The sequence below is a fragment of the Nocardioides sp. genome, assembly GCF_030150155.1.
Classification (GTDB): Bacteria; Actinomycetota; Actinomycetes; order Propionibacteriales; family Nocardioidaceae; genus Nocardioides.
This window is the reverse complement of the sequence record NZ_JASLGR010000039.1, coordinates 1-110,857: the sequence shown is the minus strand read 5'-3', so window position 1 is coordinate 110,857 and position 110,857 is coordinate 1. Positions and strand designations below refer to the sequence as shown.

The window sequence follows — 110,857 nt, the reverse complement described above, 5'->3', positions numbered from 1 at the left end:
TCGACATGTTGATGTACTCGGCGAGGAAGAACAGGGCGAACTTCAGCGAGCTGTACTCGGTGTGGAAGCCGCCGACCAGCTCGCCCTCGGCCTCAGGCAGGTCGAAGGGTGCCCGGTTGGTCTCCCCCACCATCGAGGTGACGTAGATCAGGAAGCTGGGCAGCAGCAGGACGGCGTACCAGACCTTCTCCTGCGCACTGACGATCGCGCTGGTCGACAGCGACCCGGCGTAGAGGAACACCGCGATCAGGGACAGGCCCATCGAGACCTCGTAGGAGATCATCTGGGCGCTCGAACGCAGGCCGCCGAGCAGCGAGTACGTCGATCCCGACGCCCACCCACCCAGCACGATGCCGTAGATCCCGATGCCCGCGATCGCCATCACGAAGAGCACCGCCATCGGCAGGTCGGTGACCTGGAGCGGGGTCTGGTGACCGAACAGGTTCGTGACGGGGCCCAGCGGGATCACCGAGAAGGTGACGAAGGCCGGCACCACCACCAGGATCGGGGCCAGGATGTAGACGACCTTGTCGGCCGCCGTCGGGATGATGTCCTCCTTCAGCGCCAGCTTCACGCCGTCGGCGAGGCTCTGCAGCAGGCCGAAGGGGCCGTTGACGTTGGGCCCGATCCGGTGCTGCATCCGGGCCACGACCCGGCGCTCGGCCCAGATGTTGAACAGGGTCAGCAGGACCAGGATCACGAAGACCGCGACCACCTTGATCACGATCAACCACCACGGGTCGATTCCGAAGGCGTGCATCAGTGCTCCCCCTCCTGCTCGTGCTGCTCGGGTTGCGCGGGCCGCTCGTGGGGCTCGTCCTGTCCGTCAGGCTCGGCGGCGCTGGCGACGTCCACCCGGGTGCCGGGTGCGGCGAGCTCGGCGAGCACCCCGCGACCGACCGAGTGGGCCGGCACCCAGACCACGTCGTCGGCCAGGTCGACGACCTCGACCGGCAGCGTGAGCGCGCCGCGGTCACCGCTGACCCGGACCCAGCCGGTGGCGCCGAGGGCCGCTGCGGTCGCCGCCGAGAGGCGGGCCACCGGGCGCCGGGCGGTGGCGGCCAGGTCGGCGTCGCCGCGCTGCATCACGCCGCGGTCGAGGTGGAGCTTCCAGGTGGCGAGGTGGAACCGGCCTGCCTCCGGCGAGGTGGCCCCGGAGTGTGGCTCGGGCTGCGGGTCGGGCTCGGAGGCGGGACGGGCCGTCGCTCCGGTCCTAGCCCCTGCCGTCGCCCCCGCCTTCGCCCCTGCCGTCACACCGGCACCGCTCCCGACCAGCTCACCGCGCTCGGCGGCGACCAGCCGGCGGCCCATCTCCAGCTCCCGGGTCAGGCCGTCGAGCACCTCGGCATCGGCCAGCGCATGCGTGGACAGTGCCGCGCCGAAGGAGCGCTCACGCCCCTCCCAGGAGACGAACGTGCCGGCCTTCTCGGTGACCGCGGCCACCGGCAGCACCACGTCGGCGTAGTCGCTCACCTCGCTGAGCCGCTGCTCCAGCGAGACCACGAACGGGACCGCCTCCAGCGCAGCGCGCGCGGCGGCCGGGTCGGCCAGGTCGTCGAGCTCCACGCCACCGACCACGAGGGCGTCCAGCGCTCCGTCGCGGGCAGCAGCGATGATCGCGTCGACGTCGCGTCCACCGGCGCCCGGCAGCAGTCCGGCCTCGACAGCACCGCGGTCACCCGCGCGCCGCGGCACCCACGCCCAGCGGGCACCGGTGGCGACGACGGCCGCCAGCGCTCCCGGGGAGAGCGCCAGCCGCTCCCCGGCCAGGACGACCGCGCCCTCGGGCAGGACCAGCGCCGCGATCGCCGCGGCCTCCTCGCCGGGACGGACCCGGACCAGGTCGCCGCCCAGCTTCGCCGTCCCGCGCGAGGTGTACGGCGCCACCGCGATCACCCGGGTGCCTCGGGCCGCTACGGCGGCCCGCAGACGCAGGAAGATCGTGGCCGCCTCGTCCTCGGGCTCGAGTCCGGCCAGCACCACGACCGGGGCGGCGGCGAGATCGGCGTACGTCACCTCCAGGCCGCGACCGGCGACCTGCTCACGCAGGAAACCCGTCTCCTCGGCCGAGATCGGGCGGGCCCGGAAGTCGACGTCCTCGCTGCCGAGCACGTCGCGCGCGAACCGGGACCAGGCCCGGGCGTCCTCGAAGGTGAGCCGACCGCCGGGCAGCAGTCCCGCCCGCTGGCCGTCGAGCCCCGCGGCCGCGACGGCGAGCGCCTCGGTCCACGAGGCCTCCCGCAGCTGGCCCGCCTCGCGGATCCGGGGCGTGTCGATCCGGTCGCTCAGGTAGGCGAAGCCGAACCGGTCCTTGTCGCTGAGCCACTCCTGGTTGACCTCGTCGTCGCGCTCGGCCATCCGGCGCAGCACCTGCCCCCGGCGTACGTCGACACGCACCGCCGCACCGCAGGCGTCGTGCTCCCCCACGCCGGGCACCGAGACCAGGTCGAACGGACGTGAGCGGAAGCGGTACTCGGTGGAGGTCAGCGCCCCGACCGGGCAGATCTGGATGATGTTGCCGGAGAAGTAGGAGGAGAACTCGACGCCCGGCGCGATCCCGATCTGCTGGGCGGCACCGCGCTCGACCAGCGCGATCCCGGGGTCCCCAGCGATCTCGTCGGCGAAGCGGGTGCAGCGCTGGCACAGCACGCAGCGCTCCCGGTCGAGCAGGATGTTGGGCGAGAGCGGGATCGGCTTGGGGTAGGTCCGCTTGACGCCCCCGGACGCCGCGAACCGCGACTCGGTCCGACCGGCGCTCATCGCCTGGTCCTGCAGCGGGCACTCGCCGCCCTTGTCGCAGACCGGGCAGTCCAGCGGGTGGTTGATCAGCAGGAACTCCATCACCCCGGCCTGGGCCTTGGCGGCGACCGGGTTGGCGGTCTCGACGACCATCCCGTCTGCGACCGGGATGGTGCACGACGCCTGCGGCTTGGGGAAGCCACGGCCGTTGCCGGCATCGGGGATGTCGACCAGGCACTGGCGGCAGGCGCCGGCCGGGGCGAGCAGCGGGTGGTCACAGAACCGCGGGATCTCGATGCCGAGCTCCTCAGCGGCGCGGATCACCAACGTGCCGGCCGGGACGGTGACGCTGCGGCCGTCGATGGTCAGGGTCACGGTGGTGACCGGGGTGCGCTCGGGGGTGGTGGTCATGCGCCGACCTCCTGCGTGGCGAAGACGGTCGAGGCGACCGGGTCGAACGGGCAGCCGCCGCGCTCCAGGTGAGCGAGGTACTCCGAGCGGAAGTGCTGGATCGAACTGACCACCGGCGAGGTGGCGCCGTCGCCCAGGGCGCAGAACGAGCGCCCGGCGATGTTGTCGCACTGGTCGAGCAGCAGGTCCAGGTCCTCGGGGGTGCCGGTTCCGGCCTCCAGCCGGCGCAGCACCTGCACCAGCCAGTAGGTGCCCTCCCGGCACGGGGTGCACTTGCCGCACGACTCGTGCTTGTAGAACTCGCTCCAGCGCAGCACCGCGCGGACCACGCAGGTGCTGTCGTCGAAGATCTGCAACGCCCGGGTGCCCAGCATCGACCCGGCCGCGCCGACCGACTCGAAGTCGAGCGGGACGTCGAGGTGGTCGGCGGTGAAGATCGGGGTCGAGGAGCCGCCGGGGGTCCAGAACTTCAGCTCGTGGCCCGCCCGGACGCCGCCGGCGAGGTCGAGCAGCTCCCGCAGCGTGATCCCCAGGCCGGCCTCGTACTGGCCGGGGCGGGTGACGTGGCCCGAGAGCGAGAAGATGCCGTGGCCCGGCGACTTCTCGGTGCCCATCGCCTTGAACCAGTCGGCGCCGTGGCGCACGATGCCGGGCACCGAGGCGATCGACTCGGCGTTGTTGATCACCGTCGGGCTGGCGTAGAGACCGGCGACGGCGGGGAACGGCGGACGCAGCCGCGGCTGGCCGCGGTAGCCCTCCAGGGAGTCCAGCAGGGCCGTCTCCTCCCCGCAGATGTAGGCGCCCGCACCGGCGTGGACGACCAGGTCCAGGTCGAAGCCGGAACCGTGGATGTCGCGGCCCAGGTGGCCGGCGGCGTAGGCCTCCTCGACGGCGGCCTGGAGCCGGCGGATGACGTGCAGCACCTCGCCGCGGACGTAGATGAAGGCGTGGTTGGCGCCGATCGCGTACGAGCTGAGGATGACGCCCTCGACCAGGGTGTGCGGCGTGGCCATCATCATCGGGATGTCCTTGCACGTGCCCGGCTCGGACTCGTCGGCGTTGACCACCAGGTAGCGCGGCTTCGGGTCGTCGGGGTCGAGCTGGGGCAGGAAGCCCCACTTCATCCCGGTCGGGAAGCCCGCCCCGCCACGACCGCGCAGCCCGGCGTCCTTGACCAGGGCGACCACGTCGGCCGGGCTCATCGCGAAGGCGGTGTCCAGGGCGGTGTAACCGCCCGTGGCGGCGTACGTCGGCAGCGTCCAGCTCTTCTCGGTGGCCCAGTCGGCGGTGAGGACCGGGGTCAGCTTGGCGGCGAGGTCGTTCACTGCTCGTCCTCCGTCCCACGGCCGGCGGCTCGGGCGAGCTCGAGGCCCACCACCGAGGCCGGACCGGCACTGGGGCCCTGGTCGGCCAGGCCGTCACCGAAGCCGGCCAGCACCCGCTCGGCCTCTCGCCAGGTGCACAGCCGGGGACCGCGGGTCGAGGAGCGCGGCACCCCGGCACGCAGGTCGTCGACCAGGTCGGTGGCCGAGGCCGGGGTCTGGTTGTCGACGAACTCCCAGTTGACCATCAGCACCGGCGCGAAGTCGCAGGCGGCGTTGCACTCGACCCGCTCCAGGGTGATCTTCCCGTCGGCGGTGGTCTCGTCGTTGCCGACCCCGAGGTGGTCGCTGAGCCGCTCCCAGATGGCGTCGCCGCCCATCACCGCGCACAGCGTGTTGGTGCACACGCCGACCAGGTGCTCCCCGACCGGCTCGGACTTGTACATCGAGTAGAAGGTCGCCACCGCCTGCACCTCGGCCGGGGTGATGCCCAGCACCTCGGCGCACGCCGAGATCCCCGCCGTGGTGACACAGCCCTCGACGGACTGCACCAGGTGCAGCATCGGCAGCAGCCCGCTGCGGGCGACCGGGTAGCGCCCGGTGATCTCCCGGAGCTCGGCCATCGTGGTCTCGTCGATCACCTGTCAACGCCTCCCATCACCGGGTCGATCGAGGCGATCGCGACGATCACGTCGGCCACCTGTCCGCCCTCGCTCATCACGCTGGTCGCCTGCAGGTTGGTGAAGCTCGGGTCACGGAAGTGGACCCGGTGCGGGCGGGTGCCGCCCGTGGAGACGACGTGCGCGCCGAGCTCGCCGCGCGGTCCCTCGATCGGCACGTAGGCCTGCCCCGCCGGCACCGAGAACCCCTCGGTGACCAGCTTGAAGTGGTGGATCAGGGCCTCCATCGACTCCCCCATGATGTGGCGGATGTGGTCGAGGCTGTTGCCCATCCCGTCGCTGCCGATGGCCAGCTGCGCGGGCCAGGCGATCTTGCGATCGGCGACCATCACCGGCTCGCCCTCGCTGGCGGCCAGTCGCTCGACGCACTGGGTCACGATCCGCAGCGACTGCTCCATCTCGTCGAGGCGGATCCGGAAGCGGCCGTAGGCGTCCCCGGCGGCCTCGCCGCCCTGCCCCGAGCCGCCGTCGGCGCCCTCCCACCGGGCGGTGCAGACGTCGAAGTCGTAGGTCTCGTAGCCGCAGTAGGGCTGGGTCTTGCGCAGGTCCCAGTCCATCCCGGTGGAGCGCAGCACCGGGCCGGTGATCCCCAGAGCCAGGCAGCCGTCACGGTTGAGCACCCCGACGTCGACCAGCCGGGCACGGAAGATCGGGTTGGCGTTGCACAGGTCGGCGTACTCCGTCAGGCGGGTGCGCATCAGGGGGACGAACCGACGCAGCTCGTCCAGCGCTCCGTCGGGGAGGTCCTGGGCGACGCCGCCGGGGCGGATGTAGGCGTGGTTCATCCGCAGTCCGGTGATCAGCTCGAACAGGTCGAGGACCAGCTCGCGCTCGCGGAAGCCGATCGTCATCACGGTCAGCGCCCCGATCTCCATGCCGCCGGTGGCGATCGCGACCAGGTGCGAGGAGATCCGGTTGAGCTCCATCATCATCACCCGGATCACCGAGGCACGCTCGGGGATCTGGTCCTCGATGCCCAGCAGTCGTTCCACGGCCAGGCAGTACGCCGCCTCGTTGAAGATCGGGGAGAGGTAGTCCATCCGGGTGCAGAAGGTGACGCCCTGGACCCAGGTACGGAACTCCATCGACTTCTCGATGCCGGTGTGCAGGTAGCCGATCCCGCACCGCGCCTGGGTGACGGTCTCGCCCTCGAGCTCCAGGATCAGCCGCAGCACGCCGTGGGTGGAGGGGTGCTGCGGCCCCATGTTCACCACCAGGCGCTCGGACTCGCCGCTGTCGACGGAGTCGACCAGCTCGTCCCAGTCCTGCCCGGTGACGGTGAAGACACGGCCGTCGGAGGTCTCGAAGCCCCGCTCGTCCTGATTCGTGGTGGTGCTCATCGCCTCAGCCCTCCTGCCTGCGCTGGTCCGGCGGCGGGGTGGTGGCGCCCTTGTAGTCCACCGGGATCCCGCCGAGCGGGTAGTCCTTGCGCTGCGGATGTCCGGCCCAGTCGTCGGGCATCAGGATCCGGGTCAGGGCCGGGTGGCCGTCGAAGATCAGGCCGAACATGTCCCAGGTCTCGCGCTCGTGCCAGTCCAGAGTCGGCCAGACCGAGACCAGGCTCGGCACGTGCGGGTCGGCGTCGGGTGCGGTCGCCTCGACCCGCAGGCGACGGTTCCGCGAGAGCGAGAGCAGGTGGTACACCGCGTGCAGCTCGGCGCCGGAGTCCTCCAGGTAGTGCACCCCGTTGACGCCCAGCGCCATCTCGAAGCCGTGGGTGTCGCGCAGCGCCCGGGCGATCGCGGGCAGGTCCTCGCGCCGGACGTGGAAGGTGACCTCGCCACGGTCGGTGCTGACGGTGGCACCCTCGGAGAGCTCCAGCACGCCGGCGGAGACCTCGTCGACCCAGGTCAGGCCGGACTCGGTGGCGGTCATCGCAGCAGCCCCCGGTCCTGGATCAGCGGCAGCTGGGTGCGCGCTCCGGCCTCGATCTCGGCGATCTCCGCGGTGCGGTGGGCGCCGAGCTTGGTGTGCTGCACCTTGTCGTGCAGCTTGAGGATCGCGTCGATCAGCATCTCCGGCCGCGGCGGGCAGCCGGGCAGGTACATGTCGACCGGGACGACGTGGTCGACGCCCTGGACGATCGCGTAGTTGTTGAACATCCCGCCGGAGCTCGCGCACACGCCCATCGCGAGCACCCACTTGGGCTCGGGCATCTGGTCGTAGATCTGGCGCAGGACCGGGGCCATCTTCTGGCTCACCCGGCCGGCCACGATCATCAGGTCGGCCTGACGCGGGCTGGCCCGGAAGACCTCCATGCCGAAGCGGCCGAGGTCGTACTTCGGCCCGCCCGAGGTCATCATCTCGATCGCGCAGCACGCCAGACCGAAGGTGGCCGGCCAGAACGAGGCCTTCCGCATGTAGCCGGCCAGGCCCTCGACGGTGGTGAGCAGGACGCCCGAGGGCAGCTTCTCTTCGATGCCCATCAGATGCCTCCTGCTGAGGGTCGTGAGGTTCGTGCCATGCCAAGGCCGACGAGCGAAGGAGCCTGGTCGCGAAGCGACCACGCGGCCGTCGAGCGAGGAGAACGCAGGCACGGTGCGGGCATCGCGGGCCTCAGTCCCACTCCAGGCCACCGCGTCGCCATGCGTACGCGTAGGCGACGAAGACGGTCAGCACGAACAGGCCCATCTCGATCAGGCCGAAGAGGCCCATCGCGTCGAGGTGGATGGCCCACGGGATCAGGAAGATGATCTCGACGTCGAAGAGGATGAAGAGCATCGCGATCACGTAGTACTTGATCGGGAAGTGCCCGCCACCGAGCGGCTGCGGCGTCGGGTCGATGCCGCACTCGTAGGCATCGAGCTTGGCCCGGTTGGCGCGGCGTGGCCCCACCATCGAGCTCATGATCACCGAACCGACCGCGAACGCGGTCGCTAGCGCAAGCAGCACCAGGATCGGCACGTACGGATGCATGGACTCGCCTCCCCGGATCGGGATTGTGAGTTTGTGAAATAGATCACAAACCCGCTTGAGGCTTTTCTACACCCAGAATGTGAAGTGCGTCACTAGCGACGACGCGAAAGTTTTACTCCCCCGCACGAACGGCAGGGACGGGCAGCGCGTCAGGCGGTGGCGCGATGCAGGGCGACGATGCCGCCCGAGAGGTTGCGCCACTGCGGCCGGTTCCAGCCGGCGCCGCGGATCAGCTTGGCCAGACCCTCCTGGTCGGGCCAGGCGCGGATCGACTCCGCGAGGTAGACGTAGGCGTCCGGGCTGGACGAGACCGCCCGGGCCACCGGGGGCAGCGCCTTCATCAGGTACTCGATGTAGACGGTGCGGAAGGGCTTGTTGGTCGGATGGCTGAACTCGCAGACCACCAGCCGCCCACCGGGCTTGGTCACCCGGCGCAGCTCGGCCAGACCCGCCTCGGGGTCGACAATGTTGCGCAGCCCGAAGCTGATCGTGACGGCGTCGAAGGTGTCATCACGGAAGGGCAGCTTGGTGCCGTCGCCGGCGGTGAACGGGAGCACCGGCTTGGCGGCCTTGCCGACCTGCAGCATGCCGAGGGAGAAGTCCGTCGGCACCACCCGGGCACCGGCGTCGGCCAGCGCCTGCGAGCTGGTCCCCGTGCCCGCGGCGAGGTCGAGCACGAGCTCGCCGTTGCGGGCGTCGACGGCCTCGACGACCTCACGCCGCCAGCGGCGGTCCTGCCCCATCGACAGGATGTCGTTGGTCAGGTCGTAGCGTCGCGCCACGGCGTCGAACATGCGTCGTACGTCGGTGGGCTGCTTGTCCAGGTCGGCGCGGGCCATCGCAGTCAGATCCAGGGTGTCGGGGTACGGGTGAACAGGGGGTCGCTGAGCCAGGCTCAGGCGACCTCGGCCCAGATCGAGTCGATCAGCTTGCCGACCGTGGCGACCTCGCCCTGCGTGGTCACCTGCAGGGTCAGGCCGTGCTCGCTCTTCTGGCACTCGATCATCGACTGCGTGAGCTTGCTGGTGCCGTTGGCGGTGCCGGTCTCGATGCAGGTCGCGTCGCCCGCCTTGACGAAGTGGTCCAGGCTGCTGCCCGACTGCGCCTGGGCGGGGTCGGTGAACAGGTACGGCGACAGCGCGCCACCCTCGGCCCGGATCAGCTGCACGGCGATGAAGCCCTGGCCGTCCTTGGTGAGGTAGTTGCGCGCCACAGCGGAGATGCCCATTGACTTGAACGACGTGTCGGCGTACTTCTTCGCGTTGACCTGCTGGGTCGCGTACGACGCCTTCTGCGCGTCGGTGGCGCTCGAGATCGAGTCGTACGCCGAGCGCAGGTCGGCCGCGACGTAGCCGCCCGGCAGCTTGTCCGGGAGGCTCAGGTTGCCCGTGTCACCGTGCGCCTTGGGCAGCAGGACGCCGAAGACGACAGCCAGGGCCAGGGCGACGACGCCGATGAGAACTCCGGGCAGGACCACGCGAGGCTTGTTCACGAGGGGCGACGCTACTCTGCGAACCTGAGAGAGACGTAACCGGGTGCGCGGGGCGCGACGCCGCCGGGGTGCGCTCAGAGACCGAGCGAGGCCCGGATCGGCACCAGCTTCGCCTGCGACTCGGCCAGCTCTGAGGCCGGATCGCTGGAGCCCACCACGCCGCAGCCGGCGAAGAGCCGCACCCGGATGTCGCCCTCCGTGCTGTCCGCGTCGGCACCGGACTCGATCGCGGCGCTGCGCAGCGCGATCCCCCACTCGCCGTCACCGGCCGCGTCCATCCAGCCGACCGGGGCGGCGTACCGGGCGCGGTCCATCCCCTCGATCTCGGCGATCAGGTCGACGGCGTCGGCCCGCGGGGTGCCGCCGACGGCGGCGCTGGGGTGCAGGGCGGCGGCGAGCTCGAGGGAGGTGATCCCGTCGCGGGCCACGCCGGTCACGTCGGTGGCCAGGTGCATCACGTTCGGCAGGTGGAGCACGAACGGCGCCTCGGGCACGTTCATCGACGAGCAGTGCGGCTCCAGTGCGTCGGCGACCGAGCGGACGGCGTACTCGTGCTCCTCGAGGTCCTTGGAGGAGCGGGACAGCTCACCGGCGAGACGGTCGTCCTCCTCGGCCGCGCCCGTACGCCGGATGGTGCCGGCCAGGACCCGGGAGGTGACCAGTCCGCGCTCACGGCGCACCAGCAGCTCCGGCGTCGCACCGAAGAGGCCGTCGACGTGGAACGTCCAGCACATCAGGTACTCCGCCGCCAGGTAGGCCAGCGGGCCACGGACATCGAGCATGCCGGTGCCCAGCGCGGTGATGTCACGTGCCAGCACGACCTTCTCCAGGTCTCCGGCGTTGATCCGGGCGGTGGCGTCGGCCACGCGGGCCTTCCAGTCCTCCTCGCTCAGCGAGCCCGGACCGACCCGCAGGGCGGGGGCCGTCGCCACCGGCGTCGCCTCGGCGAGGATCCGCTCCAGGGTCGCGGGCTGCTCCCCGGCGGGCGTGATCGTGGTGAGCCAGGCGATCGGGCCGCGTCGGCCGATCACCCAGCGCGGCACCGAGAGCACCGAGCCGCCAGGCTCGGCGGCGAAGCCGAAGGAGCCGAAGGAGACCAGCCCGGTGCCGGGCTCGCCCACCCGGTCGTCGACCTCGGCGCGCGCGACCAGCTCGGCCCACCACTTCGCCGCGTCGGCGAACCGGGTCGGGCCGGCGGTCTCGACCTGGGCGCTCAGGCCCCCGGCGACGAGACCCTCGCCGCGACGGACCCAGCTCAACGCGCCGGCGGCGGGCAGCAGGGCGATCAGATCCGCTGCGTGCTCGGCCGGGATGGAGTGCGACGAGACGACGAGGGAAGGCTGCACCTCACCAGAGTAGAACCGACCTGGTGCCGATCCCGACTCGCCGAGACGCCTGCGCGGACGTCGGTCGAGGTTCAGTCGAGGTTCAGCGTGTCCCGCCACGGCCCGGTGACGGGCTTCCACTCCACGATCGTGCGCTCGGCGACCAGGTGCTCGGTCCAGAACGGGTCCTCGTCGAGCAGGTCCTCCAGCTCGACGGCCGACTTCGCCTCGAAGAGCAGCAGCGCACCGTCGTCGGTCGGGCCCGACAGCAGCAGGCCGTCCTGCTCGGCGAGGAACGCACGGTGGTCGGGGCGGACCCGGTCGCGGCCGGCGGCCTCGGTCGGGCTGTAGCCGTAGGTGACGGCGTAGATCGGCATCAGGTCCTTCTCAGAGGTCGGCGCCGTCGGCGAGACGGACGTAGTTCTGGGTCTCGGGCAGCAGCATCTTCATCTGGCCGTCGAAGATTCCCGATCCGACCTCGGAGTAGATCCGGTCGTGGATCGCGACATTGCGGGCCGCACCCATCTGGCGGGTGAAGTCGATCAGCTCCGAGGCGCGCGCCCACGGTGCCGAGACCGGCACCAGCAGCACGTCGACGGCGGCCTCGGTGCCGGTGAGCGCGTCACCGGGGTGGAAGACCGAGGTGCCGTCGGCGTCGATCACGTAGCCGGAGTTGTAGAACCGCGGCAGGTCCGGGTGGATCACGGCGTGCAGCTCGCCCTCGGCGCGCACGCTGACACCGGCGGCGGAGAACGCCTGGCCGGGGGTGACCACGGTGGTGCGCTCGGCCACGTCGGGGGCCTGCTCGGCGATCTTGGCCGCGACCGCGTCGATCGTGAAGACCGGCACCTGAGCCGACTGGAGCAGCTCGGGCTTGTAGTGGTCGGGGTGCTCGTGGGTGATCAGGACGGCGTCGACGCCGTCGAAGACCTCGGGCGTGCAGAACATGCCCGGGTCGAGCAGCACCGTGCCCTTGTCGGTCTCGATCCGCACGCAGGCGTGGCCGAACTTCGTGATCCGCATGTGGCTCAGCCTAGGGGAATCCGGGGCCCGTCGCTCCACTGGTCGTCGGCCGGGGCGTCGGGGTGCGAGCGGTACTCGACGGTCTGCACGACGGCACTCAGCGCCAGGGCGCGCGACAGCAGCCGCGTCGGGGTCTGCGGGTCGACGTACAGGGCGACGGCGAGCGGATAGGGGCTGATCCCGACGCTCTCCTGCTCGGTGGTGCCGTCCAGGACCGACGGGGGCAGCATGGCCGGGTTGAGGGCGGCCGCGGTGCCGACGTACCCGGGGAAGGTGATCGGGTCGGTGACGTCACTGGCCGCCTTGAGGGCGACCCCGGTCGGCAGCGGACCGTTGTAGATGCTGAGGTACGGCGCCAGCTCCGGGTCGGTGCCGCTCAGGTCGAGGGCGGTGCGGATCCAGCGCGAGGCCGCGCCGCGGCTGGTGACCTCGGCGTGCACCGTGATCAGGTCCCCGGCGCGCAGCGGCGTCACAGCCACGCTGCGCACCCCGTTGACCCGGATCCGGATCCGGTCGGCGTGCAGGTCGCCTGCGGTGACGCCGGTGCCACGGTTGGCGGTGCGGTCCTCGGTGAGGTGGGCCCCGATCAGGGCGGCGGCGACCAGGACGATCACCACGCCGACGATCGCGAGGATCGAACGGCTCGTGCGACGGTCGCTGCCGGTCATCGCCGCAGGCTCCGGATCCGGGTGTCGAGGTCGCGGCGGTCGGCGCGGGCGATGACCGCCTCGATCACCTCGATGCCCCCGTTGGGGCTAGCCAGCGCCTGGGCGAGCTCCGGGGCGCTGGTGACGCGGGTGTACGCCGTCCGGCTGGCCGCACACAGCTGCTCCAGGTCGACCCCGTGCGGCGTGCCGAAGACCCGCTCGAAGCGGTCGGCGTACTCCGGGGCGCCCTGCTCCAGGGTGGCGAAGATCGACCCGCCGTCGTCGTTGGCGACGACGAAGGTGAGCTGCTCGGGGCGCGGCTCCCCCGGCCCGATGATCAGCCCGGAGGCGTCGTGCAGGAAGGTCAGGTCGCCGACCAGCGCGTACGTCGGCCCGCTCGGGCGTCCGAGCGCGGCACCGATCGCGGTGGAGACCACACCGTCGATCCCGGCCAGGCCCCGATTGGCCAGCACCTTGCGCTTCTCCCCGACCCGCCAGCCGCGGGCCATCAGGTCCAGGTCGCGGATCGGGTTGGAGGCGCCCAGGACCAGCTGGGAGCCCGGTGCCAGCGCGGCGGCGACGGCCGCGGCGACGGCGGGGCCGGTCAGCTCGGGCTCCTCGGCGAGCAGCCGGTCGAGCTGGCGGCCGACGGAGCGGTCGGCGTCGCGCCACAGGTCGAGCCACGTGGAGTCGGTGCCGCTGTCGGCGGTGGAGGCGCTGGGGGTCGGGGCGGCGCCGGGCGCCGACTCGGCCAGATGCAGCTCGGTCAGGATGCCCCGCTCCACCGGGAACGGGTGGGTCGGCCAGACACCGGGCAGCGGCGCCGACCAGACCTCGACGTCCTCGCGGCCCAGCAGCCGCGAGATCGGCCGCGACAGGGTCGGGTGACCGTAGACCACGACCCGCTCGATCGGGGCGCTCAGCGTCTCGTCGGCGAGCAGCAGCCGGTAGGTCCGGATCGCGTTGTCCCCGGTGCGGGAGCCACTGGACGGCTCGGCGAAGAGCGGCCAGCCGGCGCTCTCGGCGAGACGGCGCGCGGCGGGGCCGGCGTCGTCACCGGCGACCACGACGGTGCGGGGGCTGCCCGGACCGGCGTCGATCGCCTCGAAGATCCGTGGCTGGGGGCGGTGCCAGGGCTCCCGGGCGGTGACGCTCGGCGTCCACGGCTGGGCCGGATCGGGCAGCAGCGGCTCGTCGAACTGGACGTTGAGGTGGGCCGGGCCGGTCGCCGCCCAGAGCGCGTCGACGTCCACGTCGGCCGGGTCAGCCAGGTCGGCGGTGGCGACCAGCGGGCCGAAGATGCCGACCTGGTCGGTGGTCTGGTTGGCCCCGGTGCCCCGCAGTCGGGCGGGCCGGTCGGCGGTCAGTGCCACCAGCGGCACCCCGGCGTGGGCGGCCTCGAGCACCGCCGGGTGCAGGTTGGCCACGGCCGTGCCGCTGGTGCACAGCACCGCGGCGCGCGAGCCGGTCTTGGTCAGGCCGAGCGCCAGGAAGGCGGCACTGCGCTCATCGATCCGGACGTGCAGCCGCGCCAGGCCCGCCGCCTCGGCATCGGCGACCGCGAAGGCCAGCGGGGCGTTGCGCGAGCCGGGTGAGAGCACGAACTCGCGGACGCCGGCCTCGATCAGGGCAGCGACGACCGCACGGGAGAGCTCGGTCGACGCGTTCACGAGAACAGATCATCCACCGCTTTGCCTCGGGCTTCCCAATACGCGACGCGCTCAGGCGTGGCGCGCAGGCGCTCCAGGGCACTCTCGTCGAGGGCTGGGACGCCGACCGGGAGGGCTCCGTCGACCGGCAGCAGGGAGGTCGTGGTGACGTCGTCGGTGAGCAGCTGGACGGTCGCCAGCCCGCAGGCGTGGGGCAGCTCGGGCAGGGCCGCGGCCAGGGCGACCCCGGCGGCGATCCCGATGCTGGTCTCCAGGGCCGAGGAGACCACCACCGGCAGGCCGATCTGCTCGGCGATCTCCAGGCAGGCCCGCACCCCGCCGAGCGGCTGGACCTTGAGCACGGCGATGTCGGCGGCCTCGAGCTGCTTGACCCGCAGCGGGTCCTCGGCCCGGCGGATCGACTCGTCAGCGGCGATCGGGACGTTCACCCGACGACGTACGACGGCGAGGTCCTCCACCGCCATCACGGGCTGCTCGACGTACTCCAGGCCTCCGGCTGCACGGTCGAGCACCGGGATCGCGGCGACGGCGGTGTCGACGTCCCACAGCCCGTTGACGTCGATCCGGATCCGGCCCTCGGGGCCGAGCGCGTCGCGGACCGCCTCCAGACGGGCGGCGTCCTCGGCCAGCGGGCTCTCCCCGACCTTGACCTTGGCGGTGCGGCAGCCGCCCGCGAGCGTGATCGCGTGGGCACGCTCGGGGTCGACCACGGGCACGGTGACGTTGACCGGGACGGAGTCGCGCACCGGGGCGGGCCAGTCCCCCGCGGCGGCCTCGCGGGCCGCCCGCAGCCAGGGCGCTGCGACCGCGGGATCGGTGTAGTCCAGGAACGGGCTCCACTCTCCCAAGCCTGCCTCGCCGCGGATCAGCGCGCCCTCGCGGACGGTGATGCCGCGGAACCGGGTCCGCATCGGGATGGAGAAGACGTGCCGGTCACTCATGCGCGCGCCTCCGCGCCTGCCTCGGACTCCGCGGCGGCGCGGGCCTTGAGGGCCATCCGGTCGGTCTTGCCGTTGGGCAGCAGCGGGATGGCATCGAGTACGACGAGCTGGCGGGGTGCCCAGGAGCGGGGTCGCTCCACGGCCACCCAGTCGCGCAGGTCGGCCAGGTCGACCAGGTCGACCAGGGCCGCGGAGTCGCTGGACTCGCTCGGCTCACCCGACTCGCTCGGCTCGGCCGATTCCGTGGCGAACCCGGAACTCGGCGGTGGCGAACCCGGAAGTCGGCGGTGGAAAACCCGGAAGTCGGGGACGACGAAGGCGACCAGGCGGTTGCCCCACTCCTCGTCGGGGACGCCGAGCACCTCGACCTCGGCCACCGCCGGGTGGGAGCGCAGCCGTGCCGCGACCGCGGGGGCGGGGACGTTGACCCCGCCGGAGATCACCATGTCGTCGAGGCGACCGAGCAGGACCAGGCGGCCGTCGGCGTCGATCCGGCCGGCGTCGGAGGTGAGGAACCAGCCGTCGACGAAGTGCTCGGCGCTCAGCCTCTGATCCTCGTAGCCCTCGGCCAGCGTCGGCCCCGAGAGCCGCACCCGCCCCTCGGTGCCGATCGCGAGCCCGACCCCGTCCAGCGGCACGCCGTCGTAGACGCACCCCCCGCAGGTCTCCGCCGAGCCGTACGTCGCCACCACCCGCACCCCGGCCTCGGCCGCCCGACTCCGCAGCGCCGGGTCGATCGGGCCACCGCCCAGCAGCACGGTGTGCAGCCGGGCCAGGGCCGGGGCGTCGCTCGCCAGGGCGCGGGCCAACTGGGTCGGCACCATCGACAGGAAGACCCCGCGGCCACCAGCCGCAGCGCCCGCCGCACCGTCGATCAGCGCAGCCGCCTCCTCGATCGCCGCACCCAGATCACCGTCGGCGTCCAGGACCGTCGGCCGGTAGCCGGCGAGCAGCGAGCGGGCGATCACGTTCAGCCCGGCGACGTACGTCGGCGGCAGCGTCAGCACCCACGGACCGGCGCCGCCGACACGGGCCGCCGAGCGCTCGGCGGAGGCGATCATCGCGCGCCGGGAGAGCCGTACCCGCTTGGGGGTGCCGCTGGAGCCGGAGGTCTCCACGATCCACGGATCGGGCTCGCCGGGGGCCTCCAGCCAGGCCGCCATCGCGTCGATCACGTCGGCGGCCGAGACAGATCCGGAGGCGGCATTAACCATGTGACTCACCGTAGCCCGCTGTGGTCGGATGGCACCGATGACCTCCCCACACCACGACCCGTCCGCGGCGTCCCGTCGCGCCGACCGGGTCCCGCGCTTCCTGCGCCCGATGATCCCGCCCAGCCCGATCGCGGGCAGGCTCGCGATCCAGTCGATGATCACCCGGGCCGGGGGCGGGGCGTTCGACACGGTCAGCGCCGTCTTCCTGCTCCGTGTGGTCGGGATCGGGCCGGCCCAGGTCGGTCTGGCGATCACGATCGCGCTGGTCGCCCGCGCGGTGGCGGCGTACCCGGTCGGACGGATCGTGGACGCCCTGGGACCGAAGCGGGTCTGGCTGCTGGCGACCGTGATCCGGGCGGTCCTCTTCGCTGCGATGCCGTTCATCGGCTCGTGGCTGGCCTACGTCGCGATCGCGATCGCCTTCGAGGCCTCCGAGGCGGCCGGGGAGAGCGCCAACCTCGCCTACCGGCTCGACGTGGTGCCGGCCGAGGAGCGGATCACCACCCAGGCCTACGTCTACTCCGCGATCAACATCGGCTTCACCATCGGTGCCCTGATCGGCGGTGTCGCCCTCGGCTTCTCCACCGGGGTGGTGCGCTGGGTGCCCTGGCTGGCCGCCGCCCTGATGCTGGCCAACGCCTGGTGGATCCACCGGCTGCCGCACGCCCCGCACGACCTGCGCGTGGCCGAGCGCTCCAAGGACGACGGCCCGCAGGAGCGCCCCGAGGGACCCAGTGCGATCCGCAACGTCGGCTGGTTCCTGACCTCGGCCCTCAACTCGACGATGTGGACCAACCAGGTGCTGCTCACCGTGGTGATCCCGCTGTGGCTGGTGGCCCGCACCGACGCCCCGCACGTGCTCCTGGCCTGGCTCTTCGGCACCAACACCGTGCTGTGCATCTTCGTGCCGCCGTACCTCGCCAAGCTCGGCCACACCCTGGACGCGGCCCTGCGCGCGGTGGCCGTCTCCACCGGGTTCTTCATCGTCTCCTGCCTGATCACGATGGTCACCCACAGCACCACCGGACTGTGGACGATCGCCCTGGTCTGGCTCGGCCACCTCACCGTGACCGGCGCCGAGCTGGCGATCACCACCGCGTCGTGGTCATTCCAGGCCGAGCTGATGGACCCGCGCCGTCGCGGCGAGTACGACGGCGTCGCCAACATCGCCCGCGGGGTCGGCTCGATGTGGGCACCGGCGCTGTTCACCTGGCTGGCGATGGACTGGGACGGGATCGGCGGGCACGCCGGCGTCGGCTGGCTGGTGATCGCGGCGATCATCACCTGCGCCGGGATCGGGATGCGTCCCTCGGTCCGCCTCGCCGAGCGGTTCGCCGCTCGCCACTTCCCGGAGCCGGCGACCTCAGGTGTTGAATGACCCCTTGTGGCAACCAGGTCCCAATGGATTGAAGGCGCTCGACCGCGCACCCTCCCCGCAGCACTGACTCCGGTCATCGCCGCGACCGCGCTGGCGGTGTACGACGACGGCTTCGTGTGGTGGAAGGCGCTGCTGGCCCTCGTGGTCTCGCTCGCGCTCCAGGTCGGCGTGAACTACGCGAACGACTACTCCGACGGCATCCGCGGCACCGACGACGAGCGGGTCGGTCCGATGCGGCTGACCGGGTCGGGTGCCGCCGCGCCCGGTCAGGTCAAGCGGGCCGCGTTCGCCGCCCTCGGCGTGGCCGGTGTGGCGGGCCTGGTCCTGGCCGCCACCACCTCGTGGTGGCTGGTCGTCCTCGGCGCACTCTGCATGGCGGGTGCCTGGTTCTACACCGGAGGCAAGCACCCCTACGGGTACGCCGGCCTCGGCGAGGTCGCGGTCTTCGTCTTCTTCGGCCTGGTCGCCGTGATGGGCACCTACTACGTGCAGACCGAGCACCTGTCGTGGCCCGCCTGGGCCGCCGCGATCGGCATCGGCGCGATGACCAGCGCGATCAACGTGACCAACAACCTGCGCGACATCCCGTCCGACACCGCCAGCGGCAAGCGCACCCTGGCCGTCATCCTCGGCGACGGCGGCACCCGGATCTTCTACACCTGGCTGATGGTGATCGGCTCGCTCAGCCTGTTCGCGATCGCCAGCGCCACCACCTGGTGGGTGCTGATCGCCCTGGCCCACCTGCTGATCGCCACCCCCGCGATCCGCCGCGTCCTCACCGGAGCGCAGGGCCCCGCCCTGATCCCCGTGCTCGGCGCCACCGGCAAGGCCGAGCTGGTCTGGGCGGTGCTGGTCGCCGTACCGCTGGTGCTGGTCTGACCCGAGCGGTCTCTCGCCGAGAGCCGGCCGACACGCAGAACACGAAGAAGGAGCCTCAGCCGATCGGCTGAGGCTCCTTCTTTCGTGCCAGTGACGCGCGCCCCGCGGGCGTGCGGGAGGGTCAGGCCTTGTCCGAGCCTGCGGAGTCCTCGCGCTCGTCCTCCGAGGACCGGGCCCGCTCGACGGCGGCCGTGGCCCGCGCCTCGACCCGGGCCGCGAAGGCGACGCGCTGCTTGTTGAGCAGCGGGACCGAGATGATCATCGAGACCACGGCGCTGATCACCAGCACCGGGAACCACGGGAAGCCGTTCTGCGAGACGAGCGCCCACACGGCGGCGATCACGATGAACGTCGCGACGAAGACGCCGATCCGCATCAGGGTGTAGACAGCGAAGTCCTTCACGCGAGAACCCCTTCGTTCAGGTCAGCCGACGGCGGCGTCACCACGGAGACCGCGGGAGCGGCGTAGCTGTGCTGCGAGGTCGTGCTGAAGTAGTTGATGCCGATGAAGTTGAACCAGAGCGTCGCGACGCCGACCAGCGCGAGGATGGCGGCGTTGCGGCCCTTCCACCCGGCCGTGGCGCGGGCGTGGAGGTAGCCGGCGTAGACCACCCACGTGATGAACGCCCACACCTCCTTGGGGTCCCAGTTCCAGTACGACGACCAGGCCTGGTGAGCCCAGATCGGGCCGGTGATCAGGACGGCGAACGTCCAGACCGGGAACGCGAACGCGTGGATCCGGTAGGAGACCCGGTCGAGCACGGTCAACGACGGCACCCGGGAGAGCCAGCCGGTCTCGCGCTCACCGGCGCGCAGCTTGATCAGGTACATCAGGGAGGCCATGCCGCCCAGGGTGAACGCACCGGTGGCCAGGATCGCCGAGACGACGTGGATGACGAGCCAGTACGAGTTGAGCGCCTCGGTCAGCGGGGCGACCGCCTCGTAGAGCCAGATCTCGCCGATCATCAGGCAGACCACGACGAAGGTCAGCACCAGCGGCGCCATCCAGGACAGGGTCAGCTTGCGGTAGAGCACCACGTAGGCAGCGGCGACCACGAAGGTGCCGGACATGGTGAACTCGTACATGTTGCCCCACGGCACCCGGTGCGGGTCGGCGGCCATGCCGCGCGAGATCAGGGCACCGAGGTGGACCAGGACGGCGAGCACGGTGAGCGTGATCCCGAGCCGGGCGGAGAACTCACGACGGAACTCACGCTTCTCGGCACGCTCGGAGGCACCGTCGACCCAGGAGACGGCACCGGTCTGGGCCGGAGCACCGGCACCGACCAGCTCCTTCTCGCGCAGCAGCGTCTTGCGGCCGGCCAGGGCCGACCATTCGACGAGGTGGCAGAGCAGGGCGAGGAAGTACAGGATGCCCGCACCACCGACGAGGTGGCTCGACAGGGAGTCCCACTGTGTCGCAGTCATGATTTGTCGCTTTCGGTTGAGCGCTCGGGTGAGCGTGACGTCGTGCCCTGCAGGTGCTCGAGGAGCTCCTGGACCACGGCGGCGGTGTCGTCACCCCCGGATCGATCGAGGCCGGCGACCTCGACCAGTGTGCCTTCCTCCGTGCGCCGCGCGCGAACCCAGAGCCGACGGGGGCGGATGAAGAGCGAGCCGAGCAGGCCGATCAGGCACAGCACCACGCCACCGAGCGCGAGATGCATGCCGGGCTGCTGGGAGATCTGGATCTTGTTCCACTGCGTGACGCCGTCGAAGGTGACGGTGCCCAGACCGTTGGGCAGGGTCGCCGTCTGGCCGACCTTGAGGTCGAGCCGGAGCGGCTTGTCCTTGCCGGTCGTGGCGTCCTTCGTCATCACCTGCTTCGACTTCGAGGTGTCGAGGCTGTAGACCGACTGCGGTCCGGCGTCGAGGTTGAGGTCACCGGCCCAGACCTGCATCGAGATCAGCGGGTTGATGTCGTCGCCCATCAGGGTGGCCGGGTTGCCCTTGTCGTCCATGATGAACGCCGGGTAGAAGACGCCCTGCAGACCGAGCTGCTCCGGCTTCGCCCCCGCAGCCTTGACCACGCCGAAGCTGAAGAAGGTCTGGTTCTGCGGCAGGAAGACCGTCGGCCCCGAGTAGGCGACCTTGCCGTTGCCGTCCTTGATCGTGATGTTCGGCGCGTAGCCGTGACCGATCAGGAAGAGCTGGGTCGACCCGATCGTGAGCGGGTGGTTGACCCGCAGGTCGTAGTTCTTGTCGTCGCTGCCGTCGCACTTCTGGCAGTAGGAGATGTAGGACTTGAACCCCTTGGCCATCCCCTGCCGCGGACCGCTCTGCAGCCACTGCACGTCGAACTTGTCGATGTGCATCGTGAACGGGTCCATCTGGGACGCCTTGAACAGCGAACCCGGGTTGAGGTCGTCGTACTGCTGGGCGATGTTGGTGAAGCCCTGGTCCTTGCCCACCAGCACGATGACGCCGCCCTTGTAGCCGAGCAGCGAGCCCATCGCGAAGCCGACCAGCACGATGATGATCGACAGGTGGAAGAGCAGGTTGCCGGCCTCACGCAGGTAGCCGCGCTCGGCGCTGATGGCGTCGGGCTGCTCGTCCTGGCGCAGCCGGTAGCGCCGCCGCAGTCGGGCCTTGGCCCGCGCGAGCACCTCCTCGGGGGACTCCTCGGTGAGGTACGACGCCGAGTCGGCGACCCGGGAGAGGTTGCGTGGCGCGGCGGGAGGCTGGGCGCGCATCCCGCGCCAGTACACGAAGAGGCGCGGGATGATGCAGCCGATCAGGCTGACCATCAGCATCACGTAGATCGCCGCGAACCACGGCGAGGAGTAGACGTCGAAGAGCCCGAGCTTGTCGTAGATCGGGGTGAGCTTCGGGTGCGCGTCCTTCCAGTTGGACGTCTTGAGGGAGTCCACGCCCGCCTGCGGGATCAGGGACCCCGGCACCGCCCCGAGGGCGAGCAGCAGGAGCAGGATCAGGGCCGTCCGCATGGAGGTGAGCTGGCGCCAGGCCCAGCGCAGCAGCTCGCGGGCGTTGAGGTCGCCAGGGGCGCGCTCAGTGCCGTCGGTGACGCCTCGCTCGTCGCGGGCGCCAGAGGGTACGTCTTTCACAGATTCACCGACCAGGTATTCACAAGATGCTGCTGGACCCACTGCACGCCGTAGTCCCACCAGCCGGTGAGCAGGGCGATGCCGATCAGGATGAACATCACGCCCCCGATCCGGGTGACCCACTGGAGGTGGCGCCGGATGAAGGTGAGTGTGCCCAGCGCGCGCCGCCACAGCAGCGCGAAGAGGACGAACGGGATCCCGAGTCCCAGCGAGTACAGCGCCAGCAGGAAGCCACCGCGCACGGCGGTGCCGGAGTTGTAGGCCAGGTTGAACATGACGCCGAGGGTCGGCCCCATGCAGGGGGTCCAGCCCACCGCGAAGAGGAAGCCGAGCAACGGTGCCGCTGCCAGTCCGACCGCCGGGACACGGTGGACCCTGACGTCACGCTGCAGTGCCGGGATCAGCCCCATGAAGGCCAGTCCCAGCACGATCGTGACGATACCCAGGATTACTGAGAAGACCCTGGCATGCTGCGAGAGCCAGGCCCCGAAGGTGCCCCCGGCGACCCCGACGAGGACGAAGACGACGGTGAAGCCGAGCACGAAGAGCAGGGCCCCGGCCAGCATCCGGCCCTGGCGCACCCGGCCCTCGGCCAGGTCCGCCCCCGAGAGCCCGGTGGCGTAGGAAAGGTAGCCCGGCAGCAGCGGCAGGACGCACGGGGAGAAGAACGAGAGCAGTCCGGTGATGAGCGCGATCGGGATCGCCAGACCCAGCGACCCGCCGACCGAACTGTGGAACCACTCGCTCATCAGCTCTTGCCTGACACCTTGCACTTCTGACTGGCGTCACCGCTGGCCACGCACTTCACCAGCTCGGTGAGGGTGAGCTTGGACGGGATCGCCCCGGAGATGGTCGCCGCGATCCGGCCCTGCGCATCGAGCACCACCGTCGAGGGCAGCGCGCGGGGCAGGCCCTTGAGCGCCAGCAGCACCTTGCCGTCGGGTGAGTAGATCGAGGGGTAGGAGACACCGATCGAGCGCTCGAAGGCGAGGCCGTTGTCGGCCGAGCTGTCGCGGGTGTTGATCCCGACGAACGTCGCGGTGCCGGTGAGCTCCTTGGCCGCGGCCTGGAGCATCGGCATCTCGGTGCGGCACGGGCCGCAATTGCTCCACCAGACGTTGACCACGACCGGCTTGCCGCCGGCGTCGGCCAGCGACCAGGTGCCACCGTCGAGGGTGGTCCCCTCCAAGGCCACGGCCTTGCCCCGCTCGGCGTCGGGCCAGACCGAGATCTGGCCGTCACCGGTGATGTAGGCCTTGCCCGAGGTGCCCTGCAGGTCGCTGCAGCCGGCGCTCAGCCCGACCACGCCCAGCAGGGCGACGACGAGTCCGAGGACGGCAGCACGCGGACGACGTACGGCGCGACGACGCGCCACCCCAGGAGTGCTCACGGCCGCTGCCCGCCCGAGGAGAAGGGGTCCTTGCGGTCCGCTGCGGGGATCAGCGCCCCGGCCGGCTCACTGTAGGAGACCTGCGCGAGCCGGTCCCCCACGAAGTGGAAGGAGGTCAGCGAGCACAGCGTGCACTGCCGCTTGCGCGGGTCGTGCAGGAACGAGCGGTTCTCCGCGTGCAGCCGGGCGGTCCAGATCGGCAGCTGGTGGGAGACGATCACGGCCTCGTGCCCCTCGGCGGCGGCGCGGGCGGCCTCGACGGCGGCCATCATCCGGGCGGCGAGCTCCTTGAACGGCTCCCCCCAGCTAGGTCGCAGCGGGTTCCACAGCTTGGGCCAGATCCGCGGGTTCTTCAGGGCGTTGTTCGGCCCCTTGAAGCACAGCCCCTCGAAGTCGTTGGCCGACTCGATCACGCGCTCGTCGAGCACCGGGGTCAGCCCCCGGGCCGCGGCCAGCGGCGCAGCGGTCTCCTGAGCACGCTCCAGGGGCGAGGAGACCAGGTGGACGATGTCGCGGTCCTTGATCGCCTCGGCGACGGTCGCGGCCATCTCCCGGCCACGCTCGGAGAGGTGGAACCCGGGCCGGCGGCCGTAGAGGATCCCCTCGGGGTTGAACACCTCGCCGTGGCGCAGCAGGTGGACGATCGTGTCGGGGGTCGCCCCGTCGCTCGGCCCGGTCATCGGGTCACCGCCGCAGCCGCCGCAGCCGCCTTCGGCAGCGCCGACACGATGGCGTCGAGCGCCTCCTCGTCGTGCGCCGCGGAGAGGAACCAGACCTCGTAGGCGCTCGGCGGCAGGTAGACGCCGTCGGCCAGCATCGAGTGGAAGAACGCCTGGTAGGCCCGCTCGTCGGTGGTCTTGGCGGTCTCGAAGTCGGTCACCGGGGTGTCGGTGAAGAAGACCGAGAACATCGTCCCGGAGCTCTGGATCTGGTGGGCGACGCCGGCACCGGTGAGCGCGTCGGCCAGGGCGGCCTTCACGGTCTGGGCGGCGCTGCCGATGTGGGCGTAGACCTCGTCGGTCGCCAGCCGCAGGGTGGTCAGACCGGCGGTGGTCGCGATCGGGTTCCCCGACAGCGTGCCCGCCTGGTAGACCGGCCCGACCGGGCTCAGCGTCTGCATCACGTCGGCACGGCCACCGAACGCGGCGGCGGGGAAGCCACCGCCCATCACCTTGCCGAAGGTGATCAGGTCCGGCGTCCAGCCCTCGACCTTGCCGTCCAGGCCCCAGTGGCCCTCCTTCGAGGCACGGAAGCCGGTCATCACCTCGTCGGAGATGAAGAGCGCGCCGTGGGCCCGCGCCAGCTCCGAGAGCAGCTTGTTGAAGCCCGGCGCCGGCGGTACGACGCCCATGTTGCCCGGACCGGCCTCGGTGATGATCGCCGCGATCCGGTCACCGTGCTCGGCGAAGGCGGCGCGGACCGCGGCCGGGTCGTTGTAGGGCAGCACCAGGGTGAGCTCGGTGCTCGACGCCGGGACGCCGGGGGTGCCGGGCACCGCGAAGGTGGCCAGGCCCGAGCCGGCCGAGGCGAGCAGCGAGTCGACGTGGCCGTGGTAGCAGCCGGCGAACTTGATGATCACGTCGCGGCCGGTGAAGCCGCGGGCCAGCCGGATCGCGCTCATCGTCGCCTCGGTTCCCGAGGAGACGAAGCGCACCTCCTCGACCGGGGTGCGGGAGACGATCTCCTCGGCCAGCTCGACCTCGGGGACGCTGGGCGTGCCGTAGGAGGTGCCGCGGGTGACCGCTGCCTGGATTGCGGCGGTGACCTCGGGGTGGGCGTGACCGAGCAGCATCGGTCCCCAGGAGCAGATCAGGTCGACGTACCGGTTGCCGTCGACGTCGGTGAGCCAGGGGCCTTGCGCCGAGGCGATGAACCGCGGCGTCCCGCCGACGGCGTTGAAGGCCCGCACCGGCGAGTTCACGCCGCCGGGGGTGACCGTCTTCGCCCGCTCGAAGAGCGCCTCCGAGGCAGGGACGGAGCCGGTATCGATCACGGAATCACTGCTGGGCACCCCGTCATTGTCCCCATCGGGGGCAAGTCGGGCGAACTCCGGGTAACCGGTGGGGGTCGCGGGGCTCAGCTGAGCAGCTTGGTGACGCAGGCCGTGAGGTCGGCCAGGGAGGGGATCGCCTTGCCCAGGTTGGCCGGGTTGGCCAGCGCTGCGAGCAGGCCGTTGATCGAGTTGTAGCCGAAGTCGGCTAGGCACTGCGCGGTCGCCTCGGCCTTGGTCAGGACCTTGTCCACCGGCTCCACGCCCGTGGTGGGGATCACGATCGGGGACGGCTTGGGCAGCTGCAGGGTGCCGGTCGAGGGCGAGGCGCTGGGCGACGGCTTCGGTGCGGTGCTGGGCTGCGTGCTCGGCGTGCTCGCGGTGCCGGCCGGGACCGAGGCCAGCGCGCTCGGCTTCGCTGCAGCCAGGGTGGTGGTCTTGGTCTGCTTCGCCGAGCTCTGCGGCGTGCGGATCGACGCCTCGGGCTCGAAGTAGGAGGCGGGCACGACCGAGTTCGGCACTGCAGTGAAGTCGCCGACCAGGTAGTCCTGGTAGACCGCCATCACGGTGGCCACGTAGGACGAGGAGTGGTTGTAGCGCAGCACCGCAGCGCGCTGGCCGGCGTCGGTGGCGAGGTTCTCCTCACCCGAGCAGAGGTAGACCGCCGCCGCCAGGGCGGCGTCGTTGATGTTCTGCGGGTCGCGCTTGCCGTCACCGTCGGCGTCCACGCCGACCGAGGACCAGGTCGACGGGATGAACTGCATCGGGCCGACCGCCTTGTCGAAGGTGGTGTCGCCGTCGTACACGCCGCCGTCGGTGTCGGCGACGCGGCTGGTGCCGTGGGTGCCGTCGAGCTGCCGGCCGTAGATGCCGGGGGTGGACAGGCCGGTGTCGCTGAGCGTGTTGCCCTGGGCCCGGCCGTGGTTGGACTCCACCCGGCCGATCGCGGCGAGCAGCTGCCACGGCATCCGACAGGTCGGGTCGGCTTTGTTGATCACGGTCTCGGCACGCTGGTACGCCGCCAGGGCCGCGGCCGGGATGGCCGAGGCCGACGACGTCGCCACGATCTGCTGCGCGGTCTCCCCCGTCGCGCCCGCGTCGGCGGTGTCGGAGGTGACGCTGGCCGGCACCTGGAGCGCCTGCGCAGGGACCTTGGTGCCGTCGGGAAGCTTCTGCTGGTCGTCGGCGGTGGCGGTGGAGGCACCCGAGGTGCCGATCGAGATCGTCCAGGCGGCCGAGAGCATCGCCAGCGGCACCAGTGCCGCGGCGCGCTTGGCCCGACTCGTCCCGATCCGACCCCCGCCAGCGGCGCGATGCGTCGTCGTCATGACTGACCCCATGTTCCCTGCTCCCGATGTGACGTACGCCTCAACGACACCACTAGGGCCGAGGTTACGCCCCCGGGGGCCGGAAAGACCGGGTCAGCGGGGAAGCAGGCGCTGAGCGGCCTCGACCGCCCAGTAGGTGAGGATCAGATCGGCGCCCGCGCGCCGGAACGCGATCAGGGACTCGGTGATGGCCGCATCGCGGTCGATCCAGCCACGCTCGGCGGCCGCCTCGACCATCGAGTACTCACCGGAGATGTTGTACGCCGCCACCGGGATGTCCACGGCGTCCTTCACCTGACGCAGCACGTCGAGGTAGGGCAGACCGGGCTTGACCATCACGATGTCGGCGCCCTGCTCCACGTCGAGCAGCGCCTCACGCACGCCCTCGATCGCGTTCGCCGGGTCCTGCTGATAGGTCCGCCGGTCGCCCTCCAGGGCCGAGCCGACGGCTTCGCGGAAGGGGCCGTAGAACGCCGAGGCGTACTTCGCACCGTAGGCCAGGATGCCGACATCGAGCTGGCCGGCCTCGTCCAGAGCCTCGCGGATCACCGCGACCTGGCCGTCCATCATCCCCGAGGGGCCGACCATGTCGACGCCGGCCTCGGCATGGGCCTGGCCCATCGCGGCGTACAGCTCCAGGGTGCGGTCGTTGTCGACGTGCCCGTGGGCATCGAGGACACCGCAGTGACCATGCGAGGTGAACTCGTCCAGGCACAGGTCCGACATCACGGTCAGGCTGCCACCGACCTCGGCGACCGCGTCGGCGATGGCGACGTTGAGTACACCGGCCGGGTCCAGTGCGGCCGAGCCGTCGGCGTCCTTCTTGGCGTCGTCGGGGACGCCGAAGAGCATCACGGCGCCGATCCCGGCCTCGGCGGCCTCGTGCAGCGCAGCCTTGAACGAGTCACGGCTGTGCTGCACGACGCCGGGCATCGAGCTGATCGGAACCGGCTCGGCGATCGACTCGCGGATGAACATCGGCAGGATCAGGTGACGCGGCTCCACCGACGTCTCGGCCACCATCCGGCGCAGGGCCGGGGTGGTGCGCAGACGTCGGGGCCGGATCGTCGGTCCTGTGGGGTGTCCGTTCGAGGTTCGCTCGCGGTCGTTCATGGTGCCCTTCAGCTACTGGTGGCCTTCCGGCGTGCAGCCGGCTTGCGGTCCGACGGCTTGGTGACCGGCTGTCCGGCCTCGACCAGCGCCGCACGACGCGACGTGCCGAAGTCAGCCAGAGCGTCGGCCAGGGCCTCGATGGACGGCTCGGCGGCCATCACGTCGACCCGCAGGCCGTGCTCCTCAGCGGTCTTCGCGGTGGCCGGACCGATCACCGCGATGACGGTCGACGGGTGCGGCTTGCCGGCGATGCCGACCAGGTTGCGCACCGTCGAGGACGAGGTGAAGACGACAGCGTCGAACTTGCCCGTCTTGATCGCGTCGCGGATCGGCGCCGGCGGCGGGGCGGCCCGGACGGTGCGGTACGCCGTCACGTCGTCGCACTCCCAGCCGAGCTCGGTCAGGCCGGCGATCAGGTTCTCCGTGGCGATGTCGGCACGGGGCAGGAAGACCCGGTTGATCGGGTCCAGGACCTCGTCGTACTCGGGCCAGACCTCGAGCAGACCGGCGGCCGACTGGTTCTCGCCCGCAGGCACCAGGTCGGGGCGCAGGCCCATGTCGAGCAGCGCAGCGGAGGTCTTCTCCCCCACCGCGGCGATCTTGAGGCCGGAGAAGGCACGGGCGTCGAGGCCGTACTCCTCGAACTTCTCCCGGACCGCGCGCACGGCGTTGACCGAGGTGAAGGCGACCCACTCGTAGCGGCCCTCGACCAGGCCACGGATGGCCTTGTCCATCTGCTGCGGGTTGCGCGGCGGCTCGACGGAGATCGTGGGGACCTCCTCGGGCACGCCGCCGAAGCCACGCAGCTTGGTGGAGAGCACCGGCGCCTGCTCCTTGGTCCGCGGGACCAGGACGCGCCAGCCGAAGATCGGCTTGGTCTCGAACCAGGAGAGCGTCTCGCGCAGGTTGACGACCTTGCCGATCACGATGATCGCGGGCGGGGCCATCCGCGCAGCGCGGGCGTCGGCGGCGATGTTCGCCAGGTCCGACGTCACGGTCTGCTGGTGGGTGGTGGTGCCGACCCGGGTCATCGCGACCGGGGTCTTCTCCGAGCGACCCGCGGCGATCAGGGCCTTGGCGATCTCACCGATCAGGCCGACGCCGGAGAGCAGCACCAGGGTGCGGTCATCGGCGTACTGGCTCCAGTCGATCTTGTCGCCACAGGTGACGACCGCGACCTCGCGGTGGTCCTTGGTGGTGAGCGGGATCCCGGCGTACGCCGGCACCGCCGAGACCGAGCTGACGCCGGGCACGATCTCGAACCCGAAGCCGGCCTTGGCCACGGCCGCCGCCTCCTCGGGACCCGAGGCGTAGACGAACGGGTCACCGATCATCAGACGCACGACGTGCTCGACCCGCTTGGCCTGCTTGACCACGACCTTCGCCCGTGCGGCGTGGGTCAGCGGCTGGCCGTCCTCGCCGAAGCCACCGTCGATGAACTCCGGCCCCTGGGCCAGCTCGCCGGACTCGGGGTCGGGCGCGGCGATGCCGAGCATCGCTCGCACCATCACCTCATGCTCCGGCGACTCGGTGATGACGACATCGGCCTGACGGATCAGGTCGGCAGCGCGGACGGTCAGCAGTTCAGGGTCACCAGGACCGCTACCGACGAATGACACCCAACTCATGCTCGTGCCTTCTAGCTCTTGCCCCAGAAGGTGCGCGCACCCTCCGCAAGCATTTTCTCTGCCAATCGGGATCCCACGCCAGCGGCATCAGCGGGCGAACCGCTGAGGGACTGCCGCACGGCCTGTGTCCCGTCGGGCGAGAGCACTACGGCCCGCACCCACAATTCCTCACCGTGGTCACCCTCGACGATCTCGGCGAGAGTGCCGATCGGAGCTGCACATCCACCCTCGAGCGTGGCGAGCAGCGCCCGCTCCGCCGTGACGGCGGCGCGGGTCGGTCCGTGGTCCAGCTTCCGCAGTGCCTCGGCCACGTCATCGCCCGCGCGACACTCGATGCCGAGCGCACCCTGACCGGGAGCAGGCAGCATCTGCAGTGGATCGATCGTCTCGGTCACCTCATCGAGGCGGCCGATCCGTGCGATCCCCGCACGGGCGAGCACGACGGCGTCGAGCTCTCCGGAACGAACCTTGCCGATCCGGGTGTCGATGTTTCCACGCAGACCGGCCAGGTCCAAACTCAAGCCGAGGGCGGCCAGCTGGGCCACGCGACGCGGCGAGCCGGTGCCGACCTTGGCGCCCGGCGGCAGCTCACCGAGGGTCAGTCCATCCCGTGAGATGAGAACGTCGCGGGGGTCCTCGCGCTCGGGGATCGCGATCAGCTCGATGCCCTCGGTCGGGTACGTCGGCAGGTCCTTGAGCGAGTGGACCGCGAGGTCCACCTCGCCGGCCAGCAGGGCGTCGCGCAGGGCGCTGACGAAGACTCCGGTCGACGGCGCCCCGGTCAGCGGCGTGCCGGCCGCCTGGGAGCGGTCACCGTCGGTGCTGATCTCGACGAACTCGACCTCGAGGCCGAGTCGCTCGCGGATCATGTCGGCGACGTGGCCGGACTGGGTGGTGGCCAGCAGCGAACGCCGCGTGCCCAGACGCAGGGCGCTCATCACAGTGCCTCCGATCCACCGGCAGGGCCGGTCTCGGCGACGGCGTCCACCCGGGGGCCGACCACGGAGGTCACCACCGAGCTGGTCACCGCGGCAACGGTGTCGGAGTTGAGGGCGAAGAGCTCGGCCAGGGCACGCTCGTAGGTGATCGCGCCCTCGTTGGCGAGCTCACGCACCCGCACCGTCGGCTCGTGCAGCAGTTTGTCGGCGACCCGGCGCACGGCCTGGAGCACCTCGGCCCGGGTCCGGTCGTCGAGGTCGGGCAGGCGGTGGTCGAGGCGCTCGATCTCGGCGTCGACGACCTGGGTGGCCATCGAGCGCAGCGCGACCACGGTCGGCGTGACGCTGGCCTGGCGGCGCGCGGTCAGGAAGGCCTGGACCTCCTGGCTGACGATGTCGCGGACGGCCTCGACCTCCTGGCCGGCCTCGGTGTCGTGCAGCGCCTCGGCGAGCTCCTCGAGCCCGACCAGGGTGACGCCGGGCAGCGCGGCCACGGCCGGGTCGATGTCGCGGGGCATGGCCAGGTCGATCAGGGCGACCGGGCGCTCCCGGTCGGCCAGCATCGCGGCGGCGACCAGGTAGCCGCGGGCTCCCGCGCAGGCGATCACGACGTCGGCCTGGGCGATCTGGGCGGCCAGCTCGTCCAGGGGCGCGGCGGTGCCGCCGTACTCGGTGGCGAGGCGCTCGGCCTTGGCCAGGGTCCGGTTGGTGATCACCAGGTCGGTGCAGCCCAGGCGGGAGACGGTGGCTGTCGCCAGGCCGGCCATCGCGCCGGCTCCGACGATCACGACGCGCTTGCCGGTCGGGTCCTCGGGGACGGCCTGGGCGAGCGCGGCACTGACCAGGGTCGGCGCGGCGCGGTCGATCTCGGTCTCGGCGCGGGTCCGCTTGCCCACCCGCAGGGCCTGCTGGAAGAGCGTGTTGAGGGCGGCGCCGACGGTGCCGAGCTCCTGGCCCAGGCGCAGCGCCTCGCGGGCCTGGCCGAGGATCTGGCCCTCGCCCACGGCCATCGAGTCCAGGCCGGCCGCGACCCGGAACAGGTGCGTCACGGCGCCGTCGTCGTAGTGAACGTACAGGTGCGGCAGGAGCGCCTCGACCGCCTCGTCGGCGCGCTCGACGAGGAGCTGGGAGAGCCCCTCGACCGAGCCGTGGAAGCGGTCGACCTCGGTGTAGATCTCGAGCCTGTTGCAGGTCGCGATGACCGTGGCCTCGGTGACGTGGTCGGTGCCCACCACGTCGGAGATGAGCTTGACGACCCCTTCAGGGTCGAGGCTGACCTTCTCCAACAGGCTGACCGGGGCGGTCTTGTGGCTGATGCCGACGACGAGAACGCTCATGCGGGTTCACCGTGCGCCTTCCGTTGCTCGTGGTACGCAAGGATCTGCAGTTCGATGGAGAGGTCGACCTTGCGTACGTCGACCCCTGCCGGCACCGACAGCACGGTCGGTGCGAAGTTGAGGATGCTGGTGATGCCCGCGGCGACCATCCGGTCGGCGACGTCCTGGGCGGCGACGGCGGGCACCGAGATGACCCCGATCGCGACGCCGTGCTCGGCGACGATCTCGTCGAGGACCGCGAAGGGCAGCACCGGGACGCCGCCGATCTCGGTGTGCTCCAGGTTCGGGTCGGCGTCGAGCAGCGCCACGATGCGGAAGCCGCGGCTGCGGAAGCCGGAGAAGTTGGCGAGCGCGTGGCCCAGGTTTCCGATACCCACGATCACCACGGGCCAGTCCTGCGTGACGCCGATCTCGCGGGCGATCTGGTAGCGCAGGTAGTCCACGTCGTACCCGACGCCGCGGGTGCCGTAGGACCCGAGGTAGGAGAGGTCCTTGCGCAGCTTGGCACTGTTGACCCCGGCCGCGGTGGCGAGCTCCTCGCTGGAGCAGGTCACGATGTCGGCCTCGGCCAGCGCGTTCAGCGCCCGCAGGTAGACGGGGAGACGAGCGACGGTGGCCTCGGGAATGTCCCGAACGTCACTGCGCGCCTCACGGCCGTCGGCCGCTGCGGTCCCCTTGCTCACGTCTACGCACGGTACGCCGCTTGTGAACAAGAGAACAAACTCACTGGAACTCCTGTTGCAGGCTCAGCGACGCAGTGCCGAGCGCAGTCGCACCGGGTCCACGCGCCAGAAGTCGTGCTGCGCACCGTCGACGAACGTGACCGGGATCTCGTCGGTCATCCGCTCGCGGACCTCTGGGTCCACTTGATTCGGATCATCGATGTCGAGCTCGACGTAGGACTCCCCCAGCTCGGCGCAGATCTGCTCGATCACCACCCGGGCCTGATCACAGAGATGACACCCCGGACGGGAGTAGAGCGTGATCCTCGCCGGTACGGCGGCGGGCGTCGGTTCAGGTGCAGACACGATCGCGATTCTTTCACTACGGTGTCGGTATGGCTGCTCCCCGGAAAGCCGAACCGAAGCCCCTGCACCGACACTCGACCCTGGCCGGCGAGGCCTCGCGCGCCAGCGCCGAGGTGGAGGACGCGCTCTTCGGCGTGGAGCCGACCAACTCGGCCGCCTTCTTCGACGTCGACAACACGATCATGCAGGGCGCCTCGATCTTCCACCTGGCCTGGGGGCTCTACCAGCGCAAGTTCTTCAGCACCCGCGAGATCGCCGGCGCCGTGTGGAAGCAGGCCTACTTCCGCTTCGTCGGCGTCGAGGACCCCGCGCACATCGCCGAGGCCCGCAACTCCGCCCTCTCCTTCATCGCCGGCCACACCGTGGACGAGCTGCACCAGGTCGGCCAGGAGATCTTCGAGGAGCGGATGGCCGACCGGATCTGGCCGGGCACCAAGGCCCTGGCCCAGATGCACCGCGAACAGGGCCAGCGGGTCTGGCTGGTGACCGCCGCCCCGCAGGAGATCGCCGACGTGATCGCCTCGCGCCTGGGGCTGACCGGGGCGATGGGGACCCGGGTCGAGTCCATCGACGGCGTCTACACCGGGCGCCTGGACGGCGGCATGCTGCACGGCCCGGAGAAGGCGGTCGCGGTGGCCGCGCTCGCCGAGCGCGAGGGCCTGGATCTCGCCGCGTGCTCGGCGTACTCCGACTCCTTCAACGACCTGCCGATGCTCTCGATGGTCGGGGACCCGTGCGCGATCAACCCCGACCGTCGACTGCGGGCCCACGCCCGGGCCGAGGGGTGGCGGATCCGGGACTACCGGACCGGTCGGAAGGCGGCCCGTGCCGGGCTGCTGACCGGTGCTGTCGGCGGGGCGATCGCGGGTGCCGTCACCGCCGGCGTCGCACTGCGTGGCCGGCGACGCTGATCCGGTCTCCGGGCTGTTGCTCTCCTGATACCGATCTGTGGAGAAGGCTGACAGGTCGACAGAACCCGGTTTAGAGTGACTCTGCTTGAACTTGGGGGAGCATCGGGAGGGTGTTCATGCCATCGAATCGTGGTGACATCATGCGTGGGCTCGATGCCCTGCGCATGGCCGTCGCTGCCGCGATGTGCGCCGAGCCCACCCTGGTCAGCGCCGCCGCAGGACCGGCCGGATGGCTGCTGTCCGAGGCCTCCGGGGCCCCCGGTCACGTCTCCGACGGCCCGCTCTCACAGGGCTCGCCCGAGGGTCCGAGTCAGGACGACCGCGACCTGGCCACCTCCTCGGAGGAGTCCGAGGCCGACCGCACCCGCCTGATCGCGCTGGTCGAGCTGGCCCGTCGTGGCGACACCGACGCGTTCGGCCTGCTCTACGACCACTACAACGGTGCCGTCTACCGCTTCCTGTACTACCGCACCCGCTCCCAGACGCTGGCCGAGGACCTCACCTCGGAGACGTTCTTCAGGGCGCTGCGCTCGATGACCGGCTTCCGCTGGCAGGGCAAGGACTTCGGCGCCTGGCTGATGACGATCGCCCGCAACCTCGCGACCGACCACTTCAAGGCCGGCCGCACCCGGCTGGAGTACACCACCGAGGACATGGGGATCCACGACGACGAGACGGAGTCGCCGGAGGCCGAGGTGCTGGCGGGCCTGACCAACGAGATCCTGATGCAGGCACTGGCCAAGCTCCCCGACGAGCAGCGCGACTGCGTGGTGATGCGGTTCCTCCAGGGGATGTCGATCGCCGAGACCGCCACCGTGCTCGGTCGCTCCGAAGGTGCGATCAAGCAGCTCCAGCTGCGCGGCGTGCGCAACCTCGCCAAGCTGATGCCGGAGGGGCTGCGATGACGACACCAGCCTGTTACCCGCACGGGACCTATGTCACACGAAGTCAGGACGTTCGCGCCATAACGCCGTCCGCCGAGCACTCGTTGACCCAGATGGCGATCGCACCCGGTCGCCTGAGTGCTGGAGGAACCCGATGAACACGTCACCGTTCGGCAAGAACGCCGCCGAACAGTTCGACGACCTGCTCGAGGGGCGCATCGACGACGCCCCCGAGGAGCTCACCCGCCTGCTCGGCTTCGCCGAGCAGGTCTGGGCGCTGCCCGAGCCCCAGCCGCGGCCCGACTTCACCGCCGCGCTCCGCGCCCGCCTGATGGAGGAGGCGCCGGCCGCGATGGCCGAGGGCGCCTCCGACCACCGGCTCTCCCTGACCCCGATCGCCTCGACCGGCTCGGCCAAGCGCCGCCGTCGCCTCGCCGCCCTGGTCGCCGTCGTCTCCATCGGCGCCGCGGCCACCGGCACCGCCTTCGCCGCCGAGGACTCCCTGCCCGGCGAGACCCTCTACCCGGTCAAGCGCCTGGTCGAGTCCGCCCACACCGCGATCTCGGTCGGCGACAGCTCGAAGGGCTCCACCGAGCTCGGCCAGGCCACCACCCGCCTCCAGGAGGCCACCGCCCTGGCCAAGGCCGGTCAGACCGAGCGCGCCACCGAGACGCTGCAGGACTTCGTCACCTCGGCCAACAAGGGTGCCGAGCTGCTCACCTCCGCCGGCAAGGGCGAGGCGATCCACGACTTCACCGCGACCAGCGTGACCGACCTCGGCACGCTCACCGGTCTGCTCCCGACCGACGTGATCACCCCGGTCCTCACGGTCGTGCTCAGCATCGACCAGGCGGTCAAGCAGACGTTCCCCGACGCGGGCAGCGGGATCACCACCCTGCCCGGCTCGCTGGTGCAGATGCTCACGGCGATCCTGCCCCCGACCGCGACGAAGACCCCCGGACCGACCACGGTGCTGGCACCGTCGGCCACCGCGACGCCGAAGTCGGGCTCGACCAAGGGCGCAGCCTCGCTGCCCCAGACCCCGACCCCGGCCACCCCGAAGTCGACCTCCACCCCGAAGGCAGCGCCGAGCTCGCTCGGTGAGGTGGTCGGCAGCGTCGGCAACACCGTCGGCAACGGCGTGGTCGGCGGCCTGGGCGGCGCCCTGAGCAGCACCGGCGCCTCCGTCGGCGGTCCGGTCGGCGGTCTGGTCAGCGGCGTCGGTGACACCGTCACCGGCGTCGGCGGCCTGGTCAGCGACCTGCTCAACGGGGTCGGCGGTCTGCTCAACCCGAGCATCACTCCCACCAAGTAACGCCGAGATCCGGGTTCACCACGCGCGAGATCCGGGTTCACCCCGCGCGAGATCCGGGTTCGCCACCGCCGAGATCCGGGTTCACCCCGGCCACGGCTCAGCGAGACGTCAGCGGAAGACGCTCTGGCGACGCTGGAGCAGGCCGTACAGGGTCTGCTGGATCGTCTCGCGGACCTGGTCGGTCACGTTGAAGACCAGCATCGGGTCGTCGGCCGCACCCGCCTCGTAGGCATCGGTGCGGATCGGCTCACCGAACTCGATCAGCCACTTCGAGGGCAGCGGGATCGCCCCGAGCGGGCCGAGCAGCGGGAAGAACGGCGTGATCGGCAGGTAGGGCAGGCCGAGCACCCGCGCCAGCCCGGGGATGTTGCCGACCAGCGGGTAGATCTCCTCGGCGCCGACGACCGAGACCGGGATGATCGGCACCCCCGTCCGCAGGGCGGCGGCGACGAAGCCGCCACGACCGAAGCGCTGCAGCTTGTAACGCTCGCTGAACGGCTTGCCGATCCCCTTGAACCCCTCGGGCCACACGCCGACCAGCTCGCCGGTGCGCAACATCCGCTCGGCGTCCTCGCCACAGGCCAGGGTCGCGCCGGCCTTGCGGGCGATGGAGCTGACGAACGGCAGCTTGAAGACCAGGTCGGCCCCGAGCGGGCGCAGGAACCGGCCGGTCTGGTCGTGCACCTCCAGGAGCGTCATCAGCGCGTCCATCGGCAGCGTTCCGGAGTGGTTGGAGACCACCAGCGCGCCCCCGGTCGCCGGGATGTTCTCGGCGCCGACGACCTCGATCCTGAACCACTTCTGCGCGATCGGGCGCAGCGCGGCGAGCAGGAAGGTGCGCGTGATCTCCTCGTCGAAGCCGTACGGGTCGACGGTGAAGTCTCCGGTGACGCGGCGACGCAGGAAGGCCAGGAAGCGTGCCAGCTGGGGCTCCCACTCCTCGCCGAAGACCTCGCGTGCCGCAGAGCTGACGGCATTGATCCAGTCCGCGACCGGGATGCCGGTGCGCGGGTCGTCCGACTCGAGCACCGCCTGGACGTCGTACGCCGTCACGGGCGGCTCGACGGCAGCGGCCGGCTCGGCCGGTTCGGCATCGGGCTCGGCCGACTCCCCCGGCTCGGCGGCGCCGACGACACGCGGGGGCGGTGTGGCCCGGCGGGGCGTGCCCGCTGCGAGGCTCCGGGCGGCCGCTGAGGGCCTGCGACCGGTGCCGCGGCCGGGAGTGCCACCGGTGCCGATCGAGAAGATCTGAGCGCCATCTGTCGAGGCGCCGTTGACGTCGGAGCCCTCCTGCGGCTGCTCCAGCGAGCTCATCGGATCACCTCCTGGCTCTCCCCCAGGAGTCGACCTTCCAACCCGGCCAGCATCCCGTCAACCCGGTGGGCGACCGGGTCCAGACCGGTCGCGAAGTCCTCGATCGCGGACTGGGTGGTGAACTGCGGCTCGAAGCCGAGCCGGCTGCGCATCCGGGTGGTGTCCACTCCCCTGCCGAAGGTGAGCAGCGCGCGCAGCTCGGGTGAGAAGTCCGAGAGTCGGGCCGAGCGCAGCACGTCGCCGATCCCGCCGATGGCGAAGCCGGGCATCGGGACGGTGGGTCGGGCCAGCCGGCGGGTGATCTGGCTGAGCGTCAGCAGACCGTCGCCGGCGATGTTGTAGGTGCCGGGCTGCTCGGCCCCCACCGCGTGGGCCAGGGCGCCGAGCAGGTCGCGTTCGTGCAGGAACTGCAGGCGCGGGTCGAAGCCGAGCACGGTGGGGATCACCGGCAGCCGCAGGTAGCTCGCGATCGGGCTGGTGACGTTCGGGCCGATCACGTTCGCGCAGCGCAGCACGGTGACGTTGAGGTCGGGGCGGCGGCGGGCCAGCCCGCGGACGTAGCCCTCGACCTCGGCGACGTCCTTGCCGTAGCCGCTGCGGGGCGTGCGGCGCGGCTCCATCTCCTCGGTGAAGAGCGCGGGGTCGCGGTGGCTGGCGCCGTAGACGGTGGTCGTCGACTTCACCACCAGGTGGCGCACGGTCTTGGACTGCTGGCAGGCAGCGAGGAGCTGCATCGTGCCGATGACGTTGAGCTCCTTCATCGACATCCGCCCGCCGGTGGGACCGGGGGTGGAGATGATGCTCATGTGGACGACCGTGTCCACGTCCTCCTTGGCGATCACCTTGGCGATCACGGGGTTGCGGATGTCGGCGCGGACGAAGCTCATCCCGCCGACGTCACCGCGGGGAGGCACGGCGTCGACGCCGATCACCCGCTCGACGCGGGGATGCTCGGCGGCGGCAACCGCAAACTGACGACCGAGGTCTCGAGAAACCCCGGTAACGAGAACGACGCGACCAGCCACGCGCTCACCCTAGCGGGGAGCAGGTGGGGCCGCGTCGGACCGGAACGATGTTGGTCGGCACCGGTGACGGTGCCGACCCGAGATCACTTGCCGAGCTTGCGGCGAGCGACACGCGTCTTCTTGAGCAGCTTGCGGTGCTTCTTCTTCGCCATGCGCTTGCGCCGCTTCTTGATGACAGAACCCATGATGAAACCTTCCAACGTCATGCGCCCGGGCTGGGCGCCGGACCGGCACAGCCTACCGACACCGGTGCCGGGTGCAGAATCGAGCCTGCTTCTTCGCCGTCAGCCGGCGTTGTAGTACGAGTTCGCGAGGTACGCGTTGGCGTCCTCCTCGCGGACCCGGAAGGAGCGGCCGACGCGCACGGCCGGCATCTCTCCGCTGTGCACCAGGCGGTAGACGGTCATCTTCGAGACCCGCATCATCGCGGCGACCTCGGCGACGGTCAGGAACTTCGCCTCGGCGAGTTCGGGCTTGCCAGCCATGTTCATCAGTCCTTGTCTGCCCTGCACGCCAGCGGCTTCCCCACCGCTGATCGCACGTACCCGGCGGAGTGAAGATTAGAGCCTGGTGTGACTGATGGGGAAGAGGAAACAGACGGGATTTTACCTTAGATCGGCGTGTCGCCTTGAAAGTGACTCAAACTCGCCCATACTCGCGAACCCCACGACGTCGCTCCAGGGCCACGCCCGTTCGGTGGTGTGCCCCTCCAGTGCACCACGCAGCACCAAGCCGAGCCACCCGCCGAGGCCCCGTCGAGCCGCCGGCCACCTCACCAGGCCGACGGATCCAGGCCGTGCCAGGGGAAGAGCGTCTGCCGGGTCTCGTTGACCTGCCGGTCCAGCCAGGCGTCGGGGTCGTAGCCCTCACGCCAGTCCCGCCAGCGCGGCTCACGGCCGTCGGTCATCCGCCCCGGCGCCACCGCGCCGAGCCGTTCGGTGATGTACTCGCGCCAGCCGCCGGGAGTGTCGATCGTCGGGTCCAACGGAGAGCCGCTCACGATCGCGAGCAGGTGCGTCCAGGCCCGCGGGACCACGTCGACGACGGCGTACCCGCCACCGCCGAAGGCGACCCACTTGCCGTCGGTGACCTCGTGCGCCAGCTCGTGCAGGGCGAGGTACGCCGCCCGCTGACCGTCCACCGAGAGCATCAGGTGCGCCAACGGGTCCTCGGTGTGCGAGTCGCAGCCCTGCTGCGTCACCAGCACGTCGGGGGCGAAGCTGCGCACCAGCTCGGGCACGATCGCGTGGAAGGCACGCAGCCAGCCCCCGTCGGCGGTGCCCGGCGGCAGCGCCAGGTTGACCGCGGTGCCCTGGGCGTCGGGGCCGCCGAGCTCGGTGGCGAAGCCGGTGCCGGGGAAGAGGAACTGCCCGGTCTCGTGCAGGCTGATGGTGAGCACCCGCGGGTCGTCCCAGAAGGCGGCCTGGACACCGTCGCCGTGGTGCACGTCGACGTCGACGTACGCCACCCGCGAGGCACCGTGGTCGAGCAGCCACTGGATGCCGGCCGCGACGTCGTTGTAGACGCAGAAGCCGCTGGCCTTGTCCCGCATCGCGTGGTGCAGGCCGCCCATCACGTTGGCCGAGTGCAGCACCTCGCCCTCCCAGACCTGCCGGCAGGCCTCCACCGAGGCGCCGACGATGTGGGCGCTGGCGGCGTGGATCTGGGCGAAGACCGGGTCGTCCTCGGTGCCCAGGCCACGCGCCAGATCCGGCTCGCCGGTCGCCCCGGCCTTCATCACGGCCTCGATGTAGGCCTCGTCGTGGACCGTGGCCAGCAGGTCCAGGCTCGCCATCGGCGCCGGCACCGTCAGCAGCGAGCCGCCACCGGTGGAGAGCACGCCGAGCTCGTCGGCCAGACGCATCGTCAGATCGACCCGCAGCGGGCTCATCGGATGGGTCGGACCGAAGTCGTACTCGGTCAGGTCGGGCGAGAAGACGACGCTCGAGGGGCCGTGACACTCCATCGTGCGGCCTAGCCCTCGGCGGCGATCTCGCGGCTACGGTCGCGGTTGGCGCGAGTCGCGTCGAGGAAGGTGCCGCGCAGGGCCGCCTGCTCGAAGACCGCCAGCGCCGCCGCGGTGGTGCCACCGGGGCTGGTGACCTGCTCGCGCAGCACCGCCGGGTGGTCGTCGCTGCGCTGCAGCAGGAGGCTCGACCCGACCAGGGTCTGCTCGACCAGTTGCGCTGCGACCGCCCGCGGCAGGCCCAGGTGCACACCGGCCTCGATCAGGGACTCGGCGATGTAGAAGACGTACGCCGGCCCGGAGCCGCTCAACGCGGTGGCCGCGTCCAGCTGCTTCTCCGGCACCGTCACCGTCGACCCGACCGAGCCCATCACCCGCTCCGCGGCGGCGACCTGCTCAGGCGTGGCGCTCGCGCCGGGGCTGAGGATGGTGATGCCCTCGCCGATCAGGGCCGGGGTGTTCGGCATCACCCGGACCACGCCGACGCCCGCGGGCACGGCGGCCTCGAGCTGGGCCAGCGTGATGCCGGCGGCCAGGGAGATCAGCAGCTGTCCGCTGCTCAGCGGCAGCGTGCCGGCCTGGGTAAGGATGTCGTAGGGCTTCACCCCGAGGATCACCACGTCCGCGCCGGGCACGACCTCGGCGCCGGGGCCGTGCGTGACGCCGTACTGCTGGGCGAGGGCCTCGCCGGCCTCGGGGCGACGCACACCGGCCCGCACCTCGAACTCACCCGCAGGGGCGGAGGCCAGTCCGGCCAGGACCGCGCCCCCCATGTTGCCGACACCGACGATCGCGATCTTCACGGTGCCAGTCTAAGGAGTTTCGCGCTCGACGTGGCGGGGCTCACTCGGTGGGTGGTGAGGCGGGCGTGGGAGGCACCGGGGTGCCGCTCTGTCCCAGGTGGGTGCGGGCGAAGGCCAGCGACTCGGCCAGCAGCTCGCCGCGGGCCTCGCGGCTGCCGGCCTTGCGGGTGGTGATCTCGACGATGATCTCGCCGTCGAACCCGGTCTCGACCAGGTGGTGCAGGAAGCGGTCGGCACCGGTCGTGCCCCGGCCGGGCACGAGGTGCTCGTCCTTGGCCGAGCCGGTGCCGTCGGTCAGGTGGATGTGGCGCAGCCGGTCGCCCCAGCGCTGGGCCATCTCGACCACGTCGTCGCCCGCGATCGCGGCATGGGAGAGGTCGAGGGTGCCGTGCGCGTAGGTGTCGGGGCTGGCGGTGGAGGGGTCGCGCTCGGGCAGGTACATCTCGACCGAGCCCTGCCGCTTGCCGCTGGCCTTCCACGGGTACATGTTCTCGACGGCGTAGATCAGTCCGGTCTCGCGCTCGAGGCGCTTGATCCCCTCGACGAAGTAGCGCGCGTAGTCGCGCTGCCAGCGGAACGGCGGATGCACCACGACGGTGCCTGCCCCGACGGCGTGGGCCATCTCGGCGGACCGCTCCAGCTTGCCCCACGGCTCGCTCCCCCAGACCCGCTGGGTGAAGAGCAGGCAGGGCGCGTGGATCGCGCTGACCGCGACGCCGTGGCCCTCGGCGAGCTGACGCACCGACTCGATGTTGGTCGAGTCCCGGTCCACACCGACCATCACCTCGACGGCGTCGTAGCCCAGCGTGACGGCCCAGTCGAAGGCCTGAGCCGTCGACTCCGGGTAGACCGAGACCGTCGACAGGCCGACCCGCAGCGGCGTGGGTGCGGCGGTCACGACGGATCGCTCAGGACGCTGAGCTGGTCGAGCCGGTCGAGGATCACGCCCTCCCGCAGCGCCCACGGGCAGACCTCGAGCTCGGGCAGATCGAAGATGTCCATGCAGGCCTCGGCGACCAGGGCCCCCGGAACGATCTGGTGGGCCCGGCTGGCACTCACCCCGGGGAGCTGGCTGAGCTCGTCGAGGTTCATCGCGACCAGCTTGGGGATCCAGGTGCGCAGCTCGGCCAGCGGCAGCACCCGCCGGGTGAGCGGCCCGTCGGCGCTCGGGGCGGCTCCGGTGATCCGGGCCAGGGAGCGGAACGTCTTCGAGCTCGCCACCGCCCGGTCCGGGGCGCCCGCCCGGATGAGCTGGCCGGCGTTGCGCGCGATCGTGGCGCGGATCTGACGGCGCAGCTCGCGCAGCTCCTCGTCGGTCGGCGTACGGGCGTCGAAGTTGCTGGCCAGGCGGGCTGCGCCCAGCGGCAGGGACCAGGCCACGTCGGGGGCCTCGTCGGCACCGCCGGCCAGCTCCAGGGAGCCGCCGCCGATGTCGAAGACGACTAGGCGGCCCGCGCTCCAGCCGAACCAGCGGCGCACCGCGAGGAAGGTCAGGCGGGCCTCGTCCTCACCCGAGAGCACCTCGAGCCGGATGCCGGTGCTGCGCTCGACGTGGGCGAGCACGTCCTCGGAGTTGGTCGCGTCGCGCACCGCGCTGGTGGCGAACGCCATCACCTCGGCGCAGCCCTTCTCGTCGGCGACGTGCGCGGCCTCGCGGACGAAGTCGGTGAGCGCGTCGATGCCGACCTGGGAGACCTCGCCGGCGGCATCGAGGTGCTCGGCCAGGCGCAGCGGCTGCTTGAAGGAGTACGCCGGCAGGGGCGCGGCCCCCGCATGGGCGTCGACGACCAGCAGGTGGCCCGTGTTGGAGCCGATGTCGAGCACGCCCAGACGCATGATCGCCAGCGTATCGCGCAGGAGGAGGGTCGTAGGCTGAGCGCCATGCCAGAGGTCAGTCTCGATTTCCCGCGAGCGTGGGTCGAGTTCACCAACCCCGACGACACCGACGAGCTGATCAAGGCGGATCTGACCTGGTTGACCTCGGCCTACTCCTGCATCTTCGGCACCGGCTGCGCGGGGATCTACGCCTCCTCGCCGAGCGTGGGCTGCTGCACCCTGGGCGCGCACTTCTCCGACGAGGAGGACGAGGCCCGGACCCGGCGCTCGGTCGAGCAGCTCACCGCGGCGCAGTGGCAGTTCAAGCCCGCCGGGCGTGCGGTGGAGACCGACGACTGGGTCGAGCTCGACGAGGAGGGCAGCCGCAAGACCCGCACGCACAGCGTCGACGGGGAGGAGGGCTGCGTCTTCGCCAACCGTCCCGGCTTCGGCCGTGGCGCCGGCTGTGCGCTGCACGTGCTGGCGATGGACACCGGCGTCTCCCACGTCGAGACCAAGCCCGACGTGTGCTGGCAGCTGCCGATCCGGCGGCTCTTCCGCGAGGTCGAGCGGACCGACGGATCGACGTACACCGAGGTGACGATCACCGAGTACGACCGGCGTGGCTGGGGGCCGGGCGGCCACGACCTGGACTGGTACTGCACTGGCAACCCGATCGCGCACAGCGCCGTCGAGCCGCTCTTCGTGACCTCGCGGGACGAGCTCGTCGCGCTACTCGGCCCGCAGGGGTACGCCGAGCTCGCCCGGCACTGCGAGGCGCACGTGCGCTCCCGGTCGCTGCTGGCCCTGCATCCGGCCGACCCGCAGTGATCGCGAACAGCCGCTCCTGTCAAGCGTTTCGGGCAGCCTTCCCGGTCATCGGGACCCCGCGTCCTTAACTCTCGACGTCAAGAGATTCCGACCCCCGTGTCGAACCTCTCTCAGTCGTTGTTAAGAATCCCTACATGCGCCTGGACCATCTCTCTTATGCAGCCGGCCCTGACGGGTTGATCGCCACTGCGAAGCGGATCGGCGAGCTCCTCGGTCAGGAGTTCGAGGACGGTGGGGTCCACCCTCGTTTCGGTACTCGCAACTACACGCTCCCGCTGCGCGGCGGCCTCTACATCGAGATCGTCGAGGCACTCGAGCACCCGGCCTCGGACAAGGCCCCCTTCGGCCAGGCCGTCAAGGCCCGCTCCGCCCTGGGTGGCGGCTGGATGGGTTGGGTCGTCCGCGTCGACGACATGGCCCCGGTCGAGGAGCGCCTCGGTCGCAAGGCCGTGCCGGGCAACCGGCACAAGCCGAACGGCTCGGAGCTGCTCTGGAAGCAGATCGGCATCAACGACCTGATCGTCGACCCGCAGCTGCCCTACTTCATCCAGTGGGAGTCCCCCGACACCCACCCCGGCAACGCCGGCTCCGACGTCACCCTGACCTCCCTGGAGATCTCCGGTGACCCCACCCGGGTCAAGGAGTGGCTGGGCGAGGACCTCGCCGAGCGCGTCGACCCGTGGACCGGTCGCCCCGCCGAGAACGTCGAGATCCGCTGGGCCGCCGAGCACGGCACCCCCGGCCTGCTGGCCGCCAACTTCCGTGGCCCGACCGGAGAGGTCCGGATCTGATCCGCCTCCCGTCGTCTCGTTCGGGTCGCCCCGTCCAGCCGGACGGGGCGATCCCGTCTCCGAACATCTGGGACCACACCGCCACCTACGAGGTGGAGAACCGGGCGGTGGACCCTGACGGAACCCTCTGGGCGGCCCTGCGCGAGCGCGCCGACTGGACCGGACGCACGGCCCTGGACCTCGGCTGCGGCACCGGCTTCCATCTGCCGCTCTTCGCCGCCGACGCCGCCACGGTGATCGGGGTGGAGCCGCACCCCTCCCTGGCGGCCCTGGCCGCGCGCCGGACGCGCCGGCTGAGCAACGTCGAGGTCCGCACCGGCGTCGCGCAGCGGCTCCCGGTCCCCGACGCCTCGATCGACGTCGTGCACGTGCGCTGGGCGTACTTCTTCGGCCCCGGCGCCGAGCCCGGCCTGGCCGAGCTCGACCGGGTGATGCGTCGTGGCGGCACCGCGATGGTGATCGACAACGACGCCACCCGATCGACCTTCGGCGCCTGGTTCCGGCGCGGCTACCCGATGGTCGACCCGGACGCGATCGAGCGCTGGTGGTCGGTCAACGGCTGGAGCCGGCGCTCGATCGACATGGGCTGGCGGTTCGGCTCGCGCGCCGACCTCGAGGCGGTGGTGCGGATCGAGTTCACCCCCGAGGTGGCCGACGCCGTACTGGCCGAGCACACCGGTCTCGAGGTCGACTACGCGGTCAACCTGTGGAGCAGGACCTTCTGACCTGCACGGGGCTGTCTGGGCCTGTCCGGGTCCGTCCGGGCCTGTCCGGTTCTGTCAGCCCTGCAGGTCGGTCAGCTCAGCCGGGTCGACACTGGTCCCGACCAGGGCCCGCAACTGCTCGTTGACGTCCCAGATCCCGACATTCATCGCCGCCGTCACGGTGCGCTGCGAGGCGTCCCCACCCTCGGACAGCGGCGCCAGCCAGTAGGCGATGAAGGTGCTCGCCTTCAGGTCGCCCCGGATCACGACCTCGTCGTGGGGCGCGCTGTGGCCGACGTACTCCATCGAGAACTCGAACTGGTCGGTGTAGAAGTAGGGCTGCCAGTCGTAGTGCACGTGCTGGCCCAGGATCGCGCGGGCGGCGAGGCGGCCCTGCTTGATCGCGTTGTCCCAGTGCTCCACCCGCAGCGGACCGTAGTCCAGGTGCTCGGCCAGGGCGACGTCGCCGGCGGCGAAGATCCGCGGGTCGGCGGTCTCGAGGTGGTCGTTGGTGACGATGCCGCCACGCTCCCCGACCTCCAGGCCGGCGGCGCGGGCCAGGGCGTCATTGGGCACCGCCCCGACACCGAGCACGACCAGGTCGGCCGGGACCTCACCGGCGTCGGTCAGGACCGCGTCGTTGCTCAGCCCCTGCACGGTGACGCCGGTGCGGATCGTGACGCCGTGGGACTCGTGCACGCCGACGACGTAGTCGGCCAGCTCGTCGCCCAGGACGGTGAGCAGCGGCTTGGCGGCCTGCTCCAGCACCGTCACGTCGAGGCCGGCGGCGCGGGCAGCGGCGGCGACCTCCAGGCCGATCCAGCCGCCACCGACCGTGACCAGGCTGGAGGCGTCCTTGAACCCGGCCAGGATCGCGTCAGCGTCCTCCTTGGTGCGCAGCGGCAGAGCACGCTCGACGCCGGGCAGGTCGGGGATGCGGGCCGAGGCGCCGGTGGCGATCAGGAGCTGGTCGTAGGGCAGCCAGGAGCCGTCGGCGAGGGTGACGGTGCGCAGGTCCCGGTCGATCGCGGTGACCGCCACGTCGAGGCGGAGCGTGACCTGGTGATCGGCGTACCACTGCTCGTCGTGTCGCAGGGAGAACTCCTTGCCCGCGAGCATCTCCTTGGACAGCTGCGGACGTTCGTACGGCGGCCTCGGCTCGGCCCCGACGAGGGTGATCGCTGCGTCGAAACCCTGCTCGCGCAGAGTCTCGATCGCCGTTGCGGCAGTGAGTCCGGCACCGATGATGACGAGATCGCTCATACCCCCACAACAGCACACCGGTGGTCGAACTTCCCACCCCTGCAGAGGGATCCGGGCTCAGACCAGGTCGGGACCCGACGTGCCGCGGACCTCCAGGGTCGGGGTGAGCATCACCCCGGGGTGCGGCTGCGACGGCGTGGAGAGCAGCCCCTCCAGCTGGCGGACCACCTGGGTCGCGGCCCGCTCCAGGGGCTGGCGGACGCTGGACAGCCCGGGCCAGACGGTCTGGGCGACCTGGGAGTCGTCGAATCCGACCACGGCGATGTCGTCACCGGCCTGGAGCCGGCGCTCGGCCAGGGTGTGCAGCACGCCGACGGCGAGGGTGTCGGAGGCACAGACGAACGCGGTCGGGTGCGCCTCGTCGAGCAGCACCTCGGCGGCGCTGCGCCCCGAGGCGATGGTGTCCTCGACCCGCGAGGCCAGGCCGGTGGTGGACAGCCCGGCGGTGTGCATCGCGTGCAGCCAGCCCGAGCGCCGCTCCTCGCCGAGCACGGAGTCCTTGCGCCAGCCGATCCAGGCGATCCGGCGGTGGCCCTTGTCGATCAGGTGCTGGGTGGCGAGCTCGGCGCCGGCGGAGCTGTCGATGTCGACCCACGGGTGGCGTGCCTCCGGGTCGCCCCACGGTCGGCCGAAGCTGACGAACGGGGCGCGTCGCTCGCGCAGCCAGGCGGCGACGCCGTGGCCCTGATACGTGTCGGTCAGCACGAACGCGTCCACAGCGGTGGAGCGAAGCAGGTCGTCGTACCCCTCCAGCGGGTCCTCGTGGGAGCCGGTGAAGAGCAGGATGTGGTAGCCCGCCTCGCGGCTGGTCTCCACCAGGGAGTGCACGAAGCGGTCCATGATCGCGCTGGCGGTGCCCTCCTGGACCGGGCCCATCCGCAGGCCGATCAGGTGGGAGGTCCGGGTGCGCAGGTTCCGGGCGGCGCGGTTGGGCTTGTAGCCCAGACGGTCGATCGCCTCCTGCACACGCAGTAGAGTCTCGGGACGGAGCAGGTCGGGGCTGTTGACCGCGTTCGACACGGTCTGACGCGAGACGCCCGCCAGCTCGGCGACGTCGGCCAGCGTGGGTGCGGACATCGCGTAGCGCGCCACCCCGCTCACCTCCCCTGCCTGGATCGTTCCAAGGGTCAGCATATCGGTCGGGGTCCGTCACTGTCGCCCGGTCCAGGCTGTGAGCGGGACACCGCGGCACGGGCGTGAGACGTGCGGGCGCGGTCCGGGTGGGCGTCCGGGCGGGGTCCGGGGGCGTTCGAAGCGGCGGGTTCTGTCGGCGCGATGGCCTAGCGTGAGCGTCATGGCCAAGGCACGTGTGAGTTTCCGCTGTAGCGAGTGCGGCTGGGAGACCGGCAAGTGGGTCGGCCGCTGCGGCGAGTGCCAGGCCTGGGGCTCCGTCGCCGAGGTCGCCGTCGCGTCGGCGACCGCATCGCGCACCGCCCCTGCCGCCGTCACGACCAAGGCCGTCCCGATCGGCGAGGTCTCGGTGACCGAGTCGTCCTTCCGTACGTCGGGGGTGCCCGAGCTGGACCGGGTGCTGGGCGGTGGCCTGGTCCCCGGCGCGGTGATCCTGCTGGCCGGCGAGCCCGGCGTCGGCAAGTCCACCCTGCTGCTCGAGGTCGCCTCCCAGACCGCCCGAGCCTCGCGCCGGGCGCTCTACGTCTCCGGGGAGGAGTCCGCCTCCCAGGTCCGACTCCGGGCCGACCGCACCGACGCCGTCCAGTCCGAGCTCTTCCTCGCTGCCGAGACCGACCTGGGTGCGGTGCTGACCCACATCGAGCAGGTCAAGCCCGAGCTGCTCGTGATCGACTCCGTGCAGACCATCAACGCGGCCGGGATCGAGGGCGTCCCCGGCGGTGTCTCCCAGGTCAAGGAGGTCGCGGCGGCCCTGGTCCGCACCGCCAAGACCCGCAACATCACCACCGTGCTCGTCGGCCACGTCACCAAGGACGGCTCGATCGCGGGGCCGCGGGTGCTGGAGCACCTGGTCGACGTCGTGCTCGGCTTCGAGGGCGACCGCAACTCCCGGTTCCGGATGGTGCGCGCCACCAAGAACCGGTTCGGCCCGGTCGACGAGGTCGGCTGCTTCGAGCTCAACTCCGACGGGATCGCCGCCGTCGCCGACCCGACCGGCCTCTTCATGGAGTCCCACCAGCGCCCGGTCGCCGGCACCTGCGTCGCTGTCACGATGGAGGGCCGTCGGCCGATGCTGGCCGAGGTGCAGGCCCTGGTCACCCGCACGGCGATGGAGCGACCCCGGCGCACCACGTCCGGACTGGACGGCTCCCGGGTCGCCCTGGTCCTGGCCGTCCTCGACCGGCACTGCGGCGTCGGCCTGCAGATGGCCGACGTCTTCACCTCCACCGTGGGCGGGGCCCGGCTGACTGAGCCGGCCTCGGACCTGGCCGTCGCCGTCGCCCTGGCCTCGGCCGCCAACGGCGACCCGGCACCGCGCGGGGTGGTGGCGATGGGCGAGATCGGCCTGGCCGGTGAGCTGCGCCGGGTGCGGGACCTGCCCCAGCGGATCGCCGAGGCGGCCCGGCTCGGCTTCACCACCGCGGTGGTGCCGGTCGAGCCCGGTGCCCGCCCGGGCAGGCGCCGGGTCGACGGCCTCGACGTGATGGCCGTCGACAACGTGCTCTCGGCCCTCAACCTGCTCGGGGTGCTCCGCTCCCAGGACAACCGCCAGGCCCGGATGCCCACGCCGCAGGGACCGCCGAACCTGCACGCGGTCGAGCCCGACTTCTGAGGGCGACCCCGGCCCTGAAAAAACGGGCCGACGTGGCCTGCGCCGATAGAGTGCGTGGGTGGCCACCGACCGACCCGAGCCCTCCCTGCGGGAGACCCTTGCGCTGATCGCACCCGGCATGCCGTTGCGTGACGGCTTGGAGCGGATCCTGCGCGGTCGCACCGGTGCCCTGATCGTGCTCGGCCACGACAAGCTCGTCGAGGCGATCTCGACCGGCGGCTTCCAGATGGATGTCCCGTTCACCTCCACCGGCCTGCGCGAGCTGGCCAAGATGGACGGCGCGATCATCGTGGACTCCTCGCTGACCCGGATCGTGAAGGCCGCAGTCCACCTGATGCCGGACCACACCATCCCCACCACCGAGACCGGCACCCGCCACCGCACCGCCGACCGGGTCGCCAAGCAGACCCGCTTCCCGGTGATCTCGGTGTCCCAGTCGATGCAGATCATCGCGGCGTACGTCGGCGAGACCCGCCACGTGCTGGAGGACTCCTCCTCGATCCTGTCGCGCGCCAACCAGGCGCTGGCGACCCTGGAGCGCTACAAGATGCGCCTCGACGAGGTCTCCTCGACCCTGTCGGCCCTGGAGATCGAGGACCTGGTCACGGTCCGCGACGTCGCCGTGGTGGCGCAGCGCCTGGAGATGGTGACCCGCATCGCCCGCGAGGTCGAGGGCTACATCGTCGAGCTCGGCACCGACGGGCGTCTCCTCGCCCTCCAGCTCGAGGAGCTCGTCACCGGCGTGGACGCCGAACGTGAGCTGGTGATCCGCGACTACCTGCCGCGCGGGCGCAAGGTCCGCTCGGCCGAGGAGCTGCTCACCGAGCTGGAGCACCTCACCGCGACCGAGCTGGTCGACCCCGCCTCCGCGGCACGGGTCCTCGGCCTCGGTGGCGCCGAGCACCTCGACGGCGCGGTCACCCCGCGCGGCTTCCGACTGCTGGCCAAGGTGCCGCGCCTGCCGGGCACCGTGGTGGAGCGTCTGGTCGACCACTTCGGCACCCTGCAGAAGCTGCTCTCGGCCAGCATCGACGACCTCCAGGCCGTCGACGGCGTCGGCGAGCTGCGTGCCCGCTCGGTGCGCGAGGGCCTGAGCCGACTGGCCGAGTCCTCGATCCTCGAACGCTACGTCTGAGCCCGGCGGCGGACCGGCGGCGGATCGGCGGCGGATCGGCCGCCTCAGAGCGCGTCGAGATCGACCGACCCGCCCGAGCGCCAGTAGTACCCGTCGCGTCGGGTCAGGAACTGCTCCTCCACCAGGTAGCGGCGCAACGCCGCCACGTCGGCGTGGAACCGGCGCAGCCGCTCGTTGACCTCGGCCTCCGGGTAGACCTCGCCGAGGTCGAACGCCTGGGCGAGGTGGTCCAGCACGATCAGCCGCTTCGACCGCTTCGTCGGGATCGTCTCCAGGCTGCCGTCAGGCGCGAGGAAGCGCGCCAACGTCGCCGCGTCGTTCGTCTCCATGTCTGCGACCCTACGCCGCCCTCCCGGGGGGGGTAACTGCTGGTCAAACGTCCCGATGACGCTCTTCAACGATCCGTTGACCAGCAGTTACCCCTCAGCAGCCGTTGGTCCCCTCACCCCTCGGCAAGGAAGAGCAGTGCCTGCGCGGCGAACCGCTCGGCGGCCTCGATCTGGATCCAGTGCCCGGCGTGCGGGAGAACGTGCAGCTGGGCGTTCGGCAGGTTCTCGGCCAGGTAGTACCCGGCCGCGACCGGCAGCATCCGGTCCTCACGACCGTGCACCACCAGCGCCTCGTGGGTGATCTCGGCGAGCTCCTCGGGCGTGAACCGCACCGGCGGGTACGCCGGATCGAAGGTCGCCAGGTGCGAGCGTCGAACGTCCTCGCGGCGAGCCTTGGCGCCCCGGTCGGCCGCGATCTGGTCGAGCCTGCCGGCAAACAGCTCGGTGTCGTCGACGAAGCGGACCAGCAGCTCGGCCATCGCCCGGTCCGAGGGGTCGTCGTAGAACCGGATCAGCCGCATCAGGTCCTCGGTCGGCGGGATCGGCGCACCACCGGAGCCCATCAGCACCATCTTCGCGATCCGCTCCGGCGCGATCTGGGCGGCGCGCAGCGTGATCATGCCACCCATCGAGTTGCCGACCAGGTGGGCCCGCTCCACGTCCAGGGTGTCGAGCAGGGCGAGCAGCGAACGGGCGCGCAGATCGACGTACGCGACCATCCCGCCGCTCGGCGCGGGGTCGGGGTGATCGGAGTCGCCGAAGCCGAGCACGTCCGGGGCGATCGCGTAGTAGCCGGCCTCGGCGAACACCGGGAGCAGGTGCTCCCAGTTCGACGGCGCGCTGACCCCGGGTCCGGAGCCGTGGATGAAGAGCACGGCCGGGGCCGTCGGGTCGCCGGCGCTGTAGACCCGGATGCGGTGCTCCCCCGCCCTGAGGTCCCTGCTCACCACCTCGTACGTCGTCACTGGTCGCCCCCGGCCGCAGCGGCGACCGCCTGGTCGACGGCCGCCTTCTGCAGCGCGTCGCCCCGGTCGGCGGACTCGATCAGCCACTTACCCAGCTCGCGGGCGTTCTTGTGACCCCACAGCGAGATCGCGTCGTACTGGGTGGGCTCCCAGGCCTCGTCGTCCTCGATGATCAGGCCGCCCCAGCCGAACTCGACGGCGATACCGGACGGGCTGTGGGCGTAGAAGGAGAACATCTTGTCGTTGGGGTGCATACCGAGCGTCATCAGCAGTGGGACGCGCGCCTGGGTGATGCGGTCGTAGGCCAGGCCGACGTCCTCGCGCAGGTTGTTCTCGATCAGGAAGTGATGCAGCTTGAACGGCGCCGGCGCCTCGGCGATGGCCAGGGTGTGGTGGCGGCCGTTGCAGTGCGTGAACGCGGCGTCGATGAAGACACCGGGCGCCATCTCCTCCTTGATGTAGTCCGACAGCTTGAAGCCGAGCAGGTAGTAGAAGTCGAGCATCTCGGCTCGCTTGCCCTCACCGCAGAGCAGGAAGATGTGGCCGGCACCGCCTTGGGTGGTCTGGAAGCCGCCGAGGTTGATCTCGTTGCGGTACGGCTCGGTCGCGGCGGCGAGGCCGGTGATCAGCTCGATCCGGATCTGCTCGGGATCGTGGGTGAGGAAGAGTCGCTCGACGCCGCGCTCGGCCCGGAGGGCGGCGTCGCCCTCGACGACCTCGTGGCCCTCGGCACGCAGCAGGGCGACGACCTCGTCGAGGTCGGTCGGCGAGCCGCAGTCGTAGCCGACGAAGGAGACGTCGTTCTTCGGCCCCCGCTCGATGATGTGGCGGTGGATCCGGTCGTCGATCCGGAAGGTGCGGACGTTCTCGTCGGCGCGGGCCGGCATCACGCCGAGGAGCTGGCCGAGGAAGCCGCTCCAGGCGTCCAGGTCCGAGGCCTCGATGCCGACGTAGGCGAGCTCTTTGATGGTGGCGGTCATGGGGTGGCTCCTGTTCAGAGGGTGGGGACGGCGAGGCCGGTGGCGTCGGCGGCGGCGACGAACCGGTCGGGGCGGACGGCGACGACGCGGGCGCGGTGGCCGCGCAGCCAGGCGATCAGGGTGCCGTCGATGTCGACGATCTCGTCGGGCCCCTGGGTGGTCTGGTCGGCGGCACGGACGGCGAGGAAGCGGGCACCGAGGGCCGCCCAGTCGGCCTTCTCCTCGGCCGAGAGCACCTCGCTCGGGTCGACGTTGTCGCCGAGGACGACGAAGCCGTCGCCGAGCAGGTCGTCCAGCGGCCCGATCAGGCCGTGGACGTCGGCGGCACGGGGCTGCGGGATCATCCGTCCCACCGCACCCTCGGGGAAGCCGGTGGGCGCAGCGATCCCGGTGAACCAGCCGGCCGGGTACGACGGCGGCCACAGCAGCGGCGGCAGCTCCCCTGCGGCCTGGGACCGGGCCAGCTCGGCCTGCTCCTCGGGGGTGATCTCCTGCTTGATGATCCGACCGAGCTGGACCGCGACGCCGGTGTAGAACTCGACGTTGGGACGACGCTCCGGCTCGTAGGAGTCCAGGATCGAGGCAGGCAGGGTGCCACCGAGGACACCGGCGAGCTTCCAGGCGATGTTGAACGCGTCGCGGATGCCCGACTGCATCCCGGCACCGGCCCACGGCGGCATCAGGTGGGCGGCGTCGCCGAGCAGGAAGAGCCGCCCCATCCGCCACTGCTCGGCGAACCGGATGTGGTGGCTGTAGAAGGCGTAGCCGTGGATGTCGATGTCCTCGTGCGAGACCCCGAGGGACTCCAGCAGCGGCCAGACCTTCTCCTCGGTGTCGAAGTCAGCGTCGGTCTCGCCGGGCTTGAGCGGGATCTCCCAGCGGTGGTTGTCGCGACCCAGCGCGATGTCGACGACGGGGCGCTCGGTGTCGGACCAGAAGGTCAGGATGTGACGGTTGGGCCACCACCGCTTCACCTTGCCGTCGATCACGATCCAGCGCTGCTCCAGGGTGTCGCCGACGAGGTTGATCCCGAGCCGGTCGCGGGTGAGCGCCTCGCCACCGTGGCAGGCCAGCGCGAAGCGCGCGCGGGTGGTGGACGTCTCACCGGTGGCGAGGTCGCGGGAGGTCACCGTGACACCGTCGTCGTCCTGCTCGACCCCGGTCACCTCGGTGCCGAAGCGGACCGAGACCGCGTCGCCGTACCGGCTCGCCCCATCGCGCAGGGTCTGTTCCATCGCCGGCTGATAGATGGCGTACGACGTCGCGTGGCCGAACTCGCCGGGCGGGAACGGCATCCGGAGGATCTCGGTGCCGTCGTACGTGATCCAGCGCAGGGCGACAGTGGGGTCCATGTCGGCCTTGGCGGCCTCGGCCAGGCCGACCGACTGGAGGATCCGCATGGTCCAGTCGCTGACGGTGACGGCGCGGGCACGGGCGTAGATGTCGTGGTCGCGCTCGAAGGCGATCGCCGAGACGCCGCGAGCGCCCAGGGCGTTCGCGGCGGCGACGCCTGCCGGGCCGTAGCCGATGATCACGACGTCGGTGTCGTAGGTCTGCATGGTTCCTCCCAAGTTCTGTACTGAACATTCCAGACAGTTGTGACGCCGATTACACGTCCTGCAGCAGGCGGATGTCAAGCCGTTCTGGAATGTTCAGTACAGAACTTCGAGTTCCCTAGACTCGCCGCATGGCCGGACGCAGCAGACGACTCCTCCAGGGAGACCGCTCACGCGACGAGATCCTCGACGCGGCATCGCGGATGATGTCCGAGCGCGGCTACGAGGGCACCTCGGTGGCCGACATCGCCCGGGAGTCCGGGCTGCCCAACAGCTCGATCTACTGGCACTTCAACTCCAAGGCGGGCATCCTCGCCGCGGTGATGGAGCGCGGTGCGGAGAAGTTCTTCGAGTCGATGCGCCTACCCGACGAGTCGGGCACCACCACCCCGGCCGAGTTCCTGCACTGGGCACTGCAACGCTCCAGCGACTCGATCACCGCGCACCCGGAGTTCCTGCGGCTCTTCGTGGTGCTGCTGCTGAGCAACTCCGACCCCGACATCGTCGAGATCGTGCAGCGGGTGCGCGGCCGCGGCAGTGCCAGCCTGCACCAGCTGATCGAGCGGGCGTTCCGCGACACCGGCGCCGCGACCGAGATCGCCGACGCCCTGACGCCGTACGCACTGGCCGTCTTCGACGGCGCCTTCCTGGCCTCCCAGGCCGACGCGGCCATTTCGCACAGCGGCCTGCTGGACCGCCTGGCCGACAGTCTCGCCGCCCAGGGCCACGACCTGCTTTCGCAGGCACACTGACCCCACGACGGTCAGGTTCGCGTCAGGTCGCCGACCTAGAGTCGCCAGCATGGAGATGCCCAAGGCGACCGACGCCGACAAGCAGCGGTTCCACGACCTGATCGCACCCCTGAGTGCGGCCGACCCGGCGGTCGAGGTGAAGCCGATGTTCGGCCAGCTCGGCGCGTTCGTGCACGGCAACATGTTCGCCGGCCTGTTCGGCGACAGCGTCGGGATCAAGCTCGACGAGACCGATGCCGCCGCCCTGAGCGAGGCCGGCGGCGGGCCGTTCGGTCCGGCCGAGCGGCCGATGGGCGGCTACCTCACCATCCCCGCCTCCGCGTCGGCCCCGGAGTGGCTCGAGCGCTCCGTCGGGTACGTCGCCACCTTCCCGCCCAAGGCACCCAAGGCTGCCCGCGCACGCACCTGAACCGCCCACCGGCCTCCCGCCACGAGCCCCCCCCCCCCGAGAGCACCCCAGGAGTCCGAGATGACCGACACCACCGAGAACCCGTCGATCGCCTTCAACGGCGTCTGCGCCTTCGCCGTCTCCGTCGGCGGGGCGGCGAAGGCGCCTGAGGCGAAGCCGCAGTACACGCTGACCCGCGACGGGGTGACCTACGGCTTCCTGGGTGCCGTGCCCAGGCTCCTGTTCCGGATCCTCCCGGGCAGCGCCGAGCGCGCACAGCGGTACTGGTCGGCGTACCAGCACGAGCACCCGAGCGCCTGAGTCAGGCCGGTTCGATCTCCAGTCCGGCGAGCTGCGCGAACGCCTCCAGCTGCTCCAGGTAGTGCTCCAGCGAGTGGTGCTGGATCCGGAGGTTGACGTGCGTGCCGCCTGCCTGGGCGGCGGTCGCCAGCATCACGTGGGCACTGTCGGGGTCACCGATCGGGTCGAGCGGCTGGCCGGGACTGAAGACCACCTGGAACCCGTCGGGGACCTCGGCCTCGTCGAGCATCTGGCGCATCAGGTCGGGGGCGGGGCCGCGGAAGGCCTGCGGTGCGGGGGCCCAGCCGTCGGCGAGGGTGACCGCGCGACGCAGCGCTCGCTTGCTGTGCCCGCCGATCCACATCGGCAGGTGCTCCTGGGCGGCGTGCGGATCGACGACAAGGTTGTCGAAGGAGTAGTACGGCCCGTCGTAGGAGACGCTCCGCTTCCCCAGCGAGGCCCGCAGCGCCTTCAGCGCGTCGTCGGCCCGCGCCCCGCGGTCGGCGAAGGGCTTGCCGAGCATGTCGAACTCCTCCTCCAGGTTGCCGACGCCCAGGCCCAGGATGAGGCGTCCGCCGGAGAGGTGGTCGAGGCAGCCGTAGCGGGAGGCGAGCTCGAGCGGGTGGTAGAACGGCAGCACCAGGACGTAGGGCAGGAACCTCAGCCGGCGGGTGAGGGCCGCCAGGTAGGAGAACGTCGCGAGCGGGTCGTAGAAGCGCTCGCCGCGCGCGATCCCGGCCGGCACCGCGACGTGGTCGCCGCAGGTCATGAAGTCGTAGCCGAGTCGGTCGGCGGCCTGGGCCACCTGGACGAGCTCGGCCGGTCCGGCGCTGCGCTCCCAGTCCGGGCGCTCGCCGGCGAGGGCGACGATGGGTGAGCTGATCCCGACCTTCACTGCCGGCCCTCCATTCCGGTCAGGGCACGCTGCAACCGGCGCAGCGGGTCGTTCTCGTCCCGGCTGCCGGTCGGGCCGGCGCCCTCCTTGGTCATGAAGGCGCCGACCTCGGATCGGGTCCACTCCCGCACCGCCCAGCGCTCCTGGATCGCCCAGCGGCCGTCGCGGTAGGTCAGATGGTCGACGAACCGGACGCCGCTGGTGAAGTTGGCCCGCGGGTCCTCGGCCGGCTCGCCCCAGTGCACCGAGGTGCCGTAGGTCTCGCTGATCGCGACGTCGCCGTACAGCTCGACGAGGTGGTTGGCGAGCACGTGCATGGTGCCGCCGGTGCGGGCACGCAGCTTCGGCTCGACCCAGGCGAGGTACTCGTCGATGGTGCCCTCGAAGCCGGTGTGGTGGTCGATGCCGTCGGGGTGGTACGCCGCTCGCACCAGGTCGAAGTCGAGTCGGTCGATGCCGCGGGCGTAACGCAGCACCACCTCGTGGATGTCGTGACGATCGGTCCACTCGGTCCGTTCGCGTCCTGCGTCGCCGGTCATCGCGGCCTCCTCACCGGCCCCGGGCGGGGTCCGTGACGACCACTGTCGAGGATCCTTCGACGGCGCTGCGGCGGACTCCCGTTGGACGGAAGGTGTGCTGGGGTTCAGTCCCCGGAGCGCGCCGCGCGGTCAGCCAGCAGGGTGCCATAGAGCAGCAGCCCGAAGGGCACGAGCGCGGCGAGCAGCCCGATCACCGCCGCCACCACGCTCGCCGAGGTTGGCAGCACCAGTCGAGCCAGACCAGCCAGGACCAGCCCGACGATCCCGACCCTGACCGCAGCGACCAACGCAGGCTGGGCCGCGAGGTGCCCGCGCCGCCAGGCCTCCGGCGAGGCCATCGTGGCCCGGGTCCTGATCCCGACGAGCGGGTTCAGCCCCAGCCGCCCCGAGCGCGTCATCGCCCACATCGCAGCGCAGACGACCGTCAGGGTGAGGGCGACGATGAGGCTGGGCACGAGGATGCTGTCGGCGACGCTCATCGCCTCAGTCTGCCCGGTCGACGAACCTCAGCCACGGCGACCGCGTCCGGCCAAGATCCGGGCCGCTTCGACGCCGAGCTCCGGGTGGTTCGCGAAACGCCCGACGACGGCACGGCCCCGGCCAGCCTCGATCCTGTTGCCGATCCGGTTGAGCGGCCCGAGCAGGAAGATCCGGCTGTCCCCCAACCCCTCGTCAGCGACCATCTCAAGCAGATCGTCATACTGGGCGCGCTGGGCACACGAGCCGAGAATGAGCACCGTCTGATCTCGTACGACGTCACGCTCGGTGCTGGCGAGCAACGCGCGCAGCTCCGCCCAGTACGGTCGCGCCTGAGGACCGGCCATCGCGTCCCCCAAGCCTTCGACGATCAGGTCGGGATGCGCGCCACCCAGATGCCTCAGCAGGACCTCGAACACAGCCCCGGACGCCCCGTCGCCCGCAGCAAGGTGCCACAAGGACGGAACATCGATCCCGATCGCACGTAGATCAGCAAGGATCTCCGCCTGTCCCTCATCCAGCAGTCTGGCATGCTCCGCGCGTTCGCGTTCACGGCGTTCCCGAGATGCCTCGGCCCCCGGGGCAGCCGATTGCCGCTCCCGCAGCGCTGCGGCCACCTCGGCAGCAGTCATGCCCGCCATCGCCCACCCCACTCCTGCCGGCTCCGAACCAGCACGCCCCCATCCAACAGCACCGTCATGACGGCGCCGGCGATAGGGCAGGGCTCAGCCGACCGAGGCCAGCTCCCCACGCTGGGCCAGCTCGGCCTCGAGCTCGCGCACGATCGGAAGCACATGCCGGCCGAAGTACTCGACCTCCTCCTGGAAGTGGAGGAACCCGAGCAGCAGGAGGTCGGCGCCGACCTTCTTGTACTCGATGATGCGGCGGGCGATCTGCTCGGGCGTGCCGACCAGGCCGGTGCGGAAGCCGTCGTTGTACTGGACCAGGTCGGTGAAGTCGGAGTCGGCCCACATCCCCTTCTTGTCACCGGTGGACTGTCCGGCCTGCTTGACCGCGGCACCGAAGCCCTCGACCGCCTCGCGGTCGGCCTTCGCGATGATCTCGTCGAGGGTGGCGTGGGCCTCGGCCTCGGTGTCGCGGGCGACCATGAAGCCGTTGACGCCGACCTTGACGGTGCGGCCGTGGAGCTGGGCGATCTCGCCGACGTCGCGGACCTGCTCGGCGATCCCGGCCGGGGTGTTGCCGTTGGCGAAGTACCAGTCGGCACTGCGCCCGCCCATGCCGCGGGCGTCGCTGGAGTTGCCGCCCATGAAGATCTCGGGGTGCGGGCGGCCGGGCAGGTCGAGCGGCTTGGGCTTCATGTCGAAGTCGTGCAGCCGATAGAAGTCGCCCTTCAGCTCGGCCTGGTCCGAGGTCCAGATCTCGCGCAGGTAGGAGATGAACTCCTCGGCCCGCCGGTAGCGCTCGCCGTGCTCCAGCCACGGCTCGCCGAGCTGGACGAACTCATCCTTGAACCAGCCCGACACCACGTTCGTCGCGATCCGTCCACCGGTGATGATGTCGGCAGTGGCCAGCCACTTGGCCAGCACGCCAGGCTGCCACAGACCGGGGTGCACCGCGGCGATCACCTGGAGCCGCTCGGTCGCCAGTGCCAACGCGAGCGAGAAGCTCGTCGACTCGTGCTGATAGGCGGCGCCGTACGACGCCATGTACCGGACCTGGGTCAGCGCATAGTCGAAACCGTTGCGCTCGGCGATCTGGGCGAGCTTGACGTTGTACTCGTAGCTCCAGTCGGTGCGCTGCTCGATGTTGCTCACGACCAGTCCCCCACTGACGTTGGGCACCCAGTAGGCGAACTTCAGCGGCTCGGCCAGGCGATCGGCGTCGTGCGGTGCGGTCATCGGAGGTCTCCTCGGGTGGACGACGTACGGCTTAATGTCTAGCGACATTATGTCCTTTTGGTGATCAGCAAAAGCCCGGCCGGTGACGGATTCGACGAGGGGGTGATCAGCCCCGCCGATCACCACAGTGCCGCGACACTGGCCGCTGAGCGCACCGACCGGTCACGATGACCCCATGACCGATCCGCGCGACCTCGTCCTCGGCGACCAAGCCGTCCTGGATGCCGACGGCCGGTGCCACCTCGTCGACTCCAGCGAGGGAACGACGCTGGCGACGTGGCCCGATCTCGGGAGATGGGCGGCGACCTGGCTGGAGGAGGACCGCGCCGGCACCATCGGCGCGGCGTACCACTTCGCCTGCGCCATGACCGCCGAACCAGCACCCTGGGTCATGCAGGCCCTCACCGTCCTCGCAACCGCCGCCACCGGGCCGGACGCCGAGGCGAGGCAGATCGGCATGGTGGGCGCCGGGCCGCTGGAGGACCTGCTCAGCCACGACGGCCACGGAGAGGCGTTCCTCGACGCGGTGCTGCAGGCCGTCGACACGTGTCAGGCCCTCGCAGCGGGCCTGCCCCACGTCTGGCTCGGCGATGGCGCACCACCGCACGTGCGACAACGCCTCGCCGTCCTCGGGGCCCGTGACCTCGTCGCAGAACGCTCGATGTCGGAGACCGAGGCCATCGCGTACGTCGCCGACCGGATCGCCCGCGGGTGGAGCGAACCGCCCAGCGACGGCGAGGCCGTGTCGCCCGACGGATCGGACCCACCTCGGCCAGACTGACGCCATGCAGCACGTCCGCATCGTCACGCCCGGCGGCCTCGCTCCGGAGATCCTCGAGGCCCTCAAGGACGACACCGCCACCACCAACCTGATCCACCAGCGCGGCATCTCGCTCGACCCGCCTGGGGACGTGATCGAGGTCGACGTCGCGCGGGAGGGGCTCAACGACCTGGTCGAGCGGCTCCGCGAGACGGGGATCCATCGGGTCGGGACGGTGCAGATCCAGCCGGTCGCGACCTGGGTCTCCCGAGCCGGGCTGGAGGCCGAGAAGCGCACCCCCGGCTCGTCGGCCGACGCGGTGGTCTGGGCCGACGTCACCCAGCGCGCCTACGACGAGTCCGAGCTGAACTGGACCTACCTGACCTTCATGACTCTGGCGACGCTGATCGCCTCGATCGCGATCATCGTCGACTCCCAGGTGCTCGTCATCGGGGCGATGGTGCTCGGCCCGGAGTTCATCGCGATCGCGGCGCTCGGTCTGGCGCTGGTGCGACGACGCTACGACCTGCTTCGGTTCGCCACCCGGAGCCTCGTGGTCGGGTTCGGGGTAGCGATCGGGATCGTCACCCTGCTGGCCCTGCTCGCGCGCTGGATCGGCTGGATCAGCGTCGACCAGGTCACCGCTCCCCGTCCCCTGACCGCGTTCATCTACTCCCCCGACAAGTGGTCGCTCGTGGTCGCGGTAGTCGCTGCCGCCGCCGGCGTGCTCTCCCTGACCTCGGCGAAGGTCGGCGGCCTGTCCGGCGTCTTCATCTCCGTCACCACCGTCCCCGCAGCCGGCAACGTCGCCCTGTGCCTCGCCTTCGGGATCGGCCACGAGCTGTGGGGAAGCGTCGCCCAGCTGGTGATCAACGTCGCCGGGATGGCGGTCGCCGGCTGGGCCACCCTGGCCTTCCAGCAGTCGGTCTGGGGGCGGGTCTCGGCCCGTCGGGCGGCACTGCGGCAGCGCTGGTCCCGCCGCCACAGCGAGGCCTGAGGCAGCACCGGCTCCGCGGGTCGGGGGCGGCCCCCGCTAGCGTGGGACGGTGGCCGGCCGACGTACCTCCAGCGCCCGTCGACGCAGCGGATCCTCCCGCAGCCGAGCCGCGAAGCCGCTGCCGAGCGTGGGCCCGGGCGAGCGGCTGTGGGTGCTCGACGTGCCCTACGGCACCCAGGTCGACGGCGCCGCCTGGCACCCGGCGGTCTCGATGCACCTGTACGTCGGCCGCGCCCTGCCCAGCCACCTGGCGCCCTATGCGCCCGGGCCGTACACGCTCGGCCGTTTCCTCGAGAACACGCTGAATCCCGACTCTCCTCGCCCGAACCCGGAGGCGACCGAGGCCTTGGAGCCCCGACGGCTCCAGTTCGAGGCCGCCGACGCGATCGCGGCACGTGCCGAGGCGGGTGGACGCCAGTTCCTGCTGGCCGACGAGCCCGGGGTCGGCAAGACCATCTCCGCGGTCCTGGGCGCCTGCGCCGTCGGGGACCTGCGCGGAGCCCAGCGGGTGCTGGTCATCGCCGACCGGCCCGCCGCGATCACGATCGGCCACTGGTGCCGCACCATCACCGCGCTGGGTGACGGCGGCCTGGAATGGGTCGTGATCACCTGGGACCGGCTGGAGAAGGTCACCGACTACGCCTGGGACGTGATCATCGCCGACGAGGCGCACGCCCTGCGCCGCACGACCACGAAGCGGTGGAAGCTCTGGGCGCGGATCTCGGGGCACGGCAAGGCGCACGACAAGGCGCCGTTCGTGATCGCCACCACCGCGACGCCGGGTCACACCCCGTTGGAGTTGCCGTACCTGGCCCCGGCGTACGCCCAGGTCCACGGCGAGACGATGAAGGAGTGGGCCTCGGCGACCCAGCCCGCCGCGGTCTTCGCGTCGGCGCTGGAGCGACACGGCGTCGGCGTCGAGCAGGGCCGGTACGGCGCCACCTGGACCAGCGACCCGGCGCGCCGCTCCAGCGATCTGGCCCGGGTACGGGGCTGGCTGGCCGATGCCGAGCCGGCGGCGATGCTGCACCGTGCGGCGCCGTGGGGGCCGGTGCCGATCTCGGGGATGCCGGTCACGCTGACCCCGTCCGAGCGTGCCGCCTATGAGGCCGAGTGGGGCGAGTTCTGCCGCGAGATGGACATCGCGCGACGTGGCCGCAACGTCGCGAAGGGACGCGCCGCGCTGCTGCGGTTCCGGCAGAAGGCGGGCCTGATCCGGGTCGACTCGACCGTCGACTGGATCGCCCAGCAGGTCCGGGCCGAGCGCCAGGTGGCCTGCTCGGTGGAGTTCGTCGCGACCGCCGCCGACCCGATCGCCGACCGGCTGCGCGAGTCCGGGATCGAGGTCGCGTCGATCTACGGCCGCGACCGGTTCGACACCGAGGCCGAGCGACTCCGGTTCCAACGCGGCGAGGCAAAGGTCTGCGTCTTCACCACCGTCGCCTCGATCAGTCTGCATGCCGGGGAGACGCTGCCCGACGGTCAGCAGGCCAGCACCGAGCCTCGGGTCGGTCTCTTCCACCAGGCGCGGTTCTCGGGGATCGCCGGACGGCAGGTCACCGGCCGGACGCACCGTGACCACCAGGTCTCGCCGTGGCACATCGCCTACGCGGAGGGCACCGTCGAGGAGCAGGTCGGCAAGGTGATGGTGGAGCGGATCGCGGCGGCCTCCGACACCGTCGGCAGCGACACCAGCGGACTCGCCGACCTGGCCGACCTGCTCGGGGCCGACTGGCTGCCGGCGGCAGCGCTGACGGAGGGCTGAACCCGCGCCGGTGGCGCCGGGAGGGTGAGGCCGGCCCAGGCAGGGTCGTCCCGGTTCCCCGAGAGCGACCACGGCCGGGCCGCAGCGTCGCTACACTCAGGGCACACTCGTATGGAGGTAGTCGTGGCCGCGTTGAACGTCGTGGCGCTGGTGATCAGCCTCGGCGTGGCCCTGGTCGCGCTGATCGGTCGACGGATCCCCGGAGCCTGGCTGGTCGCAGCGACGGCACTCGCGGTCACGTTCTGGTCGGGGTGTGCCGCGATCAGCGCCGCCCAGGGCGGGCAGGGCGGCTACCGGCTGGACTGGCTCAACCACCTGGTCTGGCTCGCCGCCGTAGCCCTCGCCGCCCTCGGCCTGGTCGTCCTGGAGCGCCGACTCTCGCTGCCCGCGTGGCGGATGCCGCGCTGGCTGCGGATCGCGACGCTGCTCGACCTGGTCTTCATCGCCTGCCTGACCAACCCGCTGGTGGAGCTGCGCGCGCTGAGCTACGTGGACGGGCACGGCACCCGGCACTACACGATCCTGTGGGCCCTGCAGGCGATGGTGGTCTTCGCCCTGCTCTTCGCCGGCTGCACCGGACTGGTCCGCCGGGCCGCCGAGTCCACCGGTCCGCGTCGACTCCTGCTGTACGCCGCCACCGGGGCCGTCGCGGTCGGGATCGGCCTCCAGGCGGCCCAGATCCAGGCGATGGCGCTGTGCGGTGCCCTCGGTGTGGCCTGCCTGGCCGGGGCCGTCCTCGGCACCCGTGCCCCGGCCGAGTCGGGGCGTGCCGAGCCCGACGTACCGTCGGACGTGCATGCCGCCCAGCTGGAGCAGGCCCTGCGTGACCCGGTCACCGGCCTGATCGGCCGGGCGGCGCTCGGCGCGGTCCTCGACGACCTCGCCACCCAGGACCGGTTCGCGATCATCGTGATCGACTTGGACGGCCTCAAGCCGACCAACGACACCTACGGACACCTTCTCGGCGACGAGTGCCTGCGCGCCACCGCGACCCGGATCGCCGCCGCCGTCGGGGACGCGGGCACCGTCGGCCGCTTCGGTGGCGACGAGTTCGTCGTCGCCCTGCCCGACCTGCCGCCCGAGCCGGCGGTCGTGGTCGCCGAGGCGATCGTGACCGCCGTGCACCGCGAGCTCCGCACCGACCGCGCCACCCTGACCCCGACCGTGAGCGTCGGCGTCGCCTGCGGCGAGCAGGGGCACGAGGTGGCCGACGTACTCCACGAGGCCGACAGGGCGATGTACGACGCCAAGCGGCTCGGCGGTGACCGGTGCTGTCTGGCAGGTCGGGCGCCGACGGTGGGCGAGGTCCGCTAGCCCTCCTCAGGTCCGTTCGGCTGGGCGTGCTCAGCCACACCCTCGGGCAGCGCCTCCTCCACACGGGACAGACTCACCCGCATCGTGGCGGTGAACCCCCCGTCCTCCGGGCTGACCGAGTCGTAGCCACGCAGTTGCCCGGTGGCGCTGTCGAACACCATCGTCAGCGGGCCACCCTTCTCGATGTCGGTGACATAGGTGAGCCGCTGCTTCGCATCGACGCGGACGTGGACGTCGTCGAAGCTGCCGTAGGCCTCGATCGCCGCCACCCAGACTCCGGTCGGTGCGTAGCCGCCGTAGATGACTTCCGCCAGCAGCTCTTCGGCGGCGTCGCGGACGCTGACGCGCTCACTCTGCCTGGTCTCGCCGAGGGCCTGGATCAACGCAGCCGGATCGGTGGGAAGCGCCGCGATCTCAGCAGGGGTCAACCGGTCCCCAGTCCCAGGCGTCCACAGCTCGGTCGGAGCCACCTTCCCGTTGACTGTGATCCGTCGATACAGAGTGCCGTCCCCGCGTGTCCACTCCTCCGTCCGCCAGGCGCTGACCTCGCCCGTGACCTGCGAGGTCTGCCGTTCGCTCGTGATGCGGTGGTAGACCCGGCCTCCCGACAGGGGCGGCACCGTCGTGCGCGCCGCAGCCTGGGCCAGCGGGGTCAGGGCGTTGACGGCGAACGAGTCGGTGTGAGGCACCAGCGTCGGGCCCACCACGAAGACCCCGGCGCAGGTGGCGGCCACGGCCCCAGCGACCAGCCAGCGCCGACGCGGGTGGGGCGTGGCGGGTCGGCGTACGTCGTGGTCGGCGACGGCACGGGTGAGCACAGTGTCGCGAAGACGGGCGGTTCGATCAGCCGACCGAGCCACATCGGGAGCGAGGTCGGCGAGACGGGTGTCGATGGTCATGAGGCAGGCTCCTGAACGGGTCGAAGGTGAGGCGGCTCGCTGGCGGGCTCTAGGGCTGCACGCAGATGCGCTCGCGCCCGGGTCAGGCGGGCACGGAAGGCCCGGGACCTGCAGCCCGCCACCTCGGCGGCCGCCGCGATCGTGAGGCCGTCCCAGGCGATCAGCAGCACCGCCTCGCGCTCCTTGGCACTCAAGCCCTGGAGTGCCTGGATCGTCTCCAGCCGAGCGGTCGCGATCTCCTCAGCCGACCGGTGGCCGACCACGCCCGCCTCGGCGGCGGCGTCCTGGAGGGCGCCCTCCAGGTGGGACCGGCGCCCGATCGCTCGGTGGCGGTGAGCGATGGTGTTGCGAGCCACCACCAGCAGCCACGGCAGGGCCTCCTCGGGGACCACGTCCAGGCGCCGCCAGGCGACGATGAACGTCTCGGAGACCACGTCGTCGGCGCCATCGACCCCACAATGGCGGACGGCATAGGCGTGCACTCGGGCGGCCCAGCGGTCATAGAGGTCCGCTAGCCGCTGTTCTCGGACAGAATCGATCACACCAGGTAGTTCCCGACAGCCGGACGAAGTGACACATCGAGACTTCCAGAACTTCGTGGCAACCGAAGCCGAATCGAGGTAGGACCACCGGGGTACCGTGGATCAGCGTGATGCACTGCCCGACCAGTCCCGCTGCGCTCCGTCGGGCACGATCACGGCGCCCCGCCGGGTGGATGGCGGTGGCGCTGGCGGCGCTGCTCGCTCTCAGTGGATGCGCCGCCGCCGCTGCGCCCGAGGCCTCGTCGGGGAGTACGACGCCCTCGTCGTCCACCTCCGCGTCGTCGTCCACCTCCGCGTCTGCCTCGCCGTCAGCATCGGCCTCCTCCCCCGGCTCAGCGTCGGCGACCGTGACGGTGCCGGTCAGCGGCACCATCGCGCAGCTGCCCCTCACCACACCGCACAGCGTGGTCGCCCTGGGTGACTCGGTGCCCGCCGGGACGAACTGCTCGTGCGACCCGTTCCCGCAGCAGTACGGCGCTCTCCTCACCCAGAAGTACGGCACCAAGGTGACGGTGAACAATCTGTCGGTCGCCGGACAGGACACCTCTGGACTGATCGCCGAGCTCTCCTCGACCACGACCCAAACGGCGGTGAGCAACGCGGACGTCATCCTGGTGACGATCGGGGCCAACGACCTCGGCGGCCAGCACGATCAGGTGGAGAACGGACAGTGCGGCGCCAACGACTCTGACTGCCTCAGCGACGAGCTCCAGACAATGCGGACCAACCTCACCGCGATCTTGAAGACGATCTCCACGCTGCGATCGGGACAGCCCACGACGGTGCTGGTGACGGGGTATTGGAACGTCTTCGAGGACGGGGACGTCGCCCAGTCGGCGTACGGCGACCTCGGTGTGCAGGCCTCCTTGAACCTGACCCGGCAGGCGAACGCCGCCATCAAGTCTGTCGCCACCGCCGCCGGTGCCCAGTACGTCGACCTCTACACGCCCTTCGAGCGCTCGACCACCATCACCTCATTGCTGGCCTCCGACGGCGACCACCCCAACAACGGCGGGCACGCGCTGATCGCCCGCACCCTGCTCGCAGCCGGCCTGCCGACGCTCGGCTAGGTCAGCGCGCCGAGGCGAACAGGCGTCGGAACGTGCCGAAGACGCCCAGCGCGGCGAAGACGAAGTAGAGCGCGATGTCCTTGCCGTAGTCGGCGAAGAGGTACTGGCTGAACTCCTCGCGGATGAACTCGCCCCGCGACATCACCGTCCGCAGCTCCGCAGGCAGGCTCGGGTAGCCGCGGTAGACGTCCACGAACAGCGCCGCTGCGATGCCGGCCACCAGCGCGGTGACGATCAGGGTCACCAGCGGAACCAGACCACGCCGCGGCGCACGCCCGGCGCCCTTGTCGTAGAGGAACACCGCCCCACCGGCCATGAGCGCACCGCTGATCGCCGCCAGGAAGCCGGCCTCGAACAGGATCACCGTCAGCACGATCCCGCCGATCAGCGCAGCGAGCGCGAACAGCACACCCCGACCGATGTTCTCCGGGACATCCACAGCGGCCGGTGCCGGGACCTCGTTCGAGGGCGTCAGGGGCGAGGGGCAGGTCAGACATGGACGTCTCCCGAGTAGATGAGCGGCATCGTGCGCGCCGCAGTCTAGTGAGGCTCAGACAACCGCGCGTGGCAATTCCAGGAAACTCCGAGCGGGGCAGGGATGGCACGCCGCCGAGGGTCCGGCACCGATCACGGTGCGAGCGCTCCCCCGTGCCTCAGGACTGCCCAGGAGGGCGCGGCGCGCTCATCGGCAATCGACGGCCCTGCCTCCGAAGTTCGAGCCGGAGCAGACGGTCTCGCTCACGTCACTAGCTCAACTGTAACGGTGATCGAAATCGAGTGTCGCACACGGCGACCGAGGCCACCAAGCAGCCCGGTCAGCGCGAGGGACGGCTCGTGACTGACTGTGCTTGGGCGGAGAATGACGCAGTGATCGTCGGCATCCGCCGCTTAGTCCAATCGGGGCGCTCGCGGCTGGTTTCAGCAGCCCTGCGGAGTTCGTCACGCAGGGTGGTTCGTTCGTTACTCATCTTGGTCTCCCTGTTGGAAAAGGATCCTGCCGGTGACGCCACCGCTGCTCGCAGGCGTCTTAAGTCTCGACCCAAACCAATTCAAGATCACCTCACCGACGATCCTGAACTTGGCTATAGGTCTACCAGATGTGCTACCGACCATCGGCGAGCCACGCTCGACCGATCGTAGTCCTCGTGAACACGTCTAGGGCTGTCGTCTCATCAGCGAGAGGCTGGACACCTGAAGACGACCGAACGGCAAGCGGCTTGGGCTGCCACTGCTCAAAAACTCCATCTGAGTCCCTCTCCCGCTGGTTGATCCTGAACACCTCCGGGAACAGGCGAGGAGCCACGCCGTCGAACGGAACCAACTTCACGCGGCTCCCGCCGGCGTCGCCGGGATCATGCGTAACCAGGTCCCCAAAGAGCATCTTCACCTGAGACTTTGGATACGGATCGATGAAGACCACTCGCTGAATCCCCGCGGCGATGATGAGTCGAGCGCACTCGTGGCACGGGTAAGTTGTCGAGTACAGGGTCGACCCAGCAAGCGGGGTTCCCCTTCGTGCGGCCGAGCAGATTGCAGCCATCTCGGCATGCACGATCCTACCGAACTCAATGAGGTCCGCTACCCGACTGTCGCGAAGCGGACCACCGTTAGCAAGCGCCTGTTCCGCAAGCAGATGATGCCCTTGGCTCGCCAGGTCGTTCCTTAGCCATCCGTCATCCGCCAGCCGACCGAGAACGTCGAGGATCACGTCCCGCTTCCCGCGATCGTTCGTCTCGTACGCCAGTCGAAAGTCTCGATAGTCTGGATCATCGCCGACCCAGTACTGACCCCCGCCGGGCTTCGGAACGTCGTTCGTTCCGGTTACCAGTACCTCTCCGTCACGATCAACGATCGTCACTCCGACCTGCCTCCCCGCCGCAGCGGAGCGGAACTGAGCAGCACTCGCATGAAACATCGACTGCTCGTCTCGGGTCGGGGTAGTGAACGGCTCCCCGAACCACAACTTCACGAGTCTCTGAACACCTTGCTCAGTGTTCGTCCCGTTCCGAAGCCAGATGAAGGCATCTGCCTTGGCGAACGCCTTGCGGAGCCGTTGGCCCCAAGTGTTGTCTCCATCGGATTGGTCACGCTCTAGGAGCGGGTCAGACTGGCCCCACAGCTCTGGCTGATCGTGGTGTTCTCTCCGGAGCCGATCAGAGACGGCCCGACGGCGCTCGTCTTCCGCCGAGGACACTCCAATGACCAGCAATCGGGACCCGTAGACGACACGCAGGAGATCAACTTCTTCATCACGCTTAGCAGAGCGGATGATCGTAACCGTCCTCGGACGTTCCTCGACTCCTCCACGTTGACCTCGCACAGCCAAGAGCGCGAGGTGCGCCGCTGCAGCCGGCAACGCGGTTTGCTCCCGAAGTCTGTCTCCGAGTGTCATCAGCCATGCTGGATTCGGCTCGTTGCGCGGACGCTGATCTTTCCACACCAAATCATTTGCGTCGGTCAACAGCTGACTGATTCGTACATGACATGGCTCGTAGCCCACAGAACGGAAGGCAGCATCGAGCGCCTCCTGGACTGGGTCGACGCTCGTACCTAGAGCCGAAACGAGGAGGACAAACAGTTCCGGAAACTGCTCCGCGTCGGACGGATGCAGCTCATTCTCGACAGAGGACCGCGACACCGCGCGGTGCACTGTCCGCTTCCGCTTGCCGACACCTCGCCGGTTCCGACTCAATCGGCCTATCGAGTCGCCCATCCTCAGCCCGCCTCCACTCGACCAACCGCGGCTGCGGTCAAGAACGCGGTCAGTCTGCCACGATCACTACGGCCTGGCACCCAATCCGAGACACCGACGCCACAAAGCACCCCTCCCTAGTTCCACACCGCGGGTTGCTGCCACACTTCGCGACCTATACCGCCTATGACCTGGGGAAACTCACCAGATCAGTAGTACCAGGGGTACGGGCTCCAGTCCGGCTCCCGCTTCTCCAGGAACTGGTCGCGCCCCTCGGCCGCCTCGTCGGTCATGTACGCCAGGCGGGTGGTCTCACCGGCGAAGAGCTGCTGGCCGACCAGGCCGTCGTCGAGGAGGTTGAAGGAGTACTTGAGCATCCGCTGGGCCGTGGGGGACTTGCCGTTGATCTTGGCGCCCCACTCCAGAGCGACCTTCTCCAGCTGGGCGTGCTCGACCACGCGGTTGACGGCACCCATCTGGTACATGGTGTCGGCGTCGTACTCGTCGCCGAGGAAGAAGATCTCGCGGGCGAACTTCTGGCCTACCTGGCGCGCCAGGTAGGCGGAGCCGTACCCGCCGTCGAAGGAGCCGACGTCGGCGTCGGTCTGCTTGAAGCGGGCGTGCTCGCGCGAGGCCAGGGTCAGGTCGGCAACGGCGTGCAGGGAGTGGCCACCGCCGGCAGCCCAGCCGGGCACGACACAGATGACGACCTTGGGCATGAAGCGGATCAGGCGCTGGCACTCCAGGATGTGCAGCCGCGCCAGCTTGGCCTTGTCGATCACCGACGGCTCTTCGGCGCCGGTGTCCGAGGAGCCGATGGTCTTGTCCTCGTACTGGTAGCCCGCGCGGCCGCGGATCCGCTGGTCGCCGCCGGTGCAGAACGCCCACTTGCCGTTCTTGGCGCTCGGACCGTTGCCGGTCAGGATGACGCAGCCGACGTCGGCCGACGTACGGGCGTGCTCCAGAGTGCGCAGCAGCTCGTCGACGGTGTGGGGCCGGAAGGCGTTGAGCACGTCGGGGCGGTCGAAGGCGATCCGAACCGTGCCGTGCGCCTTGGCCCGGTGGTAGGTGAGATCGGTCAGGTCGTCGAAGCCGGGAACCGCGTCCCAGTCCGCCGGGTCGAAGATCTCGCTGACGCCCTCGATCGCACTCATGCACGGCAGGCTAGTCGAGCCCGGGCCGCCGCCGGCCGGCACCTCCCCGCCCTCTACTGTGAGCCAGCGTGACCGGCGTACTCGAAGGCTTCGCGACCGTCGGCTTCATCATCGGCGTCGGCCTGCTGCTGGCGCACGCCCGGATCCTCGACGCCAGCGCCCAGCGGATGCTCGCGACGCTGACGTTCTACGTCGCCAGCCCAGCCCTGCTGATCACGATGCTGCAGGACGCCGACGTCCACCAGCTCTTCTCCGGCAACCTGATCGCTACCGGTGGGGCCGTCGCCGTCAGCGGGCTGCTCGCCCTCGGGCTCTCCCGCGCCCGCTCGCACGACCTCGGCCGGACCGTGATCAGCATGCTGTCGGCCTGCTACGTCAACGGCGCCAACCTCGGCATCCCGATCGCCGTCTACGTGATCGGCGACGCGACCGCCGTGGTGCCGACGATCCTGCTCCAGCTGGTGCTGCTCCAGCCGATCGCCCTGACCCTGCTCGACGTCGCGGTCGCGGGTCAGCCACTGTCCTGGCGGGTCGTGGCCAGCCGTCCGTTCAAGAACCCGATGACGATCGCCTCGGCGGCCGGCCTGGCGATGGCGCTGACCGGCCTGCACCTGCCCGGCCCGCTCTTCGACCCGATCCAGATCATCGGCCAGATGTCGGTGCCGGGGATGCTGATCGCCTACGGCATCTCGCTGCGGCTCGGTCCGCTGCCCGGCCGCGGGGTCCCCGCGACCGAGCTGGCCGGGCTGGTGGCGCTCAAGATGGCGGTGCAGCCCGTGGCGGCGTACATCATCGGCAGGCTGCTCGGGCTGAGCGACCACGAGTTGCTGACCGTCACGGTGCTGGCCGGCCTGCCGACCGCACAGAACGTCTTCGTGATGGCGGTGCGCTACCAGCGCTCGGTGACGCTGGCGCGCGACGCCGTCTTCGTCACGACGCTGGCCGCGATCCCGCAGATGCTGCTGATCAGCGCGCTGCTGACCTGAGCCTCGGCGGATCGAGACGGCGCCTCAGTCGACCGGCTCCAGCAGGAAGAGCGGGATCTGCCGGTCGGTCTTCTTCTGGTACTCCGCGTAGGTGCCCCACGTGGCCACCGCGTGGTCCCACCACTCGGCGCGCTCGGCACCAGCCAGCTCGCGGACCCGGTAGGCCTTCTTCACCGGACCGTCCTGGAGCTCGACGTCGGGGTGGGCGCGGAAGTTCGCCGCCCACTGCGGGTCCTCGGGAGCGCCTCCCTTGGAGGCGACCGCGAGGTACTTGCCGTCGCGCTCGACCCGCATCAGCGGCGTCTTGCGGATCTTGCCGCTCTTCGCGCCGACGTTCGTGATCACGATGATCGGGTCACCGGAGTCGGCCAGCGTGTTGGCTTCGGAGCCGTTGGAGGACTCGAAGGCCTCGACCTGTTTGCGCACCCACTCAGCGGGGCTGGGGACGTACTCGCCAGAAATAGCCATACCGAAGCAGCGTCTCCTCAGGCTCAGGTATTCCGCCCTCACACCCTCGGCTCTCGGCCAATGCGATGTCAGACTGAGGTCATGTCGGACCCCGAGGTGACCCCCCGCACGTCCACTCCCACTCCCCCGCTGACCTCGTCGCTGCTCGACGGCTGGTCACGTTTCATGTCCTCACCAGGGACGCCGTTCATGATCCCCGGACACAAGCAGCGCGCCGGTCTGCTCTGGCCCGAGCTCGGCGACGTCAACCGCGGCGACGTCCCCCTCTTCGGTGGTCTGGCCACCCTCAAGGACGCCGCCGGAGTGCTGGCCGCCGCCGAAGCGCGTACGGCGACCCGCTGGGGCGCCGACTGGTGTCGCTACTCCACCGGCGGATCCACCCACGCCAACCAGGTGCTCGCGCTCTCCGTCGGCACGCCGGGCGACGAGGTGCTGGTGGCCCGCAACGCGCACCGCTCCACGCTCTCCGGACTGCTGCTGGCCGGCCTCACGCCGCGCTGGCTGACCCCGACCGTCAGCGACGGGCTGATCACCGAGCTGAGCGTGGCCACCGTGGAGGCCGCCATCGCCCGACATCCCCGGGCCCGGGCCCTGTTCCTCGTCGAGCCGTCGTACGTCGGCACGCTGTCGGACCGCGAGGCGCTGATCGCGACCGCGCACGCGGCCGGGCTCACCGTCGTCGTCGACCAGGCCTGGGGCGCCCACCTGGGGTTCCACGAGGACCTGCCCGCGCACGGGATCGCGCTGGGCGCCGACGCCGTCATCTTCAGCGCGCACAAGACGCTGCCGGCCTACTCGCAGGCCTCCGTCGTGCTCGCCCGCACCGAGCGACTCGACGCCGGTCGGTTGGAGCGGGCCTTCGACCTGTCCGCGACGACCAGCCCGGCGGGCTCGCTGCTGGCCAGCACCGATGCCGCTGTCACCCTGCTGGACAGCCCGCTGGGCCATCAGCGCCTCGGGGTCGTGCTCGACGCCGTCTCGGCCGCCCGGGCCACGCTGCGCGAGGCGGGCCTGAGCGTGGCCGGCCCCGACACGCACCGGATGGACCCGACCAAGCTGGTCGTGCGCCTGCCCGATGGCGGCCTGGACCTGGAGCAGCGACTGATCGCCGCCGGGCTCGCGCCCGAGCAGGCCGACGAGACCACGGTGATCCCGATCGTGACGCTCGCCGACCGTCCTGAGGACCTCGCCCGGTTCACCGAGGTGGTCCTCGAACAGGCCGCCGAGATCCGGGTTCACCACCGCCGAGATCCGGGTTCACCACAGCCGAGATCCGGGTCCGCCACCGACGAGACCCGGCTTCCCACCGCGCGGATGACCCCGCGCGACGCCTTCTTCGCCGACACCGAGACCGTCCCCGCGGCGCAGGCACTGGGTCGGATCAGCGCCGAAGTGATCGCCCCCTACCCGCCCGGGGTGCCGGTGCTCGTCCCGGGCGAGGAGATCACGCCCGAGACCGTCGAGCTGCTGCAGGACGCCGCCGCGGCCGGCGTACGGATCGCCTATGCGGCCGACCCGACCCTGGCGACCTTCCAGGTGGTAGCCGTTCCCTGAAGGAAATGTGGCTGACACCACGATCGGGTAGGTTCAAACGATGCCTTACCTGCTGCGTGTCGAACTTCCCGACGTCCCCGGATCCCTCGGACGCCTCGCGACCACGATCGGTGAGGCGGGCGGCGACATCGAAGCCATCGAGATCGTGGAGAAGTCCCACGAAGGCTGGGCCGTCGACGATGTGCTGCTCGAGACCGCGCCCGGCGCGATGCCCGACTCGATCGTCTCGGCGTGCAACATGCTCGACGGCGTCAAGGTCATCTGGATCTCGCGGTACGCCGCGGGCGGCAACCTGTTCCTCGATCTGGAAGCCGTCGAGAGCCTGACCGAGGAGCCGTCCGAGGCCCTCAACCGGCTCGTCGAGGTGCTGCCGCAGACCTTCCGCTCCGACTGGGCGGTCCGGATCCACCGCGCCAGCGGCGTCCTCAACCGCACCGAGTCGGCCCCGACCGACCTGCCCTTCGTCGAGATCGAGCGCGCCTGCGCCCTCGACGTCGACGGTGAGGACGACGAGGCGGTGTACGCCGGAGCCCGCGTCGACGGCAACGAGATCGTGATCATCGGCCGCCGCGGCGGCCCGGAGTTCCTCGACTCCGAGCTGGCCCGGATCGGCCACCTGGTCAGCCTAGCCGCCTCGATCGCGCGCCCCTGACCCTGCACCGACCCCGCCGCTTTCGGCTCAGCCGAGGCGTTCCACCAGTCCCGAGGCACGCTGGGCACGGCGCTCGATCGCGGTGCGCACCGAGGCCGGCGTACCGACCACGATCACCCGCTCCTGGGCTCGCGTGACAGCGGTGTAGAACAGCTCGCGGGTGAGCAGCGGCGAGTCCTCGGGCGGCATCAGCACCGTCACCGTGCGGGCCTGGGAGCCCTGGGACTTGTGCACCGTCATGGCGTGCAGGGTCTCCACGGCCGCCAGCCGCGACGGAGCGTACGTCGTCACGCGTGCCCCCGCGATCGCGACGCCCAACGACTCCCCCTCGGCCACCACCACGCCGGTGTCGCCGTTGAACAGCTCCAGCCCGTAGTCGTTCGAGGTGACCAGGACCGGCCGCCCCACGTACCACTCGGGGAGGTGACTGAGCCCGACCTCGTCGGCCAGCCAGCGTTCGATCCGGCGGTTCCAGAAGGACGCCCCGGCAGGGCCGTCGCGGTGGGCGCAGAGCAGTCGGTGCTCCTCGGCCAGGCTCAGCACCTCGCCGATCGAGGCCCGGCCGGCGGCCTCGCGCAGCCGCAGGGCGTGCGCGGTCAGCCGACTCTGCAGCGCGGCCTGGACGGCGGGGTCCTCGGGGTCGACCAGGGTGGCCGCCTCGCTGCCGCGGGTGAGCACGGCCAGGGCGGTGTCGGCGTCGCCGGCGCGCAGCGCCTCGGCCAGCTCCCCGATGTCGGCGCCGAACCGTCGGGCGGTGCGCAGCTGGGTGACCGCCTGCGGGGCAAGCTCGCGCAGGCCCTCGACCAGGTCGGCCAGGACCGCTCCGGCCTCCACCGAGGCGAGCTGGTCGGCATCGCCCACCAGGATCAGGCGGGCTCCGGGGCGGACCGCCTCGAGCAGCCGGGCCATCATGGTGAGCGAGACCATCGAGGTCTCGTCGACGACGATCACGTCGTGCGGCAGCCGGTTGCCGCGGTGGTGGTGGAACCGGGTCGAGGAGCCGGGGCGCCAGCCCAGCAGCCGGTGCAGGGTGGCGGCGGTGAGCTCGGGGCGGGCGACCGACTCCTGGAGCCGGGCCGCGGCCTTCCCGGTCGGCGCGGTCAGGGCGATCCGCAGCGGCTTCGTGCTCTGCTCGCCGAGCAGCTCCAGCAGACCGCTGACGGTGGTGGTCTTGCCGGTGCCGGGGCCACCGGTCAGGACGGTGGTCCACTGGCGCGCCGCGGCGACGGCGGCGGCCCGCTGCTCGGCGTACCCCTCGCCGGGGAAGATCCGCTCGGCGCTGGCCTGCAGCAGGTCCTCGTCGACGACGGGCGCGGGGGCGGCCAGGCGGGCGAGCAGGTCGTCGCGGATCTGCCCCTCCTCACGGTGGTAGCGGTCGAGGTAGAGCAGCCCGTGGTCGATCCGCAGCACCTGCGCCGCCAGCGGCGAGGCCTCGCACAGCGCGAGCCACTGCGCCGCGGTCGCGACCGGCCAGGGCAGGTCCGGCGCCTGCGCCATCGCCCCGGCGAGGTCGAGGCAGACCGATCCCTGCCGGGCGGCCCGCACGGTGAGCGCCATCGCGAGCCGGACCGGCTCGGACTGCTCACCGACCAGCTCGGCGACGCGATCGGCGACGTGCACGTCGGCCGCGGTCAGCACCCCGGCCTCGTTGAAGGTGCGCAGCAGTCCGGTCGCGCCCAGCGCGAGCCGGGCGTCCCACGCGTCGATCGGCTCCCAGGTCTCGGTCATGCGCCCTCCCCGTCGAGCAGCTCGGACAGTGCCACGGTCAGGGCCGCTGGCGGGTGCCAGCTGAACACCCCGGTCGGCACGCCGTCGACCGTCGGGGTCTCGGGGCCGGCCATCCCGCGGACATACAGGTAGAGCACCCCGCCCAGATGGACCTCGGGGTCGTAGCCGGCCAGCCGCCAGCGCAGGAACCGGTGCAGCACGACGCCGTACAGCATGGCCTGGAGCGGGTAGTGCGAGTGCAGCATCGCCTCGGCCAGCCGGTCCGCGGCGTAGTCGCCGACCGTCTCCCCCAGGAAGTTCGTCTTGTAGTCCACGACCACGAAGCGCGACCCGCCCGGCACCCCGGGGTCGGGGATGCGCAGCACGGCGTCGATGGAGCCCGACAGGTAGCCGCGCAGGGTCTGGTCGCCGAGACCGGGCGCCTCCAGCCTCTCCGCGTACGCCGCCACCGGATCGCCCGGGGGCAGGTGGCGTCGCAGCACCGGGGCCAGGTCGCGCAGCCGCGCCTCGCCCCGACTGTGGTCGCCGCCGGTCAGCGGGATCTCGAAGTCCAGCTCGCACAGCCGCTGGGTCAGGTCGAGGTCGACCAGGGTGAGGTCGTCGGCGAGCGGGCCGAGCGGGGTCCGGTTGAGCGGCTCCAGTCCGGTAGCGAGGTCGTCGGTCGGGGCGTCGACCGGCCACCAGCGCCGCTGCTCCTCGATCTGGGTGGCCAGCTCGGCGACCAGGTCGGGGGCGGTCGGGTCGGCATGCTCGAGGACGGCATGGACGAGGGAGCCGAACCCGGCACCGGCAGGAAGGTCGGCCATAGGAGAACGGGTGGCGAACCCGGAACTCGACGGTGGCGAACCCGGATCTGGCTGGGGGGAAACCCGGATCTCGGCGGGGTCGTCGTCGTCCTTGTGCCCCACCGCCTCCGGCTCCGAGCCGACACCGGCCTCCTCGGCCGCCCGGATCAGGCCGCTGTAGGAGGTCCGGCGCCACTCGGTGTCGATCCGCCGGGTGAAGGCCCGCACCGCCAGGTCCGGCACCGTCGCCGGGAGCGGCTCGGAGGAGGCCGGGGCGATCACGGCCAGCTCGTGCACCGGTCCACCGAGCTGGGCCAGTGCGGTGAAGACCGAGGAGACGTAGTCGTCATCGCGCGGCTCAACCCGCTCGGGCACCTCCGCGGTGCCGGGACGACGCCCGAAGATCATCCGGTGCAGCCCCGCCGACGGGGTGTTGAACGTCGGCGCCCACCAGGTCACCACCTGGGACTGGGCCCGGGTGAGGGCGACGTAGAGGTTGCGCAGCTCCTCGCCCAGCTCCTCACGCAGGTGGGCCGCCAGGTGCGTCCCCGAGCCGGAGACGTCCAGGCTACGGATCGGCCGACCCTCGGGGTCGCGGTCGTGGAAGCGCACCACGTCCGGGGAGTCGTTGACCCAATTGTCGTAGGCGAAGGGCACGTACGTGATCGGGTACTGCAGGCCCTTGCTCCCCCAGATCGTGACGATCTGGACCGCTGCCGCGTCGGAGTCCAGGCGACGCGGGCGCTCCGCGGCAGCGGTGCGCCGGCGCTCGCTCCGGAACCACTCCAGCAGCCCGGTCAGGCCGAGCCCCTCACGGGACTGGAGGTCGTGCAGCAGCTGCCCCAGATGCCGCAGGTCGGTGAGCAGCCGGTCGCCCTCCACCTGACCCAGCACCCGGGCGGTCAGACCCCGTTCCTCGGCCGCCTCGACCAACGCCGCGACGCCACGGCTGCGCAGCAGGATCGCCCAGCCCCGCACCGTGTCGGCCAGCCGGGAGGTCAGCCGGTCGGCCTCCTCGCGACCGCCCGACCCGGGGTCGGTGGCCAGCTCGTGGGCGCGGTAGCCGAAGAACGGGGTCAGGGCGACGGCACGGACCAGGCCGGTGCGGTGCGGTGACTCCAGGGCCTCCAGCAGCGTCAGCCAGGCGTCGGCCGCCTCGGTCTGGAAGACGTCACCGCCCCCGGCCATCACCGCCGGGACCCCGCGCAGGGTCAGCTCGCGCTGCACCGCCATGCCATGGTCACGGCGCGCCACGATCACCGCGATGTGCCGGGCCTGGAGCGGCTCACCGTCCCAGGTGGCACCCTCGGCCAGCACCCGGGCGATGTCAGCGGCGCAGTCGCGGGCGACGAAGGAGCGCGCGTCGGCGGCGCTGACGTTGCCCGAGCGGAGCCGGAACCCGTCACGGGAGACCTGACGCATCCGCCACGGCGCCCCGGCGCCCCGCAGCCGGGTGCCCGGCGTGGTGGCCTCGATCGGCAGCACCGTGATCGCCGGATCGCCCAGCTGCGCTCCCTCCCAGACCACCTGCAACGGCGCCACCAGGTCCGCGTCGGAACGCCAGTTGCGCCCCAGCGTCGCCCGGCTCTGCGCACTCCGGGCGGCGTCGAGATAGGTCGCGACGTCACCACCACGGAAGCCGTAGATCGCCTGCTTGGGGTCGCCGATCAGGACCAGGTCGCTGTGCCCGGCGAAGGCCCGCTCCAGCACCTGCCACTGCACCGGGTCGGTGTCCTGGAACTCGTCGACCAGCACGATCCGCCAGCGCTGCCGCATCCGGGCGCGGGCCGGGGAGTCGGGCTCGGCCAGGGCGTCGGCGAGCCGGGAGAGCAGGTCGTCGTAGGAGAGGATCCCAAGCTGGCGCTTGCGCCGCTCCAGCTCGACCCTGACCTCGCGGGCGAAGGCGGCCCGCGCCTGTCCGGCGGCGTCGGGTCCGGGCTCGGCCAGCGCCGCACGGGGGTCGGCCACCGACTCGCGGCTGACCCGCAGCGCGAGGTCCCGGCTGATCGGCGGGGCGGCGTTCTGGCCGGCGTACCAGCGCAGGTAGAGGTCGTCGACGACCTCGACCAGGAGGTCGTCCACCGACTCGACCAGGGTGGTCCCCGGGTCGGAGTCACCGGCGACACCGAGTGAGCGGAGCACGATCTGGCAGAACTGGTGGGTGGTCGCGATCGTGGCGGCGTCGAAGGAGGCCAGCGCGTCGATCACCCGGCGGCGCTGCTCGGGGTCGGTCAGGGTCCGCGAGGCGTCGGTGAGGTGCTCGCGCACCCGCTCGCGCAGCTCCTGGGTGGCAGCGCGGCCGAAGGTGATCACGAGGAGCTGGTCGAGGGTCGCGACGCCCTCAGCCACGTAGCGTGTCACCAGTGTCGCGACCGTCCAGGTCTTGCCGGTGCCGGCACTGGCCTCGAGCAGGACCGTGCCGCGGGGCAGCGGCCCGGCAGCGTCGAAGTGCTCCATCACGTCGCTCACCACGATCCCTGCTCGGCGGTCAGGAGCGGGCTCCAGACCCGGTCGGCGAGCTCGGCCATCCGATCCGGATCGGGCAGCGGCGCCTTCGCTCCCCAGGCCCGGAGATGGGCGGGCTCGGACTGCTCGCCGGGGAAGCGGCCGTCGCGCCACTCCCAGCCGGCCTTGTCCACGGCCGCACTGTGGTCCATGCCGGTGCGGCGGTTGCGGGCGTAGACCAGGGACGACTTCAGCGGCAACGGCAAAGGCTCGGCCAGCCCCGCCTCCCGCAGCGTCACCAGGTCCCGCAGCATCTCCCGCGCGGTGTGGTCGAGCGGCCCGAGCTGGGAGAGCCCGACGTTGGTGCCCGAGCGGCCACCGGCGCGCCCGAGGGTCAGCGCCGACCAGGCGCGGTCCTCGTCGGAGGCGGCCAGGGCGAGCAGGCGGATCCAGCTGCCGAGCCGGTGGGTCGCGCCCAGGCGGCTGTAGTGCACCCTGATGATCCGATCGGCGTACAGGTCACCGACGGTGCCGCGCAGGCGTCGCCCGCCCCCCAGGTCCACGTCGACGTCGACCATCCGGGCCTCGTGACCGCTCCGGAGCCGGAGCGCCTCGGCCCCGATCGGTCGCGCCTTGCCGACGATGTCGTCGAGCAGCCGCCAGCCCAGCCACTTCGGCGGCACCACCCCGCGGCGGAACTCGCGCTGCCGGGCCTGATCGGGGTGGATGCCGCGCAGCATGTCCCCGAGGATCCGGTCGCCGGCCCCCCACTGGGTGAGCGAGTCGATCTCGACCGGAAGACCGTCGTCGAGCGCCTCCTCCTCGTGCGGCAGCGCCAGGTCGAGGCTCTGCTTGAAGAAGCCACGCACCGGGTTCGCCCAGAAGCCGAGCAGGTCCTCCAGGCTGACGTCACCGTCGACATCGACCGGCAGCGGACCATCGAGCAGCGCCGGACGCGGCGTGCGCTCCCCGACGGCGGCCCGAGCACCGACCAGAGCCGACCGGTCGAAGGTGAAGGGCTGCCCCGGCACGATCGCCCCCGGCACCAGGTTGCGCAGGTCGAACGGCTGCAGCGGATGCCGGGTGGTGACGAACTCCGCCGCCGAGCCACCGTCGGGGGCCGTCGCGGTGAGGTCGAGCGCATCGGCCAGCTCGCCCAGCGGCACCGCCGCCGGCCGCTCGGCCCCGGAGTAGATGTCGGCGCCGGTCCAGGTCACCACCAGCGTCTCGGTGGTCGCGCCGATCGCGTCGAGGAGCAGCTGCCGGTCCTCGGTGCGCAGGTCACGCTCCCCGGTCAGCGGGTCGCGGGCGAGCAGGTCGTCACCGTCGACCGACCCGCCACGCGGGAAGACCCCGTCGTCCAGTCCGAGCACCGCCACCACCCGGTGCGGCACCGACCGCATCGGGACCAGGGTCGCCACCGTCAGGGAGCCGGTGCGGAAGTTCGCCCGGGTCGGACGCCCGGCCAGCCGGTCGGCCAGCAGCGCGCGTACGTCGGGCAGACGCAGCGCCCCGACCTCGGTGCCCTCCGCGGCAGCACGCACGCGCCCCAGCTCGCGGGCGAGCTGACCGCGCTGCCAGCCGTCGTCGAGCGAGACCGCGGTCAGGGAGTCGACCCCGTCGGTCAGGGCGTCGAGCCAGTGCGTCACCGGATGCTCACCCACCAGCCGGTCGGTGACGGCACGGAGCCGGTGGACGAACTCGGTGAGCCGCCCGGCCAGGTCGATCGCCCCACTGCCGACGTCGTCGAGCGGGAGGGTGGCATCGAGCCAGGCCTGGGCGTCGTCGGAGAGCGCTACCCCGGTCAGCAGCCGGTCCAGGCCGAACTCCCAGGTGTTCGCCGCGAAGTCGTCGAGACCGAACGGTCCCCGGTGGGCAGCGTCGAAACCCCACCGGATCCCGGTCTCGCCGGCCCAGGTAGCGATCTGGTCGAGGTCCTCCTCGCGCAGCCCGAAGCGACGCTGGACGGCCGGCACATGGGCGAGGTCGAGCACCTCGCCGACGCCGGCACGCCCGCCGGCCAACTCCAGCAGCGTCGTGGCCACCCCCAGCAGCGGGTTGGTCTGCTCCAGCGACCGGTCGGCCAGCCGGACCCGCAGCCGGTGCGCGGGGTGGCCCTGGTCGCCGATCACGTCCCCGAGCCCGAAGGCCGCCTCCAGCAGTGGGGCGTAGGCCTCGATGTCGGGGCACATCACCAGGACGTCGCGCGGCTCCAGCGTCGGGTCGTCGGCAAGCAGGCCGAGCACGACCTCGCGCAGCACCTCGACCTGGCGGGCGGGGCCGTGTGCAGCGTGCAGCTGGACGGAGCGATCCTCCGGGCTCAGCACCCGCCCGGGCTCGCCCACGCGGTTGTCGCGCAGGTCGGTCTGCAGCCAGCCCAGCAGGGTGTCGGGGGCCTCGATCCGCCCCGGGACCGGGGCGTCGTCCAGGTCCAGCACGGCCAGGCTGCGCTGCACTTCCCGCAGGTCCCGGCCCAGCGTGGCGAGCAGCGGATGGTGGACGGCCTCGTGCGACCGGTCCTCGGCTCGGCGGATCGGGCCGCTCGCGGTCGTCTGCGCCAACGCCGACCACAACGGCGCCGAGGGGTGCGGCAGCCACAGGTGCACGTCACGGTGCCGGCCGAGCGCCCCGACCAGCTCGATCTCCGAGGCCGACAGTCGGGTGTGCCCGAACAGGGAGACCCGGTCGGGCAGATCCCCCGCAGGCCCCTCCTCCAGATGGGCGATCACGGCGCGATGACGCTCGTGCGGCGGCATCACGGGCACCTCGGCCACGAGTCGCCGCCACAGCTCGGGCTGCCAGGCGAGGTCTGCGGGCACCGTGCCTCCGGCACCGTCGCTGGCCCCGCCGGCGGTCCAGTCCGCGATCAGATCCGGACGCTGGCCGGCGTACGACAGGAAGAGGCGGGCAAGCCGTCGAGCCAGAGCGAGGCGTCGTCCCTGCCGCAGGTCGGCCTCCTCACCCACGCGACCGGCACCGAGATGGCGGGCGATCACGTCGGCCCACGACTCGCCCAGCGCCTCGTCGATGGCACGCAGCAGCGGCCAGGTCAGCCGCTCGGGGGACCACGGGTCGTCGTCGCCCGTGCCGAGGATCTCCGCGATCAGGGACGGCGCCGTACGGAAGTCGACGGCGGCACAGACTCCGAGCCGGTCCGAGAGCCGTTGGGAGAGCCACCGCTCGACCCCGCGAGCGGGCACGACCACGACCTCGGTCGCGAACGGATCCACCGGCGGCACCGCGAGGAGCTCGCCGAGGGCGTCGGCGAGCAGGTCGGTGCGCGGGGCGCGGTGGAGGTGAACGACCACGCTGAGAACCTATCGGGCGCCGCCCCCAGAACCGATCAGCGGATCGAGTCGATCCCGGCCTCGTGGTCGCGCTCGTCAGCCTCGGTGATCTCGCGCTCGAGCAGCAGGCGGGCCTCGGGCTTGTTGTGGAAGCGGCGGAAGGAGTACACGATCAGGCCGAAGGCGATGCCGCAGGAGATCAGGAAGGTGACCCCGGTCCAGGCTCCACCGAGCAGCCAGAAGTGCTCGGCGAGCGGCCACCACGACGGCGCGGCCGGGTCGAGCAGCCAGAGCACGCCCGCGGCCCCCACGAAGCAGGCACCGACACACGAGGCGAGCGTGCGGGGCCACGTCTCGACGCCCTCAGCAGCACCGCGCAGCGCGCGGAGCCGCACGGGCTCCAGTCGCTCCTCGGCCCAGGTGTACTGCTGGGACAGCAGCGCCAGGCCACCGAAGATCATCAGCAGCCCCGGTCCGGGCAACACCAGCGCTGCGATGCCGGCGACCACGAGGATCCAGCCAGCCGTCTCGAGCAGGAGGCGCTTCACACCGCCAGGCTACCCAGACGGACCAAGCGGTCCAGTTGGCCGAACGTCCAGGAAATGGACAGATCCCCTGGCGTCTCGGGTCACCAGGGGATCTGTTGCTAACAGTAGTCCAGCACCACGTCATTCGCGACAGGTGTAGCCCTTCTGTTACCAAAGTGTGGGATTAGAGGGGCGAAACCGGGGAAAGATGCCTCGTTTTGGGTACGCCGCCCGGGTGAGCAACCCGGATCTCGGCGGTGGCGAACCCGGAAGTCGGCAGTGGTGAACCCGGATCTCGGCGGTGGTGAAGCCGGAAGTCGGCGAAATGGGACGGGGCCGGTACCACCTCGCGGTGGTGCCGGCCCCGTCAGACGCAGTGTGCGGCTCAGGCCTCGTCGAGGGCAGCGGCCACGCGGCGGTGGGCCTCCCAGATCGCCTCGGGCAGCGTCGGGAACTGCGCGAGGTGCTCCTCGCGGAACTTCATCTCCTGGCGCCAGCGGTCGGCGTCGATGGAGAGCAGCTTGTCCAGGTCGCCGTCGCGGAACTTCATCCCGTCGAGGTTGAGCTCGGACTCCTTCGGCAGGACGCCGACCGCGCTCTGAACACCCTCGACCTCACCCTTGCGGTACTGCAGCAGCCAGAGCAGGGCGCGGACGTTGTCGCGGTAGCCGTTCCACAGGAAGTGACCGTCGGCCGCGTCACGCTGGAACCAGTTGACGTGGGCGAAGATCGGCTTGTCGGTGGCGGATCCGATGATGTCGAGCCAGTGCTGGGCGTAGTCGCCCTCGGCGTACGCCATGAAGGGGCGCATCGACATCGGGTCGTAGCGGAGCTGGCCCTCGACACCCTCGGCGGCGAAGGTCGCCTCGGCACCCAGAGTCAGACCGTCGTAGACACCCTCAGCGACGTCGGTGATCGCGCGGATCAGCGGCTCGCGGTCACGGGTGCGGCCACCAAAGATGATCGCGTCGACGGTGACGCCGGCCGGGTCGTTGTAGTCCGGCGCGGCGTTCGGGACGTGCGCGATCGACGTGGTGAAGCGGCTGTTGGGGTGCGCCCACGGCTCGGAGAGCTCGTCGGGGTTGCGGTCGGCGAGACGCTCGCCCTTCCAGTCGATCCAGCCCTCGAGGTCGTCGGGGTGGTGCTTGGTCTTGCCCTCCCACCAGACGTCCTGGGTCTTCTCGTTGTAGGCGACGTTGGTGAAGATCGCACCGGTGCCGGGGACGATCGCGTCCACAGCGCCCGGGTTGGTCGCCTCGTTGGTGTCCTTGGCGACACCGAAGACACCGTTCTCCGGGTTGAAGGCGCGCAGCTTGCCGTCCTCGCCGACCCAGATCCAGGCGATGTCGTCGCCGTAGAAGGTGATCTCGTACCGGTCGCCGAGCTCCTCGGGCGAGAGCGTCATCGACAGGTTGGTCTTGCCCGAGGCGGACGGGAAGCCACCGACGACGTGGAAGACCTCACCGGTCTCCTTGTCCTTGATCCCCAGCAGCAGGAACTGCTCGGCAAGGAACTTGCCCGAGGCGCGGCCGTCGTAGCAGGCCTGGCGCAGGCCATGGGCGATCTTGCCCAGGAGCGCGTTGCCGCCGTAGGAGGAGCCGAAGTGCATGATCTGGCGCTGGTCGGCGACGGTGGCGAAGAGACGCTGGTCGTTGGCGGTGCCCTGGCCGAGGTTCTCCAGGTCGCCGGTGACGTGGATGGCCCGGACGAAGGAGGCCGGGTCGGCCAGGTTGTTGATGTAGTCGACGCCGACGCGCGCCATCCGGATCATCTGCTGGACGACCGGACGGGAGTCGGTCAGCTCGACACCGGCGGCGTACGCCTCCAGCGGGGAGCCGGCGGGGGCCATCAGGTAGGGGATGACGTACATCGTCTTGCCCTTCGAGGCGCCGGTCATGCGCTCGGTGAGGGTCGCGACGGTCTCGTCGGCGGGCTTCCAGTTGTTGTAGACGCCCTTGTCGGCCTCGTTGGAGGTGGCGACCACGGTGCGCTCCTCGGAGCGGGCCGTGTCCTTGAAGTAGGAGCGGCTGTAGAAGCGACCGCCGGAGACGGGAAGAAGCTCGCCTGCGTCGAGGGACTCCTGGAGGAGCCGCGCGTCGTCAGAAGCGCTGACGACCTCGATCTTGTCGGCCCCGGTGATGCCGGCCCAGTGCGCCACGAACTCACGCACATGCGCGTTCGTCAGCCCGGCCTCGTCGAGCACCTTGTCCACGTCAACCATCAAAAAGCCCTTCACGTCACGCGAAATCCACCCAGAGATCGCATTGAATGCCGCAGCACGGCCGCGGACTACCACGGCACGCTACCGGACTCAACGACACTGTTGAGACGCGGCTAGAGCCTCAGAGTGAGTGCTTTCTCACGTCGAGGGCCAGTTGATCGATCAAAGCGCTACCAAACACGTCCCGGCGGCCGATCGGCACCCCTCGACACCGCTCCCGAGCACCGTTCGACAGGTCTCCGGCGGGCCGCCGATCTCCGCCGCGAGGGACCGGATCTCAGATACTTCTCAGTTCCACAGTCTCCCGGGCTAGGGTTTCGCGGCATGGAGGTCGAAGAGACAAAACTGCCAGGCATCGGTCTGCGCCATGACTTCGTGACGGAGTCCGGTCGCCGCATCGGCGTCGTGTCGACGAAGACAGGCGTTCGCCACCTGGCCATCTACGAGCCCGACGACGAGGACTGCGTGCAGGCCAGCATCGAGCTCGACGCCGAGGAGGCCAGCGTGCTGGCCGAGCTGCTCGGCGCCCCCCGCGTGATCGAGCGGCTGGCGAAGCTGGCCGAGCAGGTCGAGGGCATCCGCACCGCGGGCATCCCGCTGGGCGCCACGTTCGCCGGTCACACGATGGGCGAGGCCGGCATCCGGTCCCGCACCGGTGCCTCGATCGTGGCAGTGCTGCGGGGCGACGACGTGACGCCGTCCCCGAGTCCCGATTTCCTGTTCAAGTTGGGCGACAAGGTGGTCGTCGTCGGCACCGAGGACGGCGTACGCGCCGCCTCGGCCATCCTCGAAGGCTGATATATGTCGCATACGGCACAGCTCCTGTTGGAGCTGGGCGCTGTTCTGTTCGGACTGGGTGTGCTGGGCAAGATCGCGGGCCGCTTCGGCCTGTCGCCCATCCCCCTCTACCTGCTCGCCGGGCTCGCGTTCGGATCCGGCGGCTTCCTGGAACTCGAAGCCCCCGAAGGCTTCTTCCACACCGGCTCCGAGATCGGGGTCATCCTGCTGCTGCTCCTGATCGGGCTGGAGTACACCGCCGGCGACCTGGTCGACAACCTGCGCACGCAGGCGCCCTCGGGCGTCGTCGACCTGATCCTCAACGGCCTGCCCGGCCTGCTCTTCGCCTACATCATGGGCTGGGGCACGACCGCGGCCGTGGCGATGTTCGGCATCACCGCGGTCAGCTCCTCGGGCATCATCTCGAAGGTCCTCACCGACATGGGTCGCCTCGGTAACCGGGAGACCCCGGCGATCCTGGGCGTGCTCGTGCTCGAGGACCTGGCGATGGCCGTCTACCTGCCGCTGGTGACGGCGCTGGCCGCCTCCGCCGGCGGCTGGTCCACCGTCCGTGCCGTCGCGATCGCCCTGGCGGTGCTCGCGGCGGTCCTCCTGATCGCGCTCCGGTTCGGCAACCAGGTCACCCGCCTGGTCGCGTCGGGCTCACGCGAGGTGATGCTGCTGCGCGTGGTCGGTCTGGCCCTGCTGGTGGCCGGTGTCGCCGAGGCCGCCCACGTCTCGGCCGCCGTCGGGGCGTTCCTGCTCGGCATCGGCCTGTCCAGCGACATCGCCGGGGAGCTGCACCGGCTGCTGGAGCCGCTGCGCGACATCTTCGCGGCGGTCTTCTTCGTGTTCTTCGGCCTGACCACCGACCCCAGCGAGCTGCCGTCGGTGCTCGTCCCCGCCGTGATCCTCGCGCTGGTCGGGATCGCGACGAAGATCGCCACCGGCTGGTACGCCGGCCGGCGGGCGAAGCTCTCGCGGCGGGCTCGACTCCGTGCGGGGGCGGCGCTCGTCCCGCGCGGTGAGTTCTCGATCATCGTGGCGGGCCTGGTCGCCAGTGCGGTGCACCCCCAGCTGGCTCCGACCGCGGCGGCGTACGTCCTGGTCCTGGCCGTTGTCGGCCCGCTGGCACCGCGTCTGATGGAGCCGATCGCCCGGCGCCTGTGAGTCTCGGCCCGGTCGCCGTCGCCTCTCAGGAGGCGGCGGCGATCACCCGGGTGAGGTTCTCGTGCAGCGCCATCAGCTCCTCGACCGGCAGGCCGAGCCGGCCCACGATCGCGGGCGGGATGTTTAGTGCCTGCTCGCGCAGCGCCCGGCCCTCGTCGGTGAGTACGACGGCCAGGGCGCGGTCGTCCTTCGGGTCCCGCTCGCGGCGGACGTACCCGATCCCCTCGAGCCGCTTGAGCAGTGGCGAGAGCGTGCCGGGGTCGAGCTGGAGCTTCTTCGAGAGCTCCCCCACCCGCAGCGGCTCGCTCTCCCACAGTGCGAGCATGACGAGGTACTGCGGATGGGTCAGGCCCATCGGCTCCAGCAGCGGTCGGTAGCAGCCGATCACGCTGCGCGCCGCGATCGCCAACGCGAAGCAGACCTGCTGCTCCAGGGCCAACGGATTGCCCGGAAGGTCGATCTGCTCAGGTGCGGTGTTCTTGGCCATGTTGGTAGCGTACCAACTGTTGGTGTACAAACTATTGGTGTAGCAGCCATCAAGGAGAGGTCATGAATCAGGTAGCCCCTGTCGAGTCCACCGCCACACCGGAGCCCGCCAAGCCCGCGAAGCCGGTCAAGCGACCCCGGCACCTGATGGACCCCGACAACCTCCAGCGACCGGTCAACGACTTCCACCTCACCAACGTGCAGCGCTGGGTCTGGGCGGTCACGATCGTCGCCGTCGCCTGGCACATGGCCGCCGGCTGCGCCGCCGCCTCCCTCGTGCTCAAGGAGGACGCGACCGCCGCCCGGATCGGCCTCAACGTGATCGCCGCCATCTTCGGCGTGCTCGGCATGGTCGCCGGCTTCGCGATGCACAAGAAGAACGCCTTCGCCTGGCGGTACGTGCCGTGGCTGGCCTTCGGCCTGCTGCCCGGCATCGTCGGCGCCTTCTTCGCCCTGCGCTGACCTCAGTGCGGCAGTAGGTTGCTGCCATGACATCCGCGGTCGTGGTCGGCAGCGGCCCCAACGGACTCGCAGCAGCCCTCACCCTGGCCGAGGCCGGCGTCGAGGTCACCGTGATCGAGGCGGCCACCGAGCTCGGCGGCGGACTGCGCTCGGCCGAGCTCACCCTGCCCGGCCTGATCCACGACGAGTGCTCGGCCTTCCACCCGTTCGCCACCTCCTCGGCCTTCGTCGACCGCTTCGGGATCGCCGACGCCGTCACCTGGCACTGGGCCGACCACGAGCTCGCCCACCCGCTCGACCAGGGCCGCGGCGCCGTGCTGGACCGCTCCGTCGAGCAGACCGCCACCGGCCTCGGCGAGGACGGTGCCGCCTGGCAGCGGCTCTTCGGTCCGCTGACCCGCGACTTCGACGCGATCGCCGCCGACTTCCTCCGCCCCCTGCTCCACCTGCCCGAGCACCCGCTCGCGCTGGCGCGCTTCGGTCGGTACGCCGCCCACGCGACCACCACCCTGACCGGACGCTGGCAGGGCGAGGAGGCCCGAGGTCTCTTCAGCGGCATCGCCGCCCACGCCTTCACCCGCCTGGACCGCCCCTTCTCCGCTGCCGTCGGGGTCGCGCTCGGCTCCGCGGCGCACCGCTACGGCTGGCCTGCCGCCGAGGGCGGCTCGGCCGCGATCGCCGACGTCCTGATCGACCGGCTGCGCGGGCTCGGCGCCCGGTTCGAGACCGGCCGGCTGGTCACCTCGGCCGCCGACCTCGGCTCCCCCGACCTGCTGCTGCTCGACACCACCCCGTCGGCCGCGGCCCGGATCCTCGGCGACGCCCTCCCGCCGCGGGTGCTGCGCGCCTACCAGGCGTTCCGGCACGGCCCGGCTGCGTTCAAGGTCGACTTCGCCGTCGAGGGCGGCATCCCGTGGGCCTATGGGCCGGCGCGCTCGGCGGGCACCGTGCACCTGGGTGGCACGGTCGCCGAGATCGCCGCCGCCGAGGCCGACGTGGTGGCCGGCCGGATGCCCGGGCGGCCCTTCGTGATCGTCGGGCAGCAGTACCTCGCCGACCCCACCCGCACCAGCACCGACCTCAAGCCGGTCTACGCCTACGCCCACGTCCCGGCCGGCTACACCGGCGATGCCACCGAGGCACTGACGGCGCAGATCGAGCGGTTCGCCCCGGGTTTCCAGGACGTGATCCGGGCGACGTACGTGCGATCGGCGACCGACATGGCCCGGCACAACCCGAACTACATCGGCGGCGACATCGCTACCGGGGCCTCGGACCTGAGCCAGATCCTGGCCCGCCCGCGGCTGGCCCTGGACCCGTACGCGACCGGCGTACCGGGGACGTATCTCTGCTCCGCAGCAACGCCGCCGGGGGCCGGTGCGCACGGGATGTGCGGGTACCTGGCCGCCCGGTCGGCGCTGCGTTCGCTGCGATAGGCAGGGTCAGGAGACGATCACCGCGGTGCCGTAGGCGCAGACCTCGACACCGGTCTGGGCATACTCGGTGGTCTCGAAGCGGAACGCCACCACGGCGTTGCCGCCGGCCCGCTCGGCCTCGGCCGCGAGCCGCTCGAGTGCCTCGGCGCGCGCCTCCTGGAGCAGGGTGGTGATGCCCTTGAGCTCACCGCCGCCGATGGACTTGAAGGCGGCACCGATGTTGGAGCCGATGTGGCGGGAGCGAACGGTGAGGCCGAAGACCTCGCCGATCGTCCGCGTGATGGTCGCGCCGGGGATGTCGTTCGTCGTGACGATGATCATGCGTTCAACCTAACCCGGGCGTCCTCGTCGCGCCGCTCAGCGCAGGCGCCGCGCGATGGGCTGCACCAGGCTGCGCACCACGTTCGGCTTGACCCCAGGATTGATCACCTCGGCGACCGTGACCATCCGGCCCACCCGCATCACGATCACGCCGCCGTCGGGGGTGCGGCCGTCGCCGTCGACGGCCGGCATCCAGACCGCGGAGCCGCCGCGCACGGCGGGACGGTGTTTGGCGCCGTAGGTCCAGTGCCCACCGGTCTCGCCCTGGCACTCCGCGTTGAGGCGGACCAGCTTCCGGTAGACGGACTTCGCGCTGGCCAGGCTGGGCTGGCGAGCGACGGTCTGGGACAGGTCGTAGCTCACCCCGGTGCCGGTCTTGCCGTGCCACCAGGCCGAGGCGTTGCCGGTGCGGTGGCCGACGACGGAGACCCACCGGGTCTCGCCGGTGCAGGCCGAGATGCCACCGACGGTGGTGCTGGTGCGGCCCTTGGTGGTCCCGCCCAGGGCGGCGACGAGGTCGGCCCGATGCAGCGCGTTGGCGCGGACCGAGGTGGTGGTGCTGGCGGTGGCGGGTGCCGCGGTGGGGGTGGCGGCCTGCGCGGTGCCACCGAGACCCAGCACGGTGACGGCGGCGGCGCCGGCCGACAGGGCTGCGATGGTGCGGAACTGAGTCGTGCGAAGCGTGGACATGGGGTCCTCCTCCGGTCGAGGTGCTCTCACCTCATTGAGTGACTGACATGGAGGGAGACGCCGCCCGAGCCCCGAAGGTTGGGTCAGTCGGCGAGCTTTTTCGCCAGCGCCGTCGCCAGCAGCGGTACGCCGGCCGGAGCGACGGCCGGGCGGTCGTCGGCCAGACTCGCCCAGCCGATCCGGTCCCCCACCCTGACCACCACGGCATAGGACGCTCCCCAGCTCCCGCCGGTGATGTGCCAGACCCCGCCGGTCACCCCGGTCGGGGTCGTCATCCGGGTGACGGTGCTGCCGCCGCAGCGGCCACGGTCGTAGAGCGCGAGGATGGCGTCGTACGCCGTGGTGGCCTGCGGCAGGATGTTGAACGCGTAGCTGCTCTGCTGCGCGAACTCCCCGGTGTCGTTGACGTACGCCGCCGTCACCACGCCGTCGGCCTGCGGCTCACGGCTCTGACAGACCTTCGCGAACTGGGCGGTGCCGTTGCCGACGGAGTCGATCGAGACGCCGTGCCAGCCGGCGGCGATCAGATCCGCGGCGCTGAGCACATTGCCGGCCCCGAGGACCGACGTGCGCGCCGAGCCGTCGTCGCTGGGCGAGGACGAGCCGTGAGGGGTCGCGGAGGTGCTGGGCGAGCCGCTGGACGAGCCGGTCGCGGAGGACGTCACGGAGGATGTCGCGGAGCCGGTCGGGCGCGGTGTCACGGTGGCCCCGTTGACGGCGACCGCGCCGTCGACGCGGTGCTGGCGCAGCATCAGCCCGGCACCGGAGCCCAGCCCGAGGGCCAGCACCACCGTCCCGACGGCGATCGGGGTGCCGATCCGGCGCCGCACCTCAGCGCCCCTCGGCGTGGGTGAGCGCGGTGCGCAGGAACGCCCGGGCCCGGTGGATCCGGTCCTTCACGGTGCCCAGCGGCACCCCGGTCAGCTCGACGATCTGCTGGTAGTCCAGGCCGCCGAGGTCACGCAGCAGGAACGACTCCACCACGCTCGGCGAGGAGTCCTCCAGCCGCTCCAGCGCGTCGAGCAGGTCGATCCGGGTGCCGGCGATGACACTGGTCGTGCGCGGGTCGGGGTGCTCGGGCAGGTCGCTCGGGCTCTGCCGCGCCGAGCGCCGCACCAGGGAGCGGTAGGTGTCGCGGGCGCTGTTGGAGGTGACCGCGACCGCCCACGCCCGGAACGACCCGGTCCCGGAGAAGCGCTCCAGCCGGGTCGCGATCGCCAGCAGCGCGTCCTGGGCCGCCTCCTCGGCGTCGTCGCTGTAGGGCAGGAACTGCCGACAGCGCCCCACCACCATCGGCCGGATCCGGGTCAGCATCTCCTCGAGCGCCTCCCGGTCACCGCTGCGCGCCCGCCGGGCGAGCTCCTCCAGGTGTGCGTCGTCGCTCTCACTCATGTTTCCCCTCACCGGTCACGCCGAGCCGTCACCCGTCTCACCCGCCCCTTGTCACACTGGGGCAGTGACACCTCACGGACGTTACCTGCTCGGGCGGTACGTGCTGGAGCACCCGCTGGGCTCCGGAGCGTTCGCGACCGTCTGGCGGGGCTTCGACCCCGACCTCGACAGCGTCGTCGCGATCAAGGTGCTCGCCGAGAACTGGGCGGTCGATGCCGACGTACGCGAGCGGTTCCTGACCGAGGCCCGCCTGCTGCGCCGGATCGCGCACCCGTCGGTGGTGCGGGTGCACGACGTCGGCGTGGAGCTGCTGGGCGGGATCGAGCGGCCCTACCTGGTGATGGACCTGGTCGCGGGCGGCTCGCTGGCCGACCGCATCGGCCACCTGCCCGCCGACCGCGCCACCGCTCTGCTCCGCCAGGCTGCCGACGCGGTCCAGGTGCTGCACGACGAGGGCGTGATCCACCGCGACGTGAAGCCGAGCAACCTGCTGGTCGACGACACCGGCGGCCGGGAACGGGTGCTGGTCGCCGACCTGGGCAGCGCGAAGCTGCTGCAGCAGGCCTCGACCCTCACGATGGTCGCCGGGACGCCCGCCTACATGGCTCCCGAGCAGGCTGCTGGCACCGAGCTCGACGCTCGCGCGGACGTCTACGCCCTGGGGGTCGTCGCCTTCGAGCTGTACGCCGGCACCCTCCCGCCCCACGGCGCCACCGCCCTGCCGCCGATGGCCGAGGCGCACGGGCTGCCCGCCGCGATCGACGGGGTGCTGGCCACCGCGACCGCTCCCCTGCCGGCCGACCGGTTCGCCTCGGCGGCCGCCCTGGGGACGGCGCTGGAGCGGGCCGCGGCCGGGGAGGCGGAGGGAGGGAGCGGGGAGGGCTCGGAGTCGGCCTCGGAGTCGGGGCGGGGCTGGCCCGCTGCCGGCGTGATCGCGGTGGCGCTGGTGCTCTTCGTCACAGCCGCGCTGGCCGTCTGGCGGCTCTGAATCCGCCTGGTGACGACGTACGAAATGCACGAAGGCCCGGTCGATCGACCGGGCCTTCGTGTGCTGTGCGCCTGTAGGGATTCGAACCCCAGACCTTCTGATCCGTAGTCAGATGCTCTATCCAGCTGAGCTACAGGCGCTCGTCTTTGCGACAGGAAGAACACTAGCCCACGGGTGACCAGTTGCCGAAATCGAGGCGACCGGCGGTGTGGGATCATTGCCGTGGACAGGGGGGACTGGGACCAGCAGGAGGACACACACCGTGGGCTATTACTCCGCCGAGGAGCGCGCCCTCTTCGAGTCGGATGCGATCGGGCTCTACGAGACCATCGTGGCGGAGCGGGGCATCGCCGCGGTCGACGATCGACTGGATGAGGCGAGCCCACTGCGGGCCGCGTTCGACCTGTTGGTCGGGATGAACCTGGTCCACCTCGATCCCGAGGCCGGCCGCTGGTTCCCCGACGACCCGGCCGCGGCCCAGGCCCGCGTGGTCAGCCCGATGTCGCTGGAGGGCGCTCGTCTGCTGGACGAGTCCTCGCAGTGGAACCGCACCTTCGCCAGCCTCGGCCAGGCCTGGCGACACTCGGCCGCCGCCGAGGAGCGCGGCCCGTTCGTCTACGTCCGCGGCCCGGCCATCGGGCCGTATCTGGAGGCACTGGTCGCCGAGTGCGAGACCGAGCTGATCACCGCCCAGCCGCAGAGCGGGCGCGAGACCGGAGACACATACACGGTCCAGGTGACCAGCGGTGAGCGCGAGCTGCTGGCCCGCGGCGTCAAGCTGCTCACGCTCTACCAGCACAGTGCGCGCCGCAGTGCCGCGACGCGTGAGTACGTCGCCGCCGTGACCGAGCTGGGCGGCGAGATCCGCACCCTCGACGAGTTCTTCAACCGGATGATCGTGGTCGACCGCAGGGTGGCGGTGATCCCCGCGCCGGACGACCTCTCGGTCGCGATGGCGATCCGGGAGCCGACGGTGGTGGCCTACCTGGTCGACGTCTTCCTGCGCACCTGGGAGCGGGCGCGACCGTTCGACAGCAGCGACGACAAGGCCAAGCGCGACATCGCCAAGGAGCAACGGGCGATGACGATGCGGATGCTGATCGAGGGCTACTCCGACCCGGTCTCGGCCAAGCGGCTGGGGGTCAGCGCACGCACGTACGCAGGCTACGTCTCCGACCTCAAGGAGGAGTACGAGGCCGAGACCCGGTTCCAGCTCGGCTACGCGATCGGTCGTGAGGGGATCAAGCCGAGCGCACTGCCCTCGGATCCGACCTGACCCCCACACCGCTCTCTGACACGAAAACGGCAACAGACCCGAGTCTGCTGCCGTTCTCGTTGGGGGCGGCCCCGCCAAGTGGGGGAGGGAGGAGGGGCCAGCTCGTCGCTAGGGAAGCGTCACTTGGTGACGGTCTTGATGACCGGCTTGACGCTGTAACCCCAGCTGTAGTCCATCGCGTGCGCAGGGGCGGTCAGTCCGAGAAGTCCGAGGCTCACGGCACCGGTGGCGACCGTGACGGCGATGATGCGTGCGCTGAGCTTCATGGGGGTGTCCTTGCATGTTGGGTTCATGGGAATCCCGAGAGGTACCTGCAGGACAAGTCTGGTCGCGGCCCCCAGGGCCGCGTTAGGACTATGGTCCCTCATCTCTTTGCAATGCATAAAGTTGCAGAGGCCTGCGGATTCACGCGTCGGGACGGTCCGCCTCACCGACGCGGCGGGTGGCTCCTGTTCACTGTCACCCCTGTGCGGGTGGTTTGTCGAGGGGTACGGCGAGCCCGATCCGGCTCAGCCGCCGATGGCGCTCATCGAGCGACTGGGCTCGGCGAACCCTGTCTCCGCCGCGGCCTCGCCCTCAGCGATCCCCCGCGCCGCCGCCTTCGGCCACATCGCCGCCCGCCAGCGGTCGGCGATCTCGTCGTCCGAGGCGCCCCCACGGAGCAGGCCCCGCAGGTCGGTCTCCCCGGTCGCGAACAGGCAGTTGCGGACCTGCCCGTCGGCGGTGAGCCGGGTCCGGTTGCAGGCCCGGCAGAAGGGCCGCGTGACCGAGGCGATCACACCCACGGTGGCCGGGCCGCCGTCGACGGTCCAGCGCTCGGCGGGAGCGCTCCCCCGCGCCTCGACGGCCGGGGTCAGCGTGAACGACCCGGCCAATGACGCCAGGATCTCCTCGGCCGTGACCAGGTGGTCGCGGCTCCACTGGTGGTCGGCGTCGATCGGCATCTGCTCGATGAACCGCAGCTCGTAGCCGCGCTCCAGGCAGAACCGCAGCAGTGCCGGTGCCTCGGTGTCGTTGACCCCACGGATCAGCACCGCGTTCACCTTCACCGGCGTCAGACCCGCCTCCTGGGCGGCGGCGAGCCCGGCCAGGACGTCGCCGAGCCGGTCGCGCCGGGTCATCTGGGCGAAACGCTCGCGGTCGAGGGTGTCGAGGGAGACGTTGAGCCGACGCAGGCCCGCCTCCCGCAGCGCCGGAGCGATCCGGCCCAGACCGATCCCGTTGGTGGTCAGGGCGAGGTCGAGCCGCTCCCCCACCTCGGCACCGATCGCCGCCGTCCGGGCGATCAGCTCGGGCAGCGTCGGGCGCAACAACGGCTCGCCTCCGGTGAAGCGCACCGACCGCACGCCGAGCTCGCCGACGGCGATCCGCACCAGCCGGACGATCTCGGCGTCGGTGAGCAGCTCCGGCTTCGGCAGCCACGACAGCCCCTCGGCGGGCATGCAGTACGTACAGCGCAGATTGCACTTGTCGGTGAGGGAGACCCGCAGGTCCGTGGCCCGACGACCGTGCTGGTCGAGCAGTCCGAGCGGGACCGTTCGGGTCATCGGTGGATCGCTCGATCCCCCGCGACCAGGCGTGTCGGCGTACCGCCGCGGGTGAGCATGACGATCTCGGCAGCGATCGAGACGGCCGTCTCCTCGGGCGTCTCGCCACCGAGGTCGAGGCCGAGCGGCGAGCTGATCCGCGCCAGCTGGAGGTCGCTCACACCGTGCTCGCGCAACCGCGCGACCCGGTGTGCGTGCGTACGTCGACTCCCCATCGCCCCAATGTAGGCGGCCGGACCGGCAAGTGCCTCCACCAGCACCGGGACATCGAACTTGGCATCGTGGGTGAGCACGCAGATCGCCGTACGGTGGTCGACCCGGCCCTCACGCTGGGCCTGCTCCAGGTAGCGGTGCGGCCACGTCACCACCACCTCATCGGCCGCCGGAAAGCGCTTGGCGGTCGCGAACACGCCCCGGGCGTCGCAGACCACCACGTGGTAGCCCAGGAACGCCCCCATCTGGGACAGCGCCCGAGCGAAGTCGCTGGCCCCGAAGATGAGCATCAGCGGGGGCGCGACGAAGGACCTGACCACGACCGGGACCGGGCTGCCGTCCTCGGCCTGGAGATGGAGGATGCCGGTCTCGCCGCGGCTGAGCAGGTCCTGGGCCTCGGCGCTCGCGGTGTCGGCCAGCTGACGTGACCCGGCGGGCGGCAGTGTCGCCGGGAGCGACTCCGTCGTCTCGGTCGCCCCGATCAGGAACGTGTCGCGGCTGTCGGCGTCGGGGCCCAGCAGCGTCACGGACGCGACCGAGCGGCGTTCGACGATCGCGTCGAGGGTGCGGGCCAGCACCACGGCGCCGCGACTCGCGGGCAAGACCGGCTCGACCAGCACCTCCAGCACCCCACCGCAGGTCAGCCCCACCGCGAAGGCGTCGTCGTCGGAGACGCCGTACGTCTCCAGCACCGGCGTCCCGCTGGCGATCACCTGCTGCGCCAGGTCGTAGAGCGCCCCCTCGACACAGCCACCCGACACACTGCCGAGCACCTCGCCGCTGGCAGCGACGGCCATCACCGCGCCGGGCTGGCGGGGCGAGGAGTGCCAGGTCGCCACCACGGTGGCGAGGGCGAACGGCATCTCCGCCTCGACCCAGCCCCTCAGCTCCCCGACCATCTCCCGCATGGCCACATGGTGGCATACCCACGTTTCAGGCTGATGGCGCCGACTTCCGGGTTCACCACGCGCGAGATCCGGGTTCACCACCCGCGAGATCCGGGTTCGCCACCGCCCACTTCCGGGTTCGCCACGGCTAGCCTGAGCCGCATGACGCGCCCCTCGATCGCCGGGATCGTGGCCGCAGCGGGCCTCGGCGTGCGGATGGGCGGGCCGAAGGCAGATCTGGTCGTCGACGGGGTCCGACTGCTGGACCGAGCGATCAACCTGGCGCAAGCGGGCGGCTGCGAGCCCGTCCTGGCGGTGATCGGTCCGAGAACCAGGCCGCCGAGGGATGTACGGAGCGTCGTGAACCCCAGCCCGGGCGACGGGATGAGGAGCAGCCTCGCGCTGGGGATCGGTGCGGTGACCGGCGTACCGCCGAGGGAGCAGCCGGACGCGATCGCGCTCCTTCTGGTGGATCAGCCCGGGCTGACGGCGGAGGCCATCGCCGCAGTGGTGCAGTCGTGGCGACCCGGGCGGATCAGTACCGGCGTCGTGGTCGGCCGGGACCGCCGCATCCGGACGCACCCGGTCGTGATGTCCCCCGCGCAGTGGCAGGCGGCGCTGATCTTGGCCGGTCCCGATGAGGGCGCGCGGCGCTACCTGGCGCAGCGAGCCGACCTGATCGACGAGGTCGAGGTGGACGTCGACCCGATGGACCTGGACACACCCGCCGATCTCGACCGCTGGAACCGTGGGTAACCCGGAAGTCGACGGTGGCGAACCCGGATCTCGCGCGTGGTGAACCCGGAAGTCGGCTACCCGCCGGCAAACGGCGGGAGTACGTCGACCACTGCCGCACCAGGCAGCTCGGTCTCCGCGTCGGCCTGTGAGCCGTCCACCAGGAACGACGAGGCCAGGCAGACCGCTCCGAACCCCTCGCGGGAGGCGAGCAGCGCCTTGAGGTCGGCGAGGGTGGCGCCGTCGGGGAGGGAGACGACCTCGGTCTCACGCCCGGCCGCAGCCTTCGCCCCGGCGAAGTAGCGCACTGTCACCGATCCCACGCCCGTCACAGTACCGACCTACGCGACCGACCTCCCCGACCTACCCGATCGGCCACCCGTCGGCGTCGGCGCAACCTCCGTTTCACACCTTCCACAAGATCAACGATTTAGATAGGTATTTCCTAGGTATAGTCGCGCACGGCTCACTCCATCGTTCGACACCAGCGAGGACGCACCGATGAACACCCGTACCCGCATCGCCTGGACCTCCGGGGTCGTTGCCCTCGCCCTTGCCGTGACCGGTACCGCCGTCGCCCTGCGACACCAGGACGCCAGCGACGCACAGCCCGGCGCGCCGAAGCGCACCCCGCTTCTCGTCGTCGGGACCAGCGATGTCGCCGACTCCTATCTGATGCACGACGTGATCGAGCCGGGATTCGAACGAGCCTATCCGGAGTACGACCTGCAGTACACCGGCTCCGCCACCGGCGCTGCGATCGCCTCGGCGAAGACCGGATCGGCAGCGGCCCTGATCGTGCACGCGATGAGCTTGGAGAACCAGTTCGTCGCCGACGGCTACTCGGCCGAGCCCGCAGGGCGGGCGATCTTCTGGGGCGACTACGTCCTGGCCGGCCCGAAGGACGACCCGGCCGGCGTACTGGACGGCGGCACTCACGACATCGTGACCGCCTTCGAGAAGATCGCCCGGGCGGGCGCGGAGGGCAAGGCCACCTTCGTCTCCCGCGGCGGCAACCCCGGCACCACCGTCCAGGAACATGCGCTGTGGGCCGAGGCAGCGGCCTCGACGACCACGCTGTGCACCGTCGCAGCCACCAATGGCGGCGGGAAGTCGCCGTACTCCTCAGCAGGCACCTGCCCCAGCACGATCGGCGCCAAGGGTGCCGACACCGGCGACCACGGCTTCCCCGCCTGGTACCGCACCACCGGCCTCACCCAGGCGGCCAACATCACCGCGGCCGACGCCTGTAACTTCACCGGAGCGCCCCACAACTCCTGTTACGTCTTCACCGATCGGGGCACCCTCCAGCACCAGCAGGAGACCGGCGCCGTCTCCACCCTGACCCTCCTCACCCGAGACAACGACACCTCGGCCCGCGGCGGTCACGCGGCGTTGGTCAACACGTTCCACGCCTACGTGATCAACCCGAAGGCGCCCGGCTTCGCCGCCATCAAGGCCGACAATCTCAAGACGAACGTCGCCGGCGCGACCGCCCTACTCGACTGGATCACCTCGGCTGCTGGCCAGCGCGCCATCGGCGCCTATCAGCCGGAGGATCCGGCCTTCGAGCCCTCGGCATCGCCGAAGGTCACTGTCCACGCGCCCACCGCCGCCGAGCCCCACGAAGCGATCACCATCAGCGGATCGCTGACGAACGTTGTACCCGGAATGCCGGCACTCGCTGGCGTCACCGTCCGTCTGGAGGGCGGCGACACCGCGTTCTCGGCGACGACCGACGCGGAGGGCGCCTTCGCCTTCCACGTCTCTGCTCCCGAGCTTGGCGAGATCACCTACCGACTCGTGACCGACCAGATCACTCAGACTGAGGACGATGCCCTCGAACCTGCGTTCCGCGACCTGCTCAGCGCCACCACCACGAAGGTCGGACCGATCACCGTGACATCGTCACCATCGTGACTTTCCTGCTCGACGGCCTGCGCGAGGCGTGGGACCTGCTGATCTCGGGTGACCCCGAGCTGATGCACCTGCTCTGGGTGACGTTGCAGGTAGCCGGTGTCGCCACCGCCGCGGCCCTGGTGATCGGCCTGCCGATCGGGCTCTGGCTCGGCCTGGCACGGTTCCGCGGACGCGGGGCGCTGATCGCGCTGGCGAACGCCGGGATGGGGCTGCCCCCGGTCTTCGTCGGTCTGGTGCTGGCGCTGTTGATGTTCCCGGCCTCGGCGCTGGGCCGGTTCCACCTGATCTACACCCTCAAGGCGGTCTACATCGCGCAGTCGATCCTCGCGCTGCCGCTGATGGTGGCGCTGACCTGCGCCGCGGTGCAGGCATTGCCCGGCGGCCTGCTTGACCAGTCCCGTGCCTTCCACGCCCGCGGCTGGCAGCGGGCGGTGCTGGCGGCCCGCGAGGCCTGGACCGGGATCGCGGCGGCCCTGATCGCGGCGGCCGGGACGGCGATGTCGGAGGTCGGCGCGATCATCCTGGTCGGCGGGAACATCCAGGGCTACGACCAGACCCTGGCCAGTGCGGCGCTCTTCGAGATCAACGCCGGGCACTGGACCCAGGGTGCGGCGATCGGCATCCTGCTGTTCGGCCTGATCCTGATCGTCGGGGCGCTGTTGACCCTGCTCCAGCACGGACCTGCGCTGGCACGGCGGTGGCGCCGATGATGCTCACCGTCCGTGATCTGGGCGTCCAGCGTGGACGCACCGCCGTGATCGAGGGCCTCGACCTGGACGTGGCCGAGGGCGAGGTGGTCGCGATCCTCGGCCCGAACGGCGCCGGGAAGTCGACCCTGCTGAGTGCGCTGGGCGGCCTGCTCCCCGCGACCGGGACGATCACAGCGGAGGGTCGGATCGCGACCGTCCTCCAGCACGCCGGCTTCGCGAAGCGCTCGGTACGCCGCAACGTGGACCTCGCCCAGGCCTGGTGGGGCGTCCCGCGCGGCCGCCGTCGGGCCCGGTCGTTGGCAGCGCTGGAGGCTCTGGGCGCGGGGCATCTGGCCCGGCGTCCGGCCGACGCGCTCTCCGGCGGGGAGGCCCGCCGGGTCCACCTCGCCCGTGGCGTAGCCGTCCAGCCCGACGTACTCCTGCTCGACGAGCCCTTCGCCGGGCTCGATCCCGCCAGTCATGCGGCACTGGTCGAGGAGACCGCCTCGGCGCTGCGGACGGCTGCGCGGGCCACCGTGGTGGTGCTGCACGACCGCGCCGACGCGTGGGCGCTGGCCGACCGCATCGTCGTGATGATGGCCGGTCGGATCGTGGCCGACGGCACCCCCGAGGCGTTGCTGGCCGAGCCGCCGTCACTGGAGGTGGCCCGCTTCCTGGGGTACGACGGCGTGCTGGCCGTCCCGGGTGGCACCTTGCTCACCCGGGCGGCACAGGTGCGGATCGATCCCGAGGGCGACCTGAGCGGGGAGGTCACCCGTCGGATCCGGCGTGAGGACGGTGCCCTGCTCGACCTGGCGTTGAGCAACGGCCGGGTGCGCTGCCTGCACCACGGCGTCCCGCCCGAGGTCGGCGCGCAGGTCCGGGTGAGTCTGGACCACACCGTCTCCTTCCCGACGGCTCTCCCGCCAGAGGGCGCCGAAGCCTAGGATTCCGGCATGGAATACCTACGTATCGGCGAGGTCGCCCAGGCGGTCGGCGTCAGTGTCGACACCCTGCGCCGCTGGGAGGCCGAGGGCAGGATCACCTTCGAGCGCCGCGGCAACCAGCGCGTGCTGCCCGCCTCGCAGCTCAGCGAGGTGAAGGCCTCGCTGGCGCCGCCGCAGCGTGGGACGAGCGCCCGCAACCACTTCGACGGGATCGTGGTGGCGGTCACCAAGGACGGTGTGATGGCGCAGGTCGAGCTGGCCTGCGGCGACTACCGGGTGGTCTCCCTGATGAGCCGCGAGGCGGCCGACGAGCTCGGCCTGGAGCCGGGGATGCCGGCGACGGCGGTGGTGAAGGCGACGAGCGTGATGGTGCAGACCTCCTGACACCCCGCCGAGGCGGCGCTACTCGGCGGGAAGCGGAACCCGCAGTTCCGTCCCTGCCCCTTCCAGCATGAAGGCGATGTCGGCCGCATAGTTCTTCGCGACTGTCTCCATCGGCCAGAAGACCTTCGACCGACCACGGGAGTCCAGAGCGACCGTCAACGTTCCATGCTCACCAGGGTCGTACCCGCCGCCTTCCAAGGAACCTCCGGCGTCGACGTAGACGCCGACCGAGCGAGCGAGCGCAGCAACATCAGCGATCGGACCTCGCACGCCGACGAACGCAGGGTCGATGTGCTTCAGGTAGCGGTTCACGACCTCTGCCGTGTCCCTCTGCGGGTCCGTCGTCACGAAGACGACGGCGACCTGGTTCCGCACATCAGGATCGAGACGCGACATCGCCATAGCGAGGTTCGTGAGGACCATCGGGCAGAAGTCCTCGCACTTGGTATAGCCGAAGAAGAGAAGCGTCAGCCGCCGTCCGGGCGGCCGCGCGAGATCGACTGCCTGATCGTCGGAGGTGCGCACGAGCGCGGTCGAGCTCGCCTGCATCGCAGGGCCCGAGATGACGTGCCCGCTGAACGGCACGACCACCGTCCTGCCCCCGCATCCGGCCAGAACACAGCACGCGAGGACGGCGGCGACGCTCCGTACCGCGAACCTCACTGCGCGTACTCCGCGATGCCCGCACGGATGTCCTCAGTAGACGAGATCTCCCCGATATGAGCGGCTACCGCCTTGCCGTCCTTCACCAGGACAGAGGAGGGGATGGCCATCAGCGGGACCGCGCCGTCCAGGGCAGAGCTGAACTGACCTGCCGTGTCCATCCAGTTGGGATAGGTAGCCTTCCGCTTCCGGAGCGCAGACAAGGCATAGTCACTGCTTCGATCCCGCGAAAGACCGAGGACCCGGACCAGTCCCGTCGAGGCGGCCCGCTGCAACAGCGCCATCTCCTGGACACATGGCTTGCAGTAGCTCGCCCAGATGTTGACCAGGACGACCCCGTCCACGTCAGGAGCGCTTGCCGATCCGAGCGGATGCGACGTGTCGATCTCAACCGCGACGGAAGGATCGATCGCATGCCACCCCAGGGTTGCGGCCACCCCTCCCGAGTTGTCCGAATCGGCCACGTAGGTGTCGGAACCGGCACATCCGCCCAGGCCCACGACCGCCACAGCCACCATCACCAGGGCTCCGACTGCGCGCCACCAGGCTGGCTTCACTCTGACTTCCCCCTACCAGGCTCACAAACAAGGCCTCGATGCTAACGAGAGGTTCCTGCCACCCCCATGCGCCCCCGGCCGGGAGACCGCAGGATGGGCGAACCCACTGAGGGCGTGAGCGGCGCCACCCAGGCAAGCCTGGGCTTCCTTGAACTGATCAAGAATCTGTCGCAGGCTTGAGGAACACACCAACCGTCACCACGTCTTGGGAGTCTCCTCATGTCCACGAGCACCGCCACCTCCGCCGACCTCTCCACCACCCCGGAGATCGCTGCCGGCGCCGCGCAGTTCCTCACGCCGGTCGTGATCGACCTGGCCGCCCTCGCCGTCAACGGCAAGCAGGCCCACTGGCACGTCCGCGGCGGCAGCTTCATCGGGATCCACGAGCTGCTGGACCAGGTCGTCGCCCACGCGCAGGAGTACGCCGACACCGCGGCCGAGCGGGTCATCGCTCTCGGTCTGCCGCTCGACGCCCGACTGGGCACCGTCGCCGACAAGTCGACCCTGCCCGCCCTGCCCGACGGGTTCCAGGGCTGGGAGTCCACCGTCGCCAAGGTCGTCGAGCAGATCGACGCCGCCCTGGTCACCGTCCGCGCCGCCGTGACCGGCCTGGACGACATCGACCTGTCCAGCCAGGACGTCGCGATCGAGATCGAGCGCGGCCTGACCAAGGACCGCTGGCTGCTGCACGCCCACGTCGCGTCCTGACCCGCACGACGACAGACGCCCCGCCCCGGTCCCGGGGCGGGGCGTCTCTCTGTCCGGGATCACGGGTTTTGCATGAGGTAAGGCTTACCTATACTGGACGCATGAGGTCCCACCGTCGCCGCCGGCCCGTCGATCACGTCCTGATCGCCGGTGACCTCGGCGATCTCGCGGCGATCCGGGCCGTCCTCGCCGACCTGGACCCGTCGTCGTACGGCCAGGTGCTCCTGGAGACCGGCGGGGTGAGCGACGTACCGCTGCTCGCGACGCCCGCCCGCGTGACGGTCCACCTGCTCGGCTCGACGCACGTCGCCGACGCCCTGGAGACCTGGGTCGAGGAGTGGCTCCCGCTCGGCGTCGAGACCGCCCCCGACGTCAAGGTCTGGATCGGCGGGCGCTCCCACGAGGCGATGACGACGCTGTACCGCTCGCTTCCCGTCCTCGCCCAGCGCCTCTGAGGCAGCCCACCTATCCCCACAACCTGGGATGAGGAACAATGGCGCTATGGACGGGGACCTCGCACTGCAACTGAAGGTCATCGACCCCACGGATCTGGGTGCCCGCATCAAGCGTTTCCGCCAGCAGCGCGGCATGACGCAGGGCCAGCTCGCCGGCGGGGTCTCCTCGACCGCGTACGTCTCGCGCATCGAAGCCGGACTCCGGCGCCCCGAGCCGGCGATCCTCGAAGGCCTCGCCCGCAACCTCGACATCCCGGTCCGCGACCTCCTCACCGGCGACGCGACGCCCTCGCGCGCGCGCGCGCAGCTGGAGCTGGACTACGCCGAGCTCGAGCTCAACACCGGCTCCGCGGCCCAGGCCGTGCTCCGCCTGGACAACCTGCCCGAGCACCTCGACACCGACCACCGCCAGCTCGCCGACCTGCTGCAGGCACTGGCCGGACAGGCGCTCGGCGCCGACCCGATCGTCAAGCTGGAGAAGCTGGTCGCCGAGAACCCGGTGAACGTCACGACCTGGTTCCGCGCCCAGATGGCGCTGTGCCGTGCGCTGCGCGACACCGGCGAGCTCGACTCCGCCGCCGCCGCCGGCGAGCAGGCCCTCAAGCACGTCGAGGAGCTCAACCTCACCGGCACCGACGACGGCATCCAGCTCGCCGTCACCCTGGCCGGGATCTACGAGATGCGCGGCGAGATCCCCCGGGCCCTGCGTCTGGCCGAGTCCACCCTGGCCCAGGCCGATGAGACCAGTACGCCGCGCTCGCGGGCCTACGTCTACTGGAACGCCTCTGTCTGCGAGTCCGAGCAGGGCAACATCTCGGCCGCGATCGACTACGCCGGCAAGGCGATCTCCCTGCTCGGCACCGACGGCGACGCCCGCCAGCGCGCCATGCTGCTGGCCAACATCGGTCGCTTCCACCTGCTCTCGGAGCCGCCGAACGTGACCACCGCGCTCGCCACCCTGGCCACCGCCAGCCGCGAGCTGGAGACCAGTGGCGCCTCGGCCACCGAGATCGCCACCGCGACCGTCGAGCAGGCCCGCGGCCTGGTGATGACCGGCGACCTGAGCACCGCTCACGAGCTGGTCGAGTCCATCCTGGCCAAGCGCGACGAGCTCGGCGCCTACCTGGTCGCCGACGCGCTCGTGCTCCGTGGCGAGATCCTGCTCCCGCGCGACAAGGACGCCGCCACGTCGGCGTACCACGAGGCCGTGCTCGCCCTGGCCGCCGGTGGCCAGGACCGTGCGGTCGCCAAGCTCTGGTACCAGATCGCGGCCCGCTTCGAGGCTGCCGGAGAGACCTCCGCAGCACTGGACGCCTATCGGCGTGCCGGCGTCGCGAGCGGTGTCGTCACCGCCGGCGTCGCGGCTGTCACCACCCTCGCCTGATCCTCGGACTCCCCCGCCGAGGGTGACGGCCTCCGAGTGCGGCCATCACCCTGCTCATGCGCGACCCGTCAGCAGCAGCGCAGCGTGTCAGCCCGCGCCGCGTCCGTGGCGACGGCAGTGCTCAGGCCGAGCGCAGTGACGGCCACGAGCAGAGCGGCGACGATACGGGACTTCTTCATGGGGGTTCCTCTTTCCTTGAATTTGCCTGACCAGGCACAGTCAGGCAGGAAGAGGCAACAGAGGGTCCCGGGGATATATGCCCGGTGTGAACGAGACGAATGCCTCATGAGGCATATGTCATACCGAAGGAGGCAGATCCGGGCAGGCGAGGGCGCGGGGCGGGGGTGGCCGGTCCCGGGCAGCCCCGGGCAGCCCTGCTGCCAGCGCGTTTGACCAGCAGGTAACGCCGCACCGGCCAGCCCGGAGCTCACACAGGCGAGAAATGCACGAAGGCCCGGTCCCTCACGGGACCGGGCCTTGCGCGGTGGTGCTGAACTCCACCGTGCTGGCGGAGGTGGCGAGATTTGAACTCGCGATGGGTTACCCCAAACCGCATTAGCAGTGCGGCGCCATAGACCGGACTAGGCGACACCTCCAGGACAGCGCCGCTAGGTTACCGGGCCGCGGGCCAGGAGTGCCAATCAGGGTCGCTTCCGGCGTGGCTCACGGTGTCGGCGGGACGTCCGGCTCGAACCGGTAGCCCATCCCCGGCTCGTTGCGGAAGTACCGCGGACGCGACGAGTCGGGCTCCAGCTTGCGCCGCAGCTGCGCCATGTAGAGCCGCAGATTGCCCTGCGCGTTCTCGTAGCCGGGCCCCCACACCGCCTGCAGCAGCCGCTGTTGACTCAGCAGTACGCCGGGGTTGCGGACGAACACCTCCAACAGGTGCCACTCCGTCGGGGTCAGGCGTACCTCGGCGTCGGCCACCGTCGCCCGCTTCGCCGCCAGCTCGACCCGGGCGTCGCCGAAGACGATCGCCGGCTCGTCGACGGCGACGGCATGGCGCCGGGTCATCGCCCGCAGCCGGGCCAGCAGCTCGTCCATCCCGAACGGCTTGGTCACGTAGTCGTCGGCCCCGGCGTCGAGGGCGTCGACCTTGTCGGTGCTGTCCGAGCGCCCCGAGAGCACCAGGATCGGCACCTGGCTCCACCCGCGCAGCGACTCGATCACCTGGACCCCGTCCATGTCGGGCAGCCCCAGGTCGAGCACCACCACGTCGGGTCGATGCTCGACGACGCCGTTGAGCGCCTCGGCACCGTCGCCCGCCGTCACCACCTCGAACCCCGCCGAGCGCAGGTTGATGGTCAGCGCTCGGGAGATGTGCGGCTCGTCATCGACGACCAGTACCCGCGTCATGCCTCGTCCTCTCCGGCAGCGTCCCAGGCCGGCATCACCAACGGTGCCGGCATCCGCTCCAGCGTGATCACCATCGTCAGTCCCCCACCCGGCGTCTCCTCGGGCTCCAGGGTCCCACCCATCGCCTCGACCAAGCCGCGGGAGACCGCCAGGCCGAGCCCGATCCCGGCCGCGTTGTCGGTGTCCCCCAGCCGCTGGAACGGCACGAAGACGCGGTCCATGTCGGCGTCGGGGATGCCCGGCCCGCGGTCGACGATCCTCAGCTCCACCCGGCCGCCGACGGCACTGCCGTTGAGCAGCGGCGGCGTCCCGGCCGGGGCATACCGTTGAGCGTTGGCGACCAGGTTCACGATCACCCGCTCCAGCAGTCCCGGATCGGCGTTGACCAGCGGCAGCTCCGGGGCGAGGTCGATCATCACCGCACGCGGCGAGACCCCGAGGTCGTCCAGGGCGCTGGCCAGCACGTCCTCCACCTGGGTCGGGCGCAGGTGCACCGGCATCGCGCCGACCTGGAGCCGGGACATGTCGAGCAGGTTGTCGACCAGACCGCTGAGCCGGTCCAGCGAGGCGTCGGCGGTGCGCAGCAGCTCACCGCGGTCCTCGTCGCTGACCGTCACCGCCGGACTGAGCAGGCCCGAGACGACCGCCTTCACCGCGGCCAGCGGCGCCCGCAGGTCGTGGCCGACAGCGGCGAGCAGGGCGGTCCTGACCTTGTCGGCCTCGGCCAGCGGTGCCGCCTGGGCTGCCTCGTGGGCGAGCCGGATCCGTTCGGCGGCGTCCCCGGCCCGGGAGGCGACCACGTCGGCCAGGCGGCGGTCCTGCGGCCGCAGCCCCGACCCGCCGATGGCCAGCACCCGTCCGGTGCCGGCCTTGAGCCGCACGGTGGCCTCGTCCGGCGTCACCGGTGCCGACGGTCCGGCCTCGGCCAGCGTGTGCCAGGTCGCCCCCTCGGCCTCGAGCAGAGCGGTCGAGCCGACCCCGAACGTCTCCCGGAACCGCTCGAGCATCCCGTCCAACGAGTCCCGGTCCGTGACCGGCGTACTCGCGACGTTGGCCAGGGCATGGGACTCGGCCACCGCCCGCGCCGCCTCGCGGGTACGCCGGGCGGCGAGATCGACCACCCAGCTCACCATCAACGCCACCAGCACGAAGATCACCAGGGCGAACGCGTTGTTCCGGGTGGCGATCGTGATGCTGTGCACCGGCGGGGTGAAGAAGTAGTTGATCAGCCCCGAGCCGAGCAGTGCGGCGACCAGCGCCGGACCGATCCCGCCGACCAGCGAGACCGCGACGACGGCGACCAGGAAGGTCAGCATGTCCGAGGCCAGGTTGAGCTTGATCAGGTCGTCGAAGCCGAGCAGGCCGGCCGCCAGTGCCGAGGGCAGCAGCACCGCCAGCCAGTAGCCGCGGGTACGCCGGGCCGCGCTCAGCGCCGCGGCGTTGGGCCGCGGCAGGGTCCGGCCCTGCCCGGCCTGGGCGTGGGTGACGATGTGGACGTCGATGTCGCCCGACTCGCGGATCGTCTGGGCGCCGATGCCGGGCCCGAAGACCCGCTTCCACGACGGACGCCGACTGTCGCCCAGGACCAGCTGGGTGGCGTTCTCGGCCTTGGCGAAGGCGAGCAGCTCGGCGTGCACGTCGTCGCCGAGCACGTGGTGGAACGAGCCGCCCAGGGACTCGACCAGCCGGTGCTGCTCGACCAGGTGCGCCGGGTCGGCGCCGGTGAGGCCGTCGGACTGGCTGACGTGCAGCGCGAGCAGGTCCCCGAAGCCGGAGCGGGCCGCGATCCGGGCCGCCCGACGGATCAGCTGCTCGCCCTCCGGGCCGCCCGAGAGCGCCACCACGACCCGTTCCCGGGTCTCCCAGGTGCGGTCGATGTCGTGCCGGCCGCGGTAGTCCTGCAGGGCCGCGTCGACCCGGTCGGCCACCCACAGCAGCGCCAGCTCGCGCAGGGCCGTCAGGTTGCCCTCGCGGAAGTAGTTCGCCAGCGCGGCGTCGACCTTCTCCGCGGCGTAGACGTTGCCGTGCGCCAGCCGCCGGCGCAGGGCCTGGGCTGACATGTCGACCAGCTCGAGCTGCTCGGCGCTGCGCACGAAGGCGTCCGGGACGGTCTCGCGCTGCGGCACCCCGGTGATCTTCTCGACCACGTCGTTGAGCGACTCCAGGTGCTGCACGTTGATGGTGGTGATCACGTCGATCCCGGCGGCGAGGATCTCCTCGACGTCGGCCCAGCGCTTGGCGTGCTTCATCCCCGGGGTGTTGGTGTGGGCGAGCTCGTCGATCAGCACCACCTTCGGCGACCGTGCGAGTACGGCGTCCAGATCGAGCTCCTCGACGCGGGTGCCCCGATACGGCACCACCCGACGAGGCAGCACCTCGAGCCCCTCGACCATCGCGGCGGTGTGGGGCCGGCCGTGGGTCTCCACGAAGCCGACCACCACGTCCGCACCGCGCTCACATCGGCGCCGCGCCTCACCGAGCATGGCGTAGGTCTTGCCCACGCCCGGCGCGGCGCCGATGTAGACCCGCAGCTGACCAGCACTCATAGGCTGATCATCGCAGCGAGTCGAGCTTCAGGTTGAGCTCCACGACGTTGACCAGCCGGTTGCCGATCAGGCCGAGCGCGCGGCCCTGGGTCGCACCGGCGACCGCCTCGCGGACCGTCTGCTCGCTCAGCCCCCGGGCCCGGGCGACCCGGGCGACCTGCTGATCGGCGTACGTCACCGAGATGTGGGGGTCGAGCCCGGAGCCCGAGGCCTGGACCGCATCGGGTGCCACCTGCGAGGCCGGCACCCCGTCGGCGGCCGCGATCTCGGCGATCCGCTGCTTCAGGGTGGCGACGAACTCCGGGTTGGCCGGGGACAGGTTGGAGGCCGAGGACGCCATCGCGTCGTAGCCGTCGCCCGCGGCCGAGGGCCGGGACTGGAAGTACTCCGGGTGGCCGACGAAGGACTGGCCGATCAGCGAGGAGCCGACGACGTGTCCGTCCCTGACGATCTGGGAGCCGCTGGCGTGGCTGTGGAAGGCGACCTGGCTGATCCCGGTGACCGCCAGCGGGTAGGCCAGGCCGAGTCCGACGGTGGCGACGACCATGAAGCGCAGGCTGACCAGGGTGAGCCGCAGCCAGCGCGGCAGGCCGGTGAGGATGGTGTTTGTGGACATCAGAGGCTCCGTTCTCAGCTCAGGCCCGGCAGGCGGGACACGAGCAGGTCGATGATCTTGATCCCGATGAAGGGGCTGACCAGGCCGCCGACGCCGTAGACCAGCAGGTTGCGGCGCAGCAGGGCCGCGGCGCCCGAGGGCCGGTAGCGCACGCCGCGCAGGGCGAGCGGGATCAGCGCGACGATGATCAGGGCGTTGAAGATGACCGCCGAGAGGATCGCCGACTCCGGGCTGGCCAGCCGCATGATGTTGAGCTTGTCCAGGCCCGCGTAGGCACCGGCGAACATGGCCGGGATGATCGCGAAGTACTTCGCGACGTCGTTGGCGATCGAGAAGGTGGTCAGCGCCCCTCGGGTGATCAGCAGCTGCTTGCCGATCCCGACGATCTCGATCAGCTTGGTCGGGTCGGAGTCGAGGTCGACCATGTTGCCGGCCTCCTTGGCCGACGCGGTGCCGGAGTTCATCGCCACCCCGACGTCGGCCTGGGCCAGCGCGGGGGCGTCGTTGGTGCCGTCACCGGTCATCGCGACCAGGCGGCCGCCCTCCTGCTCGGCCTTGATCAGCGCCATCTTGTCCTCGGGGGTGGCCTCGGCGAGGAAGTCGTCGACGCCTGCCTCCCGGGCGATCGCGGCGGCGGTGAGCGGGTTGTCGCCGGTGATCATCACCGTACGGATCCCCATCCGGCGCATCTCGTCGAACCGCTCGGTCATGCCGGGCTTGACCACGTCCTTGAGGTGGATCACACCGAGCACCTCGGCGGTCCGGCCACGGCGGCACTCGGCCACCACCAGCGGGGTGCCACCGGCGGCGGCGATCTGGTCGACGGTCGCGGTGAGCCCGGTCGGCTCGGTGCCGCCGTTGCCGCGCACCCAGGCCATCACGGCCGACCCGGCGCCCTTGCGGATCTCGCGGTCGTCGAGGTCGACGCCAGACATCCGGGTCTGGGCGGTGAACGGGACGAAGGTGCACTCCTCGGGGACGCCCGGGGTGCCGGGGCGTCCGGGGGTGCCGTCGTACGCGGCCTCGGCGAGGACCACGATCGAGCGTCCCTCCGGCGTCTCGTCGGCCAGGGAGGAGAGTCGGGCGGCCTCGCTCAGCACCGCGACCGAGTGCGGGCCGACGGGGACGAACTCGCTGGCCTGGCGGTTGCCGAGCGTGATCGTGCCGGTCTTGTCGAGCAGCAGGGTGTTGACGTCACCGGCGGCCTCGACCGCACGGCCCGACATCGCGAGCACGTTGTGCTGCACCAGCCGGTCCATGCCGGCGATGCCGATCGCCGAGAGCAGCGCGCCGTTGGTCGTCGGAATCAGGCACACCAGCAGCGACACCATGACGATCGCGGTGACGCCATTCGCGTTGAGCGCCTGCGTGTCTGGGTCGCCCGGATTGTTGGCCTTGGAGTAGATCGC

The 110,857-nt window shown here is 71.1% G+C and carries 109 protein-coding genes, 2 tRNA genes and 2 pseudogenes (1 of these 113 cut by a window edge); 35 read left to right on the top strand and 78 right to left on the bottom strand.

The features are described 5' to 3' along the window. The 17 genes and pseudogenes from nuoH to Q1V88_RS12375 form a co-directional block, all read right to left on the bottom strand. Window positions 1-760: pseudogene (gene nuoH, locus Q1V88_RS12455) on the bottom strand (NADH-quinone oxidoreductase subunit NuoH); its annotated part reaches 338 nt to the left of the window's first position; the annotation flags it as partial. Continuing rightward, window positions 760-3,150, bottom strand: a complete 2,391-nt coding sequence (locus tag Q1V88_RS12450) for an NADH-quinone oxidoreductase subunit G (protein ID WP_300681518.1) — start codon at window positions 3,148-3,150, stop codon at window positions 760-762. The gene Q1V88_RS12450 and the pseudogene nuoH, both read right to left, overlap by 1 nt. Beyond that, the gene (gene nuoF / locus Q1V88_RS12445; protein ID WP_300681517.1) at window positions 3,147-4,475 is read right to left on the bottom strand and encodes an NADH-quinone oxidoreductase subunit NuoF; all 1,329 of its coding nucleotides are present in this window, start codon (window positions 4,473-4,475) and stop codon (window positions 3,147-3,149) included. The genes Q1V88_RS12450 and nuoF overlap by 4 nt, the downstream gene beginning before the upstream one ends. Then, entirely contained in the window at window positions 4,472-5,095 is a 624-nt protein-coding gene (nuoE, locus tag Q1V88_RS12440) for an NADH-quinone oxidoreductase subunit NuoE (protein ID WP_300681542.1), read from the bottom strand. The genes nuoF and nuoE overlap by 4 nt, the downstream gene beginning before the upstream one ends. A 14-nt stretch (window positions 5,096-5,109) precedes the next feature. Further along, window positions 5,110-6,492: an NADH-quinone oxidoreductase subunit D gene (locus tag Q1V88_RS12435; RefSeq protein ID WP_300681516.1), complete on the bottom strand. Its 1,383-nt coding sequence runs from the start codon at window positions 6,490-6,492 to the stop codon at window positions 5,110-5,112. A 4-nt stretch (window positions 6,493-6,496) separates the two neighbouring features. Beyond that, window positions 6,497-7,000: pseudogene (locus Q1V88_RS12430) on the bottom strand (NADH-quinone oxidoreductase subunit C); the annotation flags it as partial. A gap of 23 nt (window positions 7,001-7,023) precedes the next feature. Further along, on the bottom strand, window positions 7,024-7,578 hold the full coding sequence (locus tag Q1V88_RS12425; protein WP_300681515.1) for an NADH-quinone oxidoreductase subunit B family protein: 555 nt from the start codon (window positions 7,576-7,578) through the stop codon (window positions 7,024-7,026). 130 nt (window positions 7,579-7,708) lie between these two features. Further along, window positions 7,709-8,068, bottom strand: coding sequence for an NADH-quinone oxidoreductase subunit A (locus Q1V88_RS12420; RefSeq protein ID WP_300681514.1), 360 nt, complete (start codon window positions 8,066-8,068; stop codon window positions 7,709-7,711). Window positions 8,069-8,217: 149 nt separating this feature from the next. After that, on the bottom strand, window positions 8,218-8,907 hold the full coding sequence (locus Q1V88_RS12415; RefSeq protein ID WP_300681513.1) for a demethylmenaquinone methyltransferase: 690 nt from the start codon (window positions 8,905-8,907) through the stop codon (window positions 8,218-8,220). 56 nt (window positions 8,908-8,963) lie between these two features. After that, window positions 8,964-9,560: a hypothetical protein gene (locus tag Q1V88_RS12410; protein WP_300681512.1), complete on the bottom strand. Its 597-nt coding sequence runs from the start codon at window positions 9,558-9,560 to the stop codon at window positions 8,964-8,966. Window positions 9,561-9,634: 74 nt separating this feature from the next. Continuing rightward, the gene (locus tag Q1V88_RS12405) at window positions 9,635-10,906 is read right to left on the bottom strand and encodes an isochorismate synthase (RefSeq protein WP_300681511.1); all 1,272 of its coding nucleotides are present in this window, start codon (window positions 10,904-10,906) and stop codon (window positions 9,635-9,637) included. 71 nt (window positions 10,907-10,977) lie between these two features. Then, window positions 10,978-11,262: a YciI family protein gene (locus tag Q1V88_RS12400; RefSeq protein WP_300681510.1), complete on the bottom strand. Its 285-nt coding sequence runs from the start codon at window positions 11,260-11,262 to the stop codon at window positions 10,978-10,980. Between the two features lie 10 nt (window positions 11,263-11,272). Beyond that, on the bottom strand, window positions 11,273-11,908 hold the full coding sequence (locus Q1V88_RS12395) for an MBL fold metallo-hydrolase (RefSeq protein ID WP_300681509.1): 636 nt from the start codon (window positions 11,906-11,908) through the stop codon (window positions 11,273-11,275). 5 nt (window positions 11,909-11,913) lie between these two features. Continuing rightward, window positions 11,914-12,576 (bottom strand): hypothetical protein, encoded by a 663-nt coding sequence (locus tag Q1V88_RS12390; RefSeq protein WP_300681508.1) that lies wholly within the window; start codon window positions 12,574-12,576, stop codon window positions 11,914-11,916. After that, entirely contained in the window at window positions 12,573-14,225 is a 1,653-nt protein-coding gene (menD, locus tag Q1V88_RS12385) for a 2-succinyl-5-enolpyruvyl-6-hydroxy-3-cyclohexene-1-carboxylic-acid synthase (protein ID WP_300681507.1), read from the bottom strand. Before menD ends, Q1V88_RS12390 begins: the two co-directional genes overlap by 4 nt. Then, window positions 14,222-15,166, bottom strand: a complete 945-nt coding sequence (locus tag Q1V88_RS12380; protein ID WP_300681506.1) for an o-succinylbenzoate synthase — start codon at window positions 15,164-15,166, stop codon at window positions 14,222-14,224. Before Q1V88_RS12380 ends, menD begins: the two co-directional genes overlap by 4 nt. Continuing rightward, on the bottom strand, window positions 15,163-16,380 hold the full coding sequence (locus Q1V88_RS12375; RefSeq protein ID WP_300681505.1) for an AMP-binding protein: 1,218 nt from the start codon (window positions 16,378-16,380) through the stop codon (window positions 15,163-15,165). Before Q1V88_RS12375 ends, Q1V88_RS12380 begins: the two co-directional genes overlap by 4 nt. Window positions 16,381-16,417: 37 nt before the next feature. Between Q1V88_RS12375 and Q1V88_RS12370 the strand changes: the two genes are divergently transcribed. Both Q1V88_RS12370 and Q1V88_RS12365 read left to right on the top strand, forming a co-directional pair. After that, entirely contained in the window at window positions 16,418-17,758 is a 1,341-nt protein-coding gene (locus tag Q1V88_RS12370; protein ID WP_300681504.1) for an MFS transporter, read from the top strand. Between the two features lie 6 nt (window positions 17,759-17,764). Beyond that, window positions 17,765-18,637, top strand: a complete 873-nt coding sequence (locus tag Q1V88_RS12365) for a 1,4-dihydroxy-2-naphthoate polyprenyltransferase (protein WP_300681503.1) — start codon at window positions 17,765-17,767, stop codon at window positions 18,635-18,637. Window positions 18,638-18,758: 121 nt separating this feature from the next. Here the strand turns inward: Q1V88_RS12365 and Q1V88_RS12360 are convergent, their stop codons facing one another. From Q1V88_RS12360 to Q1V88_RS12295, 14 genes are all read right to left on the bottom strand, one after another. Further along, the gene (locus tag Q1V88_RS12360; protein ID WP_300681502.1) at window positions 18,759-19,040 is read right to left on the bottom strand and encodes a DUF4229 domain-containing protein; all 282 of its coding nucleotides are present in this window, start codon (window positions 19,038-19,040) and stop codon (window positions 18,759-18,761) included. Next, window positions 19,037-20,065: a c-type cytochrome biogenesis protein CcsB gene (gene ccsB / locus Q1V88_RS12355; protein WP_300681501.1), complete on the bottom strand. Its 1,029-nt coding sequence runs from the start codon at window positions 20,063-20,065 to the stop codon at window positions 19,037-19,039. The genes Q1V88_RS12360 and ccsB overlap by 4 nt, the downstream gene beginning before the upstream one ends. Beyond that, complete coding sequence (locus Q1V88_RS12350; protein ID WP_300681500.1) at window positions 20,062-21,702, bottom strand: cytochrome c biogenesis protein ResB; 1,641 nt, start codon at window positions 21,700-21,702, stop codon at window positions 20,062-20,064. The genes ccsB and Q1V88_RS12350 overlap by 4 nt, the downstream gene beginning before the upstream one ends. Next, window positions 21,699-22,451: a cytochrome c biogenesis CcdA family protein gene (locus Q1V88_RS12345; RefSeq protein WP_300681499.1), complete on the bottom strand. Its 753-nt coding sequence runs from the start codon at window positions 22,449-22,451 to the stop codon at window positions 21,699-21,701. The genes Q1V88_RS12350 and Q1V88_RS12345 overlap by 4 nt, the downstream gene beginning before the upstream one ends. Further along, window positions 22,451-23,092: a TlpA disulfide reductase family protein gene (locus Q1V88_RS12340; protein ID WP_300681498.1), complete on the bottom strand. Its 642-nt coding sequence runs from the start codon at window positions 23,090-23,092 to the stop codon at window positions 22,451-22,453. Before Q1V88_RS12340 ends, Q1V88_RS12345 begins: the two co-directional genes overlap by 1 nt. After that, window positions 23,089-23,772, bottom strand: a complete 684-nt coding sequence (locus tag Q1V88_RS12335) for a histidine phosphatase family protein (protein WP_300681497.1) — start codon at window positions 23,770-23,772, stop codon at window positions 23,089-23,091. The genes Q1V88_RS12340 and Q1V88_RS12335 overlap by 4 nt, the downstream gene beginning before the upstream one ends. Continuing rightward, window positions 23,769-25,103, bottom strand: a complete 1,335-nt coding sequence (gene hemL, locus Q1V88_RS12330) for a glutamate-1-semialdehyde 2,1-aminomutase (RefSeq protein WP_300681496.1) — start codon at window positions 25,101-25,103, stop codon at window positions 23,769-23,771. The genes Q1V88_RS12335 and hemL overlap by 4 nt, the downstream gene beginning before the upstream one ends. A 65-nt stretch (window positions 25,104-25,168) precedes the next feature. Continuing rightward, the gene (locus Q1V88_RS12325; protein ID WP_300681495.1) at window positions 25,169-26,410 is read right to left on the bottom strand and encodes a lytic transglycosylase domain-containing protein; all 1,242 of its coding nucleotides are present in this window, start codon (window positions 26,408-26,410) and stop codon (window positions 25,169-25,171) included. Between the two features lie 93 nt (window positions 26,411-26,503). Continuing rightward, entirely contained in the window at window positions 26,504-27,523 is a 1,020-nt protein-coding gene (gene hemB, locus Q1V88_RS12320; RefSeq protein ID WP_300681494.1) for a porphobilinogen synthase, read from the bottom strand. 8 nt (window positions 27,524-27,531) lie between these two features. Beyond that, window positions 27,532-29,151 carry a uroporphyrinogen-III synthase gene (locus Q1V88_RS12315; RefSeq protein ID WP_300681493.1) on the bottom strand — a complete coding sequence of 540 codons (1,620 nt, stop codon included), beginning with the start codon at window positions 29,149-29,151 and terminating at the stop codon, window positions 27,532-27,534. 11 nt (window positions 29,152-29,162) lie between these two features. After that, a complete protein-coding gene (gene hemC, locus Q1V88_RS12310; protein WP_300681492.1) occupies window positions 29,163-30,089 on the bottom strand; it encodes a hydroxymethylbilane synthase in 927 nt (308 codons plus the stop codon). After that, window positions 30,089-31,426 carry a glutamyl-tRNA reductase gene (locus tag Q1V88_RS12305; protein WP_300681491.1) on the bottom strand — a complete coding sequence of 446 codons (1,338 nt, stop codon included), beginning with the start codon at window positions 31,424-31,426 and terminating at the stop codon, window positions 30,089-30,091. Before Q1V88_RS12305 ends, hemC begins: the two co-directional genes overlap by 1 nt. Continuing rightward, window positions 31,423-32,109: a redox-sensing transcriptional repressor Rex gene (locus tag Q1V88_RS12300; protein WP_300681490.1), complete on the bottom strand. Its 687-nt coding sequence runs from the start codon at window positions 32,107-32,109 to the stop codon at window positions 31,423-31,425. The genes Q1V88_RS12305 and Q1V88_RS12300 overlap by 4 nt, the downstream gene beginning before the upstream one ends. A gap of 63 nt (window positions 32,110-32,172) precedes the next feature. Further along, entirely contained in the window at window positions 32,173-32,454 is a 282-nt protein-coding gene (locus tag Q1V88_RS12295; RefSeq protein ID WP_300681489.1) for a glutaredoxin family protein, read from the bottom strand. 29 nt (window positions 32,455-32,483) lie between these two features. Between Q1V88_RS12295 and Q1V88_RS12290 the strand changes: the two genes are divergently transcribed. The 3 genes from Q1V88_RS12290 to Q1V88_RS12280 all read left to right on the top strand — a co-directional run bounded on the left by Q1V88_RS12290 (window position 32,484) and on the right by Q1V88_RS12280 (window position 35,564). Then, window positions 32,484-33,365: an HAD-IB family hydrolase gene (locus tag Q1V88_RS12290; protein ID WP_300681488.1), complete on the top strand. Its 882-nt coding sequence runs from the start codon at window positions 32,484-32,486 to the stop codon at window positions 33,363-33,365. A 116-nt stretch (window positions 33,366-33,481) separates the two neighbouring features. Next, window positions 33,482-34,270 (top strand): sigma-70 family RNA polymerase sigma factor, encoded by a 789-nt coding sequence (locus Q1V88_RS12285; protein WP_300681487.1) that lies wholly within the window; start codon window positions 33,482-33,484, stop codon window positions 34,268-34,270. Between the two features lie 133 nt (window positions 34,271-34,403). Beyond that, a complete protein-coding gene (locus Q1V88_RS12280; RefSeq protein WP_300681486.1) occupies window positions 34,404-35,564 on the top strand; it encodes a DUF5667 domain-containing protein in 1,161 nt (386 codons plus the stop codon). Window positions 35,565-35,672: 108 nt separating this feature from the next. Here the strand turns inward: Q1V88_RS12280 and Q1V88_RS12275 are convergent, their stop codons facing one another. From Q1V88_RS12275 to Q1V88_RS12240, 8 genes are all read right to left on the bottom strand, one after another. Beyond that, the gene (locus tag Q1V88_RS12275; RefSeq protein ID WP_300681485.1) at window positions 35,673-36,878 is read right to left on the bottom strand and encodes a lysophospholipid acyltransferase family protein; all 1,206 of its coding nucleotides are present in this window, start codon (window positions 36,876-36,878) and stop codon (window positions 35,673-35,675) included. Next, a complete protein-coding gene (locus Q1V88_RS12270; protein ID WP_300681484.1) occupies window positions 36,875-37,903 on the bottom strand; it encodes an NAD-dependent epimerase/dehydratase family protein in 1,029 nt (342 codons plus the stop codon). Before Q1V88_RS12270 ends, Q1V88_RS12275 begins: the two co-directional genes overlap by 4 nt. Before the next feature lie 83 nt (window positions 37,904-37,986). After that, a complete protein-coding gene (locus Q1V88_RS12265) occupies window positions 37,987-38,088 on the bottom strand; it encodes an AURKAIP1/COX24 domain-containing protein (protein ID WP_017933175.1) in 102 nt (33 codons plus the stop codon). A gap of 99 nt (window positions 38,089-38,187) precedes the next feature. Continuing rightward, window positions 38,188-38,388: a helix-turn-helix domain-containing protein gene (locus tag Q1V88_RS12260; protein WP_300681483.1), complete on the bottom strand. Its 201-nt coding sequence runs from the start codon at window positions 38,386-38,388 to the stop codon at window positions 38,188-38,190. A gap of 287 nt (window positions 38,389-38,675) precedes the next feature. Next, entirely contained in the window at window positions 38,676-39,869 is a 1,194-nt protein-coding gene (locus Q1V88_RS12255) for an acetoin utilization protein AcuC (protein ID WP_300681482.1), read from the bottom strand. A gap of 8 nt (window positions 39,870-39,877) precedes the next feature. After that, entirely contained in the window at window positions 39,878-40,672 is a 795-nt protein-coding gene (proC, locus tag Q1V88_RS12250) for a pyrroline-5-carboxylate reductase (RefSeq protein WP_300681481.1), read from the bottom strand. A gap of 40 nt (window positions 40,673-40,712) precedes the next feature. After that, complete coding sequence (locus Q1V88_RS12245) at window positions 40,713-41,570, bottom strand: sugar phosphate isomerase/epimerase family protein (RefSeq protein ID WP_300681480.1); 858 nt, start codon at window positions 41,568-41,570, stop codon at window positions 40,713-40,715. Continuing rightward, window positions 41,567-42,508 (bottom strand): Ppx/GppA phosphatase family protein, encoded by a 942-nt coding sequence (locus tag Q1V88_RS12240; protein ID WP_300681479.1) that lies wholly within the window; start codon window positions 42,506-42,508, stop codon window positions 41,567-41,569. Before Q1V88_RS12240 ends, Q1V88_RS12245 begins: the two co-directional genes overlap by 4 nt. A 45-nt stretch (window positions 42,509-42,553) precedes the next feature. Here Q1V88_RS12240 and Q1V88_RS12235 point away from each other — a divergent pair, with 45 nt between their 5' ends. The 3 genes from Q1V88_RS12235 to Q1V88_RS12225 all read left to right on the top strand — a co-directional run bounded on the left by Q1V88_RS12235 (window position 42,554) and on the right by Q1V88_RS12225 (window position 44,834). Further along, complete coding sequence (locus tag Q1V88_RS12235) at window positions 42,554-43,318, top strand: hypothetical protein (protein ID WP_300681478.1); 765 nt, start codon at window positions 42,554-42,556, stop codon at window positions 43,316-43,318. A gap of 134 nt (window positions 43,319-43,452) precedes the next feature. Further along, a complete protein-coding gene (locus Q1V88_RS12230; protein WP_300681477.1) occupies window positions 43,453-44,109 on the top strand; it encodes a VOC family protein in 657 nt (218 codons plus the stop codon). A gap of 107 nt (window positions 44,110-44,216) precedes the next feature. Next, window positions 44,217-44,834 carry a class I SAM-dependent methyltransferase gene (locus tag Q1V88_RS12225; RefSeq protein ID WP_300681476.1) on the top strand — a complete coding sequence of 206 codons (618 nt, stop codon included), beginning with the start codon at window positions 44,217-44,219 and terminating at the stop codon, window positions 44,832-44,834. A 54-nt stretch (window positions 44,835-44,888) separates the two neighbouring features. On the opposite strand, the gene Q1V88_RS12220 is transcribed toward Q1V88_RS12225, so the two are convergent. After that, on the bottom strand, window positions 44,889-46,076 hold the full coding sequence (locus Q1V88_RS12220; protein WP_300681475.1) for an FAD-dependent oxidoreductase: 1,188 nt from the start codon (window positions 46,074-46,076) through the stop codon (window positions 44,889-44,891). 57 nt (window positions 46,077-46,133) lie between these two features. Then, the gene (locus tag Q1V88_RS12215) at window positions 46,134-47,210 is read right to left on the bottom strand and encodes a LacI family DNA-binding transcriptional regulator (protein ID WP_300681474.1); all 1,077 of its coding nucleotides are present in this window, start codon (window positions 47,208-47,210) and stop codon (window positions 46,134-46,136) included. A 160-nt stretch (window positions 47,211-47,370) separates the two neighbouring features. On the opposite strand from Q1V88_RS12215, the gene radA reads away from it, so the two are divergent. Together radA and disA are read left to right on the top strand one after the other, a co-directional pair. Continuing rightward, window positions 47,371-48,819 carry a DNA repair protein RadA gene (gene radA, locus Q1V88_RS12210; protein WP_300681473.1) on the top strand — a complete coding sequence of 483 codons (1,449 nt, stop codon included), beginning with the start codon at window positions 47,371-47,373 and terminating at the stop codon, window positions 48,817-48,819. A gap of 58 nt (window positions 48,820-48,877) precedes the next feature. Further along, the gene (disA, locus tag Q1V88_RS12205; RefSeq protein WP_300681472.1) at window positions 48,878-49,954 is read left to right on the top strand and encodes a DNA integrity scanning diadenylate cyclase DisA; all 1,077 of its coding nucleotides are present in this window, start codon (window positions 48,878-48,880) and stop codon (window positions 49,952-49,954) included. Window positions 49,955-49,998: 44 nt separating this feature from the next. On the opposite strand, the gene Q1V88_RS12200 is transcribed toward disA, so the two are convergent. From Q1V88_RS12200 to Q1V88_RS12185, 4 genes are all read right to left on the bottom strand, one after another. After that, window positions 49,999-50,283, bottom strand: a complete 285-nt coding sequence (locus Q1V88_RS12200; protein WP_300681471.1) for a DUF2087 domain-containing protein — start codon at window positions 50,281-50,283, stop codon at window positions 49,999-50,001. A gap of 113 nt (window positions 50,284-50,396) precedes the next feature. Then, entirely contained in the window at window positions 50,397-51,248 is an 852-nt protein-coding gene (locus Q1V88_RS12195) for an alpha/beta hydrolase (protein WP_300681470.1), read from the bottom strand. Next, window positions 51,245-52,228 carry a VOC family protein gene (locus Q1V88_RS12190; RefSeq protein WP_300681469.1) on the bottom strand — a complete coding sequence of 328 codons (984 nt, stop codon included), beginning with the start codon at window positions 52,226-52,228 and terminating at the stop codon, window positions 51,245-51,247. The genes Q1V88_RS12195 and Q1V88_RS12190 overlap by 4 nt, the downstream gene beginning before the upstream one ends. Before the next feature lie 14 nt (window positions 52,229-52,242). Continuing rightward, the gene (locus Q1V88_RS12185; RefSeq protein ID WP_300681468.1) at window positions 52,243-53,787 is read right to left on the bottom strand and encodes a bifunctional 3-(3-hydroxy-phenyl)propionate/3-hydroxycinnamic acid hydroxylase; all 1,545 of its coding nucleotides are present in this window, start codon (window positions 53,785-53,787) and stop codon (window positions 52,243-52,245) included. A 128-nt stretch (window positions 53,788-53,915) separates the two neighbouring features. Between Q1V88_RS12185 and Q1V88_RS12180 the strand changes: the two genes are divergently transcribed. Genes Q1V88_RS12180 through Q1V88_RS12170 form a run of 3 tightly spaced genes read left to right on the top strand, consistent with a single transcriptional unit; the run spans window position 53,916 to window position 55,245 of the window. After that, window positions 53,916-54,536 carry a TetR/AcrR family transcriptional regulator gene (locus Q1V88_RS12180; RefSeq protein ID WP_300681467.1) on the top strand — a complete coding sequence of 207 codons (621 nt, stop codon included), beginning with the start codon at window positions 53,916-53,918 and terminating at the stop codon, window positions 54,534-54,536. A gap of 49 nt (window positions 54,537-54,585) precedes the next feature. Then, window positions 54,586-54,945, top strand: coding sequence for a TfoX/Sxy family protein (locus Q1V88_RS12175; RefSeq protein ID WP_300681466.1), 360 nt, complete (start codon window positions 54,586-54,588; stop codon window positions 54,943-54,945). 60 nt (window positions 54,946-55,005) lie between these two features. Beyond that, window positions 55,006-55,245: a hypothetical protein gene (locus Q1V88_RS12170; protein WP_300681465.1), complete on the top strand. Its 240-nt coding sequence runs from the start codon at window positions 55,006-55,008 to the stop codon at window positions 55,243-55,245. A 1-nt stretch (window position 55,246) separates the two neighbouring features. Here Q1V88_RS12170 and Q1V88_RS12165 read toward each other — a convergent pair whose 3' ends face one another. The 5 genes from Q1V88_RS12165 to sfnG form a co-directional block, all read right to left on the bottom strand. After that, window positions 55,247-56,119, bottom strand: coding sequence for a TIGR03619 family F420-dependent LLM class oxidoreductase (locus tag Q1V88_RS12165; RefSeq protein ID WP_300681464.1), 873 nt, complete (start codon window positions 56,117-56,119; stop codon window positions 55,247-55,249). Next, a complete protein-coding gene (locus Q1V88_RS12160) occupies window positions 56,116-56,658 on the bottom strand; it encodes a nuclear transport factor 2 family protein (RefSeq protein ID WP_300681463.1) in 543 nt (180 codons plus the stop codon). The genes Q1V88_RS12165 and Q1V88_RS12160 overlap by 4 nt, the downstream gene beginning before the upstream one ends. A 104-nt stretch (window positions 56,659-56,762) precedes the next feature. Then, a complete protein-coding gene (locus tag Q1V88_RS12155; protein ID WP_300681462.1) occupies window positions 56,763-57,137 on the bottom strand; it encodes an SdpI family protein in 375 nt (124 codons plus the stop codon). Between the two features lie 27 nt (window positions 57,138-57,164). Further along, window positions 57,165-57,767: a hypothetical protein gene (locus Q1V88_RS12150; RefSeq protein WP_300681461.1), complete on the bottom strand. Its 603-nt coding sequence runs from the start codon at window positions 57,765-57,767 to the stop codon at window positions 57,165-57,167. 93 nt (window positions 57,768-57,860) lie between these two features. Continuing rightward, window positions 57,861-58,997: a dimethylsulfone monooxygenase SfnG gene (gene sfnG / locus Q1V88_RS12145; RefSeq protein ID WP_300681460.1), complete on the bottom strand. Its 1,137-nt coding sequence runs from the start codon at window positions 58,995-58,997 to the stop codon at window positions 57,861-57,863. Between the two features lie 175 nt (window positions 58,998-59,172). Between sfnG and Q1V88_RS12140 the strand changes: the two genes are divergently transcribed. The 4 genes from Q1V88_RS12140 to Q1V88_RS12125 all read left to right on the top strand — a co-directional run bounded on the left by Q1V88_RS12140 (window position 59,173) and on the right by Q1V88_RS12125 (window position 63,833). Then, window positions 59,173-59,778 (top strand): DUF6869 domain-containing protein, encoded by a 606-nt coding sequence (locus Q1V88_RS12140; RefSeq protein WP_300681459.1) that lies wholly within the window; start codon window positions 59,173-59,175, stop codon window positions 59,776-59,778. 4 nt (window positions 59,779-59,782) lie between these two features. Beyond that, entirely contained in the window at window positions 59,783-60,754 is a 972-nt protein-coding gene (locus Q1V88_RS12135) for a DUF389 domain-containing protein (protein ID WP_300681458.1), read from the top strand. Between the two features lie 49 nt (window positions 60,755-60,803). After that, entirely contained in the window at window positions 60,804-62,519 is a 1,716-nt protein-coding gene (locus Q1V88_RS12130; RefSeq protein ID WP_300681457.1) for a helicase, read from the top strand. Window positions 62,520-62,642: 123 nt separating this feature from the next. Next, window positions 62,643-63,833 carry a GGDEF domain-containing protein gene (locus Q1V88_RS12125; RefSeq protein ID WP_300681456.1) on the top strand — a complete coding sequence of 397 codons (1,191 nt, stop codon included), beginning with the start codon at window positions 62,643-62,645 and terminating at the stop codon, window positions 63,831-63,833. On the opposite strand, the gene Q1V88_RS12120 is transcribed toward Q1V88_RS12125, so the two are convergent. Both Q1V88_RS12120 and Q1V88_RS12115 read right to left on the bottom strand, forming a co-directional pair. After that, window positions 63,830-64,732 (bottom strand): hypothetical protein, encoded by a 903-nt coding sequence (locus tag Q1V88_RS12120; RefSeq protein WP_300681455.1) that lies wholly within the window; start codon window positions 64,730-64,732, stop codon window positions 63,830-63,832. The genes Q1V88_RS12125 and Q1V88_RS12120 overlap by 4 nt on opposite strands. After that, window positions 64,729-65,274: an RNA polymerase sigma factor gene (locus tag Q1V88_RS12115; protein ID WP_300681454.1), complete on the bottom strand. Its 546-nt coding sequence runs from the start codon at window positions 65,272-65,274 to the stop codon at window positions 64,729-64,731. Before Q1V88_RS12115 ends, Q1V88_RS12120 begins: the two co-directional genes overlap by 4 nt. A 110-nt stretch (window positions 65,275-65,384) precedes the next feature. On the opposite strand from Q1V88_RS12115, the gene Q1V88_RS12110 reads away from it, so the two are divergent. After that, the gene (locus tag Q1V88_RS12110) at window positions 65,385-66,344 is read left to right on the top strand and encodes an SGNH/GDSL hydrolase family protein (RefSeq protein ID WP_300681453.1); all 960 of its coding nucleotides are present in this window, start codon (window positions 65,385-65,387) and stop codon (window positions 66,342-66,344) included. Window position 66,345: 1 nt separating this feature from the next. On the opposite strand, the gene Q1V88_RS12105 is transcribed toward Q1V88_RS12110, so the two are convergent. The 3 genes from Q1V88_RS12105 to Q1V88_RS12095 all read right to left on the bottom strand — a co-directional run bounded on the left by Q1V88_RS12105 (window position 66,346) and on the right by Q1V88_RS12095 (window position 70,190). Then, on the bottom strand, window positions 66,346-66,753 hold the full coding sequence (locus Q1V88_RS12105) for a hypothetical protein (RefSeq protein WP_300681452.1): 408 nt from the start codon (window positions 66,751-66,753) through the stop codon (window positions 66,346-66,348). A gap of 693 nt (window positions 66,754-67,446) precedes the next feature. Then, a complete protein-coding gene (locus Q1V88_RS12100) occupies window positions 67,447-68,736 on the bottom strand; it encodes a deaminase (protein WP_300681451.1) in 1,290 nt (429 codons plus the stop codon). Between the two features lie 509 nt (window positions 68,737-69,245). Beyond that, window positions 69,246-70,190 (bottom strand): 1,4-dihydroxy-2-naphthoyl-CoA synthase, encoded by a 945-nt coding sequence (locus Q1V88_RS12095; protein ID WP_300681450.1) that lies wholly within the window; start codon window positions 70,188-70,190, stop codon window positions 69,246-69,248. A gap of 68 nt (window positions 70,191-70,258) precedes the next feature. Here Q1V88_RS12095 and Q1V88_RS12090 point away from each other — a divergent pair, with 68 nt between their 5' ends. Continuing rightward, window positions 70,259-71,176, top strand: coding sequence for an AEC family transporter (locus Q1V88_RS12090; protein WP_300681449.1), 918 nt, complete (start codon window positions 70,259-70,261; stop codon window positions 71,174-71,176). A gap of 24 nt (window positions 71,177-71,200) precedes the next feature. On the opposite strand, the gene Q1V88_RS12085 is transcribed toward Q1V88_RS12090, so the two are convergent. Next, window positions 71,201-71,644, bottom strand: coding sequence for a nitroreductase family deazaflavin-dependent oxidoreductase (locus tag Q1V88_RS12085; protein WP_300681448.1), 444 nt, complete (start codon window positions 71,642-71,644; stop codon window positions 71,201-71,203). An 81-nt stretch (window positions 71,645-71,725) separates the two neighbouring features. Here Q1V88_RS12085 and Q1V88_RS12080 point away from each other — a divergent pair, with 81 nt between their 5' ends. Together Q1V88_RS12080 and Q1V88_RS12075 are read left to right on the top strand one after the other, a co-directional pair. Beyond that, window positions 71,726-73,198: an aminotransferase class V-fold PLP-dependent enzyme gene (locus Q1V88_RS12080; protein WP_300681447.1), complete on the top strand. Its 1,473-nt coding sequence runs from the start codon at window positions 71,726-71,728 to the stop codon at window positions 73,196-73,198. 40 nt (window positions 73,199-73,238) lie between these two features. Continuing rightward, window positions 73,239-73,850, top strand: a complete 612-nt coding sequence (locus Q1V88_RS12075; RefSeq protein WP_300681446.1) for an ACT domain-containing protein — start codon at window positions 73,239-73,241, stop codon at window positions 73,848-73,850. 27 nt (window positions 73,851-73,877) lie between these two features. Here Q1V88_RS12075 and recD read toward each other — a convergent pair whose 3' ends face one another. The 5 genes from recD to Q1V88_RS12050 form a co-directional block, all read right to left on the bottom strand. Then, a complete protein-coding gene (gene recD, locus Q1V88_RS12070) occupies window positions 73,878-75,578 on the bottom strand; it encodes an exodeoxyribonuclease V subunit alpha (RefSeq protein WP_300681445.1) in 1,701 nt (566 codons plus the stop codon). After that, a complete protein-coding gene (locus Q1V88_RS12065; protein ID WP_300681444.1) occupies window positions 75,575-78,832 on the bottom strand; it encodes a UvrD-helicase domain-containing protein in 3,258 nt (1,085 codons plus the stop codon). The genes recD and Q1V88_RS12065 overlap by 4 nt, the downstream gene beginning before the upstream one ends. Continuing rightward, the gene (recC, locus tag Q1V88_RS12060; protein ID WP_300681443.1) at window positions 78,829-82,116 is read right to left on the bottom strand and encodes an exodeoxyribonuclease V subunit gamma; all 3,288 of its coding nucleotides are present in this window, start codon (window positions 82,114-82,116) and stop codon (window positions 78,829-78,831) included. Before recC ends, Q1V88_RS12065 begins: the two co-directional genes overlap by 4 nt. 35 nt (window positions 82,117-82,151) lie before the next feature. Next, entirely contained in the window at window positions 82,152-82,643 is a 492-nt protein-coding gene (locus tag Q1V88_RS12055) for a PGPGW domain-containing protein (protein WP_300681442.1), read from the bottom strand. Between the two features lie 364 nt (window positions 82,644-83,007). After that, window positions 83,008-84,843: a phosphoenolpyruvate carboxykinase (GTP) gene (locus Q1V88_RS12050; RefSeq protein ID WP_300681441.1), complete on the bottom strand. Its 1,836-nt coding sequence runs from the start codon at window positions 84,841-84,843 to the stop codon at window positions 83,008-83,010. 324 nt (window positions 84,844-85,167) lie between these two features. Between Q1V88_RS12050 and Q1V88_RS12045 the strand changes: the two genes are divergently transcribed. Together Q1V88_RS12045 and Q1V88_RS12040 are read left to right on the top strand one after the other, a co-directional pair. After that, the gene (locus Q1V88_RS12045; protein ID WP_300681440.1) at window positions 85,168-85,641 is read left to right on the top strand and encodes a TrkA C-terminal domain-containing protein; all 474 of its coding nucleotides are present in this window, start codon (window positions 85,168-85,170) and stop codon (window positions 85,639-85,641) included. A 3-nt stretch (window positions 85,642-85,644) separates the two neighbouring features. Next, window positions 85,645-86,790, top strand: coding sequence for a cation:proton antiporter (locus Q1V88_RS12040; protein ID WP_300681439.1), 1,146 nt, complete (start codon window positions 85,645-85,647; stop codon window positions 86,788-86,790). Between the two features lie 25 nt (window positions 86,791-86,815). Here Q1V88_RS12040 and Q1V88_RS12035 read toward each other — a convergent pair whose 3' ends face one another. After that, a complete protein-coding gene (locus Q1V88_RS12035) occupies window positions 86,816-87,277 on the bottom strand; it encodes a MarR family transcriptional regulator (RefSeq protein ID WP_300681438.1) in 462 nt (153 codons plus the stop codon). Between the two features lie 62 nt (window positions 87,278-87,339). On the opposite strand from Q1V88_RS12035, the gene Q1V88_RS12030 reads away from it, so the two are divergent. Together Q1V88_RS12030 and Q1V88_RS12025 are read left to right on the top strand one after the other, a co-directional pair. After that, window positions 87,340-87,738, top strand: coding sequence for a hypothetical protein (locus Q1V88_RS12030; protein WP_300681437.1), 399 nt, complete (start codon window positions 87,340-87,342; stop codon window positions 87,736-87,738). 26 nt (window positions 87,739-87,764) lie between these two features. Continuing rightward, on the top strand, window positions 87,765-89,174 hold the full coding sequence (locus tag Q1V88_RS12025) for an NAD(P)/FAD-dependent oxidoreductase (protein WP_300681436.1): 1,410 nt from the start codon (window positions 87,765-87,767) through the stop codon (window positions 89,172-89,174). Between the two features lie 6 nt (window positions 89,175-89,180). On the opposite strand, the gene Q1V88_RS12020 is transcribed toward Q1V88_RS12025, so the two are convergent. The 4 genes from Q1V88_RS12020 to Q1V88_RS12005 form a co-directional block, all read right to left on the bottom strand. Beyond that, window positions 89,181-89,495: a YbjQ family protein gene (locus Q1V88_RS12020; protein ID WP_300681435.1), complete on the bottom strand. Its 315-nt coding sequence runs from the start codon at window positions 89,493-89,495 to the stop codon at window positions 89,181-89,183. 36 nt (window positions 89,496-89,531) lie between these two features. Then, the gene (locus tag Q1V88_RS12015; RefSeq protein WP_300681434.1) at window positions 89,532-90,185 is read right to left on the bottom strand and encodes a hypothetical protein; all 654 of its coding nucleotides are present in this window, start codon (window positions 90,183-90,185) and stop codon (window positions 89,532-89,534) included. A gap of 83 nt (window positions 90,186-90,268) precedes the next feature. After that, entirely contained in the window at window positions 90,269-91,015 is a 747-nt protein-coding gene (locus Q1V88_RS12010) for a hypothetical protein (RefSeq protein WP_300681433.1), read from the bottom strand. Between the two features lies 1 nt (window position 91,016). Beyond that, window positions 91,017-91,577: a sigma-70 family RNA polymerase sigma factor gene (locus Q1V88_RS12005; RefSeq protein ID WP_300681432.1), complete on the bottom strand. Its 561-nt coding sequence runs from the start codon at window positions 91,575-91,577 to the stop codon at window positions 91,017-91,019. A gap of 64 nt (window positions 91,578-91,641) precedes the next feature. Between Q1V88_RS12005 and Q1V88_RS12000 the strand changes: the two genes are divergently transcribed. After that, window positions 91,642-92,565, top strand: a complete 924-nt coding sequence (locus Q1V88_RS12000) for a serine/threonine-protein kinase (protein WP_300681431.1) — start codon at window positions 91,642-91,644, stop codon at window positions 92,563-92,565. A gap of 66 nt (window positions 92,566-92,631) precedes the next feature. Here Q1V88_RS12000 and Q1V88_RS11995 read toward each other — a convergent pair. Continuing rightward, window positions 92,632-92,705 (bottom strand) — tRNA-Arg (locus tag Q1V88_RS11995). 122 nt (window positions 92,706-92,827) lie between these two features. On the opposite strand from Q1V88_RS11995, the gene Q1V88_RS11990 reads away from it, so the two are divergent. Then, window positions 92,828-93,841: a LuxR family transcriptional regulator gene (locus Q1V88_RS11990; protein ID WP_300681430.1), complete on the top strand. Its 1,014-nt coding sequence runs from the start codon at window positions 92,828-92,830 to the stop codon at window positions 93,839-93,841. A 119-nt stretch (window positions 93,842-93,960) separates the two neighbouring features. Here Q1V88_RS11990 and Q1V88_RS11985 read toward each other — a convergent pair whose 3' ends face one another. The 3 genes from Q1V88_RS11985 to Q1V88_RS11975 all read right to left on the bottom strand — a co-directional run bounded on the left by Q1V88_RS11985 (window position 93,961) and on the right by Q1V88_RS11975 (window position 96,509). Beyond that, window positions 93,961-94,107, bottom strand: a complete 147-nt coding sequence (locus tag Q1V88_RS11985) for a hypothetical protein (protein WP_300681429.1) — start codon at window positions 94,105-94,107, stop codon at window positions 93,961-93,963. A gap of 243 nt (window positions 94,108-94,350) precedes the next feature. Then, a complete protein-coding gene (moaA, locus tag Q1V88_RS11980; protein ID WP_300681428.1) occupies window positions 94,351-95,388 on the bottom strand; it encodes a GTP 3',8-cyclase MoaA in 1,038 nt (345 codons plus the stop codon). After that, window positions 95,385-96,509 carry an XdhC/CoxI family protein gene (locus tag Q1V88_RS11975; RefSeq protein WP_300681427.1) on the bottom strand — a complete coding sequence of 375 codons (1,125 nt, stop codon included), beginning with the start codon at window positions 96,507-96,509 and terminating at the stop codon, window positions 95,385-95,387. The genes moaA and Q1V88_RS11975 overlap by 4 nt, the downstream gene beginning before the upstream one ends. Before the next feature lie 141 nt (window positions 96,510-96,650). Here Q1V88_RS11975 and Q1V88_RS11970 point away from each other — a divergent pair, with 141 nt between their 5' ends. Continuing rightward, complete coding sequence (locus Q1V88_RS11970; RefSeq protein WP_300681426.1) at window positions 96,651-97,244, top strand: NTP transferase domain-containing protein; 594 nt, start codon at window positions 96,651-96,653, stop codon at window positions 97,242-97,244. A gap of 56 nt (window positions 97,245-97,300) precedes the next feature. Here Q1V88_RS11970 and Q1V88_RS11965 read toward each other — a convergent pair whose 3' ends face one another. Next, on the bottom strand, window positions 97,301-97,546 hold the full coding sequence (locus Q1V88_RS11965; protein ID WP_300681425.1) for a MoaD/ThiS family protein: 246 nt from the start codon (window positions 97,544-97,546) through the stop codon (window positions 97,301-97,303). A gap of 178 nt (window positions 97,547-97,724) precedes the next feature. Here Q1V88_RS11965 and Q1V88_RS11960 point away from each other — a divergent pair, with 178 nt between their 5' ends. Genes Q1V88_RS11960 through Q1V88_RS11945 form a run of 4 tightly spaced genes read left to right on the top strand, consistent with a single transcriptional unit; the run spans window position 97,725 to window position 101,163 of the window. Further along, window positions 97,725-99,143, top strand: coding sequence for a substrate-binding domain-containing protein (locus Q1V88_RS11960; RefSeq protein ID WP_300681424.1), 1,419 nt, complete (start codon window positions 97,725-97,727; stop codon window positions 99,141-99,143). Next, window positions 99,140-99,853, top strand: coding sequence for an ABC transporter permease (locus tag Q1V88_RS11955; protein ID WP_300681423.1), 714 nt, complete (start codon window positions 99,140-99,142; stop codon window positions 99,851-99,853). Before Q1V88_RS11960 ends, Q1V88_RS11955 begins: the two co-directional genes overlap by 4 nt. After that, window positions 99,850-100,779 (top strand): ABC transporter ATP-binding protein, encoded by a 930-nt coding sequence (locus Q1V88_RS11950; RefSeq protein WP_300681422.1) that lies wholly within the window; start codon window positions 99,850-99,852, stop codon window positions 100,777-100,779. Before Q1V88_RS11955 ends, Q1V88_RS11950 begins: the two co-directional genes overlap by 4 nt. A 9-nt stretch (window positions 100,780-100,788) precedes the next feature. Then, window positions 100,789-101,163, top strand: coding sequence for a TOBE domain-containing protein (locus Q1V88_RS11945; RefSeq protein WP_300681421.1), 375 nt, complete (start codon window positions 100,789-100,791; stop codon window positions 101,161-101,163). A gap of 18 nt (window positions 101,164-101,181) precedes the next feature. Here the strand turns inward: Q1V88_RS11945 and Q1V88_RS11940 are convergent, their stop codons facing one another. Next, entirely contained in the window at window positions 101,182-101,754 is a 573-nt protein-coding gene (locus tag Q1V88_RS11940; RefSeq protein WP_300681420.1) for an SCO family protein, read from the bottom strand. 68 nt (window positions 101,755-101,822) lie between these two features. Then, complete coding sequence (locus Q1V88_RS11935) at window positions 101,823-102,344, bottom strand: TlpA disulfide reductase family protein (protein ID WP_300681541.1); 522 nt, start codon at window positions 102,342-102,344, stop codon at window positions 101,823-101,825. Between the two features lie 258 nt (window positions 102,345-102,602). Here Q1V88_RS11935 and Q1V88_RS11930 point away from each other — a divergent pair, with 258 nt between their 5' ends. From Q1V88_RS11930 to Q1V88_RS11920, 3 genes are all read left to right on the top strand, one after another. Further along, window positions 102,603-103,091 carry a DNA starvation/stationary phase protection protein gene (locus Q1V88_RS11930; protein WP_300681419.1) on the top strand — a complete coding sequence of 163 codons (489 nt, stop codon included), beginning with the start codon at window positions 102,603-102,605 and terminating at the stop codon, window positions 103,089-103,091. Window positions 103,092-103,192: 101 nt separating this feature from the next. After that, on the top strand, window positions 103,193-103,546 hold the full coding sequence (locus Q1V88_RS11925) for an SIP domain-containing protein (protein ID WP_300681418.1): 354 nt from the start codon (window positions 103,193-103,195) through the stop codon (window positions 103,544-103,546). 46 nt (window positions 103,547-103,592) lie between these two features. Then, entirely contained in the window at window positions 103,593-104,930 is a 1,338-nt protein-coding gene (locus Q1V88_RS11920) for a helix-turn-helix transcriptional regulator (protein ID WP_300681417.1), read from the top strand. Between the two features lie 506 nt (window positions 104,931-105,436). Here the strand turns inward: Q1V88_RS11920 and Q1V88_RS11915 are convergent. The 5 genes from Q1V88_RS11915 to kdpB form a co-directional block, all read right to left on the bottom strand. Next, window positions 105,437-105,526, bottom strand: a tRNA-Ser gene (locus Q1V88_RS11915). Between the two features lie 67 nt (window positions 105,527-105,593). Continuing rightward, window positions 105,594-106,286 (bottom strand): response regulator, encoded by a 693-nt coding sequence (locus Q1V88_RS11910; protein WP_300681416.1) that lies wholly within the window; start codon window positions 106,284-106,286, stop codon window positions 105,594-105,596. Then, window positions 106,283-108,832, bottom strand: a complete 2,550-nt coding sequence (locus Q1V88_RS11905) for a DUF4118 domain-containing protein (protein WP_300681415.1) — start codon at window positions 108,830-108,832, stop codon at window positions 106,283-106,285. Before Q1V88_RS11905 ends, Q1V88_RS11910 begins: the two co-directional genes overlap by 4 nt. A 7-nt stretch (window positions 108,833-108,839) precedes the next feature. After that, window positions 108,840-109,448: a potassium-transporting ATPase subunit KdpC gene (kdpC, locus tag Q1V88_RS11900; RefSeq protein ID WP_300681414.1), complete on the bottom strand. Its 609-nt coding sequence runs from the start codon at window positions 109,446-109,448 to the stop codon at window positions 108,840-108,842. A gap of 14 nt (window positions 109,449-109,462) precedes the next feature. Beyond that, a partial coding sequence (gene kdpB, locus Q1V88_RS11895) for a potassium-transporting ATPase subunit KdpB (RefSeq protein ID WP_300681413.1) occupies window positions 109,463-110,857 on the bottom strand: 1,395 nt, incomplete at its 5' end.

Excerpts from the sequence above, each read along its gene's own strand:
- Q1V88_RS12175 (WP_300681466.1), top strand. The coding sequence starts at position 54,586 with ATGGAGATGCCCAAGGCGACCGACGCCGACAAGCAGCGGTTCCACGAC.
- Q1V88_RS11945 (WP_300681421.1), top strand. The coding sequence starts at position 100,789 with ATGGAATACCTACGTATCGGCGAGGTCGCCCAGGCGGTCGGCGTCAGT.
- Q1V88_RS11975 (WP_300681427.1), bottom strand. The coding sequence starts at position 96,509 with ATGCGGGAGATGGTCGGGGAGCTGAGGGGCTGGGTCGAGGCGGAGATG.
- Q1V88_RS12280 (WP_300681486.1), top strand. The coding sequence starts at position 34,404 with ATGAACACGTCACCGTTCGGCAAGAACGCCGCCGAACAGTTCGACGAC.
- Q1V88_RS12120 (WP_300681455.1), bottom strand. The coding sequence starts at position 64,732 with ATGACCATCGACACCCGTCTCGCCGACCTCGCTCCCGATGTGGCTCGG.
- Q1V88_RS12080 (WP_300681447.1), top strand. The coding sequence starts at position 71,726 with ATGTCGGACCCCGAGGTGACCCCCCGCACGTCCACTCCCACTCCCCCG.
- Q1V88_RS12420 (WP_300681514.1), bottom strand. The coding sequence starts at position 8,068 with ATGCATCCGTACGTGCCGATCCTGGTGCTGCTTGCGCTAGCGACCGCG.
- Q1V88_RS12040 (WP_300681439.1), top strand. The coding sequence starts at position 85,645 with ATGTCGCATACGGCACAGCTCCTGTTGGAGCTGGGCGCTGTTCTGTTC.
- Q1V88_RS12215 (WP_300681474.1), bottom strand. The coding sequence starts at position 47,210 with ATGCTGACCCTTGGAACGATCCAGGCAGGGGAGGTGAGCGGGGTGGCG.
- Q1V88_RS12015 (WP_300681434.1), bottom strand. The coding sequence starts at position 90,185 with ATGTCCACGCTTCGCACGACTCAGTTCCGCACCATCGCAGCCCTGTCG.
- Q1V88_RS12095 (WP_300681450.1), bottom strand. The coding sequence starts at position 70,190 with ATGAGTGCGATCGAGGGCGTCAGCGAGATCTTCGACCCGGCGGACTGG.
- radA (WP_300681473.1), top strand. The coding sequence starts at position 47,371 with ATGGCCAAGGCACGTGTGAGTTTCCGCTGTAGCGAGTGCGGCTGGGAG.
- Q1V88_RS12395 (WP_300681509.1), bottom strand. The coding sequence starts at position 11,908 with ATGCGGATCACGAAGTTCGGCCACGCCTGCGTGCGGATCGAGACCGAC.
- Q1V88_RS12435 (WP_300681516.1), bottom strand. The coding sequence starts at position 6,492 with ATGAGCACCACCACGAATCAGGACGAGCGGGGCTTCGAGACCTCCGAC.
- hemB (WP_300681494.1), bottom strand. The coding sequence starts at position 27,523 with ATGAACGACCGCGAGCGAACCTCGAACGGACACCCCACAGGACCGACG.
- Q1V88_RS11930 (WP_300681419.1), top strand. The coding sequence starts at position 102,603 with ATGTCCACGAGCACCGCCACCTCCGCCGACCTCTCCACCACCCCGGAG.
- Q1V88_RS12315 (WP_300681493.1), bottom strand. The coding sequence starts at position 29,151 with ATGAGTTGGGTGTCATTCGTCGGTAGCGGTCCTGGTGACCCTGAACTG.
- Q1V88_RS11985 (WP_300681429.1), bottom strand. The coding sequence starts at position 94,107 with ATGAAGCTCAGCGCACGCATCATCGCCGTCACGGTCGCCACCGGTGCC.
- Q1V88_RS12275 (WP_300681485.1), bottom strand. The coding sequence starts at position 36,878 with ATGAGCTCGCTGGAGCAGCCGCAGGAGGGCTCCGACGTCAACGGCGCC.
- Q1V88_RS12150 (WP_300681461.1), bottom strand. The coding sequence starts at position 57,767 with ATGACTGCTGCCGAGGTGGCCGCAGCGCTGCGGGAGCGGCAATCGGCT.
- Q1V88_RS12235 (WP_300681478.1), top strand. The coding sequence starts at position 42,554 with ATGCCAGAGGTCAGTCTCGATTTCCCGCGAGCGTGGGTCGAGTTCACC.
- Q1V88_RS12190 (WP_300681469.1), bottom strand. The coding sequence starts at position 52,228 with ATGACCGCCACCATCAAAGAGCTCGCCTACGTCGGCATCGAGGCCTCG.
- Q1V88_RS11970 (WP_300681426.1), top strand. The coding sequence starts at position 96,651 with ATGACGCGCCCCTCGATCGCCGGGATCGTGGCCGCAGCGGGCCTCGGC.
- Q1V88_RS12140 (WP_300681459.1), top strand. The coding sequence starts at position 59,173 with ATGACCGATCCGCGCGACCTCGTCCTCGGCGACCAAGCCGTCCTGGAT.
- Q1V88_RS12220 (WP_300681475.1), bottom strand. The coding sequence starts at position 46,076 with ATGAGCGATCTCGTCATCATCGGTGCCGGACTCACTGCCGCAACGGCG.
- Q1V88_RS12375 (WP_300681505.1), bottom strand. The coding sequence starts at position 16,380 with ATGGTTAATGCCGCCTCCGGATCTGTCTCGGCCGCCGACGTGATCGAC.
- Q1V88_RS12370 (WP_300681504.1), top strand. The coding sequence starts at position 16,418 with ATGACCTCCCCACACCACGACCCGTCCGCGGCGTCCCGTCGCGCCGAC.
- Q1V88_RS12200 (WP_300681471.1), bottom strand. The coding sequence starts at position 50,283 with ATGGAGACGAACGACGCGGCGACGTTGGCGCGCTTCCTCGCGCCTGAC.
- Q1V88_RS12110 (WP_300681453.1), top strand. The coding sequence starts at position 65,385 with ATGCACTGCCCGACCAGTCCCGCTGCGCTCCGTCGGGCACGATCACGG.
- Q1V88_RS12185 (WP_300681468.1), bottom strand. The coding sequence starts at position 53,787 with ATGCAGACCTACGACACCGACGTCGTGATCATCGGCTACGGCCCGGCA.
- Q1V88_RS12020 (WP_300681435.1), bottom strand. The coding sequence starts at position 89,495 with ATGATCATCGTCACGACGAACGACATCCCCGGCGCGACCATCACGCGG.
- Q1V88_RS11905 (WP_300681415.1), bottom strand. The coding sequence starts at position 108,832 with ATGAGTGCTGGTCAGCTGCGGGTCTACATCGGCGCCGCGCCGGGCGTG.
- Q1V88_RS12305 (WP_300681491.1), bottom strand. The coding sequence starts at position 31,426 with ATGAGCGTTCTCGTCGTCGGCATCAGCCACAAGACCGCCCCGGTCAGC.
- Q1V88_RS12155 (WP_300681462.1), bottom strand. The coding sequence starts at position 57,137 with ATGAGCGTCGCCGACAGCATCCTCGTGCCCAGCCTCATCGTCGCCCTC.
- Q1V88_RS12050 (WP_300681441.1), bottom strand. The coding sequence starts at position 84,843 with ATGGTTGACGTGGACAAGGTGCTCGACGAGGCCGGGCTGACGAACGCG.
- Q1V88_RS12450 (WP_300681518.1), bottom strand. The coding sequence starts at position 3,150 with ATGACCACCACCCCCGAGCGCACCCCGGTCACCACCGTGACCCTGACC.
- Q1V88_RS12425 (WP_300681515.1), bottom strand. The coding sequence starts at position 7,578 with ATGGGCATCGAAGAGAAGCTGCCCTCGGGCGTCCTGCTCACCACCGTC.
- Q1V88_RS12230 (WP_300681477.1), top strand. The coding sequence starts at position 43,453 with ATGCGCCTGGACCATCTCTCTTATGCAGCCGGCCCTGACGGGTTGATC.
- Q1V88_RS12135 (WP_300681458.1), top strand. The coding sequence starts at position 59,783 with ATGCAGCACGTCCGCATCGTCACGCCCGGCGGCCTCGCTCCGGAGATC.
- Q1V88_RS12170 (WP_300681465.1), top strand. The coding sequence starts at position 55,006 with ATGACCGACACCACCGAGAACCCGTCGATCGCCTTCAACGGCGTCTGC.
- kdpC (WP_300681414.1), bottom strand. The coding sequence starts at position 109,448 with ATGTCCACAAACACCATCCTCACCGGCCTGCCGCGCTGGCTGCGGCTC.
- Q1V88_RS12265 (WP_017933175.1), bottom strand. The coding sequence starts at position 38,088 with ATGGGTTCTGTCATCAAGAAGCGGCGCAAGCGCATGGCGAAGAAGAAG.
- Q1V88_RS12400 (WP_300681510.1), bottom strand. The coding sequence starts at position 11,262 with ATGCCGATCTACGCCGTCACCTACGGCTACAGCCCGACCGAGGCCGCC.
- Q1V88_RS11950 (WP_300681422.1), top strand. The coding sequence starts at position 99,850 with ATGATGCTCACCGTCCGTGATCTGGGCGTCCAGCGTGGACGCACCGCC.
- Q1V88_RS12285 (WP_300681487.1), top strand. The coding sequence starts at position 33,482 with ATGCCATCGAATCGTGGTGACATCATGCGTGGGCTCGATGCCCTGCGC.
- hemC (WP_300681492.1), bottom strand. The coding sequence starts at position 30,089 with ATGAGCGCCCTGCGTCTGGGCACGCGGCGTTCGCTGCTGGCCACCACC.
- Q1V88_RS12100 (WP_300681451.1), bottom strand. The coding sequence starts at position 68,736 with ATGACACTCGGAGACAGACTTCGGGAGCAAACCGCGTTGCCGGCTGCA.
- Q1V88_RS12325 (WP_300681495.1), bottom strand. The coding sequence starts at position 26,410 with ATGACGACGACGCATCGCGCCGCTGGCGGGGGTCGGATCGGGACGAGT.
- ccsB (WP_300681501.1), bottom strand. The coding sequence starts at position 20,065 with ATGACTGCGACACAGTGGGACTCCCTGTCGAGCCACCTCGTCGGTGGT.
- Q1V88_RS12255 (WP_300681482.1), bottom strand. The coding sequence starts at position 39,869 with ATGGAGTGTCACGGCCCCTCGAGCGTCGTCTTCTCGCCCGACCTGACC.
- nuoE (WP_300681542.1), bottom strand. The coding sequence starts at position 5,095 with ATGGCCGAGCTCCGGGAGATCACCGGGCGCTACCCGGTCGCCCGCAGC.
- Q1V88_RS12085 (WP_300681448.1), bottom strand. The coding sequence starts at position 71,644 with ATGGCTATTTCTGGCGAGTACGTCCCCAGCCCCGCTGAGTGGGTGCGC.
- Q1V88_RS12025 (WP_300681436.1), top strand. The coding sequence starts at position 87,765 with ATGACATCCGCGGTCGTGGTCGGCAGCGGCCCCAACGGACTCGCAGCA.
- Q1V88_RS11925 (WP_300681418.1), top strand. The coding sequence starts at position 103,193 with ATGAGGTCCCACCGTCGCCGCCGGCCCGTCGATCACGTCCTGATCGCC.
- Q1V88_RS12260 (WP_300681483.1), bottom strand. The coding sequence starts at position 38,388 with ATGGCTGGCAAGCCCGAACTCGCCGAGGCGAAGTTCCTGACCGTCGCC.
- Q1V88_RS11920 (WP_300681417.1), top strand. The coding sequence starts at position 103,593 with ATGGACGGGGACCTCGCACTGCAACTGAAGGTCATCGACCCCACGGAT.
- Q1V88_RS12240 (WP_300681479.1), bottom strand. The coding sequence starts at position 42,508 with ATGCGTCTGGGCGTGCTCGACATCGGCTCCAACACGGGCCACCTGCTG.
- Q1V88_RS12160 (WP_300681463.1), bottom strand. The coding sequence starts at position 56,658 with ATGACCGGCGACGCAGGACGCGAACGGACCGAGTGGACCGATCGTCAC.
- moaA (WP_300681428.1), bottom strand. The coding sequence starts at position 95,388 with ATGACCCGAACGGTCCCGCTCGGACTGCTCGACCAGCACGGTCGTCGG.
- Q1V88_RS12005 (WP_300681432.1), bottom strand. The coding sequence starts at position 91,577 with ATGAGTGAGAGCGACGACGCACACCTGGAGGAGCTCGCCCGGCGGGCG.
- Q1V88_RS12390 (WP_300681508.1), bottom strand. The coding sequence starts at position 12,576 with ATGACCGGCAGCGACCGTCGCACGAGCCGTTCGATCCTCGCGATCGTC.
- Q1V88_RS11960 (WP_300681424.1), top strand. The coding sequence starts at position 97,725 with ATGAACACCCGTACCCGCATCGCCTGGACCTCCGGGGTCGTTGCCCTC.
- Q1V88_RS11935 (WP_300681541.1), bottom strand. The coding sequence starts at position 102,344 with ATGGTGGCTGTGGCGGTCGTGGGCCTGGGCGGATGTGCCGGTTCCGAC.
- Q1V88_RS12290 (WP_300681488.1), top strand. The coding sequence starts at position 32,484 with ATGGCTGCTCCCCGGAAAGCCGAACCGAAGCCCCTGCACCGACACTCG.
- Q1V88_RS12335 (WP_300681497.1), bottom strand. The coding sequence starts at position 23,772 with ATGACCGGGCCGAGCGACGGGGCGACCCCCGACACGATCGTCCACCTG.
- recD (WP_300681445.1), bottom strand. The coding sequence starts at position 75,578 with ATGACCGAGACCTGGGAGCCGATCGACGCGTGGGACGCCCGGCTCGCG.
- Q1V88_RS12415 (WP_300681513.1), bottom strand. The coding sequence starts at position 8,907 with ATGGCCCGCGCCGACCTGGACAAGCAGCCCACCGACGTACGACGCATG.
- Q1V88_RS12030 (WP_300681437.1), top strand. The coding sequence starts at position 87,340 with ATGAATCAGGTAGCCCCTGTCGAGTCCACCGCCACACCGGAGCCCGCC.
- Q1V88_RS12035 (WP_300681438.1), bottom strand. The coding sequence starts at position 87,277 with ATGGCCAAGAACACCGCACCTGAGCAGATCGACCTTCCGGGCAATCCG.
- sfnG (WP_300681460.1), bottom strand. The coding sequence starts at position 58,997 with ATGACCGCACCGCACGACGCCGATCGCCTGGCCGAGCCGCTGAAGTTC.
- Q1V88_RS12180 (WP_300681467.1), top strand. The coding sequence starts at position 53,916 with ATGGCCGGACGCAGCAGACGACTCCTCCAGGGAGACCGCTCACGCGAC.
- Q1V88_RS12345 (WP_300681499.1), bottom strand. The coding sequence starts at position 22,451 with ATGAGCGAGTGGTTCCACAGTTCGGTCGGCGGGTCGCTGGGTCTGGCG.
- Q1V88_RS12075 (WP_300681446.1), top strand. The coding sequence starts at position 73,239 with ATGCCTTACCTGCTGCGTGTCGAACTTCCCGACGTCCCCGGATCCCTC.
- Q1V88_RS12045 (WP_300681440.1), top strand. The coding sequence starts at position 85,168 with ATGGAGGTCGAAGAGACAAAACTGCCAGGCATCGGTCTGCGCCATGAC.
- Q1V88_RS12380 (WP_300681506.1), bottom strand. The coding sequence starts at position 15,166 with ATGAGTGACCGGCACGTCTTCTCCATCCCGATGCGGACCCGGTTCCGC.
- Q1V88_RS11910 (WP_300681416.1), bottom strand. The coding sequence starts at position 106,286 with ATGACGCGGGTACTGGTCGTCGATGACGAGCCGCACATCTCCCGAGCG.